General features: G+C 58.1%; 106 protein-coding genes, 1 tRNA gene and 6 pseudogenes (2 of these 113 only partly in view). 33 read left to right on the forward strand and 80 right to left on the reverse strand.

Annotated features, from left to right (window positions below; genetic code table 11):
• From AC1DHT_RS12605 to AC1DHT_RS12665, 13 genes are all read right to left on the reverse strand, one after another.
• Positions 1-295, reverse strand: partial view of a TraR/DksA family transcriptional regulator gene (locus tag AC1DHT_RS12605; RefSeq protein ID WP_427536527.1) — the 5' portion only. 110 nt of this gene lie to the left of the window's left edge; 295 of the gene's 405 nt are visible here — the first part of the coding sequence; its start codon is at positions 293-295; its stop codon lies beyond the left edge, outside the window.
• Between the two features lie 473 nt (positions 296-768).
• The gene (locus tag AC1DHT_RS12610) at positions 769-1,791 is read right to left on the reverse strand and encodes an ABC transporter permease (RefSeq protein ID WP_216744252.1); all 1,023 of its coding nucleotides are present in this window, start codon (positions 1,789-1,791) and stop codon (positions 769-771) included.
• A 176-nt stretch (positions 1,792-1,967) separates the two neighbouring features.
• Positions 1,968-3,533 carry a sugar ABC transporter ATP-binding protein gene (locus AC1DHT_RS12615; RefSeq protein ID WP_427536525.1) on the reverse strand — a complete coding sequence of 522 codons (1,566 nt, stop codon included), beginning with the start codon at positions 3,531-3,533 and terminating at the stop codon, positions 1,968-1,970.
• Positions 3,534-3,603: 70 nt separating this feature from the next.
• Positions 3,604-4,530 (reverse strand): sugar ABC transporter substrate-binding protein, encoded by a 927-nt coding sequence (locus AC1DHT_RS12620; protein WP_427536523.1) that lies wholly within the window; start codon positions 4,528-4,530, stop codon positions 3,604-3,606.
• 354 nt (positions 4,531-4,884) lie between these two features.
• Positions 4,885-5,937, reverse strand: a complete 1,053-nt coding sequence (locus tag AC1DHT_RS12625) for a Gfo/Idh/MocA family protein (RefSeq protein ID WP_427536521.1) — start codon at positions 5,935-5,937, stop codon at positions 4,885-4,887.
• A gap of 144 nt (positions 5,938-6,081) precedes the next feature.
• Positions 6,082-6,942 carry a sugar phosphate isomerase/epimerase family protein gene (locus AC1DHT_RS12630; RefSeq protein WP_427536519.1) on the reverse strand — a complete coding sequence of 287 codons (861 nt, stop codon included), beginning with the start codon at positions 6,940-6,942 and terminating at the stop codon, positions 6,082-6,084.
• A gap of 154 nt (positions 6,943-7,096) precedes the next feature.
• Positions 7,097-8,107, reverse strand: a complete 1,011-nt coding sequence (gene iolG, locus AC1DHT_RS12635; RefSeq protein ID WP_427536516.1) for a bifunctional inositol 2-dehydrogenase/D-chiro-inositol 1-dehydrogenase — start codon at positions 8,105-8,107, stop codon at positions 7,097-7,099.
• Between the two features lie 34 nt (positions 8,108-8,141).
• Entirely contained in the window at positions 8,142-10,073 is a 1,932-nt protein-coding gene (gene iolD / locus AC1DHT_RS12640) for a 3D-(3,5/4)-trihydroxycyclohexane-1,2-dione acylhydrolase (decyclizing) (protein ID WP_427536514.1), read from the reverse strand.
• A 147-nt stretch (positions 10,074-10,220) separates the two neighbouring features.
• Positions 10,221-11,042, reverse strand: a complete 822-nt coding sequence (locus AC1DHT_RS12645) for a TIM barrel protein (protein ID WP_427536512.1) — start codon at positions 11,040-11,042, stop codon at positions 10,221-10,223.
• A 27-nt stretch (positions 11,043-11,069) separates the two neighbouring features.
• Entirely contained in the window at positions 11,070-12,572 is a 1,503-nt protein-coding gene (locus AC1DHT_RS12650) for a CoA-acylating methylmalonate-semialdehyde dehydrogenase (RefSeq protein ID WP_427536510.1), read from the reverse strand.
• A gap of 29 nt (positions 12,573-12,601) precedes the next feature.
• The gene (gene iolB / locus AC1DHT_RS12655) at positions 12,602-13,411 is read right to left on the reverse strand and encodes a 5-deoxy-glucuronate isomerase (protein ID WP_427536508.1); all 810 of its coding nucleotides are present in this window, start codon (positions 13,409-13,411) and stop codon (positions 12,602-12,604) included.
• Positions 13,408-14,301, reverse strand: a complete 894-nt coding sequence (iolE, locus tag AC1DHT_RS12660; protein WP_427536506.1) for a myo-inosose-2 dehydratase — start codon at positions 14,299-14,301, stop codon at positions 13,408-13,410. Before iolE ends, iolB begins: the two co-directional genes overlap by 4 nt.
• 151 nt (positions 14,302-14,452) lie before the next feature.
• Positions 14,453-16,390 (reverse strand): bifunctional 5-dehydro-2-deoxygluconokinase/5-dehydro-2-deoxyphosphogluconate aldolase, encoded by a 1,938-nt coding sequence (locus AC1DHT_RS12665; RefSeq protein WP_427536504.1) that lies wholly within the window; start codon positions 16,388-16,390, stop codon positions 14,453-14,455.
• A gap of 312 nt (positions 16,391-16,702) precedes the next feature.
• On the opposite strand from AC1DHT_RS12665, the gene AC1DHT_RS12670 reads away from it, so the two are divergent.
• Entirely contained in the window at positions 16,703-17,623 is a 921-nt protein-coding gene (locus AC1DHT_RS12670) for a MurR/RpiR family transcriptional regulator (protein WP_054596731.1), read from the forward strand.
• On the opposite strand, the gene AC1DHT_RS12675 is transcribed toward AC1DHT_RS12670, so the two are convergent.
• Positions 17,596-18,498: a patatin-like phospholipase family protein gene (locus tag AC1DHT_RS12675; protein ID WP_427536501.1), complete on the reverse strand. Its 903-nt coding sequence runs from the start codon at positions 18,496-18,498 to the stop codon at positions 17,596-17,598. The genes AC1DHT_RS12670 and AC1DHT_RS12675 overlap by 28 nt on opposite strands.
• 132 nt (positions 18,499-18,630) lie before the next feature.
• On the opposite strand from AC1DHT_RS12675, the gene AC1DHT_RS12680 reads away from it, so the two are divergent.
• Positions 18,631-19,242: a glutathione S-transferase gene (locus AC1DHT_RS12680; RefSeq protein ID WP_427536499.1), complete on the forward strand. Its 612-nt coding sequence runs from the start codon at positions 18,631-18,633 to the stop codon at positions 19,240-19,242.
• Between the two features lie 203 nt (positions 19,243-19,445).
• On the opposite strand, the gene AC1DHT_RS12685 is transcribed toward AC1DHT_RS12680, so the two are convergent.
• Together AC1DHT_RS12685 and AC1DHT_RS12690 are read right to left on the reverse strand one after the other, a co-directional pair.
• Positions 19,446-19,748 (reverse strand): hypothetical protein, encoded by a 303-nt coding sequence (locus AC1DHT_RS12685; RefSeq protein ID WP_123425406.1) that lies wholly within the window; start codon positions 19,746-19,748, stop codon positions 19,446-19,448.
• A gap of 526 nt (positions 19,749-20,274) precedes the next feature.
• Entirely contained in the window at positions 20,275-21,348 is a 1,074-nt protein-coding gene (locus AC1DHT_RS12690; RefSeq protein ID WP_427536497.1) for a diguanylate cyclase, read from the reverse strand.
• Positions 21,349-21,701: 353 nt separating this feature from the next.
• Here AC1DHT_RS12690 and glcD point away from each other — a divergent pair, with 353 nt between their 5' ends.
• The 4 genes from glcD (at position 21,702) to hglS (ending at position 26,988) form a co-directional block, all read left to right on the forward strand.
• A complete protein-coding gene (glcD, locus tag AC1DHT_RS12695; protein ID WP_427536495.1) occupies positions 21,702-23,201 on the forward strand; it encodes a glycolate oxidase subunit GlcD in 1,500 nt (499 codons plus the stop codon).
• The gene (gene glcE, locus AC1DHT_RS12700; RefSeq protein ID WP_427536493.1) at positions 23,201-24,259 is read left to right on the forward strand and encodes a glycolate oxidase subunit GlcE; all 1,059 of its coding nucleotides are present in this window, start codon (positions 23,201-23,203) and stop codon (positions 24,257-24,259) included. The genes glcD and glcE overlap by 1 nt, the downstream gene beginning before the upstream one ends.
• Before the next feature lie 3 nt (positions 24,260-24,262).
• Positions 24,263-25,480, forward strand: a complete 1,218-nt coding sequence (gene glcF / locus AC1DHT_RS12705) for a glycolate oxidase subunit GlcF (protein ID WP_427536491.1) — start codon at positions 24,263-24,265, stop codon at positions 25,478-25,480.
• A gap of 110 nt (positions 25,481-25,590) precedes the next feature.
• Positions 25,591-26,988, forward strand: coding sequence for a 2-oxoadipate dioxygenase/decarboxylase HglS (gene hglS, locus AC1DHT_RS12710; RefSeq protein ID WP_427536489.1), 1,398 nt, complete (start codon positions 25,591-25,593; stop codon positions 26,986-26,988).
• 196 nt (positions 26,989-27,184) lie between these two features.
• Here hglS and AC1DHT_RS12715 read toward each other — a convergent pair whose 3' ends face one another.
• Positions 27,185-30,016, reverse strand: coding sequence for an RHS repeat-associated core domain-containing protein (locus tag AC1DHT_RS12715; protein WP_477761370.1), 2,832 nt, complete (start codon positions 30,014-30,016; stop codon positions 27,185-27,187).
• A gap of 358 nt (positions 30,017-30,374) precedes the next feature.
• Here AC1DHT_RS12715 and AC1DHT_RS12720 point away from each other — a divergent pair, with 358 nt between their 5' ends.
• Positions 30,375-30,644, forward strand: coding sequence for a DUF6124 family protein (locus AC1DHT_RS12720; protein WP_427536485.1), 270 nt, complete (start codon positions 30,375-30,377; stop codon positions 30,642-30,644).
• Between the two features lie 48 nt (positions 30,645-30,692).
• On the forward strand, positions 30,693-30,956 hold the full coding sequence (locus AC1DHT_RS12725) for a hypothetical protein (protein WP_427536483.1): 264 nt from the start codon (positions 30,693-30,695) through the stop codon (positions 30,954-30,956).
• A 257-nt stretch (positions 30,957-31,213) separates the two neighbouring features.
• On the opposite strand, the gene AC1DHT_RS12730 is transcribed toward AC1DHT_RS12725, so the two are convergent.
• The gene (locus AC1DHT_RS12730) at positions 31,214-31,534 is read right to left on the reverse strand and encodes a plastocyanin/azurin family copper-binding protein (RefSeq protein ID WP_427536481.1); all 321 of its coding nucleotides are present in this window, start codon (positions 31,532-31,534) and stop codon (positions 31,214-31,216) included.
• 13 nt (positions 31,535-31,547) lie between these two features.
• A complete protein-coding gene (locus tag AC1DHT_RS12735) occupies positions 31,548-32,519 on the reverse strand; it encodes a metallophosphoesterase family protein (protein WP_427536479.1) in 972 nt (323 codons plus the stop codon).
• A 148-nt stretch (positions 32,520-32,667) separates the two neighbouring features.
• Here AC1DHT_RS12735 and AC1DHT_RS12740 point away from each other — a divergent pair, with 148 nt between their 5' ends.
• Both AC1DHT_RS12740 and AC1DHT_RS12745 read left to right on the forward strand, forming a co-directional pair.
• Positions 32,668-33,180 carry a sigma-70 family RNA polymerase sigma factor gene (locus AC1DHT_RS12740; protein WP_347929614.1) on the forward strand — a complete coding sequence of 171 codons (513 nt, stop codon included), beginning with the start codon at positions 32,668-32,670 and terminating at the stop codon, positions 33,178-33,180.
• Positions 33,173-33,931 carry an anti-sigma factor family protein gene (locus AC1DHT_RS12745; protein ID WP_427536477.1) on the forward strand — a complete coding sequence of 253 codons (759 nt, stop codon included), beginning with the start codon at positions 33,173-33,175 and terminating at the stop codon, positions 33,929-33,931. The genes AC1DHT_RS12740 and AC1DHT_RS12745 overlap by 8 nt, the downstream gene beginning before the upstream one ends.
• Before the next feature lie 301 nt (positions 33,932-34,232).
• Here the strand turns inward: AC1DHT_RS12745 and AC1DHT_RS12750 are convergent, their stop codons facing one another.
• From AC1DHT_RS12750 to AC1DHT_RS12765, 4 genes and pseudogenes are all read right to left on the reverse strand, one after another.
• Positions 34,233-35,306, reverse strand: a complete 1,074-nt coding sequence (locus AC1DHT_RS12750) for a lipocalin-like domain-containing protein (RefSeq protein WP_427536475.1) — start codon at positions 35,304-35,306, stop codon at positions 34,233-34,235.
• Positions 35,296-37,773 (reverse strand): ABC transporter permease, encoded by a 2,478-nt coding sequence (locus tag AC1DHT_RS12755; RefSeq protein ID WP_427536473.1) that lies wholly within the window; start codon positions 37,771-37,773, stop codon positions 35,296-35,298. Before AC1DHT_RS12755 ends, AC1DHT_RS12750 begins: the two co-directional genes overlap by 11 nt.
• A 1-nt stretch (position 37,774) precedes the next feature.
• A complete protein-coding gene (locus AC1DHT_RS12760; RefSeq protein ID WP_427536471.1) occupies positions 37,775-38,443 on the reverse strand; it encodes an ABC transporter ATP-binding protein in 669 nt (222 codons plus the stop codon).
• A gap of 172 nt (positions 38,444-38,615) precedes the next feature.
• Positions 38,616-38,810: pseudogene (locus tag AC1DHT_RS12765) on the reverse strand (sulfatase-like hydrolase/transferase); the annotation flags it as partial.
• A gap of 495 nt (positions 38,811-39,305) precedes the next feature.
• On the opposite strand from AC1DHT_RS12765, the gene AC1DHT_RS12770 reads away from it, so the two are divergent.
• The 5 genes from AC1DHT_RS12770 to AC1DHT_RS12790 all read left to right on the forward strand — a co-directional run bounded on the left by AC1DHT_RS12770 (position 39,306) and on the right by AC1DHT_RS12790 (position 44,262).
• Positions 39,306-39,614 carry a hypothetical protein gene (locus tag AC1DHT_RS12770; RefSeq protein WP_427536469.1) on the forward strand — a complete coding sequence of 103 codons (309 nt, stop codon included), beginning with the start codon at positions 39,306-39,308 and terminating at the stop codon, positions 39,612-39,614.
• Positions 39,615-39,626: 12 nt separating this feature from the next.
• Positions 39,627-41,048: an undecaprenyl-phosphate glucose phosphotransferase gene (locus AC1DHT_RS12775; protein WP_427536641.1), complete on the forward strand. Its 1,422-nt coding sequence runs from the start codon at positions 39,627-39,629 to the stop codon at positions 41,046-41,048.
• Positions 41,049-41,082: 34 nt separating this feature from the next.
• The gene (locus AC1DHT_RS12780; RefSeq protein ID WP_427536467.1) at positions 41,083-42,225 is read left to right on the forward strand and encodes a hypothetical protein; all 1,143 of its coding nucleotides are present in this window, start codon (positions 41,083-41,085) and stop codon (positions 42,223-42,225) included.
• An 84-nt stretch (positions 42,226-42,309) separates the two neighbouring features.
• Positions 42,310-43,416, forward strand: a complete 1,107-nt coding sequence (locus AC1DHT_RS12785) for a glycosyltransferase 61 family protein (protein ID WP_427536465.1) — start codon at positions 42,310-42,312, stop codon at positions 43,414-43,416.
• Positions 43,417-43,707: 291 nt separating this feature from the next.
• On the forward strand, positions 43,708-44,262 hold the full coding sequence (locus tag AC1DHT_RS12790; RefSeq protein ID WP_427536463.1) for a hypothetical protein: 555 nt from the start codon (positions 43,708-43,710) through the stop codon (positions 44,260-44,262).
• 107 nt (positions 44,263-44,369) lie between these two features.
• Here the strand turns inward: AC1DHT_RS12790 and AC1DHT_RS12795 are convergent, their stop codons facing one another.
• The 9 genes from AC1DHT_RS12795 to AC1DHT_RS12835 form a co-directional block, all read right to left on the reverse strand.
• On the reverse strand, positions 44,370-45,122 hold the full coding sequence (locus AC1DHT_RS12795) for a WecB/TagA/CpsF family glycosyltransferase (RefSeq protein ID WP_427536461.1): 753 nt from the start codon (positions 45,120-45,122) through the stop codon (positions 44,370-44,372).
• Positions 45,122-46,309 carry a glycosyltransferase family 2 protein gene (locus AC1DHT_RS12800; protein ID WP_427536459.1) on the reverse strand — a complete coding sequence of 396 codons (1,188 nt, stop codon included), beginning with the start codon at positions 46,307-46,309 and terminating at the stop codon, positions 45,122-45,124. Before AC1DHT_RS12800 ends, AC1DHT_RS12795 begins: the two co-directional genes overlap by 1 nt.
• The gene (locus AC1DHT_RS12805; RefSeq protein ID WP_427536457.1) at positions 46,306-47,508 is read right to left on the reverse strand and encodes a glycosyltransferase family 4 protein; all 1,203 of its coding nucleotides are present in this window, start codon (positions 47,506-47,508) and stop codon (positions 46,306-46,308) included. The genes AC1DHT_RS12800 and AC1DHT_RS12805 overlap by 4 nt, the downstream gene beginning before the upstream one ends.
• Before the next feature lie 253 nt (positions 47,509-47,761).
• Positions 47,762-48,697 (reverse strand): DUF535 family protein, encoded by a 936-nt coding sequence (locus tag AC1DHT_RS12810; protein ID WP_427536455.1) that lies wholly within the window; start codon positions 48,695-48,697, stop codon positions 47,762-47,764.
• 7 nt (positions 48,698-48,704) lie between these two features.
• Positions 48,705-49,682 carry a glycosyltransferase family 2 protein gene (locus AC1DHT_RS12815; protein ID WP_427536453.1) on the reverse strand — a complete coding sequence of 326 codons (978 nt, stop codon included), beginning with the start codon at positions 49,680-49,682 and terminating at the stop codon, positions 48,705-48,707.
• A 49-nt stretch (positions 49,683-49,731) separates the two neighbouring features.
• The gene (locus tag AC1DHT_RS12820; RefSeq protein WP_123425439.1) at positions 49,732-50,256 is read right to left on the reverse strand and encodes a serine O-acetyltransferase; all 525 of its coding nucleotides are present in this window, start codon (positions 50,254-50,256) and stop codon (positions 49,732-49,734) included.
• 8 nt (positions 50,257-50,264) lie between these two features.
• Positions 50,265-51,221 carry a glycosyltransferase family 2 protein gene (locus AC1DHT_RS12825; RefSeq protein WP_427536451.1) on the reverse strand — a complete coding sequence of 319 codons (957 nt, stop codon included), beginning with the start codon at positions 51,219-51,221 and terminating at the stop codon, positions 50,265-50,267.
• Positions 51,222-51,317: 96 nt separating this feature from the next.
• A complete protein-coding gene (locus AC1DHT_RS12830; protein WP_427536449.1) occupies positions 51,318-52,409 on the reverse strand; it encodes a glycosyltransferase family 4 protein in 1,092 nt (363 codons plus the stop codon).
• Positions 52,410-52,536: 127 nt separating this feature from the next.
• Positions 52,537-53,913 (reverse strand): oligosaccharide flippase family protein, encoded by a 1,377-nt coding sequence (locus AC1DHT_RS12835; protein ID WP_427536447.1) that lies wholly within the window; start codon positions 53,911-53,913, stop codon positions 52,537-52,539.
• A gap of 96 nt (positions 53,914-54,009) precedes the next feature.
• Between AC1DHT_RS12835 and AC1DHT_RS12840 the strand changes: the two genes are divergently transcribed.
• The 3 genes from AC1DHT_RS12840 to galE all read left to right on the forward strand — a co-directional run bounded on the left by AC1DHT_RS12840 (position 54,010) and on the right by galE (position 59,285).
• Positions 54,010-55,536, forward strand: coding sequence for an O-antigen ligase family protein (locus AC1DHT_RS12840; RefSeq protein WP_427536445.1), 1,527 nt, complete (start codon positions 54,010-54,012; stop codon positions 55,534-55,536).
• A 5-nt stretch (positions 55,537-55,541) separates the two neighbouring features.
• Complete coding sequence (locus AC1DHT_RS12845; RefSeq protein ID WP_427536443.1) at positions 55,542-58,220, forward strand: glycoside hydrolase 5 family protein; 2,679 nt, start codon at positions 55,542-55,544, stop codon at positions 58,218-58,220.
• 87 nt (positions 58,221-58,307) lie between these two features.
• Positions 58,308-59,285 carry a UDP-glucose 4-epimerase GalE gene (galE, locus tag AC1DHT_RS12850; protein ID WP_427536441.1) on the forward strand — a complete coding sequence of 326 codons (978 nt, stop codon included), beginning with the start codon at positions 58,308-58,310 and terminating at the stop codon, positions 59,283-59,285.
• 44 nt (positions 59,286-59,329) lie between these two features.
• Here galE and AC1DHT_RS12855 read toward each other — a convergent pair whose 3' ends face one another.
• The 5 genes and pseudogenes from AC1DHT_RS12855 to AC1DHT_RS12875 form a co-directional block, all read right to left on the reverse strand.
• On the reverse strand, positions 59,330-60,073 hold the full coding sequence (locus AC1DHT_RS12855; protein ID WP_427536639.1) for a CpsD/CapB family tyrosine-protein kinase: 744 nt from the start codon (positions 60,071-60,073) through the stop codon (positions 59,330-59,332).
• 74 nt (positions 60,074-60,147) lie between these two features.
• Entirely contained in the window at positions 60,148-61,698 is a 1,551-nt protein-coding gene (locus AC1DHT_RS12860; RefSeq protein WP_427536439.1) for a GumC family protein, read from the reverse strand.
• A 20-nt stretch (positions 61,699-61,718) separates the two neighbouring features.
• A complete protein-coding gene (locus tag AC1DHT_RS12865) occupies positions 61,719-62,837 on the reverse strand; it encodes a hypothetical protein (protein ID WP_427536637.1) in 1,119 nt (372 codons plus the stop codon).
• Between the two features lie 26 nt (positions 62,838-62,863).
• Positions 62,864-63,421: a polysaccharide biosynthesis/export family protein gene (locus tag AC1DHT_RS12870; RefSeq protein ID WP_427530899.1), complete on the reverse strand. Its 558-nt coding sequence runs from the start codon at positions 63,419-63,421 to the stop codon at positions 62,864-62,866.
• Between the two features lie 126 nt (positions 63,422-63,547).
• Positions 63,548-63,754 (reverse strand): annotated as a pseudogene (locus tag AC1DHT_RS12875) (MFS transporter); the annotation flags it as partial.
• A gap of 20 nt (positions 63,755-63,774) precedes the next feature.
• Between AC1DHT_RS12875 and AC1DHT_RS12880 the strand changes: the two are divergent.
• Both AC1DHT_RS12880 and AC1DHT_RS12885 read left to right on the forward strand, forming a co-directional pair.
• Positions 63,775-64,106, forward strand: a pseudogene (locus AC1DHT_RS12880) (GNAT family N-acetyltransferase); the annotation flags it as partial.
• Entirely contained in the window at positions 64,078-64,872 is a 795-nt protein-coding gene (locus AC1DHT_RS12885; RefSeq protein ID WP_427536437.1) for a carbohydrate deacetylase, read from the forward strand. The pseudogene AC1DHT_RS12880 and the gene AC1DHT_RS12885, both read left to right, overlap by 29 nt.
• A 61-nt stretch (positions 64,873-64,933) precedes the next feature.
• Here AC1DHT_RS12885 and AC1DHT_RS12890 read toward each other — a convergent pair whose 3' ends face one another.
• Positions 64,934-65,092, reverse strand: a complete 159-nt coding sequence (locus AC1DHT_RS12890) for a hypothetical protein (protein WP_427536435.1) — start codon at positions 65,090-65,092, stop codon at positions 64,934-64,936.
• A gap of 58 nt (positions 65,093-65,150) precedes the next feature.
• Positions 65,151-65,336 carry a hypothetical protein gene (locus tag AC1DHT_RS12895; protein WP_427536649.1) on the reverse strand — a complete coding sequence of 62 codons (186 nt, stop codon included), beginning with the start codon at positions 65,334-65,336 and terminating at the stop codon, positions 65,151-65,153.
• A 106-nt stretch (positions 65,337-65,442) separates the two neighbouring features.
• Between AC1DHT_RS12895 and AC1DHT_RS12900 the strand changes: the two genes are divergently transcribed.
• The 5 genes from AC1DHT_RS12900 (at position 65,443) to AC1DHT_RS12920 (ending at position 70,190) form a co-directional block, all read left to right on the forward strand.
• Positions 65,443-66,183, forward strand: a complete 741-nt coding sequence (locus AC1DHT_RS12900) for a response regulator (protein ID WP_427536433.1) — start codon at positions 65,443-65,445, stop codon at positions 66,181-66,183.
• Positions 66,180-67,505: a sensor histidine kinase gene (locus tag AC1DHT_RS12905; protein ID WP_427536431.1), complete on the forward strand. Its 1,326-nt coding sequence runs from the start codon at positions 66,180-66,182 to the stop codon at positions 67,503-67,505. The genes AC1DHT_RS12900 and AC1DHT_RS12905 overlap by 4 nt, the downstream gene beginning before the upstream one ends.
• A gap of 213 nt (positions 67,506-67,718) precedes the next feature.
• Positions 67,719-68,939, forward strand: a complete 1,221-nt coding sequence (locus AC1DHT_RS12910; protein ID WP_427536429.1) for a helix-turn-helix domain-containing protein — start codon at positions 67,719-67,721, stop codon at positions 68,937-68,939.
• Between the two features lie 35 nt (positions 68,940-68,974).
• Complete coding sequence (locus tag AC1DHT_RS12915) at positions 68,975-69,604, forward strand: Vgb family protein (protein ID WP_427536427.1); 630 nt, start codon at positions 68,975-68,977, stop codon at positions 69,602-69,604.
• A gap of 100 nt (positions 69,605-69,704) precedes the next feature.
• Entirely contained in the window at positions 69,705-70,190 is a 486-nt protein-coding gene (locus AC1DHT_RS12920; RefSeq protein ID WP_427534502.1) for an adenosine-specific kinase, read from the forward strand.
• A gap of 86 nt (positions 70,191-70,276) precedes the next feature.
• On the opposite strand, the gene AC1DHT_RS12925 is transcribed toward AC1DHT_RS12920, so the two are convergent.
• The 8 genes from AC1DHT_RS12925 to AC1DHT_RS12960 form a co-directional block, all read right to left on the reverse strand.
• Positions 70,277-70,897, reverse strand: a complete 621-nt coding sequence (locus AC1DHT_RS12925; protein WP_427536425.1) for a LysE family translocator — start codon at positions 70,895-70,897, stop codon at positions 70,277-70,279.
• Positions 70,898-70,971: 74 nt separating this feature from the next.
• The gene (locus AC1DHT_RS12930) at positions 70,972-71,925 is read right to left on the reverse strand and encodes an ornithine cyclodeaminase family protein (protein ID WP_427536423.1); all 954 of its coding nucleotides are present in this window, start codon (positions 71,923-71,925) and stop codon (positions 70,972-70,974) included.
• Positions 71,926-71,928: 3 nt separating this feature from the next.
• A complete protein-coding gene (locus tag AC1DHT_RS12935; protein WP_427536421.1) occupies positions 71,929-72,498 on the reverse strand; it encodes a carboxymuconolactone decarboxylase family protein in 570 nt (189 codons plus the stop codon).
• A gap of 74 nt (positions 72,499-72,572) precedes the next feature.
• Positions 72,573-73,193 (reverse strand): bacilysin biosynthesis protein BacA, encoded by a 621-nt coding sequence (locus AC1DHT_RS12940; protein ID WP_427536419.1) that lies wholly within the window; start codon positions 73,191-73,193, stop codon positions 72,573-72,575.
• 21 nt (positions 73,194-73,214) lie between these two features.
• Positions 73,215-74,180 carry a branched-chain amino acid transaminase gene (locus tag AC1DHT_RS12945; protein ID WP_427536417.1) on the reverse strand — a complete coding sequence of 322 codons (966 nt, stop codon included), beginning with the start codon at positions 74,178-74,180 and terminating at the stop codon, positions 73,215-73,217.
• Between the two features lie 2 nt (positions 74,181-74,182).
• The gene (locus tag AC1DHT_RS12950) at positions 74,183-75,583 is read right to left on the reverse strand and encodes a phenylacetate--CoA ligase family protein (RefSeq protein WP_427536415.1); all 1,401 of its coding nucleotides are present in this window, start codon (positions 75,581-75,583) and stop codon (positions 74,183-74,185) included.
• Between the two features lie 13 nt (positions 75,584-75,596).
• Positions 75,597-76,019 carry a DUF2000 domain-containing protein gene (locus AC1DHT_RS12955; RefSeq protein WP_427536413.1) on the reverse strand — a complete coding sequence of 141 codons (423 nt, stop codon included), beginning with the start codon at positions 76,017-76,019 and terminating at the stop codon, positions 75,597-75,599.
• A 17-nt stretch (positions 76,020-76,036) separates the two neighbouring features.
• The gene (locus AC1DHT_RS12960; protein ID WP_427536411.1) at positions 76,037-76,414 is read right to left on the reverse strand and encodes a Dabb family protein; all 378 of its coding nucleotides are present in this window, start codon (positions 76,412-76,414) and stop codon (positions 76,037-76,039) included.
• A 229-nt stretch (positions 76,415-76,643) separates the two neighbouring features.
• Here AC1DHT_RS12960 and AC1DHT_RS12965 point away from each other — a divergent pair, with 229 nt between their 5' ends.
• Positions 76,644-77,129 carry an Lrp/AsnC family transcriptional regulator gene (locus AC1DHT_RS12965; protein ID WP_427533822.1) on the forward strand — a complete coding sequence of 162 codons (486 nt, stop codon included), beginning with the start codon at positions 76,644-76,646 and terminating at the stop codon, positions 77,127-77,129.
• Positions 77,130-77,337: 208 nt separating this feature from the next.
• On the opposite strand, the gene AC1DHT_RS12970 is transcribed toward AC1DHT_RS12965, so the two are convergent.
• The 7 genes from AC1DHT_RS12970 to AC1DHT_RS13000 form a co-directional block, all read right to left on the reverse strand.
• On the reverse strand, positions 77,338-78,990 hold the full coding sequence (locus tag AC1DHT_RS12970) for a fatty acid--CoA ligase (protein ID WP_427536409.1): 1,653 nt from the start codon (positions 78,988-78,990) through the stop codon (positions 77,338-77,340).
• 24 nt (positions 78,991-79,014) lie between these two features.
• Positions 79,015-80,793, reverse strand: a complete 1,779-nt coding sequence (locus AC1DHT_RS12975; RefSeq protein ID WP_427536407.1) for an acyl-CoA dehydrogenase C-terminal domain-containing protein — start codon at positions 80,791-80,793, stop codon at positions 79,015-79,017.
• A gap of 7 nt (positions 80,794-80,800) precedes the next feature.
• On the reverse strand, positions 80,801-83,335 hold the full coding sequence (locus AC1DHT_RS12980) for an efflux RND transporter permease subunit (RefSeq protein ID WP_427536405.1): 2,535 nt from the start codon (positions 83,333-83,335) through the stop codon (positions 80,801-80,803).
• 31 nt (positions 83,336-83,366) lie between these two features.
• Positions 83,367-84,440 carry a WD40/YVTN/BNR-like repeat-containing protein gene (locus tag AC1DHT_RS12985; protein WP_427536403.1) on the reverse strand — a complete coding sequence of 358 codons (1,074 nt, stop codon included), beginning with the start codon at positions 84,438-84,440 and terminating at the stop codon, positions 83,367-83,369.
• A gap of 71 nt (positions 84,441-84,511) precedes the next feature.
• Positions 84,512-85,870, reverse strand: a complete 1,359-nt coding sequence (locus tag AC1DHT_RS12990) for a DUF1329 domain-containing protein (RefSeq protein ID WP_427536401.1) — start codon at positions 85,868-85,870, stop codon at positions 84,512-84,514.
• 40 nt (positions 85,871-85,910) lie between these two features.
• A complete protein-coding gene (locus AC1DHT_RS12995; protein ID WP_427536399.1) occupies positions 85,911-87,926 on the reverse strand; it encodes a DUF1302 domain-containing protein in 2,016 nt (671 codons plus the stop codon).
• A 128-nt stretch (positions 87,927-88,054) separates the two neighbouring features.
• The gene (locus tag AC1DHT_RS13000; RefSeq protein WP_427536397.1) at positions 88,055-88,621 is read right to left on the reverse strand and encodes an RBBP9/YdeN family alpha/beta hydrolase; all 567 of its coding nucleotides are present in this window, start codon (positions 88,619-88,621) and stop codon (positions 88,055-88,057) included.
• Positions 88,622-88,975: 354 nt separating this feature from the next.
• On the opposite strand from AC1DHT_RS13000, the gene AC1DHT_RS13005 reads away from it, so the two are divergent.
• The gene (locus tag AC1DHT_RS13005; protein ID WP_427536395.1) at positions 88,976-90,028 is read left to right on the forward strand and encodes an AraC family transcriptional regulator; all 1,053 of its coding nucleotides are present in this window, start codon (positions 88,976-88,978) and stop codon (positions 90,026-90,028) included.
• A 287-nt stretch (positions 90,029-90,315) separates the two neighbouring features.
• On the opposite strand, the gene AC1DHT_RS13010 is transcribed toward AC1DHT_RS13005, so the two are convergent.
• The 7 genes from AC1DHT_RS13010 to AC1DHT_RS13040 form a co-directional block, all read right to left on the reverse strand.
• Complete coding sequence (locus tag AC1DHT_RS13010; protein WP_427536393.1) at positions 90,316-91,326, reverse strand: YeiH family protein; 1,011 nt, start codon at positions 91,324-91,326, stop codon at positions 90,316-90,318.
• Positions 91,323-91,649 carry a Rieske (2Fe-2S) protein gene (locus tag AC1DHT_RS13015; protein WP_427536391.1) on the reverse strand — a complete coding sequence of 109 codons (327 nt, stop codon included), beginning with the start codon at positions 91,647-91,649 and terminating at the stop codon, positions 91,323-91,325. The genes AC1DHT_RS13010 and AC1DHT_RS13015 overlap by 4 nt, the downstream gene beginning before the upstream one ends.
• A complete protein-coding gene (locus tag AC1DHT_RS13020) occupies positions 91,646-92,311 on the reverse strand; it encodes a DsbA family oxidoreductase (RefSeq protein WP_427536389.1) in 666 nt (221 codons plus the stop codon). The genes AC1DHT_RS13015 and AC1DHT_RS13020 overlap by 4 nt, the downstream gene beginning before the upstream one ends.
• The gene (locus tag AC1DHT_RS13025) at positions 92,308-93,636 is read right to left on the reverse strand and encodes an MFS transporter (RefSeq protein WP_427536387.1); all 1,329 of its coding nucleotides are present in this window, start codon (positions 93,634-93,636) and stop codon (positions 92,308-92,310) included. The genes AC1DHT_RS13020 and AC1DHT_RS13025 overlap by 4 nt, the downstream gene beginning before the upstream one ends.
• Before the next feature lie 92 nt (positions 93,637-93,728).
• The gene (locus AC1DHT_RS13030; protein ID WP_427536385.1) at positions 93,729-94,781 is read right to left on the reverse strand and encodes a beta-keto acid cleavage family enzyme; all 1,053 of its coding nucleotides are present in this window, start codon (positions 94,779-94,781) and stop codon (positions 93,729-93,731) included.
• A gap of 86 nt (positions 94,782-94,867) precedes the next feature.
• On the reverse strand, positions 94,868-95,716 hold the full coding sequence (locus tag AC1DHT_RS13035) for a TauD/TfdA dioxygenase family protein (RefSeq protein WP_427536383.1): 849 nt from the start codon (positions 95,714-95,716) through the stop codon (positions 94,868-94,870).
• Between the two features lie 14 nt (positions 95,717-95,730).
• Positions 95,731-96,711, reverse strand: coding sequence for a quinone oxidoreductase family protein (locus tag AC1DHT_RS13040; protein WP_427536381.1), 981 nt, complete (start codon positions 96,709-96,711; stop codon positions 95,731-95,733).
• Positions 96,712-96,958: 247 nt separating this feature from the next.
• Here AC1DHT_RS13040 and AC1DHT_RS13045 point away from each other — a divergent pair.
• Positions 96,959-97,233, forward strand: a pseudogene (locus AC1DHT_RS13045) (SDR family oxidoreductase); the annotation flags it as partial.
• A 12-nt stretch (positions 97,234-97,245) separates the two neighbouring features.
• Here the strand turns inward: AC1DHT_RS13045 and AC1DHT_RS13050 are convergent.
• Entirely contained in the window at positions 97,246-97,473 is a 228-nt protein-coding gene (locus tag AC1DHT_RS13050; RefSeq protein WP_427533802.1) for a hypothetical protein, read from the reverse strand.
• 521 nt (positions 97,474-97,994) lie between these two features.
• Here AC1DHT_RS13050 and AC1DHT_RS13055 point away from each other — a divergent pair.
• Positions 97,995-98,606: a hypothetical protein gene (locus tag AC1DHT_RS13055; RefSeq protein WP_427536380.1), complete on the forward strand. Its 612-nt coding sequence runs from the start codon at positions 97,995-97,997 to the stop codon at positions 98,604-98,606.
• A 125-nt stretch (positions 98,607-98,731) separates the two neighbouring features.
• Positions 98,732-98,830: pseudogene (locus AC1DHT_RS13060) on the forward strand (IS5/IS1182 family transposase); the annotation flags it as partial.
• Positions 98,831-98,981: 151 nt separating this feature from the next.
• On the opposite strand, the gene AC1DHT_RS13065 reads toward AC1DHT_RS13060, so the two are convergent.
• From AC1DHT_RS13065 to thrS, 11 genes and pseudogenes are all read right to left on the reverse strand, one after another.
• Positions 98,982-99,284: a hypothetical protein gene (locus AC1DHT_RS13065; protein ID WP_427536378.1), complete on the reverse strand. Its 303-nt coding sequence runs from the start codon at positions 99,282-99,284 to the stop codon at positions 98,982-98,984.
• A 503-nt stretch (positions 99,285-99,787) separates the two neighbouring features.
• Positions 99,788-99,970 (reverse strand): annotated as a pseudogene (locus AC1DHT_RS13070) (IS5/IS1182 family transposase); the annotation flags it as partial.
• Between the two features lie 141 nt (positions 99,971-100,111).
• Positions 100,112-100,188 (reverse strand) — tRNA-Pro (locus AC1DHT_RS13075).
• Between the two features lie 89 nt (positions 100,189-100,277).
• The gene (locus AC1DHT_RS13080; protein ID WP_003179985.1) at positions 100,278-100,634 is read right to left on the reverse strand and encodes a MerR family transcriptional regulator; all 357 of its coding nucleotides are present in this window, start codon (positions 100,632-100,634) and stop codon (positions 100,278-100,280) included.
• A complete protein-coding gene (gene ihfA, locus AC1DHT_RS13085; protein ID WP_002553164.1) occupies positions 100,615-100,917 on the reverse strand; it encodes an integration host factor subunit alpha in 303 nt (100 codons plus the stop codon). Before ihfA ends, AC1DHT_RS13080 begins: the two co-directional genes overlap by 20 nt.
• A gap of 3 nt (positions 100,918-100,920) precedes the next feature.
• Positions 100,921-103,299 (reverse strand): phenylalanine--tRNA ligase subunit beta, encoded by a 2,379-nt coding sequence (gene pheT, locus AC1DHT_RS13090; RefSeq protein WP_427536327.1) that lies wholly within the window; start codon positions 103,297-103,299, stop codon positions 100,921-100,923.
• Positions 103,300-103,325: 26 nt separating this feature from the next.
• A complete protein-coding gene (gene pheS / locus AC1DHT_RS13095) occupies positions 103,326-104,342 on the reverse strand; it encodes a phenylalanine--tRNA ligase subunit alpha (protein WP_007905876.1) in 1,017 nt (338 codons plus the stop codon).
• Positions 104,343-104,451: 109 nt separating this feature from the next.
• Positions 104,452-104,808 carry a 50S ribosomal protein L20 gene (rplT, locus tag AC1DHT_RS13100; protein ID WP_007905879.1) on the reverse strand — a complete coding sequence of 119 codons (357 nt, stop codon included), beginning with the start codon at positions 104,806-104,808 and terminating at the stop codon, positions 104,452-104,454.
• Positions 104,809-104,837: 29 nt separating this feature from the next.
• Complete coding sequence (gene rpmI, locus AC1DHT_RS13105) at positions 104,838-105,032, reverse strand: 50S ribosomal protein L35 (RefSeq protein ID WP_002553160.1); 195 nt, start codon at positions 105,030-105,032, stop codon at positions 104,838-104,840.
• 60 nt (positions 105,033-105,092) lie between these two features.
• Positions 105,093-105,644: a translation initiation factor IF-3 gene (gene infC / locus AC1DHT_RS13110; RefSeq protein ID WP_477761372.1), complete on the reverse strand. Its 552-nt coding sequence runs from the start codon at positions 105,642-105,644 to the stop codon at positions 105,093-105,095.
• The gene (gene thrS, locus AC1DHT_RS13115) at positions 105,644-107,566 is read right to left on the reverse strand and encodes a threonine--tRNA ligase (RefSeq protein WP_429538308.1); all 1,923 of its coding nucleotides are present in this window, start codon (positions 107,564-107,566) and stop codon (positions 105,644-105,646) included. Before thrS ends, infC begins: the two co-directional genes overlap by 1 nt.
• Before the next feature lie 385 nt (positions 107,567-107,951).
• Between thrS and AC1DHT_RS13120 the strand changes: the two genes are divergently transcribed.
• A complete protein-coding gene (locus AC1DHT_RS13120; RefSeq protein WP_427534710.1) occupies positions 107,952-108,251 on the forward strand; it encodes a hypothetical protein in 300 nt (99 codons plus the stop codon).
• Positions 108,252-108,544: 293 nt separating this feature from the next.
• Positions 108,545-108,757, forward strand: a complete 213-nt coding sequence (locus AC1DHT_RS13125; RefSeq protein WP_003179963.1) for a cold-shock protein — start codon at positions 108,545-108,547, stop codon at positions 108,755-108,757.
• A 72-nt stretch (positions 108,758-108,829) separates the two neighbouring features.
• Here AC1DHT_RS13125 and AC1DHT_RS13130 read toward each other — a convergent pair whose 3' ends face one another.
• A complete protein-coding gene (locus tag AC1DHT_RS13130; protein ID WP_054596658.1) occupies positions 108,830-109,144 on the reverse strand; it encodes an I78 family peptidase inhibitor in 315 nt (104 codons plus the stop codon).
• A 163-nt stretch (positions 109,145-109,307) separates the two neighbouring features.
• Positions 109,308-109,613 carry a hypothetical protein gene (locus tag AC1DHT_RS13135; protein ID WP_054598288.1) on the reverse strand — a complete coding sequence of 102 codons (306 nt, stop codon included), beginning with the start codon at positions 109,611-109,613 and terminating at the stop codon, positions 109,308-109,310.
• Between the two features lie 128 nt (positions 109,614-109,741).
• On the opposite strand from AC1DHT_RS13135, the gene AC1DHT_RS13140 reads away from it, so the two are divergent.
• The gene (locus AC1DHT_RS13140) at positions 109,742-109,945 is read left to right on the forward strand and encodes a hypothetical protein (RefSeq protein WP_054596657.1); all 204 of its coding nucleotides are present in this window, start codon (positions 109,742-109,744) and stop codon (positions 109,943-109,945) included.
• A gap of 41 nt (positions 109,946-109,986) precedes the next feature.
• Here the strand turns inward: AC1DHT_RS13140 and AC1DHT_RS13145 are convergent, their stop codons facing one another.
• The 5 genes in view from AC1DHT_RS13145 to AC1DHT_RS13165 are tightly spaced (at most 45 nt apart) and all read right to left on the reverse strand, a layout consistent with a single transcriptional unit that may run on beyond the window.
• Positions 109,987-111,015, reverse strand: coding sequence for a nucleoside hydrolase (locus AC1DHT_RS13145; protein WP_427546037.1), 1,029 nt, complete (start codon positions 111,013-111,015; stop codon positions 109,987-109,989).
• 45 nt (positions 111,016-111,060) lie between these two features.
• Positions 111,061-111,465 carry a D-ribose pyranase gene (gene rbsD, locus AC1DHT_RS13150; RefSeq protein ID WP_427546039.1) on the reverse strand — a complete coding sequence of 135 codons (405 nt, stop codon included), beginning with the start codon at positions 111,463-111,465 and terminating at the stop codon, positions 111,061-111,063.
• Entirely contained in the window at positions 111,462-112,379 is a 918-nt protein-coding gene (gene rbsK / locus AC1DHT_RS13155; RefSeq protein WP_427546041.1) for a ribokinase, read from the reverse strand. The genes rbsD and rbsK overlap by 4 nt, the downstream gene beginning before the upstream one ends.
• A 23-nt stretch (positions 112,380-112,402) precedes the next feature.
• Positions 112,403-113,422 (reverse strand): LacI family DNA-binding transcriptional regulator, encoded by a 1,020-nt coding sequence (locus AC1DHT_RS13160; protein ID WP_427546043.1) that lies wholly within the window; start codon positions 113,420-113,422, stop codon positions 112,403-112,405.
• A 3-nt stretch (positions 113,423-113,425) separates the two neighbouring features.
• A protein-coding gene (locus AC1DHT_RS13165; RefSeq protein WP_427546045.1) for an ABC transporter permease crosses the window boundary here: on the reverse strand, positions 113,426-114,124 show its 3' portion. Its footprint extends 300 nt past the window's final position; only the last 699 of its 999 coding nucleotides appear in the window; its start codon lies off the right edge, out of view; the stop codon is at positions 113,426-113,428.

A 114,124-nucleotide genomic window follows, 5' to 3' on the forward strand; every position in this document is an offset into this window, starting at 1 on the left:
TGTCGTCGCACCAGCCGAAGGTATCGTCGCTGATACGTTCCAGCGCTCTTTCCAGCTGAGGCAGCATGCGCTGATCGCGATCAATGGCGTTGACCAGCCAGGTGCGCTCTTCTTCGACCGAAGCCGCGTCAGCCGGGTCAGCCGGGGTATCCAGGCTTTCAATGGCGATGCGGTTCTGTTCGATGCGCTCGTGGGTTTCCACTTTCATGGCTTGCAGCAGCTCGGTGAAAAAAGCCTGTTGCTCGGCATTCATGTAGTCATCCGCCGGCATGGCCAGCAACTTTTCCTTTGTCATTGATTTCTCTATAAAAAATACGTGCATTAAGGCGAATCAGGGAGCTTTCCGGTCGACCTGCAAGGCCTCGGAAAGGCGCCGTACATTCCAAGCGCCACCCGGCACTCAATTTACGAGGGGCGGCAGTCTAAGGCCGACTTGCAACCTCAGCAACTGAAAAGACAGGGAATTTGTCCGATAAAGCCCTTAAATTGCTCTCTGGCAAGCTTTGAGGCGGTTATCGGAGTGCGTTTATAGCAAGAAATTCAATCGAGCGGCTGTATATAGAAGACAAACGGCTACGCCACGCAGGTGAGCACCGCAAAAAGTGCCTTTAGAACACGGTTTCGACTTTTATCCCGCCGATCACCGCCAAATTGTTGTTAAGGTTTTTTCAGTGCGAGATGTGGGTATTGCGAAGTACAACAGTTGGACACCGGACCTGTGGGAGCAAGCTTGCTCCCACACAAGCATTGCTCCCATGGAGGGGCAGCTCAGCGCTTGAGTTTGCGCTTGTTGCGGTATTGGTCGATGACCACCGCGACCACGATGATCAGGCCTTTGATGATGTCCTGGATGTAGGCGTCGACGCCGACGAAGGTGAAGCCGCTGGCCATTACCCCGAGGATCAGCGCGCCGATCACCGTGCCGGTAATGCGCCCCACGCCACCCGCCAGGCTGGTACCGCCGATCACCGCTGCGGCAATCGCGTCCAGCTCATACGACATGCCCATCCCGGCCTGTCCGGTTGCGGCACGGGCCGACGCTACCACGCCCGCCAGCCCCGCCAGCAACCCGGCGATGCTGTAGACGATCACCAGATGGCGTTTGACGTTGATCCCGGAGGTGCGCGCCGCCTGCATGTTGCCGCCGATGGCGTAGGTGTATTTACCGTACTTGGTGTAGCGCAAGGCGATGTGGAAGATCACCGCCACCACCAGAAAGATGATCACCGGCATCGCGCCGTGGCCGATGGCCGTGTAGGAATCCGAGAGCATGCTCACCGGCTGGCCTTCGGTGTAGTAACGCGCCAGGCCACGAGCCGAAACCATCATGCCCAAGGTGGCAATGAACGGTGGAATACCGGTGACGGCGATGATGCTGCCGTTGATTGCTCCCGCCAGCAGCCCGACCCCGAGCCCGGCAATCACCGGAATCCACACTGGCAAGTCGGTCAACGACGGAAACACCGCCCGGGCGAAATCCGAAGTCTGCGCCAGGCTGGCGGCGATCATTGCCGATAAGGCCAGCACCGAGCCCGACGACAGGTCGATGCCGGTGGTGATGATCACCTGGGTCACGCCAATCGCCAGCAGGCCGATAATCGACACTTGCAGGATCATCAGGACCAAGCGCTGGGAGTTCATCAAAAAGCTCTGGTCGCGCACGATCCAGCCGAACACTTCAAACACCAGGCCAATGCCGATCAGCACCAAAAAAATACTCAGCTCGGTCGGTAAACGCCGACGACTCTTGACCGGTGCCATTGCAGGCTTGTTTTCCAGTATCGCGTTCATAACCACTCACCCTTCAAATGAAATCCGGCATCGAATAGAGACCTGTGGCGAGGGAGCTTGCTCCCGTTCGAGTGCGTAGCGCTCGCCAGATCTACGGTATATCCGAGACATTGGGGCCGCTCCGCAGCCCAGCGGGAGCAAGCTCCCTCGCCACAGATACGGCGTTCACCCTTGACTCAATGGCGTAGAGACATGCCCGAGGCGAGTTGCATGACCCGCTCCTGGGTCGCCTCGCTGCGGTCGAGGGTGCCCATCAGGTCGCCCTCGTGCATGACCATCACCCGATCGCTCATGCCGAGTACTTCCGGCAGCTCCGACGAAATCATGATCACCGCCATGCCTTCGCTGGCGAGATAGGAGATCAGTCGGTAAATCTCGGCTTTGGCACCGACATCGATGCCGCGGGTCGGCTCGTCGAGAATCAGGATGCGCGGGTTGGTCATCAGCCAACGGGCGAGCAAGGCTTTTTGCTGGTTGCCGCCGGACAAGGTGTCGATGCACTGTTCCAGCGACGGGGTTTTCACCCGCAGCTTCTTGCACATGTCTTCGCACAGGGCGCGCAAGGCTTTCTGCTGGATAAAACCATTGCCGACGTAATGCGGCAGCACCGCCATTTCCATGTTTTCCAGGACCGACAGACACGGGAACAGGCCGCTGAGCTTGCGATCCTCGGTCAGCAACGCAAAGCCCTTCTCGATGGCCATGTGCGGATCGCTGATACGCACCGGTTGGCCGTCGAGACAAATTTCACCGCCGTCGCTTGGGGTTATGCCGAAAATCGCTTCGGCGACGTTGGTCCGGCCCGAGCCCATCAGTCCGGCGATGCCGAGGATCTCGCCAGCATGCAGGTCGAAGGAAACCCCCTTGAAAACACCGTCCAGACGCAGGTCACGCACCGACATCAACACATCGCCAATCGGCTTCTCGCGCACCGGGAACAACTGGCTCAGTTCACGCCCGACCATCATCGAGATCAGGCTATCGCCGTCCATGCTGTCGGCCCGTTGCAGGCCAATATAAGCACCGTCACGGAACACCGCGACTTCGTCGGCGATGCTGAACACCTCGTTCATCTTGTGGGTGATATAGATGATGCCCTTACCCTGGGCCTTGAGGTCGGCAATGATCGAGAACAGGTGGGCGACCTCCTTGTCGGTAATCGCCGAGGTCGGTTCGTCCATGATCAGGATGTCCGAGTCGTAGGACACTGCTTTGGCGATCTCGACCATCTGCCGCTCGGCGATGCTCAAGTTGCCGACCTGTTCTTCCGGGTCGAGGTTGATCCGCAGTCGCTTCAGCAATTGCGCGGTGCAGCGGTGCATTTCCCGGTGGTCGATCATGTGGAAACCGTTGAGCTGCTCGCGACCGATCCAGATGTTCTCGGCGATGCTCATGTGCGGCATCAGGTTGAGTTCCTGGTGGATCATCGCGATCCCGGCCTGCAAGGCTGCCAGCGGTGTATCGAAGGTCACCGGTTTACCGCGTAGACGCAGCTCACCGGCGTCCGGCTGATAGATGCCGGCGATGATTTTCATCAGGGTGGATTTGCCGGCGCCATTCTCGCCCATCAACGCCAGCACCGAACCCGGACGCACCCGCAGCTGGACATCGGACAAGGCCACCACACCGGGAAAACCCTTGCTGACGTTGACGATCTCCAGCAGGTACGGCTCATCGACAGGTACGGCGTTTGGCTGGACACCCACCAACGGGATGCTCGAAGCAGTCGCTGAAGCGAACATGATCAGGTACTCCATCAGCAAGGTTGGCAATGCCACCTTGCGTGCTTATTGTTGTTTTTGAACGGACTGACTATTTGAACTGATCAACGTTTTCCGGAGTGATCAAGCGATACGGCACCCACACGGCTTGCTCGACCGGTTCGTTCCTGGCCATCTTCACGGCGGCGTCGATGGAGTCGACAGCCTGGCCATTGGCGTCCTGGAACACCGAGACCGCCAGATCGCCTTTCTTCACGGCGCGCAGGCCGTCGGGAGTACCGTCGACACCGGCGATCAACACACTACCCTTTTCCACGCCGGCCTGTTTCAAGGCCATGGCCGCGCCGATGGCCATCTCATCGTTATTGGAGACGATGGCGTCGAATTTGCGGCCCTGGGTCAGCCAGTCGTTGACCAGCGTCATGCCTTTATCACGCGACCAGGTACCGGTCTGTTCCTGGTCGATCTTGATGCCCGGGTATTTGGCCAGCACCTCTTTGACGCCTTTGGTGCGGTTGGTGGTGGAGTTGTTGGCGAGGTCGCCGAGCAGGATCACGATGTCACCCTTGCCTTTCATTTTTTCGGCGAGGTACTGCATCTGCATCTGGCCGGCTTCCAGATCATTGGAGGCCACGGTAATCACGCCTTTGGGCAGGTTCAGGTCATCCGGACGACGGTTGACGTAGACCAGCGGAATCCCGGCCTTGACCGCCGCTTCGGTGATTTTTCTGGTCGCGGCGGTATCCACCGGATTCACCACGATGGCGTCGACTTTCTGGCTGATGAAACTTTCGACCTGGCTCAGTTGCTTGACCACGTCGCTGCGGGCGTCTTCGAACTGCAGTTTGACGCCATCGGGCATGGACTTGGCTTGCTTGTCCATGGATTCGCGCAAGTAGGTCAACCAGGTGTCATCGAACTGGGACATGCTGACGCCAATCCTCAGGTCAGCGAGTGCAGCGCCGCTGGCAAGCATCAGGGACAGGGCAAGCGAGGCGAAACGGATCTTGGTCTTCATGAAAAGTCTTTCTCCACATTCTTGTAGGTTTTATGGATAAGGCGCAGGACGAATTCAGTGAGTAGGCAAGCGAACGATCGGTGCACCGGGAATGCAGCACACCAAGGCGCCCTTGCGTTCAACGCAAAGGCAACCGGAAAGGGAAAGGGTTTGAACACGAGGCAGGAACGCGCTACGTAAAACGTGCAGAGCAGAGCTGAAGGTTTTCATCGACGGTACCTATCGTTGTTTCTTGTTTTTGTTTCGCCCTCCCCGCACTCAAGGCTGACTTGAGGTCGATCGGGACGTTGATAGTCGGCAACCTGGAAACGACTTTATTGGAATTTAATTTCCATATCAACTCATTTTAGAATTTTATTCTAATTTTATTCCATGCCCACACGCAGGCTTCATTTCAACCACCTGACGGCGTTCGAAACTCAGCCGTGCGGCGTCTAGAATGCGGGTGGTCGCCAGTGCATCACGGGCCTCGACCGGCAGTGGGCCAGCGCCTTGCAACGCGGTTTGCAGCTGTAAATAGAACTGATTCCAGCAACCGCGCTCAGACGGAACCCGCTCGCGCTCTTCACCGTGCTCGAACCAGCCCCAGCGTCGATGCTCTTCAACGCCCCAGCGATCACCTTCGGATGCTGGTGTCAGCCCGGTCAGCGCCAGGGCCTCTTGTCCGTCCAGACCGTCGACGCTGTAGCAACCCGCCGTGCCGTTGACCCGAAAACGCGGCCCGGGATTGTTTTGCAGGCAACTGCCGCTCAAGTGCGAGATCACGCCGTTGGCATGGGTCAGCGAGAGGAAAAAGCCGTTGTCGAAAAGCTGCTCCTGATTGAGGTAGTCCAGCTCGGCGTAAACCCGTTTCACCGGCCCGAACAGTTGCAGCGCCTGATCCACCAGATGACTGCCCAGATCGCGCAGGAACCCGCCGCCGCTGCCCTTGCCCACCGACTGTGGCGAATAGCGTTCTACGCTGGATTCAAAGCGGGTGACTTGTCCCAGCGCACCGGAGTCGATGAGTTTGCGTACCGTAAGGAAGTCCGAATCCCAGCGCCGGTTTTGATAAACGCTGAGCGGGACCTTGCGCTGCTCGGCAGCGGTCACCAGTGCTTCGGCCTGTTGAGCATCGGCGGCGAAGGGTTTGTCGCAGACCACCGCTACTCCGTGTTCAATCGCTTCGAGTACCAGCGCCGCTCGACCCTCCAGTGTGGTGGAAATCACCAGCACATCGACCCTGGCTTCCACCAATTGGCCAATGTTGTCGAACGCCGGGACGCGGGGGTATTCAGTCGCCAATAGCTGACGGCGCTCGGGGGAACGCGTCACCACGCCGACAAAAGTCGCCGCTGGCAAGCTGCTGATCAGCGGCGCATGAAAAAACCGGCCACCGTGGCCGTAACCGACAAGTCCGATTCGCATGAAGCTTTCCTTATAGATAACTACCGGATGTGCATGGCCCTTGTGGGAGCGAGCCTGCTCGCGATGGGATCAACGCGGTGCCTCTGATAAACCGCATTGCCTGCATCGCGAGCAGGCTCGCTCCCACAGGATTTGCGCAAGGCGTCAGCGGCAGAGTTCGCTTTTGACCCGCTCCAGCATCATCCGGTTGGACTCGTCCGGGCGATCTTCCCAGGCGAACACCGAGACCGTGGCGATGCCGTCGAACTTGATCTCGCGCAGGGTGCTGAAGAACGCTTCCCAGTCGACCTCGCCCTGACCGATGTCCAGATGCTGGTGCACCGTGGCCGTAACGCCCGGCGGGTTGACGATGTAGCGCAGCCCCGACGAAGCCTTGTGGTTGTAGGTGTCGGCGATGATCAAGTGGCTGAGTTTGGAGCCCGCGTACCTGAGCATCGAGGCGATGTCGCCTTTGCCGTCGTCGTAGAAGAAGGTGTGCGGCGCCGCGTAGAGGTAGTTGATCCAGTCGCGATCAAGGCCGCGAATGATGTCGACCGACTCGTTATTGCGCTCGCAGAAGTCATACGGATGCGCCTGGATATCGAGCTTGATGCCTTCGCGTTCAAACTCGGGAATCAGCTCGTCCATGGAACGCATGAACTGGTTCTCGCAGACCAGCGGGTTGTCCGACTGACCGGTGAACTCGGTGTTGACCAGCTCACAGTCCATCTCAACGGCGATCTGGATTGCGCGCTTCCAGTTGCGCACCGCCGCCACTCGCAAGCCTTCATCGGCGGCAGCCCAGTGGTACATCGGGAGCAAGGACGAGAGCTTCACTCCGGTGTCGCTCAGGGCTTTGCGAAACTCCTTGATCCGCGCCTTGTCGACACGCGGGGCCTTGTAGAACGGCAGGAAATCTTCCCGGGGTGAAAGCTCGATGTGCTCGTAACCGAGCTCGGCGACCTTGTCGACCATCTTGCCCAGGGACAGAGTGCGGTACATGTAGGGGTCTAGTGCAATGCGCATTTTGTTGTTCTCCTTAACCAAGGCCTGAGCCTTGCCCTCTTGTGGGAGCGAGCCTGCTCGCGATGGCGGCAGCACATCCAACATCTATGTGACTGTCCAATCGCAATCGTCGGATCGCCGCCCGGAGCAGGCTCGCTCCCACATTGGATTGTGGTCAGCCGTAGAAACGGGGACGGTCTGGCAGTGCGACGTTGATGATCGCCCCGCTCTGCTGTGCTTCGATGCAGGCATCTGCCGCCACCGCTGCAGCAAAGCCGTCCCACGCCGAAGGTCCACCCACCTGCCCGGCGCATACACCATCGATAAAGGCCTGCAACTCAACGTCGTAGGCGGCGATGAAGCGGTCCTTCCAGTCCATCAGAATCGCGTTGGACAACTTGGCCCCGCTGCGCATCTGCACCTGCGATGGCTCCGGCAGCTTGGCAATGCCGGTCTCGCCCACCACTTCGCACTGAATGTCATAGCCGTACTGGCAGTTAACGAAGACTTCGACGTCGATGCGCGTGCCCTTGGCGGTTTCCAGCAGGACGATTTGCGGGTCTTTCAGGTGGGCGTGGGCTTTGCTGGTCTTGCGCGGGAACACCACTTGTACCGACACGTAATCGTCGTCGAGCAACCAACGCAGCACATCCAGTTCATGGATCAGCGTGTCGGTGATCGCCATGTCGGTCTTGTAGTTTTCGCCCACGGTCGGGTTGCGGTGAGCGCAATGCAGCATCAGCGGTTCGCCGATCTGGCCGCTGTCGATCACCGCTTTGAGTGCTCGGTAACCCTCGTCGTACGGGCGCATGAAACCGACCTGCACCAGACGTTTGCCGTGGGCCACTTCAGCCTCGACGATCTTGCGGCAGCCCTCGGCGGTGACCGCCAGCGGCTTCTCGCAGAACACCGGTTTACCCGCCGCAATCGCCGCCAGCACGAACTCTTCGTGGCTCGGCCCCCAGGAGGTGACCAGAATCGCTTCGACGTCTGGCGCCTTGATCAGCGCGTGACCGTCCGGGTACACCTCGGCGGTCAGTTTCAGGTCGGCAACCACTTTGGCCGCCTGCTGCAGATTAATATCGGTAACCGCCACCACCTGACTGTTGAGCAGGGTCTGGCTGCAACGACGGATGTGATCCTGACCGATGGCGCCGGTGCCGATGACGCCTAGCTTTAAAGACATGCGAAGACTCCTTCCTGTTGAGATGGCAGAGCAATCAGTACTGACGGGCCTTGGCCAGTCGTTCATTGAGGGTTTTGGCTACCGCATCGGTGCGCGCGCTGGTGGAGACTTGCGCCACACCCACCCGCCACCAGGACAGGTATTTGTGGATCATGGTCTTAGGCAGGACCTTGATGTCGATCAGCGTCGACACCGTTTGCAACCGCGCATCGGCCAGGGCCGCTTGCAGTTGCTCGACGGTGTTGACCTTGTAGGTCTTGCAGCCGTAGGCCGCCGCGCTCATGGCAAAGTCCACCGGAACAAAACCGCCATCGAGCTTGCCGGTCTCAGGGTTGCGGAAACGGAACTCGGTGCCGAAGCTGTCCATGCCATGTTCCATCTGCAAGTTGTTGATGCAGCCGAAGGTCATGTTGTCGAGCAGGATCACGTTGATCTTGCGCCGCTCCTGAATCGAGGTGGCCAACTCCGAGTGCAACATCATGTACGAGCCGTCGCCCACCAGCGCATAGACTTCGCGCGTCGGTTCCGCGAGTTTCACCCCGAGCGCGGCATTGACCTCGTAGCCCATGCAGGAATAACCGTACTCGACGTGGTAGGTGTTCACGCCCTTGCTGCGCCAGCTGCGTTGCAAGTCGCCGGGCAAGCTGCCGGCAGCGGCGACGATCACCGCGTCGTCGGCCAGGGTTTGGTTCAACACGCCGAGCACACGGCTTTGGGTCAGACAGGAACCGGTCAGCTCGATGAATTCGCGCAGCACCGCCGGGTCCATGTGGTCGTTGATTTCCGGGATGAAGTCCTGGGTCTGGTATTCGACCTGATAGACCCGATCCACTTCTTCATCCAGTTGTGCCTTGGCCTGACGCGGTTGATCGCCCCAACTGGAGCGGTAATCGGCCAGCGCTTCGGACAATGCCTGCAAGCCGGACCTGGCGTCGGCCAGTACCTGCACGCCATCGAGTTTCAGCACATCGCAAGGGCTGATATTCAGGTTGAGAAACTTCACCTCGGGATGCTGGAACAGCCATTTCGACGACGTGGTGAAGTCCGAGTAGCGGGTACCGACGCCGATGATCAGATCGGCTTCCTTGGCCAGCAGGTTCGCGGCCAGGCAACCGGTTTCGCCGATGCCGCCGACGTTCAGCGGATGACTGGAAACTACCGCACTCTTGCCGGCCTGAGTCTCGGCGAAGGGAATGTCGAATCGTTCGGCAAACGCCTGCAACGCGGCATTCGCGCCCGAGTATTTGACCCCGCCGCCGCAGATGATCAGCGGTTTGCGCTTGCCTTTGAGTAGCGCCACGGCATCGCCGAGCATGGCTTCGGTGGCCGGGCGACGGTCGATACGGTGCACGCGCTTTTGCAGGAAGTAATCGGGGTAATCGTAGGCTTCGGCCTGTACGTCTTGCGGCAAGGCCAGCGTCACCGCGCCGGTTTCCGCCGGATCGGTGAGCACGCGCATGGCGTGGATCGCCGCGCTCATCAGTTGTTCGGGACGGTTGATGCGGTCCCAGTATTTGCTCACCGCTTTGAAGGCATCGTTGGTGCTGATGCTCAAGTCGTGGAACTGCTCGATCTGTTGCAGCACCGGGTCCGGTTGGCGACTGGCGTAGACGTCACCCGGTAATAGCAGCAAGGGAATCCGGTTGGCGGTGGCGGTCGCCGCAGCGGTCAGCATGTTCGCTGCACCGGGGCCGACCGATGAAGTGCAGGCGTAGATCTTGCGCCGCAGGTTCTGCTTGGCAAAACCGATGGCGGCGTGGGCCATGCCCTGCTCGTTGCGGCCTTGATGGACGATCAGGTCGCCGCTGTCCTGCTCCAGCGCCTGGCCGAGGCCGAGCACATTGCCGTGGCCGAAAATGGTGAAGATCCCGGCGACGAATTTGCTTTGAACCCCATCGACCTCGACGTATTGGTTGTCGAGGAATTTCACCAGGGCCTGGGCCATGGTCAGTCGTGTTGTGGTCATGTGCGATCCTTCAATATACGAAGAAACCTTGTGGGAGCGAGCCTGCTCGCGATGACGGTTTTACATTCAATATCAATGCTTGCTGTCACACCGCTATCGCGAGCAGGCTCGCTCCCACAGTTGATCTTCATTCGGCCCAAAGCGGTGTCAGGCCAGGGAGTTCTTCAGGTGATCCATGCTCGCGCCGATTGCCTGGCGGATGTCCGTCAGCCCGTGCACGCTGTCGGCAAACGGCTCGAACGACAGGTAGCCGCTGTAACCGGTGCTGAGCAAGGTATCGATCTGCGCCGCGTTGCCGAGGATGTCGCCCTCGCCCACCAGCACCCGATGCCCATCGCGGATGGACGTCAGCGGCGCGTGCGCGTCCTCGACGCCCGAGATGTGCACCAGCCCGGTCAGTTCAGGGAAAAACTCGTGTTCACTGGCCAGATGGTGGTGAAAGGTGTCGTGCACCAGACGGAACACATCCAGCCCGCCAATAGACTTGATTGCATCCACTGCCGTGCGTTTACGCCGCAGTGAACACTCCTCGAAACCCAGCGGTTCGATGAAACCGAGAATCCCATGTTCGCGCAGGATCGGCGCCAGTTCACTCAATGCGGTGCGCAGGCCGGCGCTGCGTTCAGCTTCGTTACGCGGGTCGGCGCGATCATTCAGCGGGCACATCACCAAGCCTTGCGCGCCGCAATCACGGGCATAGGCGGCGAGTTTCAAGGCGTGTGCGCGGCGCTCGTCGTTCCACACATCGAACGGGTACAGCGCATTGATCGACAGCACGCTGATCCCGTTGGCCCGGCACAACTGGCGCACACGCTCGGGCGGCGTACCGTCTTCGATTTCGATGCCCTTGAGGTCGTTGCGGATCTCGATGGCCTCGGCTTTCAGGGCTACCGCCAGCTCAATGAATTCCGGCAGCGACAAACGTGGGGCAACCATACGGTTCAGGGCGAAACGCAGGGGCTGGCTCATTATTCTTGTTCTCCGCACTCAAGGTGTTTATTTGGCAGTGGGCATGCTGAACTCAGGGCCTTTGGCGATGCTGTCCGGCCAGCGCTGCATGACGCTTTTGTAGCGGCTGTAGAAACGAATGCCTTCTTCGCCATAGGCATGGTGATCGCCGAACAACGAGCGCTTCCAGCCACCAAACGAGTGCCAGGCCATGGGTACCGGAATCGGTACGTTGATCCCGACCATCCCGACCTTGATGGTGCGGGCAAACGCCCGGGCAATCCCGCCGTCGCTGGTGAAGCACGACACGCCGTTGCCAAACTCATGAGCGTTGATCAGCGCCACGGCGCTGGCGAAATCTGGCACCCGAACGATGCCCAGTACCGGACCGAAAATTTCCTGCTGGTAGATGCTCATCTCGGTCGTGACCTTGTCGAACAGCGTTGCACCGACAAAGAAGCCATTCTCCGCACCCGGCACCTTGAAGCCGCGGCCATCGACAATCAGCTGGGCGCCCTGGGCCACGCCTTGATCGATGAAGCCTTCGACCTTGGCCTTGTGCTCGGCGGTAACCAGCGGCCCCATGTCGCTGTCGCCCTGCATACCGTTGCCGATCTTCAACTGATCGATCCGCGGCAGCAGTTTGGCAATCAACTTGTCGCCAACATCGCCCACAGCCACCGCAATCGAGATCGCCATGCAGCGTTCGCCGGCCGAACCGAATGCAGCACCAATCAACGCATCGGCGGCCTGATCCAGATCGGCGTCGGGCATCACGATCATGTGGTTCTTCGCCCCGCCCAACGCTTGCACACGCTTGCCACGGGCCGTGGCTTGCTGGTGGATGTACTCGGCAATCGGCGTCGAACCGACAAACGAAATGGCTTCGATGTCCGGGTGCTGCAGCAACGCATCGACGGCGCTCTTGTCGCCCTGTACCACGTTGAACACGCCGTCCGGTAACCCGGCTTCGCTGAGCAGGCGTGCCATCAGCAAACTGGCCGACGGATCACGCTCCGAAGGCTTGAGGATGAAGCAGTTGCCGGTGACCAGCGCCAGTGGAATCATCCACAGCGGCACCATCACCGGGAAGTTGAACGGCGTGACCCCGGCGCAAACGCCCAACGGCTGACGCAGGTTCCAGTTGTCGATGCCACCACCGATGTTGTCGCTGAATTCGGTTTTCAGCAGGTTCGGCGCACCGCAGGCGTATTCGACGATCTCGATGCCTCGCGTCACTTCACCACGCGCATCGGAGAGCACCTTGCCGTGTTCGCGGCTGATGATTTCTGCCAGCTCATTGTGATGACGGTCGAGCAGTTCCTTGAACTTGAACATCACCCGCGAGCGGCGCAGCGACGATTGCTCGGACCAGGCCGGAAACGCCCGCAGCGCCGAAGCCACGGCTTCATCGACGGTTTGCTGGCTGGCCAGCCCGACTCGCGCCTGAATCGCGCCAGTGGCCGGATTGAAGACATTGCTGAAGCGCTCACTGCCAGTGTCCTGCACCTGGCCGTTGAGGTAGTGGCCGATAACCGGGGCATCACTCATTGTTATTGTTCTCCGTCAGTCTTCAGAATTCAGAGGTCCAGCAGCCAGCTGTGCTGCGGATCGTTATGGAACTGCCAGACCCGCTTCGGGCCGGCCATGACATTCAGGTAATACGACTCGTAGCCGTAAGGCACGCTGACCGGGTGATAGCCCTTGGGCACCACCACCAGATCGCTGTTTTCCACGGCCATGGCCTGATCGATAGAACGGTCATCGGTGTAAACCCGCTGAAAAACGAAGCCTTGCGGCGGGTTGACCTGGTGGTAATAGGTCTCTTCGAGAAAGCTCTGGTGTGGCAGGTTGTCGGTGTCGTGCTTGTGCGGCGGGTAGCTCGACGAATGCCCGGACGGTGTACGCACTTCCACCACCAGCAGTGAGTGCGCAGGCTCGGTGTCGGGCAGGATGTCGCAGACGTAACGGGTATTGGCGCCCTTGCCGCGCACGCTGCGCTTCATGCTGTCGGGGGTTATCAGCCGTGGGCCTATGCCTGCCGACGCCGAACCGGGAGCAGCGCACACGGCAATCTGTACATCGCTGAGTGCGACTATCTGCGCCTGACTGCCGGGCGGCAGGTAAGCGGCGAACGGTGATTTGTCTTCGAACACCGATTGGCGGTCGCCGATGTTGCTCCAGTTGAACGCGCCCTGCCCTGGCGCTTCACCGCTGACATCAACCCGACCGCTGAGCAGCACCAGGCACAGTTCTTTATCGCCCGCACTGACCGGCAAGGTTTCGCCGAGGCTCAGGCGGTAGGCGCTGAAACCGACGTATTCCAGCGCTCCGGCGGGTAACTCGACCAGGGTTCGGCCCTTGGCGCTGCTCTTGACCAGCAGGCTCATTGTCCGGTCCTCTGATCGAGCAAGGCGCGCAAGGTCTCGTAACCTTTCTTGGCATAGACATAGCTCGGCGCGACGGCCGGATCCTGTTCGGCCTCGACCACCAGCCAGCCGTGATAATCGGCGGCCAGCAATACGTCGAGCAGCGCGGCAAAGTCGATATCACCGTCGCCCGGCACGGTGAACGTGCCGTTGATGATGCAGTCCGGGAAGCTCCAGAGATGGTTGCGCGCCAGTTGCACCACCGGTTTGCGCACGTCCTTGAAATGCACGTGGCAGATGCGCCCGATGTGCTTGCGCAGCACCTCGAGCGGTTCGCCGCCACCCATGTAGCAATGGCCCGAATCGAACAGCAGGCCGACTTCGCTGCCGGTCAGGGACATCAGCTTATCGATGTCTGCCGGCGATTCGACATACGCGCCCATGTGATGGTGATACGCCAGACGCACGCCCCGGGACAGGGTGAAACGTGCCAGCTCGGTGAGCTTGTCGGCGTATTCCTGCCAGGCCTGCTCGGTGTGAAATCGCGGGCGCTCGACCAGAGGAATCCGCTGGCCCTGGATCGAGTCGGCGACTTCGCCGTAGACCAGCACCTTGGCGCCATTTTTCGCCAGCAACTCGACATGGCTGCCAATGGCCTCGATTTCTTCAGCCACCGAACGCCGCGCCAGGCGGCTGGAGTACCAGCCCGAGACCAGCGCCAGGTCGTAAGGCCGCAGCACATCACCGACCCCTTTGGCGTCCTTGGGAAACTTGCCGTTGAGTTCAAAACCTTCGTAGCCAATGTCCTTGCCTTCGCTCAGGGCAGTGCTCAGCGGCGTTTCCCCACCGAGGGCCGGCAGATCGTCGTTGCTCCAGGAGATCGGGTTGATGCCAATTCGGATAGCGGGCATGGCTGCACCTTTTATTGTTTTTACATAACCATTGAATGTGGCGATGAACCCTGTGGGAGCGAGCCTGCTCGCGATGGGGCCTTCAAGGGCGCCAAAAGCATCGCGAGCAGGCTCGCTCCCACAGGTATCGCATTTCAATCAAAAATCAGTTTCAGGCGCGGGCGGTGCGCCAGGCGTTGATCAGTTCGACAAACGTGCCCTGTACTCTCTGGATCAGCGCTTCGTCATCGATCTCACCGGCCAGCCACGCTCGGCTCGGCTCCTGGAAAATCGTCCGGCCGACTGCAAACCCTCTGCAGGTCTTGCTCTGGCTCGCTTGCGCAAAGCCTTCGGCCAGCGCTGCAGCCGGTGCATTCAGCCCCAGCAGCACCACGCCTCGGCAATAGGGATCGCGCTCCTGGATCAGCTCGTCGAGCTGTTTCCACTCCTCGCGGCTTTGCGCCTCGATCTTCCACCAGGCCGGGAAAATGCCCAGGTTGTACAGGCGTTTGATCGCGCGATAGAGCACGTCCGGATGCGCTGACGGGTGATCCTTGGGCGGGATGATTTCCAGCAGCAACTCATGGCCGCTGACCTGCGCCGCCTGATACAACCCCTTGATCTGCGCTTCCTGTTCCAGACGCAGCAACGGTTCGTCGTCGGGGTGAAATTGCACCAGGCACTTGATGATTTGTTCCTGCGGCCAGGCGATCAGGTTGCTGCCAATCGAACGACCATGTTCGAAGGCCAGTGGCCGTGAACCCTGCACCTCCACCGGACGCGCCACCCACCAGCCGCGACCGGTGGCGGCATTCAGCGAGTCCTGACCGAAACGCTGGTCAGCCAGCAGACCGACATCCGCCTCGATGCCCTGCCGACGCAGGTCCGCTTCGACCCGCTCGACGGCTTTGATGAACAACTGCTTGAGTTCGCCGATGCTGCTCAGCTCGCGACCGCCCTTTTGCGCCAGCTCCACCAGTTGCCCGCGATGGTCGAAGGCAAAAATGAACAGCTGCTTCCAGGTTTTGCGCGGCACGCTGACCTGATGCAGACGTTGCAACACGGCATCCTGATCCGGCCGGGTGATCGGCACCGGGCTGTTGAACAGGTAATCCAGTTCGGCGCGGGTCGGCATCGCCGGGGCGCAGGCGTGGCGAGAAACCACCAGGCCGCCGCAGGCATTGGCCAACTGGCAGCAGCGCTCATCGCTGGCATCCTCCAGCCAACCACTGAGGAAACCCGACATGAACGCATCGCCAGCGCCCAGCACATTGAGCACTTCGACCCGCACACCGGGATAGATCGCGCCGTCTTCGAGACGAACCGGAATCACCCCGTGAATCACCGTGCAGCCTTGCGGCCCGAGCTTGACCACCAGGGTCGCCGCTGTCAGACGACGGACGTTGCGCAGTGCACTCAACAAGTCCTCGCTGCCACCGGCAATCAGGAACTCCTCTTCGGTGCCGACGATCAGGTCGAAACGCGGGAGGATTTTCTGTACGTGCTGGCTGACCTGCTGGTCGGCGACGAAACGGGTTTCGCCATCCGCCTTGCCCGCCAAGCCCCAAAGAACCGGCCGGTAATCAATGTCGAGAATGCGTTTGACGTTGTGCTTTTCGGCGTACTCCAGCGCCTGGATGCTCGCCTTGTAGACGCCGTCGGTAGAGAAATGCGTGCCGGTGATCAGCAAGGCTTTGCTGGAGGCGATAAAGGTTTCGCTGATGTCTTCGGCGCGCAGGGCCATGTCGGCACAGTTTTCGCGGTAGAACACCAACGGAAAGGTTTCGCGGTCCTTGAGGCCCAGCAAAACCATGGCGGTGAGGCGCTCCGGATCGACCTTGATGCCGCTGACGTCGCAGCCTTCACGGGCCAGGGACTCGACCAGGAAACGCCCCATGTGGTCGTCCCCCACCCGGCTGAGCATGGCTGACTTCAGCCCCAACCGGGCCGTGCCGAAGGCGATGTTAGCGGACGAACCTCCGAGGTATTTGGCGAAGCTCGAGACATCCTCCAGCCGTGCACCGACTTGCTGTGCATAGAGGTCGACGCCAAGGCGCCCGAGGCAAATCAGATCCAATTGACGCCCACTGGCAAAACGAGTCTGGCCCATGCTGGCTCCTGTTATTTTTATCAGCCTGCGTTCGGGGCGATGGTGGCGCCGAACGCTTTTGGTGGATGCAGACTAAAACGTGTGGCGCGCACAAATCAATATTTATTCCAATATATTTTTACGTGGAATATTTTTTCCAATAAACTTTTACGGAACCGCCCTAGGCACCGTGCATCGTTTCAGCACGTGTCCGGCTGACCCACGGCTCAAGATTTTATTCACGCCTACCCTGTAGACTGCGCACAGCCAACCTATTGTCATGGGCAACGCTTCACCGAGCGGCCCAATAAGAACAAGCCAGAAGGATCATTTATGTCCCGCACCGATCAGCCGGCTACCGCCGAGACCACGCCGCAAAGCGACCTCGCCAGCCCCCCGATCAATGCCGAACGCTTGCTGCAGCTGATCACCAACGAATACGAAAGCCTGCCGCGGCAGCTCAAACGCATCGCCAGCTACATGAGCCAGCAGAGCGACCGGATCATGGTCGACCGCATCAGCGACATCGCCCGCGAATGCGAAGTGCACCCTTCGGCCATCGTGCGTTTCTCCCAGCGCTTTGGTTTCAGCGGTTTCAGCGAAATGCAGGCGTTGTTTCGCGAGGCGTACACCCACAAAACCACGCCGGTGCAGAACTACCAGCAGCGCATTCGCAGCATGATCGCCAACAAGTCGCAGAAGGCCAGCGGCGGCGACCTGGCGCGCGAGTGCATCAACGCCACGCTGTCAGGCATCGAACGCCTGGGTCTGGAGCTGGATGACCAGTCCTTCGAGAAAGCCGTGGACTTGGTGGTGAATGCCGACAACATCTACGTGGTCGGGGTGCGCCGCTCGTTCGCGGTGGCCGATTACCTGGTGTACAACCTGCAACACACCAACAAGCGCATTCACCTGGTCTCGGGACTGGGCGGCAGCTACCGCGAGCAAATGCGCAGCGTGCGGGCCAATGACCTGGTGATCGCCATCAGCTTCACGCCCTACGGCAAGGAAACCCAGCACTGCCTGCGCATCGCCCAGCACCATCAGGCGAAAACCCTGATCATCACCGACAGCAACCTCTCGCCGCTGGCCAAACGGGCTAACACGGTGCTGCTGGTCAATGAAGGTTCCTCGTTTGCATTCCGCTCCTTGAGTGCAACTTTGTGCCTGTGCCAGGCATTGTTCATCGCCGTGGCCTATCGCCTGGAGCTGAAGATGGATGAGATTCACGAGCAGGTCGGGTTCGAGGACTGACCCTCACCACCATGATGGGTATGGGTGTGGGCCTGCAACGAGCCCGGCACCCCGGCGCGAAGCAACCCGCCGCCGTCAATCCAGGCCTGGGTCGACTGATAAGCGCGCTGCAGCAGTTGATCGGTCTGGGTGAAATCGAACACCGAGATCCCCAGCGGACAGAGCGGCGCGACCACATGGATCGCCGCTCGCGGTGAATACAGTTCAATGTCGCGCACCAGCTGGCGCATGCTCATCAGGTTCAACGTGTGCAGCGCCAACGCCACCAGCCCTGAGGGCGGACTGGGGCAGTCACAACCAAAACCGGTCGGCACCACCACAACCCGCGTCGCGCCCAGGTACACCGCACTGGCAATCGGCGTATTGCTGGCCACGCCGCCGTCGATCAACAGCTTGCCGCCGATCTGCACACACGGAAACACCAATGGAATCGCCGCGCTGGCCAGCAACGCCTGCTCGACACTGCCGCTGGACAGCAGTTCTTCGGCGCCGGTGAGCAAATTGGTGGTGACGATGTGCAGCGGCAGTTCGGTGTCTTCGATCTGCTTGAAGGGCAACGCCCGCCGCACCAGATGTTCCAGCGCCGCAGACTGCAACAGAAAGCCCCGGCGCCGAAAAATCGCCGACAGGCTATCGAACAGCGAAAACGGAAACACATCGGCCTTGCGCAAACCACGCCAGAAGTCCGCCAGCTCGGCCACCCCTTGTGCGTTCGGCTTTGCTGCGAAGTACGCGCCGTTGATGGCGCCGACCGAGGCACCGATCACCATATCGAACGACACGCCCGCTTCGACCAGCGCCTGCAACATGCCGACCTGAACCGCACCGAGGCTGCCGCCACCGGCAAGGACGAGCGCAGTTTTTTCGGCGGGCATGACAGACCTCCAGAAACATCCGGGCACCTAGACTCTCAAGCATAGCGGCTGAGCCCGAGTGCACTGGCGTAGGTCACCGGTTTGCCGCTAAATTGGCGACGCACTGCCTACGCATTATCAAAGGAGCTGTACATGAAGCTGATCGGAATGCTCGATTCACCTTATGTAAGACGCGTCGCCATTAGCCTGAAATCGCTGGACATCCCGTTCGAGCACGCCTCGGTGTCGGTGTTCCGCCAGTTTGCGCAGTTCCAGCAGATCAACCCGGTGGTCAAGGCCCCGACGCTGGTGCTGGACAACGGCGAAGTGCTGATGGATTCGACCTTGATCATCGACTACCTCGAAGCCTTGAGCGGACCGGACAAAAGTCTGATGCCCACGCAACTGGACCAGCGCTCGCGTGCATTGCGGCTGATCGGCCTGGCCCTGGCGGCTTGCGAGAAGTCGGTGCAGATCTACTACGAGCGCACTTTGCGCCCGGCCGAGAAACAGCATGAACCATGGCTGGAACGCATCAGCGGACAGTTGCTGGCGGCGTATTCGGCCCTGGAACAGGAACTGGACAAGCAGCCGCTGAAGACCGACGGTTCCCTCGACCAGGCGGGCATCACCCTCGCCGTGGCCTGGAGCTTCACCAATCTGGTGGTGCCGGATCAGGTCAGTGACGCGCAGTTCCCGAGAATCCGCGCGTTCACCGCCTACGCCGAACAGCTACCGGCGTTCGTCAGCACACCGATTACTTGAAGACCTCCTACAGAACCAGGCCACTAGGGCTAATGCCATTCAGTGAATGGCAATACGTTCTGTAAAACGAAGCAAGACTCGTGTGGGAGCGAGCCTGCTCGCGATGACGGTGTATCAGCCAACATAGATGTTGTATGTGATGGCCTCATCGCGAGCAGGCTCGCTCCCACAGGTTTCGCGCTTTAACTGATTGCCGGTAGCCGCTAGGGCTTGGCTTTGTACCCTTCCTCCAACTGCCCCACCCGCAGCTGAATCACCTCCAGCACCGCACAACCCTCACGGGTGAGCAAATGCACGCCGCGGGTGACGCGGGTCAGGTCGCAATCGGAAATGCCCTTGAGGGAAAGGCTGGTCAAGGTGTCCATCAGGTCGCGAACCACCGTGAAACGATGTGCGGCGCAGGCGGCCAGGTCGCTGAGCTCTTTGTGGGTGTTGATGAAGAGCACGGGGTTTGCGGAGTCGTAGGTGTCGACGGGGAGATAGCGAGGCATGACTTGGTCGTTCATGGTTTTTACTCTTTGTTGAGCTTCCACCATTCGCGGCCAAACGAGAGAGGTGGCAGCTGTGCGAGGGTTGGCCGACCGGTAACGACCACACCGGCACACCCAAAGGTGTCCCGCACACAGCTGCCATAACACGATGTTGCAAACACAAAAAAAGCGTCTGCTACGGTGTTTTTGACGCTGAAGCGTGGTCATCGTCCGACCGGCCAAGGTCGTTCGCGGATTCTTTCAGCGAGCTCGAACTATAGGGCCCGACGCTGAAACGCGGCAACAGGGTACGGTGTCGGAAAGGTCTTGGAAAGTTGTGGGGGGATTTTGAGGACTGTGCGCCCCACCGATCCTCCGTAGCAGCTGCCGAGCCTGCGAGGCTGCGTTAGGTCTGGGCCGCATCCGGACGCAGCGGTCGTAAAATCCGACAACGCGTTTTTTCAGGTAAACCGCGTACGCAGGATTTGCGAGGACTTCGTCCTCGAACGCAGCCTCGCGGGCTCGGCAGTTGCTACGACGGTCTGCGCTTGTCTATGCGTATTCAAACCAACCCCATCGCCACTCGCTGCACCAGCCCATCGGCATGACAGATCACCCGGTTACGCCCGGTGGTCTTGGCGGCATACAGCGCCTCATCGGCATCGTTGAGCCATTGCATGGCTTCAGTGTGCATCGGGTCGAACGCGGCCAGGCCAATGCTCAGGCTGACTTTCAACGCCGGATTCTGCTCGTAACCCAGCCCCGAAAACCGATCGCGCAAGGCGTCCATCGCCTGGGCCGCGTGGGCCAGTGGCACGTCGGGCAGGATCACGCAGAACTCGTCACCGCCATAGCGCCCGGCCACATCACTGGCGCGCAGGTTTTGCTTGAGAACTTTGCTCAATTGACGCAACACGATATCGCCGGCCACATGCCCGTAGGTGTCGTTGATGATCTTGAAGTGGTCGATGTCGATCAAGGCAATTGCACCGCCCCGCTGCTGGCGCTGACAACGCTGGAACTCGACCTCCAGCGCATCTTTCCAGGCGCCGTGGTTCAACAGCCCGGTGAGGCTGTCGGTGCGGCTCAGGGCCAGCAGTTCGCGTTTGCGTTTGCCCAGTGTGTGGGCCTGACGAAAGCAGATCCAGCCCAACACCAAGGGGTAAAACGTCAGCAACGGTAAACAGGCATACAACTGACCAGGGCTGGTTTGCGGGATTAACACCGGAAAGAAAACCAGCAACCCGACACCCACGCCCAACAGCTGAGCCACCGTGCCAACGAGTAGAAAACGCAGGCCTCCAATGGCGACGTTGTTCATCGCCATCATCGACAACGTGGCAGTGCTGGGTAAGGGGTTGAACTGCATGGCCGCGACCCAGAATCCGCCCATGAACGCGTCGATCAGAATATTCCGGTGTTCGGCGTGATAAGGCGTGGGCGAGCGGCGCGCCCATTGATAGGCCAGGTGCGGCCAGACGAGACCGTTGAACAGCATCAGCGCCAACAGCCAATGCGGCGGTTTGAGTGGAATGATCGCCGCGCCCACGCAGAGCAGGCCCAGGACCATTCCCAGGATTCGCGATGTGTAAAGCCTCCGTGCCAGTGAAAGTCCCTTTCCTCCGTTATGGTGCATAAGGGGACAAAGCTCCTCTTCACTACTACTGACCTGAAACTTCGAGTAACTCGGACAGGGATGTCTGGAAGTCTATCAGGGCGCAATCAAATAGCCATCACCGCTTGGCGGCCCGGAATAGCCCTGCCGGCAGGCCCACTGTCGAAATTTTGACTATAAATGACAAAGAACCCGGGCTTGAACACACACCCGAAGGCTGCGTTCGGCTCAGGCTGCGTTCAGACGTAGCAGTCGCAAAATGGTGGACTCGATTGTGTCAGGCATACCAAATCATTCCTGTTTACGACTGCTTCGCCCGAGCGCGGACCGAGCCGAACGCAGCCTTCGGCAGCTGCTACGAGGCTTGTCATCTGATGAACATTCTCTACGACGAACGCATCGACGGTGCCCTGCCCCCGGTCGACAAGGAAGCCTTGCTCAACGCCTTGCGCGAGCAGGTGCCGGAAATGGACATTCTCTACCGCGAAGAAGAACTCAAACCCTACGAGTGCGATGGGCTCTCGGCCTATCGAACCACGCCGATGCTGGTGCTGCTGCCGCGTTATTTCGAGCAGGTTCAGGCCGTGCTCAAACTCTGCCATGCCCATCGGGTGCCCGTGGTGGCGCGTGGCGCCGGCACCGGGTTGTCCGGAGGTGCGCTGCCGTTGGAAAAAGGCGTGCTGCTGGTGATGGCGCGCTTCAATCAGATCCTCCACATCGACTCCGCCGCCCGCACCGCTCGGGTTCAACCGGGGGTACGCAACCTGGCAATTTCCCAGGCCGTCGCACCGCTTGGCCTGTATTACGCGCCGGACCCGTCCTCGCAGATCGCCTGCTCGATTGGCGGCAATGTCGCGGAAAACGCCGGTGGCGTGCACTGCCTGAAATACGGCCTGACCGTCCACAATGTGCTGAAGCTGGAAGTGCTGACGATTGAAGGCGAACACCTGACCTTAGGCTCGGACGCACTGGACTCAGCAGGGTTCGACCTGTTGGCGCTGTTCAACGGCTCCGAGGGATTGCTGGGCATCATCACCGAAGTCACGGTCAAACTGCTGCCCAAACCGCAGGCCGCCAAAGTGCTGCTGGCGAGTTTCGACTCCGTGGAAAAAGCCGGAGGCGCCGTGGCGGAGATCATCGCTGCCGGGATCATTCCCGCAGGCCTGGAGATGATGGACAACCTGGCCTTGCGCGCCGCCGAAGACTTCGTTCACGCCGGTTACCCAGTGGACGCCGAGGCGATTCTGCTGTGTGAACTCGATGGCGTCGAAGCCGATGTACGCGATGATTGCCTGCGGGTTCGCGCTGTGCTGGAACAGGCCGGCGCCAGTGCAGTGCGCCAGGCCCGCGACGAGGCGGAACGGGTTAAATTCTGGGCCGGACGCAAAGCGGCGTTCCCGGCGATCGGGCGCTTGTCGCCGGATTACTACTGCATGGACGGCACCATCCCGCGATGCGAGTTGCCTCGGGTGCTCAAGGGGATTGCCGAGCTGGCCAGTGAATACGGCTTGCGAGTCGCCAACGTGTTTCACGCCGGTGACGGCAACATGCACCCGCTGATCCTGTTCGACGCCAACCAGCCCGGCGAGCTGGAACGCACCGAAGCCCTCGGCGGGAAAATCCTCGAACTCTGCGTCAAGGTTGGCGGCAGCATCACCGGCGAGCACGGTGTCGGCCGCGAGAAAATCAATCAGATGTGCGCGCAGTTCAACAACGACGAGCTGACGGTGTTTCACGCAATCAAAATCGCGTTCGACGCCAAAGGCCTGCTCAATCCCGGCAAGAACATTCCCACGCTGCACCGCTGCGCCGAGTTCGGTGCCATGCATGTCCACGGCGGACAACTGCCCTTCCCTGAACTGGAGCGTTTCTGATGCACACCGACCAGGACCGGGACGCCAGCGTGGAGTTACTGGAGCAAATCAACCAGGCCCGGGAGAACGCCACGCCGCTGCGCATTCAAGGCGCCAGCAGCAAGGCCTTCCTCGGCCGCGAGGTGGCTGGCGAGGTGCTCGACACCCGCGCCCATCGCGGCATCGTCAGCTATGACCCGACCGAACTGGTGATCACCGCTCGCTGCGGTACACCGCTGAGGGAGTTGCTGGCGGCGCTGGATGCGGCCGGGCAAATGCTCCCTTGTGAGCCGCCCTCCTTTGGTGAAGACGCCACGGTCGGCGGCATGATTGCCTCGGGGCTATCGGGCCCGCGTCGCCCATGGGCCGGTTCGGTGCGTGACTTTGTGCTCGGCACCCGGCTGATCACCGGCAACGGTAAACAGCTGCGTTTTGGCGGCGAGGTGATGAAAAACGTCGCCGGTTATGACCTGTCGCGGTTGTTGACCGGCAGCTTCGGTTGCCTCGGCGTGATCACCGAAGTCTCGCTCAAGGTCCTGCCCAAACCGCGCCAGTGCCTGAGCATCAGCCTGGAACTCGACAGCGCCCACGCCTTGAGCAAACTCGCCGAGTGGGGCCAGCAACCGCTGCCCATCAGCGCGGCGTGCCATGACGGCCGGCAATTACACCTGCGGCTGGAGGGCGGCGAAGGTTCGGTCAGCGCCGCCCATCAGCGCCTCGGTGGCGAGGTGCTGGACGCTCAATACTGGGAGGCGCTGAATGAACAACAGCTGGCATTTTTCGATGAAGGGCTGCCGTTGTGGCGTCTGTCATTGCCGAACAACATCGGCCCGCTGACGCTGCCCGGCGAACAGCTGATCGATTGGGCCGGTGCGCAACGCTGGTTGAAATCCGAGGCGCCGGACATTCAGTCACTGGCCGCGGATCTGGGCGGCCATGCGACGTGCTACAGCCACGGCGTCAGCGACACGCCGTTCCAGCCGTTGGCGCCGGCGCTGTTGCGCTATCACCAACAGCTCAAGGCCCAACTCGACCCTCAGGGGTTGTTCAACCCTGGCCGGATGTACGCGGAGTTCTGAAGCATGCAGACCACCCTCAGCGATCAGGCCAAACGCCTGCCCCGCGCGGCAGAAGCCGAAAGCATTCTGCGCACCTGCGTGCACTGCGGGTTCTGCAACGCCACGTGTCCGACCTATCAGTTGCTCGGCGATGAACTGGACGGCCCACGAGGGCGCATCTACCTGATCAAGCAAGTGCTCGAAGGTCACCCCGCCACCGCCCAGACCCAATTGCACCTGGACCGCTGCCTGTCGTGCCGCGCCTGCGAAACCACCTGCCCGTCCGGGGTCGATTATCACAACCTGCTGGACATCGGCCGCGCGGTGGTCGATCAGGCGGTGCCGCGCTCGGCGAGCCAGCGCGTGTTGCGTCAGGGCTTGCGGGCAATGGCGCCAAACCCCGGACTGTTCAAGGTCTTGTTGCAGATCGGCGCAACCTTCCGGCCGCTGATGCCGCGCGACCTCGAAGCCAAACTGCCGCGCGACGTGCCGCCAGCGGGAGAATGGCCAACCACGGTGCATGCGCGAAAAGTGCTGATGCTCGAAGGCTGTGTGCAGCCGGGTTTGTCACCGAACACCAATGCCGCCGCAGCTCGGGTGCTCGATCGACTGGGGATCAGCGTCAGCACCGTTCACCAGGCCGGATGCTGCGGAGCGCTGGACTATCACCTTGACGCTCAGGAACAGGGGCTCAATCGCGCCCGCCAGAACATCGACGTCTGGTGGCCCGCGCTGGAAAGCGGCGCCGAAGCCATCGTGCAAACCGCCAGCGGCTGCGGTGCGTTCATCAAGGATTACGGGCATTTGCTCAAGACCGATCCGGCCTACGCGGCCAAGGCCAAACGGGTCAGCGAGATGAGCAAGGACCTGGTGGAGATCCTGCGCGACGAACCCTTGGAGCGAGTGTGCGCGGCCACCGAACGACGAATCGCCTTCCACTGCCCGTGCACCTTGCAGCACGCGCTAAAACTCGGCGGTGCAGTCGAAGAACTACTGACCCGCCTCGGTTTCAACCTCACCAGCGTGCCCGACAGTCACTTGTGCTGTGGCTCGGCCGGGACGTACTCATTGACCCAACCGGTGCTCGCCCGGCAACTGCGCGACAACAGGCTCAACGCTCTGGAAAGCGGCCGGCCGGAGCTGATCGTCACCGCCAACATCGGTTGCCAGAGCCACCTCGCCAGCGCCGGACGGACACCAGTCCGGCACTGGATCGAGCTGGTGGATCAGATATTGCGTTGATCGCAGCAGTCATTTGCAGAATGAAGTTCAGAAGAAACTTCGTTTGTCAGCGTCGCCTGTGCCGAACAGAATCGGCCTACTCCACTGTCACTGCGCCGGGATTCGTGTTTATGAGCAACCACAACGTCGTCAGCCCAGACCTGATCCGCCAACGCTTCTCGCGAGCGATGTCAGACATGTACCGCGAAGAAGTGCCGCTGTACGGCGCCTTGATGGAACTGGTGGCGCAGACCAACGCCCAGGTGCTCGACAGCGATCCGGCGATTGCCCGACAGTTACGCAGCACAGGCGAAATCGAGCGCCTGGACCTGGAACGCCACGGGGCGATCCGCGTCGGCACCGCGCAAGAGCTGGCGACGCTCTGCCGCTTGTTCGCGGTGATGGGCATGCAGCCGGTCGGCTATTACGACCTGACGCCGGCAGGAGTGCCGGTGCACTCCACGGCGTTCCGCGCCGTGCATGAAGCGTCGTTGCAAGTCAGTCCGTTCCGGGTGTTCACCTCGCTGCTGCGCCTGGAACTGATCGAAAACCCCGAGCTGCGCACGTTTGCCGAATCGGTGCTGGCCAAGCGTTCGATTTTCACCGCGCAGGCACTGGCGCTGATCGAGCAGGCCGAACAACACGGCGGACTCAACGAGCAGCAAGCCGAGGATTTCGTCGAACAGGCACTGGAAACTTTCCGCTGGCACCACCGCGCCACTGTCACCGCCGCGCAATACCAGCAACTCAGCGCCCAGCATCGGTTGATTGCCGACGTCGTCGCCTTCAAAGGCCCGCACATCAATCACCTGACGCCGCGCACCCTGGACATCGACATCGTGCAGGCAAAAATGCCCGAACACGGCATCACCCCCAAAGCGGTAATCGAAGGCCCACCGCGCCGCCAGTGTCCGATCCTGCTGCGCCAGACCAGTTTCAAAGCGCTGGACGAACCGATTGCGTTCACCGATCAGCAGCAGGCCCACGGCAGCCACAGCGCCCGCTTCGGTGAAATCGAACAACGCGGCGCCGCACTGACGCCTGAAGGCCGTGCACTCTACGACCGCTTGCTCAACGCTGCCCGCGATGAACTCAAGGACTTCCCCAACGAAGCCAACGCGGCGCGCTACAACAGCCTGATGGAAGAGCACTTCAAAGCCTTCCCGGACAGCTACCGCGAAATGCGCGAACAGGGTCTGGCCTACTTCCGCTATTTCGTCACAGAGAAGGGCCTCGCGGCTGATGGCGACGAACTTGGGACAGCGTCGTTGCAAGGCTTGCTCAACGCCGAATTCATTCGCGCAGAGCCACTGGTGTACGAAGACTTTCTGCCGGTCAGCGCGGCGGGGATCTTCCAGTCGAACCTCGGGGATGCCGCGCAAACCCACTACGGCGAGCATTCGAACCGGCAGGCGTTTGAACAAGCATTGGGGCGGTCGACCATCGATGAACTGGCGCTGTATGCCGATACACAGCGGAGGTCGATTGAGGAGTGCTGCGCTGCGCTTAATTTGCCGCCGCTGAGCTGAACGGCGGCTCGCCCCACCGAACCCGGTACGACAGCCCTAGAAAAGGGCTGATTTTCAACCAGGCCAGCGTTTTTGGACCTCAAACGAAGAGGTCATTAAAAAATCGCTGGCGGTATGACTCACCCACATAGGTAACAACTCAGTTTTTGCGGCTGCCCTACCTTTTCCGGATAGAACGCCATGGGGTGTACTCCACCTAAATAGATGACCGTCGCAGAAGCGGAGGTCTTTTAGTGTACGACAGCCCGGAAGCATTTACGTTTTCAAACAAGTTACTAGGAAAACGAAGGCGCTGGGGAACACCAAATTCTGCATTAAGCAATTTTCTCCACATTTTAGTACCCGTCATTCTACTTGTGTCGGCCGCCCGGCGCTCAAGGCTTACCCCAAGAGACATTGATATTTTACGGAAGCTTTCCAGTGACTCTTCCAAAGACGACTCCTCTGCCTTTCCGAATTCGGAGTCTGAATATATCTGCACCCGCTGGATAGTCATGAGTTTCTCATTGATGGACTGCATAGACAGTGAAACATCGTGTCTGGCTAAGCTTTGAGCTTTTATTTGTGAAGGGCTCGAATACCGCCGCTTTACGGACCATGCGGTATTGTTCGAAGCCTCATATGCAGAGATGATCTTTTCAGTTGCCGCTTTGATCTGTTCTGATCCTGGAGGGGCCGCGATTATAGCATTTCCGAGATCGCGTCCTTCGACGGGACCTATCAAGATACCTGCCTTTGCCTCTAAAGGTGACATAGGTGCTGTCATCTCGACATCCACATCCATGTACAATGCACCCTTTTCTAGAAGCGCTACTCTGGCGATGTCACTTGCTGCCGCATAGTTTTTGAGTGGACCTGATCGTTCGCGCTCAAAAGCCGCCAGCAACTTTGGACCAGCGCTGTCGAATATCTCACTTACATTTCTGATATTTATTCGATGACTTAACATTTCCCGCATTGCTAAATGGCTGCCTTGGCCTGCTCTCCTATCGACCCAAAGAGTGCCTTTATAGCTTGGGTTATTAAACATAAATTTATTGATATTGATCGCGCTCCCTACTGATAGCGATCCCCCCATCCAAATCCAGTTGGCACTTTCCGGTATCGTCGACATGGCTCCCGAGCTGTCTATCAGGTTAATTGGATTATTATGAACCATTCCATATAGATTCAACCCATCAACAATCCCAGCCGGGTCTGGATTAATCCACCGCTGCAACCACGGTGCATAATACCGGAAGCCGTAGTAATACAACCCCGTCGCATCCCTTTCCTTACCCGAATAACGAACATACTTGTACTTGGCTTCAACCTGCGAACGCCCCATCCACCAGGCCGTACCGCCATACGCGTAATACCCCTCATAACTGATCAGGCTGCCACGGCCATCCAGTTCCAGCGTGCTACTGCCCAAATAGTCGTCGAGGCTGTAACGCAACTGATCTTCTTCGACGTCATCCGGCTGACCGTGCGCCCAATGCAGTAGCCGAACACTGCTACGTCCCGCCTGGACATTAAGCACGTGCAACACTTCGTCAGGGCTGTCCGCCCCATCGCTACGAATCTCCAGCCCCGGCAAATACCGAACCTCGGTTTTTCGGGTCACGCTCGCCGCCTGTGCATGACGAACCTTGCGCACTCGCATACCGGCACCGTCGTAGAGATAGCGCTCGCTGTCGTTTTGGCCGTTTGCCCGGGTCACCAACAGGACTTCGCTGAGTTGATTGCGCGCCGTCCAGCGCATCGCTTGTCCCGGCGCCAGAAACTTGAGATTGCCGTTGTCATCGAAACTCGCAGCAAAGTCCGGCTCTTGGCCCTCGACCTGGGTCAGCCCGCGATTGCTGCCGGCTTCAACAAGCATGGTGTGCGTGGGTTTACCGCTGTGATGCTGTGCGAGCAGATTGCCGCCTGCGTCATAACTCCAGGTCTGGCTGTAGTGCTGTAGTCGAGCAGGATCCGGGGGGGAGATCAGCTCGGGCAGTGCTGGACCATTGACGACTGACGCTACCTCACGCCCGGTGGCGCTGATCAATTGATTGAGCGAGTCGTAGCTATAGCGGTTGACCGGTTCGACACGTTGATTGGCAAACCAGGTGACCGGTTGGGACTCATCGGCCATGCGGATAATGTTACCCACCGGGTCATAGGCGTAATGCAGGTTTTGCAGGGTTCGTTCACCTTTACGCGCGAGCAACTGCAGCAGTCGGCCATCGGCGGGATCGTAGACGCTGCTGCTGCTGCTGACGCCATTGTCAGCCTTCTCGCGTTCGACCTGGCCAAAAGCGTTATAGACCATGTCACTGACCAGCACGTGTTCCGACTTGCCGGCAACCGTCAGCCAACTGCTCTGCAATTGCCCTTGAACTGTGTAGGCATAGCGCCGAGCATGTCCAGCGGCATCAAGATGCTCAAGCACGCCACCCAGCGCGTCGTACTGCCAGTGAGTACTGTAGATTTTGTCCGCCTCCTGCTCCAGCAAGGCATTCTGTTGGCTCTCGGCGACAGGCCACCCAGGGTGATCCAGTGCTGCCAGAAAACGCCGTGATTCCGTGAGCGGTTCCCCTTGCAGGTTGTAGTCGGGCACCTCACGCGTACCGGCAGTGTCCGCATGGCGAATCAACCGACCACACTGGTTTCGAGCGCTGACCTCTGATTCAGCCGAGCCGTAATAAAAACGCTCCACACACTGCATGGCGGTATTGGGCGAGGTTTGCTCGATACTCAGTGGCCGGCCCATCGGGTCGTATTCAAAGCAAGTTGTATTCCCCGCCCCGTCCCAGTTCTGCCGAACCTGCCCGGTGTCATCCTGCAATGCCAACCGCCAACCGGCATCAACGCTGATGGTTAACACGGGTTGTCCAGACAAGCCAGGAACGCGAATCATCGAGGCAATCGGTGTACCGCCTGAGCCCAAACGCGGGTCCCAATTCGCCAGCGATCGACCGGCCGCATCAAAAGTCTCGCGCGTTATTCGCGTCTCAGGCCGCACATCGCTGCTGGTCTTGCGGTAATAGGCTACGGACGCCACGGCCAGGCCACGAGCGTCGACTACCGCCAGCATGGGTGTATTGCGGTGCACAGCGTACTCGGGTTCCATCGACAGACTCTCGATGCACAATCATCGCAGGTTAGACGAACATGCTGAGGGCCGCTTGAAACGGGTTCGACTCTTTGGCGAGAGACCGCAGAAACACGGGCTTCGGACATTTCCTGCACGCTGTAGCGGTTTTGGTGAACTTGTGCCGGGTGGGCCAGGCGAATAGCCTTCGTCTGTCGCTGCAAAATCAGTGGCAAGGGTGTGGAAGCCCTTCAAAAAAATCTAGGTGCACGAGCGCCTCTAAATTCAAGCAGGCGCTTTTCCTTGATTTGGTTTCAGGAACAAGCCAATGAAAAAGATCACCCCCAATCCCCCCGCCTCCATCAGCCGTCTCTTCACCATCAGCCCTGACGTCGACACCGAAACCCTGCTGATCCACACCTCCGAAACCCTCGCCTCGCTCAATGCCATGGCCACCGATCTGGCCTTTGAACTCGAAGGCTCGCGTCGCAGCGTGGCGTTGGCGATTCAGCAGTTGACCGTGCTGGGTGAGTTGATGGTCAACCGGGCACTGGAGCACCTCGATATGCCTGATTTGGCATCCGGCGTTCGCCATTGAGTGTTCAGGTTCGTTTATCCAATGGAGGTACAGCCATGGCTCGCGTTAATGCCCATCACCGGGATCGACAACAACTTTCACTCGCTGGTTATCGACACCGAAGCACCGCTCGACGTGCTGCACGACACTGCCGCCTACCGCATCAGTGCGGTGACGCAGTTGCTGGAGAATCTTGCCCTGCGTGAAGCCCCCCACAACGATGCCGTCGTTTTGCAGGACTTTGCACGGGTGTTGGCGATTCCGCTGCGCGACGGTTGTGATTTGCTGGATGTCATTGGTCGACGACTGCAAGCGCAGGTGTCGGCGCAGTAATGAAAATAGGCGATCTCAGGGGTTAATGCCGGTCTGTAAAGGAAATGCATTCTGTAAAACGAAGCAAGCCCCCTGTGGGAGCGAGCCTGCTCGCGATAGCGGCGTGACAGTCAACATTGATGCCGAATGTAAAACCGTCATCGCGAGCAGGCTCGCTCCCACATTTTATCTTTGCTGTTTCGAACTTTGCGTTCACTTGATTGACCGTCATCAACCCCTGGGGTCATCCATTTTTCTGTGTTGCAACACCCCTCCCCTCACTTCGCCCCGCTGACAATAATCTTCCCAATCATCTGCGGGTGCAGTGCGCAGTAGTATTCAAACGTCCCCGGCGTATTGAACTGATAGGAAAACTGGTCGTTGGTGTCGAGCGCCGCTGAATGGAACACGTTGTGGGTTTCCTTCACCGTATGGACCGTTTGATCGTCGTTGACCCAGGTCACTTTGGTGCCCACCGCTACCGTCACGTCCTTGGGCGCAAACATGAATTCCTTGATATCGATTTTGATCCCTTCTGCCCACGCCGGTATCGACACCATCAAGCAACCCAAGACCACTACACGCAGTAAATGCTTCATGTCAGCGCCGTCCTCAAACGAGTGTCGAATCGATCAATGCCAATGGATGATCGCCCTGCGTCGCCTTGACCTCGGTAATCCCCAGGTAGTTGCGCAGTTGATCGGCTGCCACGGTCATCGGTCCCGGTGCTGGCCCGACACCGGGTGCGGGTTGCGGGTAAGCCGTGCCGCGTGCGGTGTGGAAGGTGATGTTGCCCTCGACTTTCTGGATGACCTGATGGATGTGACCATTGAGGACCGTCACCGAACCGTATTTGCGCAGCATGGCGATGGCCTGATCGCCGTCTTCGGTGCCCCAGCCCCATGGCTGGTAGATCGTCCACAATGGAATGTGGGTGAACACCACAACCGGTGTGCTGGTACTCACCGCCTTTAAATCATCTTGCAGCCAGGCCAGTTGCTCGGCACCGAGCGTGGCCTCATGGCCGGCCTGGAAGTTGAAGACATTGACCAGCGCGATGAAGTGCACGCCGTGGTCGTTGAAGCTGTACCAGCCATTGCCTTTGGTGCCTTTGCCATAGCGCTCGAGGTAGAGCTTGCCGCCGCCCTCATCGAGGGTGTCGTGCTCGCCTGGAATGTAGTGCACGGTTGAAGGCAGGCCTTTGAGCACAGATGCGGCCGTATCGAATTCCTCGGGTTTGGAGAGGTGGGTGATGTCGCCCGTGTGGAGGATCAGCGAAGGCCGTTTCGGCAGCGCAATAACTTTGTCGATGGCGACCTGCAAGGTCTTCAGCGGTTCGGGATTGGCGTCCTTGTTGAAGCCGATGTGCGAGTCGCTGATTTGTACGAAGTGGAAGGTGCTGTCCAGCGCTTTCGGGTCCTTCACCTGGCCATCTTCGCCCAGGGCGAACGCTCGCGGAATGCCACCGCTCAATGCCCAGATGACACCGGCACCCGCCCACGCCGAGCACTTGAGCAGGTGCCTGCGGTCGGGGTCCAGGGGGCCGTCTGTACGTTTTTCATGTGATGCCGGACGAATGTTCATGGGAACGCCCTCGTAGCGGTCTACATTGATGAACTGACAGGATGTACAACCGCGCCGGTCGGGGTTTTATTCCCGGGAAAAAAATATTTTTCATTCCGGGAATAAAACGCAGCGAATCCGGGTTATAGGGGGCAAAGGCTGGGGCACTATGAAGCGATTTGAGGAGCTGCTTGCACCGCATATGGATGCCGCTTACAACCTCGCGCGCTGGCTCACCGGCAGTGACAGCGCGGCACATGATGTGGTGCAGGAAAGTGCACTCAAGGCGTTCAGATTTCTGCATCGCTTTGCCGATGGCAATGCCAAGGCCTGGTTCCTGACGATCGTCCGCAACGAGAGTTACAACTGGCTAAAGGGCTCGGCCAGCCATCGTTGGGTCGCCATCGGCGATGAAATCTCGCAAGACAACGTTGCCCTGAGCCATAGCCAGACACCGGAGCTGCTCGCCATGCAGGCCGAAGACGCTGCACGGGTTCAACAGGCACTGCGCGCCCTGCCCCCGGCTTTTCGCGAAATGATCGTCCTCAAGGAATTGGAGGATATGCCCTACAAGGACATCGCGAAGGTGGTGGACATACCTCTGGGAACCGTCATGTCAAGACTGGCCCGGGCTCGCGCCATGCTCAAGCTGGAACTACTGAAGTTGCAAGGCCATGAATGAGATCAACTGCACGGTCTGCCACGAATTGATTCATGGCTACCTGGACCATGAACTGGATGCAACGACCACTGCAAACGTTGCCGGGCACCTGTCGCACTGTGCCGACTGCCAACGCGTGCATGATGAAATGCAACGGCTGATCAGCAGCGTCAAGGCCTATGCGCCGTATTACGCGGCGCCCGATGCGCTGATTCAACAGATCTTCGTCAATCTCCCGTCACCGACCTCTCCCTGGCAAGTGGTGAGAGATGCCACGCGAAAGTGGCTGGCACCGGTTTTTTCCGCGGTCGCGCTGGCCATGGCCCTGGTGTTGTATGTGGCCACGCCTTCGCCTGAGCAACCCTGGCTGGACGAAGCGGTGTCCAGCCATGTGCGCTCGTTGATGGCCCAGCACTTGAACGATGTCGTATCGTCCGACCGGCACACGGTCAAGCCCTGGTTTACCGGCAAGCTGGATTTTTCGCCACCGGTGTTCGACTTCTCGGCACAGGGTTTCCCTTTACTCGGCGGGCGCCTGGATTACCTGCAGCACCAGACGACCGCTGCACTGTCTTACGGGCGGGCGAAGCACATCATCAACGTGTTCATGGTGCCGACGACAGAAACCGATCAGCCCCGGAAAAACCAGTTCATCCGCGGTTACAACGTGGTCGCGTGGCAACACAATCACATGCGTTTTATCGTGATATCCGATCTGGAAAAAAACGAACTGGAAGTCTTCAGCCAGTTGCTTGAACAGGGGGCTTTTTAACGGCAGGCGTTACGTGAAGGCTGCGGCGCGATGAGGCGCGTCATGAAATGTTGTTTATCGCGCCTGGAGGAAGGTGTTCGCCCAGTGTTATGGCCTGGCAATCCATGCACCGGTAAAGAGCCCCGACACTGGGCGAACGGGGGGATTTTAATGCAACGCGAACGTCCTGTCCGTTGAAAGATTCTGAATTAATCTGCCCACCCTATTTCTGCCAAATTGTTTGTAACGAAAAAAAACGAACCAGTTCGACCACCCTTGATTCCCTGAGCAAGAGCGCAAAGATAGCGGGCAGCGCTCTGGATCAGTACCCGGTCATTTCCAGATACCCGTTGCCGGCATGGCTGCCGCTCAGTTGCACCGGCCCCTCCCAGTAGGGAATGCGCAAATCCATCCAGGCCCCGGGGTTCAGCGCGCTGCTGGTGATATCCAGGCCTTTGCCCGGGACCTTGATCGACCAGCGCGTCGGCAAACGCCGCCCGGCCACCTCGGAAGACGCCAACGGCGTGAGGCTGATCTCGTCTCGCGAGAGTTGCACAACGCTGCCATCCGGGTTGATCCAGCTGCCGGTCAGGTACACCCCTGCGTCCTTCTGTCGAATCCGATACAGCATCACTTGCGCGCCACTGTCCAGGTGCAGGGAAAACCAGTCCCAACCGGTCTGGCTCGCCGTCAGTGGCTGACTGCTCCACTCACGGTCGAGCCACGCCCGGCCACTGACCTGATACGTCGTGCCGTCGATTTCCAGGCTGCCGCTGGCCTGGAAGAACGGCTGGCTGTAGTAGTACGACGCCTGGCCCTGCTCGGATTTTTGACTGAAGCCCTGCTCGCCTTGCAGCACCAACGGCCTATTTGAGGTGAGTCGCAGCCGATAGTTGAAACCCTTGCCGCTGGCCTGCATGTGCATCTCGGCCAAAGGGTTCACGGTGTCGGTTTGAGTGTTCAGGCGCCAGTCATCGATCCACGCCGCAAACGGCACGCTCTGAACCCCGGCCTGGCCGACGCCACCGCGGGCATAACGCTCGGCGGCGTGATGAACGGTCGCCGAGGTCACTGCCGCATGACCGAGCCAGACGATCTGGCTGGCCCAGCCGGGTTGCTCGGGCCCGGCCTTTAGCGCATTGCGAAACAGCGTCCACTGCACGCCAAATTCCCGGCCCTGCGGGTCCTTGAGGTTGGCGGTGATGTACCACCACTCGACGCGGTAACCGTCATGAGCACCATGATCGGCCGGAAAGCTGAATACCCGGCTCGGCGTCACCTGCTGGAACGCCGCCGCTTCACTGCCCAGCCCGGCGAAACTTTCGTTGTGCGTCGATGAGTCATCGCAACCAGTCAGTGCCAGCAACAACACGCCAACGGCCCAGTTAATCCTCATGGGCAAAGCTCCTCAGCAGGTCCGCCGGTTGCGTGCGATAGAGCTTGAACAATGGCCAGGCCGAGGCCAGTAACGTCGCCAACATCGCCAGCCCCATCAATTCCACGAGTTGCAGCGGGAACACCCGCAACGGCAGGCGCCAGCCGAACGCCTGAACGTTGATCACCGTGTCCAGGCACCAGGCCAGCGCCAGTCCCAAGGGTAACGCCACCACCAGCGTGAGCAGGGCCAGTAACCAGGTCTGCCCGAGGTTGAGCAGCATCAGTTGTCGGCGCGTCACGCCCAGCGCCCACAACGGTGCCAGTTGCCCGAGACGGCTCTGACTCTGGGTGAGCAAACTGATGAACAGCGCCACACCGGCCACGCCGAGGGTCAGGCTGTTGAGCGCCGCCGTCGCCGCGAAGGTCCGTTCGAACACCTGCGTCGACCAGCCCTTGAGCCGGGCCTGATCGACAATGCGGCTGTCGTCCAGGGCAAAGCGCGTTTGTAGCGCCGTCAGCAGCGCGGGGATTTGCGCCGGATCGAGACGCAGGTTGAAGCGACTCGGCGTCAGTTGCGGCCAGTAACGCAGCAGGTGTTCGGCGTTGACCAGCAAGTGCCCCTTCGGGTTGCCGTAGTCGGCATAGATTCCGATCAGTTGCGGTGACCACGCGCCTTGAGGTGTGGGAACGCTCAGACGGTCACCGAGCCGCAGCTTGAGTCGACGGGCCAGTTGTTCGCTGAGCATCACCGTGTCATGCGCCACCAACTGATCCCAGGGACGCTCACCCAACGCGTCAAGCAACGGCCAATGTTCGCGATAGGTCGGATGGTCGATCACCCCGTAAAGGTCCGCCGGCCAGCCCTGCAACGACACCGCAACCTGCCAGCTCGGCAACACCGCGCTGAGCTTTTGCTCCGGCAGCCACTGCTGCAGTTCGGTGGCCTGTGCCGGGTTCTGCGGGTTGACGTAAAGCTCGGCAGTCAGCCGTTGCTCCAGCCAGTCACTGAACGTCTGACGAAAACCGGCGGTCATGCTGCCGGCCCCGATGTTGGCCGCCAGCGCCAACAGCAGCGCCATCAAGGCCAGGCTCAGGGCTGGCAACTGCTGACGGCAATCGGCGAGAAACCATTGCCCCAGCACCGACCGGCTGCGCCGCACGAGCCGATTCAATACAGCGTCGAGCAGCACCGGCAAACTCAATGCGGCACCGATCAATAACGCAGCCATCAACACAAAACCACTGGCCAGGCTGTCCCCCCACGTCAACGCAATCAGTCCGATCGCCGCAGCGACTGCGGCCACCCAACCCTGACGCCGCAACCAGCGCGCATGAGCCTGATGCCAGGCTTGCGGATTGGCCAACGCCAGCAACGGCAGCTGCGCTGCCCGCAGCAAACTGTTGGCGCCGGCCAGCAGTGCGCCGAGCAGGCTCAATCCGAGTCCGCTGAACCACCACAGCGGGCTGAGGCTCAACTGCCCCGCCACTTCGGCACCATACAAACCACGCAAGCTGGCGGCCACGTCCGGCAACAGCAGACTGGCCAACAGGTAGCCGCTGACTACCCCGGCCATCCCGCCGAGCAGTGCCAGCCCACCCAATTCAAGGCTCAGGCAGAAGATCAGCGTCCGCACGCTGACCCCACAGGCGCGCAGGGTTCTGAACAACCCGCGACGTTGCTCCAGCGCCAGACCAATAGCCGCGTGGACAATGAACAAGCCGACCACGAACGACAGAAACCCCAGCGCGTCGAGGTTCAGGTGAAAGCTTTCGGTAAGCCGCGCCAGATTGTTTTCCTCGCCGCTGCGCTTGAGTTGCAACTGCCCCGTCAATTCGCTGGGTAGCTGAGGCTCGGTGGCGGCGAAATCCCTGGGCAACAACAGTCGCGACAGCTGTGCCGGCAAACCCAGCACCTGCTGGGCAACTCCGATGTCCACCAGCAATACGCCGGGGGCCATGTCGACCTGACTGTGCAACGGCGGCAAGGTCTGCCCGTTGAGGTTTTGCGGTTGGTCGCCGTCACGTAAACCGAGCGCCTGCAAGGTTGACGGGGCAATCCAGGTACGGCCCGGCGGGCCGACAAAATCGACCATCTGCGCCATGTCGAGGTGTTGTCCGGCCAGCGCCGAACCGCTGGGCAACGACAACGGCTCGATACCCATCAACTGCAAGCGCAGGTCTTCATGCCCCTTGAGTTGCAGTCGCGCCTGCAACACCGGTGATACCGGCCAACCGGCCCGGCGCAGGTTGACGAACAACGCCTGAGAGAAGGTCGCGCCATTCGGCGCACTGAGGCTGGCCTGGGGTTCACCGCCAATCAGTTGACTGGCGCGGGCGTAACTTTCTCGCGCCTGACTGTTCAGCGCCTGTACCCCGGTCAGCAGGCCGGTGGCCAGCCAGAGCCCAGTCAGCACACTGAAAAACTGCACCGGGTGCTGACGCCAATGGCTGAGCAGCGCTCGCAAGGTTTCACGCAAAACGTCCATATCAGCGTTGGCCTGTGTCGACCAGGCGTCCACCGTGCAGCAGCACTTTTTCTGCCAGCCGTGCGGCGACCCGTGGGCTGTGAGTGACCATCAACAAACTGCTGGGGCTGTCATCGAGCAGCTCCAGCAGCAAGTCGAGCACCTCGTCGCTGGTGTGTTCATCGAGACTGCCGGTCGGCTCATCGGCCAACAGCAGACGCGGACGCGACGCCAGCGCCCGACCGAGAGCAACCCGTTGCTGCTGGCCACCGGACAATTGCTCCGGATAACGTTGGAGTAAATCCCCCAGCCCCAGCCGCGCCACCAGGTGCGCCTGCCAACGCAGGTCATGACGCCCGGCCAGACGTGCCTGGAATACCAGATTTTCCTCGACCCGCAGGCTGCCAATCAGGTTGTACTGCTGGAACACCAAGCCGATTTCAGTGCGCCGCCAATTTGCCAGTTGCCCTTCGTTCATCTGCTCGAGGCACTGATCGCCCATACGGATGCTGCCGCGATCAACCTTGTCGAGCCCGGCAATCAAGTGCAGCAAGGTGCTCTTGCCACTGCCGGATTCGCCCATCAGCGCCAGACTGCTGCCTTGCGCCAAGTGCAAGTCGACACCTTGCAACACCGCCAACGGACCTTGCGGGGTGGCGTAGCTCTTGAACACGCCGTGCACTTCAAGCATGGGAACGCTCGTTCAACAGAAGGTGAGATCAAGGATAGCGGACAGGATTGAACGCCCAAGTCTCCCCTTCGCGCAGGAGCTGGCGCAGCCTGCGATCTTTTGACGTTCCGATGGCCCCCGGAAAGATCGCAGCCTTCGGCAGCTCGTATGCACCGGTGTTCCCCCCCAACTCCTACGGAATGGCGGCGGCAACGGCCGATGGTGCCTGGTCAGGGATCACAATGGTCTTGAGATCGATATGACACCATGCAGGCTTCGCCCCCAGCCGTGCATTGAAGCGATAGTTGAAGGTGAAATCATCGTCGCTCGGCTGACTCAGCGGCTTGCCGTAGATCGGTTCGATCACCGCCAGGTCATAGCCCTTCAGCGGGCCGCGGCGCTGATGATCACTGTCCGATATTGGTACACCGTTTCTTGGATGCCGAACCAGCGTCTGGCGGATGTGGGCGCTGATGACTGGCCATTTCTTGACACTATCAGCACGCACTTAAAGCGCAAGAAATGCCATCTAACGTGCAAAAGCGTCAAAAAACAGATGACTCAAAAATGACACACCTACATCTTGTCAACCCTTGTAACTCAAGCTTTACGACCGTTTATCGTTTTCTTTACAGCGTCTGCAATGCCTCAACCACAGGCAGAGCCGCTGTCTGACGGCACTTGATGGCAGATCGCCTAACTCCTGACCATTTTTCAACATGAGGAACACGTCAGTTTGCTGACACGGTTTGTCCACGCTGGGCTATACCCCGACATAGTAGAAAGCTTCTTTCAGGGAGGATCTCCTGGGTGAGTGGCGTGCTAGTGAGATCACGGCTGGCGGCTCATATTCCGCATTGACCTCCAAGGGGGGGTGAATTCGATGAAGATGTATTTGAGCAAAGTTGGCAAAGACGCCTGGGTCGCGCTCCTTGCAGTCTGTTCTGTTGGCTTGGCGGCCTGCTCCTCGCCGGCTGAGAAGGCCAGCAAGTATTACGAGGAGGGTCTGGCGCTGATGGTTCAGGGCGACTTGCTCAAGGCTCTGGCACCAGGAGAGCTGCCAATGTGGTGCGAATCATCGAAGCTGCAGTACACCGCCGATGGATCATTCAACGCTGACAAATTAATTAATAATTATATCTTCATTGCCTTTTATTATTTAATAGATAAGCGTTTTGGATTCTCAATTTAATGAGGTCTAATGATGATATTCGAACCCAACAGTAGCCGCTCCATACTCCAGCGACGAAGCAGTACCAGTAACGCTATTCAGGCCGGTCTCGATTTTGTTGCTGTGATCGGTATTGCATGGTATTTGATCGATTATCATATCGGCGTTATAACGCAGGCTTATGTCATTATGCTCCTGTTGCTGCTTGGGGCGTTGGCCGTCGTGTACGACCATTATGCTATTTACCGAAGCAATGTTGGATTCACCGTCAAAGCATTTAAACTTTTGAAGGCGTGGCTTGCCGCTTTTGGTTTTCTCGTTGTCATGGCCTTTCTGACCAAACAAAGTGAACAGTACTCGCGCTTATTGGTTGCGCAGTTATTTATTATTGGATATTTCGCTCAGTTGCTTTTGCACCTGGCGACACTCGAAATGCAGAAGAAACGCTTGACCCACCCGAATCAATTGGAAGCCGCTCTTATTATTGGCTCGGGGGAGCTGGCCAGCTTCCTTCACCAGAAAATAAGCAATAATCCCTGGCTGGGTGAACGGGTGGTCGGTTGTGTGTTGATTGGGTCGCGTGATGTTCGAGGGAAGGAGGGCTCAGAAAGCACGCAACGTTTGTCGATACTGGGTAATATCTCCGACCTTGATAAGTTAATCGTGCGACATTCCATTCGTACCGTATATTTCGTTACACCGCTGGATGGCTCGGAGGTCATTAAGGATGTTTACTTAAAGCTGCTTGATAAGCACATTGCTATTAATTGGGTGCCTGACATTTTTTCACTGCGTTTGATCAATCACAGCGTTCGTGAAATTGCCGGTATTCCCGTGCTGACGTTGTCTGAAACTCCGCTGATGGGGATGCGTCTGTTTCTGAAGAATCTTGAGGACAAAGTCTTGGCTTTTCTCATCTTGCTTCTGGCGGCTCCATTGCTGGTGGCTATAGCGATTGCCATCAAGGTCGATAGCCCTGGACCGGTGTTCTTTCGACAGGAGCGCATGGGGTGGAGTGGAGTTTTTCGTATCTGGAAGTTCAGAAGCATGGTCGTCCATCAGCCCAAAGACGGCATCGTCAAGCAGGCAGAAAAGAATGATCCGCGCATGACCAGGGTTGGAGCCTTTATTCGGCGAACTAGCCTGGATGAACTACCACAGTTGTTCAACGTTTTGATGGGGGAAATGTCCCTGGTGGGGCCTCGCCCGCATGCCATTCAGCATGATGCGCAGTACTCGCCTGGCATCGCAGACTACTTTGCGCGTCACAATATCAAGCCTGGCATCACAGGCCTGGCTCAGGTGCGTGGCTTTCGCGGTGAAACGAGAGATATAGAGCAGATGATTCAGCGTGTTGAGTCTGACATTGAGTACATCAACAACTGGTCGCTCTGGCTCGATTTCGTCATTCTTCTGCGAACGCTGTTTGCCTTCACCGGCAAGCGAGCCTATTAGCCAGTCTGAAGGCAAGTTAAAAAGAGTGCCGAAAATGAAAGCGTATTTAGCGGTACCGATCCGAAAACTCATATCCCCCTCAATACGATTTGAGCTAAGGAAAACTGCAGCCTGGCTGCGAGACATACTTGGGCGAGCCTGTTTCTGGCGCTGGGAGATTGTCAGATTCAAACTGCGCAACGACAGTCCTTACGACATCCTCTATGTGGGAAGGAGAGCACAGCGGGAGATGGCCAAGGTTCTCCTGGGGGTGGAGTCTCCTGTGGCCGACAGCAAATCGGAATCGGATAAATCGAACCGTACGGTTCTGGTCAGTGAAATGCCAACTTTGGGCGCGTTGTATGTGCCTCACTTTCTGAGTGCTATCGTGCCGCTGGGTCGCTCCATTGACGATATCACGGCGGGGTACGATAGTAAGTTACGTCGAAACATACGCAAGAACCAGTCGCGCTACCGAATGAGGCAGGCGCTGACGGACGACGAAATTGAAAGAGCCGACAGGGAAATGCTTCAACCCTATGCCATCGCAAGGCATGGCACTGCCGCCTCGCACATTGCCACACATGAAGTTTTAAGGATAGCAAAGACTTTCGGCCGGCTCGATCTAATACTGTTGGAAGACGAAATTGTTGCATGCCAACTTGCGTGCGTAATTACCCGGGCCGGAAAGCGTTACTGGAGCATGATACGTGCCGGCTATCCTGAGGCAGTTTTTTCAGATGCCAAAAGGCTGAATGAAGTCAACTCGATCACTACATTCATGGAGCTTGAGTGGGCAATAAACAATGGCTTTGACTATTATGACATCGGTACTTGCCTGGCCCGTCCCGACGACGGACTTCTCGAATGGAAAAGAAGACGTGGCGGTGATATTGATACGCTGGGTAACCACGCTTATATGTTTGTCCGACTACCCAAGGTGGGTGCAGCCCAACTCCTTTGGCATACACCGTTATTTGCTGTCGAGGAAAAAAAACTGACACTTCATCTTGGCTTGCCGGACGGGCAAAACGATGAGGAAGTGGCGACTCGTTATATTAACATGGGGTTTGGCGGGCTATACAAAATTTATCTCTACTGTGCCAAGAGCCCAAGCGAATTTCTTCTCGACAGGTTACGTAGTCGTTATGCTCATTTGAAGTCCCCGCCCATTGTGGAGAGGATCATATCTACCTGAGCAGCGTTCTGATGTTAAAAAATGCAGTTCAGGCGCTTGCGCCATTTACTGTTTTTTTGTAAGGCGGATTAGAGTGAAGATGATATGTCGGAATTACGCGTGTTAACGAGCAGCCACCGGACAACATGGAACCTTGCTGCATATCGGCATATTGTAAGAGCGCGGATTATGCGAAAGCCGGCGGAGATCCCGCAAAGTGCAGCGGTGAAAAGCTGGACTATTGCGCCTGGCGAAACATCAATTTCTCCACCGGCTTTTTTCCTGCCCAATCAACTCGAACGTGTGACAGGATGGGAGGAAGAACGCTTTTTTCCTTACGAACACCCCCGTCGTACAATGGAAGGAATCGGCAGCGTTGATCATGGTCCAACACGGGGCCACCTGCTTAAAGATGTCTGGCTGATAGATGGAACACTCTACAAGGGCAACGCAAAATCCTGCTTATCTCCCAGATCTGGCTGGCTTCCAAAGATCTCCGTGGAAACCGAGATGGAGCGCGGGGCGATTTACTGCACAGCAGGTGGAAACCAATGGTTTGGCTCCTGGCTGATGGAAGACTGTGTCACTTACCCATTAGCATGCGACGAAGGAGTTCCGGTGACGACTGCGCCATCCACCGGGTCTCCTCTATTTCCCCAGGCTCCCGAATATGAGGACTGGCTTGGCATAACACCGGTTCGTTTGCGCAATGCGTTTTTTCATGAGCTCGTGATATTCGATGATCTAAGTCAAAATCGAAATAGGCATTTACGCTTTCGCGCGATGGGTGAAAAACTACTGTCACACGTAAGGTACAGCTCTCACCCCGGAGTATTCATTCTGCGAGGCGGCAACGGTGAATTGCGACTGTTACACAATGAAATGGAACTCGCTGAACGTCTGCATAACCGCAGAGGTTTTCGCATTATCGACCCTTCGAAAACCGATGTTCCAACCATCGTAGCGACCTGCGCTGGAGCAAAAACCGTGGTGGGGGTCGAGGGGAGTCATCTCGTACATGGTGTCAATGTACTTCAGCCTGGTGGCTCACTGCTGGCTCTGCAGCCCCCGAATCGCTTCATCTGTTATTACAAGTACCTAACGGATCGCGATCATCAGAATTTTGGCTTTGTGGTTGGAACGCCAGAGGGCGATGGCTTTACAATCGACCCCGATGAGGTTGAGCGCACTCTAGACCTATTCCCTTCATGAAGACTTGATCTGAACCACGCTCCCCGTCTCAAGGTCCAGCCCCCATTCCGAGTGATCAAACGCCAATTTGGGTATCAGCAACGCGCCTTGGGTCAAATAGAGTCCGCTTGATTGACGACTGACGTGTTTGTTGTGACGTTATCTTGACGAAATTACACTGACTTTCTATTTATATTTATTGTGGCGACGTACGATTGACGTAGCAGCCATGTGCCTACTATGCTCAATTTTAGTAGATAAAGATTCCTTCGTCCGACAAAAGAATACTCCTCTGCTCAGGGAGGCGATGTTATGCACCCGACACTTTTTATTAATTCCGTTTTGTTATTAATGCTCCTGAATGCTGCGACTGTTTCTAGTGCTCAGGCGGCCAGTTTGGTCTATAAATCTAGTTGCATGAGCAACTCTGGCGAGGACTTAGGGCCTCAATCAGGCATGCTGATCGAAGAGCACGCGGGTGGCGCGCGGTTTATTTTCAGAAACAGCATTGACGTGCCTTTGTCTCTTCCAGGTGGCAACGCCATTGGCTTTCACACCGACCTCTCCGGTAATTCTGACACGCAGAGCATTGCTACTCAGGGCGTGCTTAACAATAGGGTCAACACTCTCGGCGAGTGGTTCAGCTTCCTTGGGCCGTGCGCCAATACTTCTTCATTCAACAGTTTAATTGCGGCGCTTGCCAATGGTCAGTTCAGGGTTGGTCGGCATGTCCAGGGTATAGGTCTGGCTGGGACAGCCAATTCTTATATCAATCAACGGAGTGCGGTACCGCTTCCTGCGGCAGCATGGTTATTTTCTTCCGCCTTGTTTGGATTTATCGTGTTTGCCAACCGACGGAAGGTGTAGGTAGTGCTTTCGTACAATGCCTCCCCATGCCCGGATCGCTGTCATCTGCTTCATGGGAAACTCGTGCAACGGGATCGGCGTATTTCACCAGAAACGGTAAGTCTTTTTCAGGGGTTCCTTAATGTAGGCGCCTCTCTGCAGATCAGCGTGCGCAACAAGAACAGTGGATTACCAACCACATAGCGACTGAATAACCGCTTTGGCTCAATCATCAGCCTGAATACCCACTCACAACCGAGACGACGCACCCATTGCGGAGCCCGAACAACCTTGCCACCGAGAAAATCCAGGATCGCCCCGCCGCACACTATCAGGCATGGCACGCCGCTGGCAGCCAGCCTGGCAGCAACGGCTTCTTGCCTGGGCATGCCCATGCCCAGCACAACCAATTCTGGCTGCAGTTGCCGGGCAAGGTCGATGTAGGCATCCACCTCAGCAAAACCATGGTGAGCAGAAACTACATTGACCGCAAATACCGCTTCGCTACGCTGTACCGCATTCGCTAGAAAGGGCTCTGCAGTGCCCCAAAAAGCCACCCGACGGCCCTTGAACGCGGCCAGTAATTTGGGGATAAAATCCGTGCCATTCATATTTAGCCCCGGCACCAAGCCGAGTCGGCGAAACAGGATAGCCATGCCGGAGCCATCTCGTAGTAACACGTCAGCAGCGGACAGCGCGTTATAGTAATCGGTGTTGCCCGCCACCAGGTTCATGGCAAAGGCATTGACGAATCCAAGTACTGTCGCCGCCTCAGGCTTGGATAAAGCATCAATCAATCCTTGCTCATCATCGAGATCACTGACCACCCTGAGTTTCTGGATAATCGTTTGCCAGTTGTGCTGCCAAGCAAAAGCGCACATTAATTGTCATCTCGCTTCGAACGCACCCACTCAACTTGGCGCTTAAGCAAAAAGCCTAGATACAGGGGTATTTTTTTCACCACGTAGAACGGCGCATACAACAAGGCTGAAAAAGATATGATCTCGCGCCCAAATTGGCTCCATGCCAGCAAAATAGTCACATTCAATAGTGCCACCCCGGCAGAAGCGATTAATGCTGGAGCCAAAGCTCCATACAGCATAAACACCAACCATGACAGACTAAAAACAGCCCCCAGCACTAACGTCAACAAGGCCAACGGAGGGACCAATAAATCCAGCGTCATTGCCAGGAGGTTCCAGTTACGCCGGCTGATCGACTCTACAAACAACTTTGGCGCATCACCAAGGATTACCCCGAGATGACCATGCTCCCAGCGCGTACGCTGGATACTTAAGCCTTCATCACTGCGCGGAAAATAGCTGGTCACCAGGGCATCGGGGCAAAACAGAGGTGGCTTGCCACTGCGGCAGAAATCGAAGCCCATCTTCAAATCTTCGACGATGTGGCTACTGGCTAAATCAATCAAAGCCAGATCCCGCCAGACGAAAGCCATTCCCGCACCCATTAACTGACAGGGCAAACCAAGCCAAGCCCAACCTTGCGGCCGCACCAGATTCTTCACACGCCAGGCAAACTCGACAAACCGCACTTTTAGCCCGGAACCTGCTGGAGCACGCATTAAATAAAGTGCCTGCGTTGGCCGCCCAGAGTCGATGCAACACATTGCCAAACGCTCAATAGAGCCCTCACCCACCTGGCAATCGGCATCGACAACGATCATGACGTCCGGCGCATCGCTCGCTAAATGACGCACCCCAAAGTCCAGCGCATACCCCTTGCCACACTGCTGATCATTGCTGCGCTCCACCACCTCGGCTCCCGCCGTGCGGGCCAACGCGGCCGTGTCGTCAGAACAGTTGTCCGCCACCACCAATAAGCGATCGCCCTCTAGCAACTGCGGCCGAATGGTATTTAACGTCGCGACGATCATCGAGGATTCGTTGTATGCCGGTACCAACACCGCCACCCGCAGCCGCGATCTTTGCGCCGACGAGCGCAACCGCACAGGCAGGCAGGCCAACAGCACCTGCAAAAACAGCACCAACACCGGCAGGACCATGAGCACCAGCAGTGTGCTGAACAGCCAATCAAGTAAGGTGATCATGCTTGCGCCCTAAACAAATTAGCCAACTTGACCGCTTCGGTATCGATATCGTGTCGCTCCAGCACTCTCTGATAAGCCGCCTCGCCCATCCGCTGCAACACCTCGACGGGTTGCGCCAGGCAGTCCGCCAGCACCGCCACCAACTCATCCACAGCTCCAGCGGGAAACAACCAACCGTTCTCACCTTGGCGCACTAACTCGGGAATGCCCGCCACATAGGTCGTCAGTACTGGCCGGCGCAAGGCCATGGCCTCCATGATTACCACCGGCAAGCCCTCGGCGAAGCTCGGCAACACCAAGGCCCGCGCCGCAAGAATTTCCGCCCGCACCTGCTCACTGCTAATCCAGCCAGTGATTCGCACCTGCGCTTGCAAGCCATGCAGTGCAATCAGGGCTTCGATTTGCGCACGTATTTCCCCATCGCCGGCCAGTACTATCTCGAACACCACGTCTTGCGCTGCCAGGATACGGGCGGCCTCAAGCAACAACAGTTGGCCCTTTTGCTCACACAAGCGACCCACGCAGACCAACCGCGGTACGGACGGCACGGCAACTGCAGGTACATCGTGAAACGCACGCTCCAGACCACAATGCACCACCTTTACTCTTGCCCAGTGCGCATGAGCTACCCAGCGAAACAGCTGGCTGCGCCCATAAGAGCTGATAGCCGCGACAAAAGCCGCGCGCCGGACTTTCTCGCCCAAATGAATAAACTGCGGTTTGTCGAACTCTTCCGGGCCGTGCACCGTAAAACTGTACGCTGGCCCGCCGAGAGCATTGGCCAGCATCGCCACCTCGGTTGAGTTAGTGCCGAAATGCGCATGCACATGCTCGGCGCCGAACGCCTGCAACCAAAACAGCAGGCGGCATGCCTCGGACAAATAGACCAAATGATACGGCCAGGGCCGATCGGCATGCCGGCCCATACGTAGCGCCAGCCACAACGCCGAAAAAAAGCGTCGCGGCTGGGCGCGCAGTACCTGCAGCACAGGCACTAACAGCTCTTTGACTCCGCCCTGCAGCACATAGGAAGTTTTACTGCGCTCGGACACGTCCTCGGCATCCACCAACTCGGCATCCCAACCACGCAGAGCAATGCGCTGCACCACAAAGCCCTGGCGCTCTAACGCCAAAATCTCGCGACGAATGAAGCTATGGCTGACCTTGGGGTATTGATTGATCAAATAAGCGATACGCATAGGAACCAGCTTAGATGTCGTAGCAGTGAACTATTACTACAGGTACTTTTACAGTAGTACAATTATCAAGAACGTCAACAAGCATCACGGCGTTTATTCCGATCCTTGCATTTTCTCCGAGCAATACTCCACCTGGAATTTTTGCTCCGGTACCTTATATACACTTAGAGACCAATAATTAAAACAGTGTCGCCCACTAACTGACTAAGAGCAACCGCTGCAATTTCATCAGACCCCACAGTAAAATATCGACCTAATGAGCGCTTGCGTTAGTTACATAGCCGCCTACCAACACACTATCTATCCTTGTAAAAATATCATCTAGAAGTTCATAACGCCTGCGGTACATGGCACGTTTTTTTGAAGGAATACAATCAAGTGCTTTTTTGGACAACACCATGGGAATTTCAAAAAAGTCTTCGCGCTCTGACGGAATCGCTCCATGCTCCAACCATATGACATCATAATTAGCCGCCAGGTCTTGAGCTTTTTCAGCGCCAAAATACGGATGACGATGATGACGATATCCATCCCCTATCGCATAAATCTTTTCAACACCAACACTGCTTGCAATATACTTAATGGCTTCGATCAGAAGACTTCTTGGGCGAAGGCCTTCAAAATCTTTTGTCAGTGTTCTATAAATTTCCAAAGACCTGTCACTCTCTACGCCTTTGTGTATCCCTTGAACGGCACCGATAAAAACACATAACTCAACTTCCGTGCGACACAAGGTGAACGCTATTGATGCAATACGCAAATCACCCTGAAACAAATTCAGCACCAACTCCCCTTCACGCATAAACCATACCGGACGATCCAGAACCAAGGAACAACCCACAGAGCACTCCGACAAGTCACTCAACATCAAGCGGTCATTTCGTCCCAGAAGCAATAGCTGCGGACAGCGTTTTGTGACGACTTCGTAATGCGAGGCCAACACACTAAGTCTCTCCTGAGATCTCCAGCAACTACTGATGTACGGCCAATGAACAACACCCACACAATCACCTCCCAACTTCTCAAAACCGGCCTTGCCCAGGGCATTCGACATACGCCACAAAAACAACTTTAGCTCGGACCAGTTTTTTCCAACTAAAATCAGTAATACAAGCTTATTTTTCAATGCCCTGAAGGAATACCCTGCATGTAAAGAAAACACGCTTTTTAGTATCAGCCAATCATTCATAGCCGTCTCACTTGTATTCGATCAACGCCGTCTTGCCGGCACCCAATCTGTGCAACAGAAACTTGACTTGCCCGAGCATCTCGGGAAATTTGCTCAGCACCAGAAAGAAGGCCTGCAGCCAGTTTTCGCGCGCTGATCTATCGCCCCGGCGAGCCAAGCGCACCACCTGCAGTGGATAGACCAGCAGCAGAAGCAGCCCAAACCATCCCAGCATCAAACTCGCGATCATAGTCGCCAGCGGGACACCCAAGCCCCAAAGCCAGGCCCGGCGCGACTCACGCTGCCAATGTTGCTCCGGTGCGGCCCCATGCAAAAATGCGCCCTCGGCAAAGGCATAGCCACCACGCAGGGTACGCCGCCACCATTGGCCGAAGCGGGTCATGGCCGCATCGTGCAAGGTCATTTCGTCAGCCAGGCGCCAGACCTTCCATCCATTCGCACGCAGACGTACACACAGCTCAGGCTCTTCCCCGGCAATAAGATCCGCTCGAAAACCAGACACTGCGGCGAAGGCGTCAGCCCGTATCAGCGCATCGCCACCACACGCCTTGGCCTCACCTATCGGGGTATCCCATTCAAGATCACACAATAAGTTGTAAATCGAACGCTGTGGAAAACGTTCACGGCGCCGTCCACAGACCACCGCAACCTCAGGCTGAGCATCAAGAAAGGCCTGCGCCCGGGGCAGCCAGCCACCGACAACCTCGCAATCACCATCGACAAACTGCACATAACGCATCGCCGGCAATAAACGTTGCACGCAGGCGAATCCTTCATTGCGCGCGCGCGCAGCCGTAAAGGGAATCGACATATCCAACTCAACCACCTCGACCCCAAGCCGCCGTGCCATCTGGACTGAACCATCCGTTGATCCAGAGTCGACATAAATAACCTTCTGCGCCGCACCGCCCAGCGAAGCCAGGCAACGCTCAAGCCGTAGGCCTTCATTGCGACCGATAACAACGACACCGATACCAGTAGCCATTGAGTTCACTCAGCGATGTAAAACTGCTCGATATCGTCCACCGGAGGGCTCATAAGCATTCCCTTGCTTCTGCGCGCTGCCTTTTCTTGATAGTTGCAGGCACGCCCACTGCCACCGAGTCGTCCGGTACATCTGTCAGCACCACGGCATTGGCACCAATCACGACGTTGTTACCAATGCGGATATTGCCCAGCACCTTGGCCCCGGCACCGATATCAACGTTGTTACCCATCACCGGGGCAATCGGCTCATCCACATTCTTGAGCCCCACGACCACGCCATTGCGGATACGGCAATCATCGCCGAACTGAGCATATCCACTGATCACGATTCCGCCGAAATGATCGATGACGAAGTTGCGCCCGATCACCACCTCACACGGCAGTTCGACACCCGTCACGATCTGCACCAATTTGAAGAGCACTTTGTATATAAAGGAGAACAACTTTCGCAAGAATGCCGGGCGCACTCCGTAGCGCCAGCGCCCAAAGCGATAAACCAGCATCACCCAGAACCCCTGAGCTGCCCAATCACCAGCGTATGCACGCAAGTCCGCACGTATATTTTCGAACATAAGTTGACCTACCGTGTTGGTCGGCTAGCAAATTGGGTATCGCGCAGCAACGCCCAAGTATCACGAGCATGCTGCCAACACGCCCCTATGGCGGCTCGGCCGCGGCCTTTCAATAGAGCCTTGAGCGCCAGAATCAGGTCCCCCAGGCTCACCAGCAACATATGTGAGGCCAAACCCGGTAGACCGTGGTGCTTGCGAAAGTACAAAAGCTCGCTTTCGATTTGTAACCTGGGTATCTGTCGACTGACCACATTGAGTTTGACAACCGATTTGGCACTTTCACCGCCGATATGCACCACCGTGGTATGCGGGTAATAAACCACCTTCCAGCCGGCCTGTTTAACGCGTTTGCAGTGATCGACCTCCTCGTAGTAAAGAAAGTAGCGCGGGTCGAACAAGCCAACCTGATCGATGACTTCACGGCGGATCAAGTAATAGCAGCCGGGCACCCAGTCGCACTCCCGGACCGAGGCATGATCCCAGTCCATGTCGTCGACCCTCTTCACCACAGGGAAAAAGCGTTCAAGCCCTGTACGCGAGAGGAAGACATTCAACGGCGTCGGAAAATAGCGACAGGAGGGCTGCAAATCACCCTCTCGCCCAACCAACCGAACGCCGAGGACTCCGCAATCAGGGTGAGCCTCCATGTAATCGAGGGTCTTGCTCAGGGTATCAGCAGCAACGAAGGCATCGGTATTGAGGAGCAACGCGTAGTTGCCCTGCAGGTGCTCAACCAATTGATTGTTGGCACGACCAAAGCCAACATTATTTTCATTGGCCAGCAGCAATGCCTCTGGACAAATAGTTGCCAGGCACTCCAGTGAATTATCGGCAGAGGCATTATCCACCACTAAATAGCGCGTTCGATCTGCACTATTTGACTCGCGCAACGCATTAAACATGGGCTGCAGCAGCGTCGCTGTATTGTAGTTAACCACTAACACATCAAGAGGGACACTACTCATTAGATCGCCCCCCAAGAAACGGCTGAACTCTCATCGTCGGATTACAAAACCTTTTATAAATCGACATCATTCAAGCCCCGTTTAAAACAATCGTTCCTAAGAAAAACTCCTCACACACGCGTCATTAAGTGCCGCTTCAAATAATTTTGCAGAGTTCTCCCAAGAACTTGAAGCCACCGTTTGACATGCCATTTCTGAAACCGCACGCCACCCCTGCTCGTCTAAAGTCAATAGCCATTCAACACCATGAGCCAAGGCAACAGTATCATCAATATCGGCCAGTACGCCGTTTTTGAAACAAGCTATTGCCTCTAACGGCCAGCCCGTACGCGTTGAAACTACCGGAGTCCTACACGCCATCGCTTCCATCGCCGTCAGATTAAAGCCTTCTTCACTCCGGCTTGCTGCGAGCCAGACATCACATTGTGCATATAAATCACGAATACGATGTTGATCGGGAGAAAGATGAAACTCAAGACTCTTTGGAAGTTTAAAAAGACCACTCGGAGGAGCACTTCCAAAGGCTATAACTCTAAGTTTTGAAAATTTTTTCTCGAGCAAAGAAACTACCTGGAGCGCAACATCAACCCCCTTAAATGGCGCTTCATGATACAAAAAACCGATTGTTGGGCAACGCTGTTTTCCCCTCGGCGCGGAAAAAAATTGCTGATGATCGACACTATTCCCAACCAGGCTAACATCAGAGTCGCCATACTCCCTGCTCATGACATCAGCCAACCACTTCGAAATGGTTATCTTATGCAAAGGCATCTTATAGGTCGCCACCACCCTATCCACCGGGCAATAAGGAAACACTTCATGCCCCTGCACAAAATATACTTTTACACCCTTGGCCTGACCTAGAGAGTTCACCCACTCAGCCGTTTCCCACCACGTTGCAATTACAACATCCGCATCTGGAACATCCGAATCCACAATAGGCCTGTATTTTTCTATCACCCGGTGATCAAGACCAAGACCGTCTAAATGAGATGGACTTCTTTCGCTTATCGGCAACCCCTCACCCGTGATGAAATTCTTCATCTTCTTATCCAGCGGAACAGGAGGTGCAGGCGGGGAAACGAGCGTTACATCATGACCCATTTCAAACAATGCCTTAGCGTAAATTGCAACGACGCGAATTCCACCCGACATGTTCACCACCGGCAACACAAAAGTCACTTTCATTAGATCACCTCCAAAACCGCTGAAAGCCTATTCAAACTCAATGCACTTCCAGCCAAGCAATTTCCATCAATCAACACATCGTGACGGTCTGTCACAGCATTGGAAACAGCAAGAGACATCGATCGAATCAAAGCCATTTAGCAACACCCAACACTAACTCTCCACACACAGCCCCCACCGCCAGCATTGGCAGCACCACCAGTTCACGCTTGAGATCGAACAGCCCCACCTGACGATTGACATAAACAATCAGGACAAGCGTAGGGAACGTATGCAGGGCAACACCCCAAATCGCATACTTTACCCCGCCAATCGCCAGCAGCAGCGGCAGTAGCACCCATAACGAGACAATGCGAATAATGTTATCCATGGCCTGGTACTTTGTGAGTCCCAAGGCAAGCCAAACTTGATGCGCCACCGTGTAGCGCAATGTGAAAAAGGAAAGTGAAAGAATGGCCATCATGGTGCCGGCAGCGGCATAACGCTCATCGTATAACCCACCCACGATCAGCGGGCTGACGGTCAAGAACAGTCCACAGACAAACAGCAAAGCAAGATCGAAAATCAATCTGAAGCGGTAATACAAAACGCGCAGCCGCGCGGTGTCATTACTTCTTGAGGCTTCACTGAAGGCCGGCAGGGCCACGGCCCCGGCCAACCTGAGCACGGCGGTTTGAAGAGTGCCCAAAATCAGCACCGCAATGGAGTAGACGCCCAGTTCAGTGGCCGACATGCTGCCGCCGAACCAGATGCGATCACCATACATGGCCAATACTCCCACTGCCGAAGACAACAGTATCCAACGGCCGAAGACGACTAACTCTTCAAGCGCAGAGCGGTCCCACTGTAGACGGTTAGGCGGGCCCTGAAACCATAGATGACCAATAACGGTGCCGACCATGGCCGAGACCAGGCCTGCAATCACCAACGACCAGACAGACCTGGTGAAGTAACCGATGCCCAGCATCACCAGCAGGCCCGCAAGCTGGGACGCAAAGTCGAGGAGCACCACTTTCTTTTGCTGGAAATCGCGAACGGCCAAGTCGAGTTTCGTCGACTGGAACCCAAAGATGATCGCGGTAAAACCGGTAAAGGCCAACACCAGCGGCAACTCCGGTGCGGCATAGGTGGAATTGGCCGGCCACAGATTGATGACTTGCGCAAACCAGGTGAAGCCCGCGATTAGCAGTGTCGAAGCAAAAAGGACAACGCCACGCAGGATCTGCACTGTCCAGGCGGTATTGAGAAACACTGGATCGTCGCCACGCGGGCTCTGGATAATGTTCTGGCGCAAACCGACATCGGAAAGCAAGTGCAGAACCACCGAAACGGTGGTGGCGATGATCATTACGCCGAAAATTTCCGGCATCAGCAGACGCGCCATTACCAGGTTGCCGCCCAAGCGAATTGCTTGAGAGGCAACAAGCGCACCCAGATTCCATGCCCCAGCAGATATCGCTCGCCTGCGAAGGCTCAACGATGGCGATAAATCAATTGGAGGCATGACATCAACCCCAAACTCAAATGGTACGCACGTTACTATAGCTACAATTGGTCATCTCACTAGCCGATGCTCACCCATCCATGAGTTCAAGAATCCATGCCTGAGCACTTTCGCGCGCTGATCGTCATTCTGGTTTTAGCTGGCGTCGTTTTTGCCCTGGCGCGTCGACCAGCAGAAGACCTGATCCCACACCACGACTTCACTCGTCGCCGCAATCTGTGGTTCGCATTGACGCTACTGGCCTTTGTCTCGCACAGTTTCTGGGTGTACGCGGGCATTGCCGCTATCATTTTGACCGTCGCACGACAACGCGAACGCAATCCTCTGGCACTGTTTTTCCTTCTGCTGTTTCTCATCCCGCCGGCCCCGGCACAGATTCCCGGCTTCGGCCTGATCAACTATTTTTTTGCACTTAACCATATTCGTCTGCTCGCATTGTGTCTGTTGTTGCCAGCTTTTTTCAGGATACGCAGGCAAGCAAGCACACTGAGCTTCGGACGCACCTGGCCTGACAAACTGCTAGCGGCCTACCTCTTGCTGACGAGCCTGCTTTACCTGCGTGACACCACGCTGACCGACACCTTGCGCCAGACGCTCTACCTGTTCACAGACGTTTTTTTGCCTTACTACGTTGCCAGCAGGGCACTGAAGGAACTCAGCGACTTCAAGGATGCTCTGTTGGGATTTGTACTCGCCGCCATGGTGCTGGCGCTTATTGGTCTCGTCGAATTTGCCCGCCATTGGCTGCTGTACAACGCGCTGATTGTCGCCCTGGACATGCACTGGGGAATGTCCAGCTACCTGGATCGTGGTGACTCATTACGCGCCAGCGCCACCACCGGCCAGGCAATCGCACTGGGTTACGTCATTAGCGTGGCCATCGGCTTTTACCTGTTCTTGCACGAGAGCGTACGCAGCCGATTGCAGCAATGCCTCGGCGCGCTCTTGCTGGCTGGCGGTCTGTTTGCACCGCTGTCGCGTGGCCCCTGGATCGGTACGGCCGTCATGATCACCGTGTTCATCGCCACCGGCCGTAAAGCTGTCAAACGCCTGATGCTTCTGGCAATCGCCGGGGTGCTCGCCCTTCCCCTGCTGGCCATCGTGCCTGGCGGGCAAAAATTCCTCGATCTACTACCGTTCATCGGTACGGTAGACGTAGAGAACATCACGTACCGGCAGCGCTTGATTGATAACTCAGTGATCGTCATCCAGCGCAACCCTTGGCTGGGCTCTTTCGATTACCGCAACACTCCTGAGATGCAGTCCATGATTCAGGGCGAGGGCATCATCGATATTGTGAATACCTATATCGCCCTGGCGCTGGACATCGGCCTGATCGGATTGACGCTATTCGTGGTTTTTTTCGCCACTGTGCTGCTCAGCATCCGCAGAGCAATGCGTTCGGTCCCCTACAAAGACGATGAGGCGCGCCGACTCGGACGTGCGCTGCTGGCGGTACTGGCCGGGATACTGGTGACCATCTTTACCGTTAGCAGTATCACGGTGATCCCCGTGGTGTATTGGTCGGTGGCCGGACTGGGTGTGGCCTATGCTCAGATGGTGCGCAGGCTCAAGCGCACTGAGACTGCAAGCATTGCGAGCGCCAACCTTCAACCCTGGTAACGCTCATGGCCTCTTTTGTTCACCGCGCCCATATGCTGCTAGTGGTTCTCCTTGCTGTTTGGCCGTTTAGCACCTGGGCGTCGGACTGGGTCTCCAGCGTGGATGAGCGCAGCGGTCTGCCAATGCTGGCGCGCGGTGGCAACCCTGTAGTTTCTTCTTCATTCGCCTTCTGGGGGAGCAACTGGGAATGGACGGATTTGCCGACCGCATTCAAAGTGAACTCCCCTTATAGCTACTCCCTTGCAGGCAAGAACAAAAAGCTGGATTTCGACGTGACTGCGCAGATTCAGAAGGAAGACGAGCAGAAGTTGACCTTGAACATTGCCCTGGATGCACACAGCATGATGCCGGACGTGATGGGCGGGGGCATCGTCTTCAAGTTCGATCCTGCCCTTTACGATGGAGAAATGGGTGAGCCGGCTTTGCTACCCGACAACCGCGGCTGGTCCTGGGGGAATACACAAAGCCGACGCATCGAGATGCGTTTTGAGCCTGCACTGGCAAGTGTGTACTTTGAACCCGGTGATAAATCTCAGGTGCGTGCTTTTTTTTACAAGAACACGATCAAACCCGGCCGCCAAAATTTCAAAGCCACCTTGAGCCTATCTGGCGATGTGGTACTCGGTCCGACCACAACCGAGCGTTTCGGGCTGGCGGATACAAGGAGCTGGCCGAGTGACACGCTCGACTGGAAAACCTCGCCGGTCGATCTGTCCTTTCTGAACGCTCACGAAAAACCTGCAGGCAAGCGTGGCTTCGTCAAAGTATCCGGCGAGCAACTGTTATTTGCAGACAACACCCCAGCGCGCTTCTGGGGCACTAACCTGACGGCCTATGCGCTGTTTCGTACGCCAGACGATGCAATCAAGCTGCAGGCCAAACGTCTGTCGGCACTCGGCTTCAATCTCGTACGACTGCACCACCATGACTCCCCATGGGTCAGCCCAAACATCTTTCGCGACAGCAACCTCACGCATGACACTCAGCAACTAAGCCCGGACTCACTGAAAAAAATCGACTGGTGGATCAAGTGCCTCAAAGACGAGGGCATTTATGTATGGCTCGATATGCACGTCGAGCGAGCCTTGACTGCAAACGACAACATCTATGGCTTCGATGAAATGCCAAAGAATGGCCAGAACAACGCCGATCTGAAGGGCTATGCCTATGTAAACATCACCATTCAGCGGGCAATGAAGCGCTTTGCTCAGGCCTATTTGACCCATGTAAACACCTACACCGGACTCGCCTACAAAGACGATCCGGCGATCGCCGCCGTACTGATTACCAACGAAAACGATGTCACCCAGCACTTTGGCAACGCCCTGTTACCAGACAAACGAGTGCCAAAGCACAACAAGATCTACATGGCCGAGGCCGAGGCCTTTGCGCACCAGCACAATCTATCTGCAAGCCAGACCTGGCGCTCCTGGGAGCCTGGCCCCGCCAAGCTGTTCCTCAACGATTTGGAGCGACGTTTCAACGTAGACATGATTCAGCACCTACGTGAATCAGGAGTGAAGGTACCCATCGTCACGACCAGTAGCTGGGGCGGCGACAGCCTGAGCTCCCTACCGGCCCTTACCGCCGGCGACCTGATCGACGTCCATAGCTACGGTGGCCCCGGGCAGCTAGAGAAAAACCCGCTCACCAGCGACGGTTTGCTGAACTGGATTGCCGCCGGCCAAGTCATAGGCAAACCTCTGACCGTCACCGAGTGGAACACTGAACCTTTCCCGACACCTGACCGCCACACGCTGCCACTCTATATGGCCGGCACCGCCAGCCACCAAGGCTGGGATGCGCTGATGCAATATGCCTACAGCCAGGAGCCGCTAACCGGCGAATGGATAACTGCCGACAACTGGCACGCCTATAACGACCCTGCAATGCTGGCCACCCTGCCCGCCGCCGCCTTGCTTTATCGCCGTGCAGACGTTCGCGAAGCAACAACGACCTATGTCTTCGCGCCGACGCCCAGCACCCTGTTCAACCAACGCATCACACCCGCCAACGCGGCTCTACTGCGCACAGCCATGGAGAAAGGCAAGCTGGAAATCGCCATGCCACAGACGCCGCAATTGCCCTGGTTGCAGCAGAGTGCTATCCCCAGCAATGCACAGGTGTTTCATGACCCCAACCAGTCGCTGCTGGACGCCAATGCCAGCGAGTCGACGACAGACACTGGCGAGTTAAAGCGCAACTGGAAACAAGGCATCTACACCATCAATACGCCCCGCACCCAAGCAGCAACCGGCTGGATCGGCGGCGAGTCGATCAGCCTTGGCAATATCCAGGTTCAAGTGAAGACCGCTAATGCCAGTGTGGTGGTGCAAAGCCTGGACGACGCGCCTGTCGGCCGATCGCAGGATTTACTGATTTCGCTGGGTACCCGTGCCATCCCCAAAGACGACAGCAAAACACCTTTTTATGTCGAGCCCCTCGAAGGCACCCTGACAATCCAGGCGCCGCAAGGCTTGACACTGTTCACCCACGGCATCCCTGGACAAATGAACAAGCTACCCGCCACCTACGTTGATGGACGCTATACGATCAAGTTCGACGGCTTGCAGGCGTCGAACTGGTTGTTTTTGAAAAAAGCCGTCGCGCAAGCCACAACCTCAGGCAACGCACAGCCAGGCCCTGTCAATACAGCATCATCCAGCGCGCTGGCAACTCATTAGCTAACCTGTCTTTTAACGTAATGATCAGGCGGATCGAACTGGCGTTCCAATCTGTGCTTGCACAGCAACAGTTTCCAGGAGATCAGGATGAAATTTTTGGTTGTTGGTGGCGCAGGCTATATCGGCTCGCATATGGTCAAGCAACTACTGCGTGCAGGTCACGAACCGGTGGTGGCAGACAACTTTTCAACAGGCCATCGCGGCGCATTGATGGGCGGGAGATTGGTCGAACTGGACATCGCCGACGCACAAGCCCTGAACGTCTTGTTTGCGGGACAGCACTTTGATGCCGTGTTCCACTTCGCCTCATTTACACAGGTGGGCGAATCCGTCACTGAACCTGCCAAGTATTACCAAAACAACCTGGCTGGAACCCTGACGCTGCTACAAGCCGTGGTTCGTGCCGGGGTTAAAAACTTCATTTTTTCCTCGACCGCAGCCATCTATGGCGACCCGGTGTATGTACCTATCGACGAAGAGCATCCCAAGGCCGCGATCAACCCTTATGGTCGCAGCAAGTGGATGGTGGAGCAGATGCTTGAAGATTTCGACCGTGCATACGGGCTCAAATCGGTCTGCCTGCGCTACTTCAACGCCGCCGGAGCAGACCCTGAAGGACAGTTAGGTGAACGCCGTGAACCGGAAACCCACCTGCTGCCACTGATACTGCAAGCGGCCTCCGGTCGGCGCACAACCATCACCGTCTATGGCCGTGACTACGACACACCTGACGGCACTTGCATTCGCGACTACATCCACGTTGTCGACCTCGTTGCAGCTCATGCACTTGCCGTGAATTATTTACTGGCAGGTGGTGCAAGCACGGCTTTGAACCTCGGAAACGGTCAAGGTTTCTCAGTACAACAAGTCATAGACACTGCACGCGCCGTGACCGGCCAGGATATCTGCGTGAGCGAAGCGCCACGCCGCGCCGGCGATCCACCACGCCTTGTGGCCGACCCCCGCATGGCCAACACATTACTTGGCTGGCAACCGCAATTTGCCTCACTTGAGCAGATAGTGGCGCACGCCTGGAGCTGGGAGCAGAAGTACCCTTGGCACTGAAAGTCGGCGCTGTTGCATAACGCCGAACACCTGAGGGTGACGCTCTAGTAGTAAGAGCGGCTTGGGCGCTCGGCTTTGTTTAGTACCGTGCCAATCAGATTGGCTGTCCCCAGATGATAAAGGCTTTCCTCGATCTCTTTCCTGCTGTTCATGCCGTTGGCGACCACCAGCAGGACGCAGTCGAATTTAGGCAAGACGGTAATAACATCGTCCGAACTCAATAACGGCGGCAAGTCGAAAATCACGATACGCGAGTCGTAGCGCTCGCGCAGATCAGTAATCAAATCGCTCACTGTAGGCGATGACAGCACCTCGGTGGAGAGAGGGATCGGCTTTCGCGTCGGCAGGACTACAAAGCGCGGCAAGGTCGGGTTGACCAGAACCTCTTGCAGTTCCGCTTCATCGTCCAGCAATTCATTGAGCGATTTCTCCATCGGCAGACCCAGGCAGGCACCCACCATCGGACGACGCAAGTCGAAATCCACCAGTAGCGCCGTCTTGGTGGTGTGATGGGCGATACTCATTGCCAGGTTGATAGCCAATACAGTCTTGCCTGCCTCCGGAGTTGGCGAGGTGATAGCAAGCGTGCGCCAGCCATTTTCTTCCATGACTTTCAGAACTTGCGTACGCAGCAGATCGAAAGCCCCCCCCATATTCGAATTCTTGTTGTACGCCACAATGCGATTGCGCTCGAGATGATCTGGCCGCAGCGGTACAACTTTGGTTTGCACATAACTCAGCGCATTCAGACTTGCAGACTGCCCGGTCACTGTCATGGCTTTTGGCATTGTCACGAGACTTGACGAAGGCTGTTGCTCGGAATTCTCGGTATCGGGCTTGATGATTTCCATGGCTATATTCCTTATGCAAACCGGCCCAGAGTTTTAAACATCAAAAGGTCCAGAGGCATGTAGAAGAAATGCAAGAGCACCAGAAAGAGCACGATGAGCACGACTCCACTGACGATCAATCGCGTTCGCCACTGCTTACGGCGTGCCAGTTCCGCTCTGGTGTATATGTAGGGAATCGCAACCAAGATGCGTCTACCCAGCACACTGGCCAAGGCTTCAGCTCCGCGAACGCGCTGGTTCAGCATCTCAAGGACCATCACCAATGTGCCAGCGCCCACCGGAGCGAGAACAAAGCCCATGGCGACCACTTTTTTACGGTTCGGCCGTATCGGCTTTTCAGGCATCAATGGCGATTCCAGAAGAACAAAACGCTCGGCTTTGTTTTCCTGCTCCAGGCTTTCGGAAATTTTCGCACTCATTTCCTTGGTGCGTATTTCCTCGTATTTCTTTTTAGCGTTTTCATAGTCACGCATCAGTGTGACCAAGCCGCGCTCGACTTGCGGCGTCTCAAGAATTTGCGCCTCGTAGTCGGCTATTTTTTTGAGTATTTCCTGCTTTTGATCGGCCAGCGACTTGATACGTGTTTCTGCGGCAGCGATCCGGGCCTGAGCCTTGGCAAGGTCCAGATTGACTGAAGCCGCTGCACCACCAGCACCTTTGGTAGCCTCAAGTGCAGCAATTTTGCGTTTGACGGCACGCACATCGGGGTGGGCTTCGGTATACAGCGACAGTAACCGGGTGTACTCCGCCTTCAGGCTTCCCAGATCTTGCTGTTTATCAACCCCCGCGCCGGGCGATACATGCTTGGTCGCTGCTGCGGAAAGCTCCAACTCATTGAAGCGCAACTCCTCACGGGCAGTTTTGTAGTCACGGTCGACCTCTTTGAGCTCGATTTCGGCGCGTGACAACATATTCATGCGCAACTCCTGATGCTCGGGAAGCGCGTTGCTGTGCGCTTGCTTGAAGTCTGCCAAGCGGTTTTCCAGAGCTTCCAGTTCGACCCTGAGCTTGTCCGCCTCCTGCGTCAGAAACTCTGTTGTTTCACTGGCGCGCTCGGTGCGCTGCTTGATGTTTTCATCCAGAAACAGCGTCACCAGCTCGTTGGCCACTTTGTTGGCAATCTCTGGCTGCCGGTGCTCAAAGGAAAGACGGAAAGCAATCGTCACTTCTCCGCGCCCCTTAACGGTAGCGCTGACCAAGGAGACTGTAATCGCGTTGCGCATTTCATCGATTTTCTCGGAAACGCTCAACTGCCTGCTTTGCGAAGCAAAAAGATTGTACTTGTCGATGATCCCTTGCAGATGCTCACGGGTCATCACGCGCTGGCGAATGACTTCGATGCGCTCATCGGCAAAGGTATTGCTGTTCGCCGCCACCAGGTCTGGCGAGATCTGCTGAGACTCGACCAGAATAGTGCCAGATGACTCATAGATGGGCGGGATAGAGATCGCGACCACTACGCTCAGGCCGAGTATTACCGCGAAACTCAGGATCAACAGCAAGGCATGGTGCTTGATGACAGCAATGTAGTCGTTGACCGACATTTCGTATTCAGAGGTCATATTTATCACCCAGCTGAATTTCAGAAGTTGGGGTGACTATAGGTCAAGGTCAACCCGACGACGTTTGCGGTGGCATCCGGCAAGCCATTTTGCTGGCGTTCTTTGTACATGAAGGATAGGCGCGCCACCCAAAAAGGCGAGAGTTCCCGGCTAAACCAGACACCGACATTGCGCAGGGTATTAGGCGCTAGCCCTTTGGTTTTTTGCCATGAGGCATCAAAACCGGTACGGCTGGTGTCGTCGAGGGCATAACTCCATGTACCGTTCAGGTTATCAACCTCGACAAAACCGCCGTCGCCGCTGGCGACGGTACTACGACTGGCGTCGATACTTGTATCAACACGCTCACCGGTATAGTGCAACGAAAAACCGCCTTGGCCACGGGGGCGGCTGTTCGAGCCAGAGACTTGATTGACACCCGCGTAAACCGCCCCCTTGAGCCGCTCGGAGATCTCAAAGTTCAAGCCGGCAGTGGGGGTGTAACTGTTTGAGGAAGGCAACGCAGATCCCTGCTGCGGCTCATAACGCTTCACGCCAAAACGCGTGAATAGCTCTACACGCTCACTCCATGCGTAGTTAAAGCTCAGGCGGTTCGAAAGCTCGTCATAGTTGGTGAGTGTATTAATGTCGTAAGTGACATGTGTGTAGTCGGTTTCGTTAACCAAGGTAGTTCGCTCACTGAGAGCGGTACTCCAGTTGCCGCCGAACGAGGTTAGCTTTTGCGTACCATCGGTGGTGGCAATCACGCCGGTCGCTTGAACCGCAGTGGAGAGCGTCGAGCTCTCAATATACTTCGCCGTGAGTCCAAAACCACCCGTCTCGGTCTCGCGCTGCCACCCTAACTGCACGTTGGGGTCTTCGCGGTCCGAAACGATGGACGTATCAGACGAACGCACCAGATTCATGCCAAGACCGAACCGCCACTGATCCCGGTCTGAAGTACCGACAAGCGTGTAATCGGGAGCGATGATCGTACGAGTCACACCCTTCTTGTTTTCCGTAACAAGCACCGGGTTGCTGTCGTACTCGACAGTCGAAGGCACAACGATTGCTGAATGCCAAGTGGCAGCATAGGCCACACCGGAGCACGGCAAGATCAGGATGGCCGTCGCAACTCCAGCCGTTCGCAGCACGGGCAAGATAATCCTTAGTGCTTCGCGCAAGGCTAAGGCACGACCAGCGTATCGCCGGCCTGGAGTTGAATATTGGTGGACATGTCACGCCCGGACATCAAATCGCTGTAATGGACGGGCAGGATCTCTTGTTTAGCCCCATTGCGGCGCACGACCTTGATGTCCTCCTTGTCGGCGAATTTGTCGAGCCCGCCCGACATGCTCAATACTTGCAGCACTGCAGTTGGACCTGACATCTGTACGGTGCCGGGCTTCAGCACCTTACCCTGCACATAGACGAGATTGCCTGCGGTGCTCGTGACGACAACGCTCACGTTCGGATCGGGTATGAACTCCTTAAGCCTGGCAGCGATTTTCTTTGCGACTGCAGTGGCATCAAGCCCCGCAACATCGACTTGTCCTGCCAGCGGGAAGGTAATGCTGCCATCAGGAAGTACGTGCACCTCCTGTTTCAGCTTCTCTTCGCCCCACACGGAAACCGAAATGGCGTCACCCGGACTTAGCAGATAAGCCGCGGCTTTTTCGTCGGCACTGGTAATGCTGGGCCAGACCACCAGCGCGCAGAGCACAGGTAATAACAAACGCAACATAAGGATCCCTCCGACCAAGTAGCATGCACAGAGATTCACATAGAAACAGGGCGAAAACACACCCTCTCCTTTGACGCCAAAGCAACGATCAAACAGCAATCGCCTCGAGCTTCCTGGCTACCAATTTCCGCCGAAACCAAACATCAGACCGAAGAACACCCCGGCAATCATCCCGGCGTTGCCCGGTACTTGTTCTTGAGCGTAGACCACGATAGCCGAGAACGCCGACGCCAGGATGAAGCCGATCACCACGCTCGGCACACGGGTCCAGAACAGGTCCACATGAGGCAGCAACAGCGTGAACGGCGCCACGCCGAGGATCGAGAACCAGATCGACCTCACCGCGCAAGGGCCGCGTGGTCGTGCTGGAACTTGACGGGCGTTGCATCAGCTATCGTCTAGGCTTTCTGGAACAGGGTCGGCTCTAACGACTACAACCTGGCTCGTGCCGCAATATGCCGGTCTGGGCAGCGGCCGAGTGCTGCTTGATGAGTGGATTCGCTGGGGTCTGGACGAGGGCTGGCAGCACATCAAACCGAGGCTGCAACAGTGGCGAGCCAAACGTGCGGCAGCTGTCGCACGTTTGGCCCGCACTCCCGTCGTGACCGGCGTCGATAAAAAAATCGCGCCCACTGCCCCCCCCATGGAGGACGAACATGCCTCGCCAAGTCATAGTCAACGCTGACGATTTCGGGCTCAGCCTGAACGAAAACGCAGTCATCCTGCGGGCCTTCCAGGCCGGGGTGATCAGCTCCGCTACCGTCATGGCCAACATGCCGGCCTTCTCAGCAGCCTGTGAGCTGGCGCAACAGCCACTGCTCAAGGGCCGCGTGGGACTGCACTTCAACCTCACGTACGGCCGGCCCCTGAGCCGGGCGATTCTCGAGCTGCCAAACTTTTGCGACACGGCTGGCGAGTTCGACCTGAACCTGCCCCGCCACCGCCTGTGGCTCAGCCGCCAGCAACGCGATGCCGTGCTGAAGGAGCTCGAAGCGCAATGGCAGCACTGCCTGGACAATGGCCTGCAGCCCAGCCATCTCGATTCCCACCAGCATGTTCACACTATCTGGCCGATCGGTGAGATCGTCGCGCGGTTTGCTGCCCGTCAAGGAGTCCCCGTTCGCCTGGCGCGCAATCCGGGGCACAACCTCAGCCTGACCAAACGAGTATTCAATAGCTTGCTCAACCGACGTTTACACCGCCTCGCCGGTGCCACGGCGGACTACGTCTGTACCCCGGTGGACTTGCGCAACGCCAGGCCACCGGCAGACGGACTGCTGGAAATCGTCGCCCATCCGACGATGCTCGGCAGCGACTTTGGTGACGCCTATCTGTATCAGGGAGAGTCCTTGAGCAAATTGCTCGACAACCGTCTGCGGGGCATTCCACGGGTTTCCTATAACGTGCTGGCACGCACACGACCCGCAACGACGTCGACGGCACTGGAGTAACGCAAGGTCGACAGCACAATGCCCGGGACTGGCCACGGGCATTGTGCAAAAGGCAGATGGCTCAGGGTTTAAGCGGCCATTCCTCGTCGAGCTCCGAAAGGCTTTTTCCATCGTCCGGATGCTTCCACGTCGGATCGGGTGGATTCTCTTCCGGGGTCGCTTCTTCTGGCTTTTCCTCTTCAAAATCTTCGTACTGTTCACGTTTCTTTTCGGTTGCCATAAAGCCCTCCTCCTGAGGTTTGCGTTCAATTTCAGGATAGAACAAAGCCACTGCTTCGCTACCGACCGACCGTCTGTATTGCACTGGGTACAGCAACCTCGGCGATTTTCGCCTCTTCCAGCAGTCCCTGAATCACCTGTTCTTGTTCGGCGTAATCACCTTCCCCGAAATGGCTGTAGCGCACCCGCCCCTTTGCGTCCAGCACCAAAGCCAGCGGCCAAATCGGTGCTTTTTTTGCGTCCATGTGTATCCAGCCCGCGCCAGATACACTGCAATACAAAGGCCTTTGGGCAAGCTCATCCAGGCTCGATAGACTGCGCGAAAACCGCATACACACAGAGGTTGAGGCAATGGATCATGTCGATCACATTCTGATTGTCGATGACGATCGCGAGATCAGAGAGCTGGTAGGCAACTACCTGAAGAAGAATGGTTTGCGCACCACGGTGGTCGCCGATGGGCGCCAGATGCGTGCCTTCCTCGAGACCACACCGGTCGACCTGATTGTGCTCGACATCATGATGCCCGGCGACGACGGCCTGCTGCTGTGCCGCGAACTGCGTGCCGGCAAACACAAAGCCATACCGGTACTGATGCTCACCGCCCGCAACGACGAAACCGACCGCATCATCGGCCTTGAGATGGGCGCCGACGATTACCTGGTCAAACCGTTCGCCGCCCGCGAACTGCTGGCCCGCATCAATGCGGTACTGCGACGCACGCGGATGCTGCCGCCGAACCTGATGGTCACCGAAAGTGGTCGGCTACTGGGTTTCGGTCGTTGGCGCCTGGATACCTCGGCCCGCCACTTGCTCGATGAGGACGGCACCATGGTCGCCTTGAGTGGCGCCGAATACCGCCTGCTGAGGGTCTTCCTCGACCATCCGCAGCGCGTGCTCAACCGCGACCAGTTGCTCAACCTGACCCAGGGCCGCGATGCCGATCTGTTCGATCGCTCCATCGATTTGCTGGTGAGCCGCCTGCGCCAACGCCTGCTGGATGATGCCCGCGAACCGGCCTACATCAAGACGGTGCGCAGCGAAGGCTACGTGTTCTCCCTGCCGGTGGAAATCCTCGGTGCACCATCATGAATTTCTCGCTGCACTGGCCGCGCACGCTGGCGTCGCGTCTCTCATTGATCTTTCTGATCGGCTTGATTCTGGCTCAGGGTCTGTCCTTCGCCGCTCAGTATTACGAACGCTACCAGAGCGCGAAATCGACGATGCTTGGCAATCTGGTCAACGACGTGGCCACCTCGGTTGCAATCCTTGACCGCTTGCCAGCCGAGGAGCGCGCCAGTTGGTTGCAACGTCTGGAAAGGCGCAACTATGGTTACCTGCTGAGCGAGGGTGAGCCCGGTGTACCGATGCAACAGGACGACGTTCCGGTCTCCGTGCGCTCCATCGAAGATGCCGTCGGCCATGACTTTTCGCTGACATTCAGTGACATCCCAGGCCCGCAGAAACATTATCAGGCGCACCTGCGGCTGTCCGATGGCAACCCACTGACAATCGACGTCCGGCCCTCGATCATGCCGCTCTCGCCGTGGCTGCCGGTGGTCCTGCTCGGCCAGTTGCTGCTGTTGATCGGCTGCACCTGGCTGGCCGTGAGAATTGCCATCCGCCCTTTGACGCGTTTGTCCCGCGCAGTGGAAACCCTCGATCCCAACACCCACCAAATTCACCTGGATGAAACCGGCCCGACCGAAGTCGCCTACGCTGCCGCGGCCTTCAATGCCATGCAGGAGCGCATCGCGGCCTATCTCAAGGAACGAATGCAACTGCTCGCCGCCATTTCCCATGATCTGCAAACGCCCATCACCCGGATGAAACTTCGGGCGGAATTCATGGACGATTCAGCCGAAAAGGACAAACTCTGGCAGGACCTGGAAGAAATCGAGCACCTGGTGCGCGAAGGTGTGGCCTATGCCCGCAGCGTGCATGGCGCCACCGAAGCCAGTTGTCGCATTGACCTGGACTCCTTTCTCGTCAGCCTGGTCTTCGACTATCAGGACATGGGCAAGCCCGTGCAGTTGACTGACAGAAATGCCGCCGTGATCGATACCCGTCCCCATGCCCTGCGGCGGGTGCTGGTCAACCTGCTGGACAACGCCTTGAAGTTCGCCGGCGCAGCAGAGCTGGTGGTGCAATCGAGCGCTGGCAACCTGTCGATCAAGGTGCTGGATCGCGGACCGGGGATCGCCGAGGACGAGTTGGCCGAGGTCATGAAGCCGTTCTATCGGGTAGAAAGCTCGCGCAACCGCACCACCGGCGGCACCGGACTGGGGCTGGCCATCGCCCAGCAACTGGCGCTGGCTATCGGCGGTTCGCTGACCTTGAGCAACCGCGAAGGCGGTGGCCTCTGCGCGGAGCTCACGCTGGCACCGGGAGCACCACCTGGGCGGCGCCAATAACCCCTTCGGCCAGCCTATACCGCAGCAGTTCCAGGGTGCTGCACCTGTGAACAGCGATTCAGCCTGCCTCTGGCAGGCGTCAGCAAGCTCTGAATGTCTTCCTGCGAAGGCACCTGACTCAGCGCTTGTTAGCCTCCGGGCTGTTTGGTAGTCGTGAGATAGACTAAGCAGCGGGTATCGGAGGGCAGGAGTGACAGCTGTGGCGCGATTCTGATGGATTCGCTGATAACAGCCGCGGCGCGTGCGCTCGCGGCAGGTGATCCCCTCGGCGCACTGAACCGGGTGGCCTTGCGCGACGATGCGCCGGCACTCGCGTTACGCGGCATCGCCATGGCGCAGCTCGGCGAACTGGTTCGCGCGAAGGCTCTGTTGCGCAGTGCGGCACGTGCCTTCGGTCCGAAAGAGGCCTTGGCCCTAGCGCGGTGCGTGGTTGCCGAGGCCGAGATTGCGCTCGCTTCGCGCGACCTTGGCTGGCCTGCGAAGGCACTCGATGCAGCACGGGCGACACTCGAAGAACACGGTGACCGGGTTAACGCCGCGCATGCCCGGTACCTCGAGATCCGGCGCTTGCTGCTGATCGGTCATCTCGACGAAGCCGAGCACCGGCTTGCCGAACTCGACCCCACGCCTTTACCGCCTGCATCGAGGGCTGTTCACGAGTTGGTCGTGGCGGGGATCGCGATGCGCCGCCTCCAGGCGAAGACGGCACGGGTGGCACTCACTCGGGCCGAGCATGCCGCACGCCACGCCGCAATCCCTGCGCTGACAGCCGAGGTCGACAGCGCATGCCTCCTCCTCGACACGCCTGCGGCGCGCCTGATTACCGGTGGCGAGGAGCGGCTCCTGCTGCTTGAGGACGTTGAAGCGCTACTGGCGTCAAAGGCGCTCGTCGTGGACGCCTGCCGTCATCTCGTGCGTGACGCACGCGCGCAAGTCTCGCTCGCAAGGCGCCCGGTGCTGTTCGCGCTCGCCCGGGCGTTGGGCGAAGCGTGGCCCGCCGACGTATCGAGGGAAACGCTTATCGCCCGAGCCTTCCGATTGAAGCTTGACGATGAGTCGCATCGCGCGCGATTGCGCGTCGAGGTCGGGCGACTTCGCGCGGCGCTGCGGACCGTGGCTGGCGTGACTGCTACAAAGCGCGGTTTTGCGCTGGTGCCGCGCAGCGCACTGGAAGTCGTCGTGCTGGCACGGCCCGTCGAAGAGAAGCAGGCGGCGGTGCTCGCCCTCCTCGCCGACGGTGAGTCGTGGTCGAGCTCAGCCCTGGCGCTGGCGCTTGGCGCCAGCCAGCGCACCGTGCAGCGGGCACTCGACTCGCTGGCGGCGGCCGGCAAGGTCCAGTGGTTTGGTCGCGGGCGAGCGCGTCGCTGGATAACGCCTTCGGTGCCGGGTTTCGCGACGTCATTGTTACTCCCTGCTCCACTTCCAAGTGACTAGGATCACTCCACGACCAAACCACCAGGGTGGAAGACATGAAACACTCAGCAGCCGAAATTATCCGCGAATATGGACCCTTTCCGGGAGTCGACCATGTGCATGGGGTCACCTATGACGGCCAACAGGTCTGGTTCGCTTCCGGAGACAAACTGAACGCCCTCGATCCCGCGAGCGGGAATACCCTGCGCTCAATCGATGTCGCCGCGCATGCTGGCACAGCCTTTGACGGTCAGCACCTGTTTCAGATCGCCGAGGATCGCATCCAGAAGATCGACCCGAAAACCGGTCGCGTGCTCGCCACGATCCCTGTGCCCGGCGGCAGCAACTCAGGGCTCACATGGGCCGAAGGGACGCTTTGGGTGGGCGAGTATCGGGACCGGAAAATTCATCAGATCGATCCCCAAACCGGGGCGATTCTGCGCACCATCGAATCCAACCGCTTCGTCACTGGCGTCACCTGGGTCGACGGAGAACTCTGGCACGGCACCTGGGAGGGTGAAGAAAGCGAATTGAGGCACGTCGATCCTCAAACGGGTGAGATTCTGGAGAGCCTCAAAATGCCTGCTGGTGTCGGCGTATCGGGACTCGAGTCGGATGGTGCCGACCAGTTCTTCTGTGGAGGAGGAAACAGCGGCAAGGTCAGAGTGGTTCGCCGACCTGAATGAGACGCCGCGATCGACAGCAGACGACGCCACTGCCAATCAGTAACTATGCTTGGTTGTGTTGTCGGGCCCTGATAATACATCGTGGAAGGAGGCGTTTGAGATGCAACTCATCACGTTGAAAATCGATAAGCCGGAAGCGACGAACTTCATTTTTGGGCAGACGCACTTCATCAAGTCTGTCGAGGACATTCATGAAGCATTAGTCAGTTGCGTGCCGGGCATCACGTTTGGCCTGGCCTTTTGTGAAGCCTCCGGCAAATGCCTGGTGCGCTGGTCCGGCACCGACAGCGCCATGATCGAACTGGCGCAAAAAAACGCAAAAGCCATCGCCGCAGGCCATAGCTTCATCATTTTCCTCGGCGACGGTTTCTATCCGCTCAACGTGTTGAACATCCTCAAAATGGTGCCTGAGGTGTGCCATATCTTTTGTGCGACAGCCAACCCAACGGAAGTCATTCTCGCTGAAACGGAACAAGGCCGAGCGATCCTCGGTGTCGTGGATGGTTTTTGCGCCAAGGACATTGAAGGAGACGAAGATATCCTGTGGCGCAAAAACCTGTTGCGACAGATCGGTTACAAGCTCTGAGCCGAAGCGCCGACAAGGAGCGGCGCCGTGACCGCGCCGCAGGCGAAACACTTCCATGCAGGGTGCAGACACGGGCTCTCAGCGCCTCAACGAATCAGCATCGCTGCGGCAGCCGCCACCATGATCGCTGCCGCGCCGCGAAACAGCCGCTGTTGTGCTCGCAGGCTCGACAGCAGGTGCCGGATGCGCACCGCGCCAACAATGAACAGCGCGCCAACACCCAGCAGAACCAGAATGGTCAGTGGCACCAGCATCAGCCCCCAGGTCTGCAACGAGACCGTCTCAAGGTTGATCACCAGCGGCAACAACGCCAGGTAGAAGGCAATGGTTTTCGGGTTTCCCAGGGTAATGGTCAGGCCGGATATTGCCGCCGACAACAGCTCCTTCTTCTTCACCGGCTTGCCGACTTCAATCTCCTGATGGTTGGCGAACCAGAACTGCCAGGCCAGATAGCACAGGTACAGTGCCGCCGCCCAGCGTACCAGCTGGAACAATGTATTGAAGTGCTCGGCGATCATCGCCAGGCCAAAGACGGCAAATGACAGGTAAGTCAGATCGCCGAGGATCAGCCCAAACAGCAGACAAAACCCCGATAACGCGCCACCGCTGACGCTCCGCGCCACCAGCGCCGCCATGCCGGGGCCGGGAATGGCGGCAGCGATACCCAGCGCTGCCGAATAGGTAAGTACTTGTGTCATATCGAGCATGTCGCGTTCCTCAGGTCATTTATTATTGTTTTGCTCAACGGTTCCGCTTCCGGCAAGCAAGGTTATCAACGGTTTCAACGGGACCCGGCAACCCACTGCCTGACGACTTCCCGGGAAAAGACCAGATCCTGCACGGCCAATCCGACCGACTTGAAAATCGTTACACCCGCCTTATGAGCCAACACGCGATCGGCGCCGACAGTGCCGATCTCTGTTCCCACCTCCTGGTCCGGCAACAGGCCTTTGATCACAGCCTTCGTCACGCACTCGGACGCGGCAAAAACCGATCGGTTGCAGTCCGTGAACAACGCGGCGCCCTGATACACGTCTTCATGCAACTCCTGGAAACCCGGAGCCGAGGAGCCAATTGCGTTGATATGGCAGCGTTCGGGCAGATCGGCACGGGCCAGAATGGGCGCACGTGCTGCCGTGGTGGTGCAGATGATGTCGCTGTCGCGCACCGCCTCGGCAACCGTGGCGCAAATCGAGACCGGCAAATCGCAGGAGTGCTCGCTCCAGGACGCAAACTCACGACACGCCGCCTCGCTACGCCCCCATACAGAAACATGCCTGACCGGCCTGACGGCCCGCATTGCCAGCAGGTGAGCACGGGCTTGCAAGCCAGTGCCCAGAATAGCCACACGGCTGGCGTCAGGCGCCGCAAGAATGCGGGTCGCGTGTGCCGAAGCCGCAGCCGTGCGGATTTCAGTGATCGCCCCGGCATCGACCGCGACGACCGGGGAGACGCCGGCTTCGTCATAGATCAACACGCTCCCCCTATGCGAAGGGCCGCGAACTTCAGCACCCAACCGGACCACCACCGACTTCAAGCCGAACCCCTGATAGGGCCCGGACTTGATGTAAGCCGGCATGACCCCCATCAACTCGTTCTCGCCGCCCTTGACGATCGTACGCAACGGCTGCTCCACCTGGCCTGAAGAGTGCAATCTGAAGGCTTCCTCGCTGAGCCGCAGGCACAACTCGAAACTCAACAGTCCTTTGATCGAATCGCTGTCCAGATGAAGCATCGTTCACGCCTCGGCCGTTTGCTTGAACCCTTGAAAGGCATCCCATTTGAAGCGCTCGTCGATTTCGGTGCCGGCAATAGCGTTCAAGATTGTCGACATGTTTTTCTGTGAAACACCGAGAACCACATCCAGCATGTTTTGCTTGCTGAAGCCCGCCTGCAAGACAGCATCAATGGCCTGTCTGCTCAGGCAACCGCGGCAATGAATCACTTCCAGGGTAAAACTGCGCAACGCCATCAGTCGCGCATTGAGGCGCGTTGGCTCATGGGCGATGGCGTCGACCACGTGCTCATCCACGCCCTTGGAAAGGGCAATGAAGGCGTGGGCCTGGACCGTGTAGTCACAACGGTTTTCCACACCGGTGGTGATCCACACCACGGCTTTTTCTTCTTCGTTCAACGAACTGTCGATAAACAGATCATGCGCACGCTGATAGGCAGCCAGTAACGAAGGTGACTCCGACATGTAGGCACTCTGATTGGGGATCCAGCCAAAATTGTCGATGGAACTCTGAAGCAGTGCTTTGCTTTTTTCCGGGGTCGAATCAATTGTGTGAAGCTTCAAGACAGTCATCATGACCTCAACGTGTATTCGAAATAGTCCAAGGGTCACCCTGCCTTCGAACGGGGTCAGGCAGGGTGTTACGATCAGCTGCCGTACAAATTGGCTTCCGTCGGCAGTGCGCTCCAGCGGGTCAGCGCGAAGACAGACCAGAGCATCCGGATCGGACGGGTGCTCGAGATAAATTTCAACCCGTGGATGTTGGCCGCCACTTCCGTGGTCAGTGCTACGTCGACCTCGCCCCTGGCTGCCGCTGCCGCGGCAGCGCTGGTGGAAAGTGCAAGGATCACGGAGTCGACCTCCAGGTCCTGAGGCAAGAGTTCCTTGATCAGGAGAAGCGGCGCGGGATGAGTGGCGACCGTCAGTTTTGCGGTGGTTAGCGGTCCCTTGCTCGCCAATCCGTACAGCGGCGTATCGAACACGAAGGTCGCCACCAGGCTTAACCGCGGGTCCATGTAGAAGTTATGAATCTGCGGGTAGGCATTGGCTACGATCATTACCCTTGGAACGTTCTCGTCCATGCTGGAGCGGGCATGCTCGTAAGAGTCGCTGAGATTGACCTGTACGCGTGAGCCTGGATATCGACGCCCAAACCAATCACTGAAAAAGCCGGCGGCTGCTTCACTGCTGGTCCCGCTGGGCCCCAGGGTATGAATCATCACATCGCGCCAATCGCCAACACCCAAATTCAAGAATTTACTGTCCATAGTCATGACTCTCCAGAGCGATCAATTGGATACCGGGCTCAACCAATGGGCGTATTTGCTATTCCGACCTCTTACCGTTTCCTGGTAGAGGCTCCTGATCGCAGCACTTGTTTCGCCTACCCCGCTCTCTTGCAGCACGTAGTGATCAATTTGCGTCACAGGTACGATCTCGACGCCGGTACCGGCCAGGAAGCACTCGTCGACTGAAAACAGTTCGGAAAACGAAATATCTCGCTCGACGACTTTCAATCCCAATTCTTCCCTGGCCAGGGTAATCACCGAATCGCGGGTAATGCCTTCAAGAATATGAGCGCTCAATGGCGGCGTGATAAGACAACCGTCTTTCACGATGAAGACATTGGAGGTCGTCGACTCGGCCAGATTGCCGTGCACGTTCAACATCAACGCATCGTCAAACCCATTGCGTTGCGCCGACTCCATGGCCAACGCCGAATTGGCATAACTGCCGGTGATTTTGGCCCGCGCGGGAAGCGAAACATCGGGAATACGCCGCCAACTCGAGATGGCGCAGCGAATACCGCCGGCAGGCATGTAGGCGCCCATGCCCAGGGTATTGATCACCAGGCCAGTGCTGACCCCCGAGAGCTTCACGCCAAAACCAACCCCAGGCAGCAGCGCTTTCTTGTAGGCCAGAGGCCGGATATAGCTCTCGGTCGAAGCCTCGTTACGTCGCAGTAAGTCGAGGATGATTGCCTTCATCTCGGCGCGACACGGCAGGCTTTCCAACTGCAGCAGCCTGGCAGAATTCTCCAGTCGCTTCAGGTGATCATCCAGCCTGAAGACATTCAATTCACCGTTACTGGCGACATAGGCACGAATGCCCTCGAAGACAGCGGTGCCGTAATTGAATGCCTGGGTCGTTACCGGTATCAGCGCTTCTGCAGCGGCGACAACCTGACCATCAAAGTACACCCATGGATGGGGCTTGCGCTGGGTAGCCGGGGTATTGCCGGGTACGTCAGTCATGATCAGGCCCTCCGCGCGGCAATGTTCAATGCCGTTTCACGCTCGTTATTGTCGCTACCGCTGCGCTTGTCGTGGAGCCTGGCGGCCTTCCAACTGACCATCGCCGCAGTGCCGGTAACCGCATCGGTGGGGCCAACGGTGAGGTGGACGCGAGCGCCGAGCCTGTCCGCCATGGAACTGGCAACAGCCTCCAGGTCGTTGTCGAACGCGGTGTTCTGCTGCAACTCCAACGTGACGCTCAGCTGATCTTCACCGCCCACGGTTTCCACCTGGATGTGGTAATCCAGACAACCTTTGAGGTGCTCGAATAGTGCAGCCTCAACGTCGTAGGCGCAGAGATTGTGGCCGTTGATGACCAGCGTATCCCTGACCCGACCGATAGGAATGATCTGCCAATGCCCCTTGCCCATCACCTGAGCCCTGACCATATCTCCGGTGCGATAACGAATCAGTGGTTTTTGCCCTTGGTAAAGATGGGTAATGACCAATTCACCGGTCATTTTGGCATTCACAGGATCCAGCACTTTCCCCGTCAGCGGGTTGACCACCTCATAGACCACGTTCAAGGGAACCGTGCAGAGATTGCCATCCTTGTCGCAGGCGGCCAGGATCGACGACTCTTGCGAGGCATACATGCAGTTGTACACCGCACTGCCCCACACATCGCCGATATTGCGCAGCAATGCAGGAGTGGTCAGTTCACCCAGGGTGAAAATCAGCTTTACGCCCAGATCCGAGGGGCTCTGGCCCTTTTTGATCAAATGCCTGGCCAGACTGATGGCGACTGCCGGTGTGCAGACCAGGGCCGTGATCTTCAGCTCCCTGATCAGCGTGACGGCACGATCCAACCCGACAACGGGCGATCGCGGCCACATTTTCACGACGGTGTGGCCAAGGCTGCGACAGACGTCTTCAAACGTATCGCCGGTCGAGTGCAACTCCGTAGGCCCCATCACGCCGACAATATGTTGCTGACCGTGGGCACGAAACAGCTCGCTGTAACGAAGGATCAGCGGCGTGTTATTGAATATCGAATCATGCTCGTTGCGCGGACAAGGTGTCGCCGCTCCGGTAGTACCTGTGGTTTCGTAGTAGATCCAGGCGTTCGTCAATGGCGCGGCCGCCATGCCATGACCTGCCTCGCGCAAATCGTTCTTGGTGGTGAACGGCAGTTTCCGGAACGCATTCCAGTCGAGTTCATCTATGGCACTACTGGATAAACCAGACAATCTATCCTGATAAAAAGGCGAATACGCCTTGACATAGCGGAGTATGTTTTTAATACGCCCAAGCTGAATATCATTCAACTCCCCGATGGAGATACCATCCTTCTCAAACACTGCATGTTGCTGATGAACTGTACGTGCCAACTCCAGAAGCTCAGGCTTGAATAAAGCGTACACTACAACCTCCTTGTCATTTGAACAGCGAAAGATTACCGGTCAACTTACTGATTGTTTTCTTCGGTCCGATCAAGCCGATGGCAACCAACTCTATGGCTGAACTGTCGGCCTCGGAGATACGCGCCTCATACTCCTGATACGTCTTGCAGGATTGCGCCAGGGCGCTGAATGGCATGATGTGGATTTCATCATCCGCCAGCGCTTTCTCTTGAAGTGCGTGCAAATTCTCGTTGGTGGATAGCAGAATCGGCAACGGTGCGTAGATGACGCCGGGGTAATTAACATTGTCACGACTTTGCATGTCAGGTCCGACCAGGCCTTCTACCGAACGCCCCAGGCTAACGCCGATAACGCTGACGGCATTGGCCGCATGCCCCAGCCCCAGTGCTTTGTCGACGACAATCACGCATTTGTGAACGGCTGCATCGAAATTCATTGAATCCTCCACGACTGTCAATAAACCTTCAGTTCTTCGAGTTTTGTCACACCGAAGTCAGCCCAACCATCGAGCAACCCGACAAACTTCGTAGTGTCACTACCAACATCAACATCAACCACCTGCCAACTGGCAATTTTTTGCCACTTCATTACACCCTGCAGATGATTGGGATGCGTCAAAAACGCGGAGAGCGTCTCTTGAGTTTCAAACAACCCCATCACCATAAAGTCCATGGCCTGTTTGCGCGGGCTTATATTCCTGCCACACGCCCAGCCCATGATTTCGTTAATATGAAGTGGGTGCTGGCGTGTCGATGCTTCTGCATCGATGACTTCGTCGTCGCACCATTGAAAGGGTTCATCAAACTTGAAAAAAACCAGATGAAGAATCATTTATCACCCTGGGATCGCGCCCTCCGGAAAAGGAAGCGATCAACTGTGGTTTATTTATTCAACGACGCGTCCGGCATCGGTTTGTACGTAGAGGCTAAAGCGTGGCAACTCCAACATCAGAAGTTGAAAAAATGTTATCCGCTTTAGCAGGAGAAAAATTTTCTATTTTAATTGCTGGAAAGATGAGTTCTGGTAGGATCTACCTCTTTACCACAGGGACGCGGAATTTATGACCGATCAGACGCTGAATCTGACAGATGTCAAAATCCTTACAGCCTTGCAACAGGACGGCAGGATCACCAACCAGACCTTGGCCGACCAGATCGGCATGTCTGCCTCGCCCTGCTGGCGCAGGGTGCGGCAGCTGGAAGAACATCGCTTTATTCAGGGTTACAGGGCGGTGCTCGACCGACGCAGGATCGGGCTGGGAGTGATGGTGTTCATCCGGGTCAGCATCGACCATCACAGTGCAGCCGAGGCCCGGAAGTTCGAGCAGGAAGTGATGCAGCTGGAGGATGTGGTGGCGTGCTACAGCATCGGTGGCGATGCTGACTTCCTGTTGCAGGTCGTGGCACGCGATCTCGACTCGTTTGCCGACTTCGCGATGTCGGTCATCCGTCAGTTGCCCGGCATCAAGGAGATGCAGAGCATGTTCGTGCTCAAGGAGATCAAGCCTTTCATGTCATTCCCGGTCAAGCGCTCCCAAGAAGCCTGAGCAAACCTCCACCAGGGTAGAGGCCTGCCTTGTGTTTCCGGAATGCAATCTGTAGCAGCTGCCGAAGGCTGCGTTCGGCTGCGAAGCAGTCGTGAGTCCGGCTGCCGCAGTGTACCTGACACACCGCAATTGCTGATTTTACGACTGCTGCGCAGCCGAACGCAGCCTTCGGCAGCTGCTACAAAGAATGCGTCGCGGGTGAAATTGCTTAAGTGAACAGCATTACTTCGCTTTCCCGGATCAGTTTCTTATTAATCTTCCCGACACTGGTTTTAGGAATTTCGGCGACGAACTTGAACTGCTTGGGGATCGCCCATTTATTGATACGGCCACGCTCGACAAACCCTTGCAGATGCACCTCCAGGATCTTGCGGTCGAGATATTGCCCAGGCGCGCACACCACCAGCGCCATCGGTCGTTCACCCCATTGCTCATCGGCAATGCCCACGACCGCGACCGACATGACGGCCGAGTGCTCGCTGATCAGGCTCTCCAGCTCCAGAGAGCTGATCCACTCCCCTCCCGTCTTGATGACGTCCTTGATTCGATCCTTGATTTCCACCCCGCCCAAGGCGTCGATAGAAGCGATGTCACCGGTGTGCATCCAACCGTCGCGCCACAACTCGGCGCCCTTTTCGGGCGCCTTCCAATAACCTTGAGTCAGCCAGGGTGCACGGACCACGATCTCACCCAGGGACTCGCCGTCGTGAGGCATATCATTGCCGCTGGCATCGACGATTTTAAGATCGACCATCGGTACAGGTGTCCCGGTTTTGATGCGAATGGCCAATTGGGTTTGGGTGGGCAGTTCCAGCTCCTCATCGCGCAGGTACGTTGTGCAAAGCAACGGGCAGGTTTCCGACATGCCGTAGCCGCTGTGTACGCGCATGCCTTTGGCGCTCGCCTCGCTGGCAATGCCCAGCGTCAGGGCACTGCCGCCCAAAAGCATTTTCCAGCCATCGAAACGGGTTTGAGCCGCTTCCTCGCAGCCCAGGATCATTTGCAACAGGGTCGGCACACAATGGGAAAACGTGACGTTCTCCTCGCGGTACAGCCTGACCAGGCGGTTGGGCTCATAACGACCGGGGTACACCTGCTTGAGACCCATCAGGGTGGCAACATAGGGTACCCCCCAGGCATGCACGTGAAACATCGGGGTGATGGGCATGTAGACATCATCGGAACGCAGCAGCGGCAGACCTTGATAGACACCCAGCGTGCCCACGGCATTCAAGGTGTGCAGCACCAACTGGCGATGGGTGAAATACACACCTTTAGGGTCACCGGTGGTGCCCGTAGTGTAGAAAAGGGTCGCCACCGAGTTTTCATCGAAGTCAGGGAATTGGTACTGGTCTGCCGCTTGAGACAACAGCTGCTCATACTCTCCCGGCACGGGCAGAGACGTGTCGGCTGCCGTGTCGTCAGTCAGCTGGACGTAGCCTTTGACGGTACTGAGCTGCCCCTGAATCTGCTCGACCAGGGGCAGGAAATCATCATGCACCAGCACCAGATCGTCCTCGGCGTGGTTCATGGTGTAGAGCACCTGATCCGCAGAGAGACGAATATTCACGGTATGCAGCACCGCGCCGATCATCGGTACGGCAAAGAAGCATTCCAGGTAGCGATGGCTGTCCCAATCGAGCAAGGCCACCGTATCTCCGGCCTTGACGCCGGCAGCGGTCAAGGCGTTAGCCAACCTGCGGATCCGTTGGTTGAGGGTCTGGTAGCTGTAGCGCAGTTTGTCGGCGTATACGATTTCCCGACCCGGTTCGTAGCGCACGCCGGACAGCAACAATTGCTTGATCAGCAAGGGATAGGCATAGGCGCCGTCAGCGGGCGGAATTATTTTTGTCGCCATCATGGTTGGGGTTCCTTGTCCTTTCGATCAGAACTGCACGGCGTCCAGCGCGTAGAGGCATTCACTGCCGGCCTTGACCGCAGCGCTCAACGAGTGGATGCGCGGCAGCAGACGGGCAAAGTAGAAACGTGCGGTGCCGAGCTTGCTGGCGTAGAAATCATCCTCGGCCTGTTTGCCCATGGCCGCCTTGGCCATCAGGGCCCACATGTAGGCATAGGCGGTGTAGCCAAACACCTGCAGGTACTCGACCGAGGCAGCGCCAATTTCGTTCGGGTTGTTCTGTGCCCGATCCAGCAGCCACGCCGTCAACTCGTCGAGGGTGTCCACGGCGGCGCTCAACGGCTTGCAGAACTCGCCGAGGTCAGCGCTGGCGTTGGCGATGAAGTGGCGAATCTCGGCGGCGAACAAACGGTAAAGCGCCCCGCCACTGCCAACGATCTTGCGCCCGGCGAGGTCCAGTGACTGGATGCCGTTGGTGCCTTCGTAGATCTGAGTGATCCGCACATCGCGAACCAATTGCTCCTGTCCCCACTCGCGGATGTAGCCGTGACCACCGAAGATCTGCTGACCATGCACCGTGGTTTCCAGCCCCATGTCGGTGAGAAACGCCTTGGCCACCGGGGTCAGCAACGACACCAGCTCCTGGGCGCGAGTGCGGGTTGGCGCATCGTCGCTGTACTTGGCGGTATCCAGTTGCAGGGCCACGTAGCTGGAAAACGCCCGCCCGCCTTCGTTCAAAGCCTTCATGGTCAACAGCATGCGGCGTACATCCGGGTGCACGATGATCGGATCGGCTGTTTTGTCGGTGGCCTGCGGGCCGGTCGGCGCACGACTCTGGATGCGTTCGCGGGCGTATTCGACCGCGCTCTGGTACGAACGCTCACCCAACGCCAACCCCTGGATACCCACGCCCAGACGTTCGTAATTCATCATGGTGAACATCGCGGCCAGGCCTTTGTTCGGCGCATCGACGATCCAGCCGGTCGCGCCGTCAAAGTTCATCACGCAGGTGGCGGATGCCTTGATGCCCATCTTGTGTTCGATTGAACCGCAGGACAGCGCGTTGTGCTCGCCCAGCGAGCCATCGGCATTGACCAGTACCTTGGGCACCAGAAACAGCGAAATACCTTTAGGGCCCGCAGGCGCATCCGGCAATCTGGCCAGCACCAGGTGAATGATGTTTTCGCTCAGGTCGTGTTCGCCACCGGTAATGAAAATCTTGCTGCCGCTGACCTTGAAACTGCCGTCGGCCTGAGGTTCGGCCCGGGTGCGAATCAGGCCAAGATCGGTACCGGCATGGGCCTCGGTCAGGCACATCGAACCGGTCCAGGTGCCGGCGTACATGTTCGGCAGGTAACGCTCCTTGAGTTCCTGACTGGCGTGGGCATTGATCGACAGGCACGCCCCGGCGGTCAGCATCGGGTACAGGCCAAACGACAGGCTGGCGCAATTGACCATCTCCTCGACCTGGGCCGAAATGGCCTTGGGCATGCCCATGCCACCGAATTGCGGGTCGCCGCCGACACCCACCCAACCGCCTTCGGCGAATGCCTGGTACGCCGCGACAAAACCGTCCGGGGCAGTCACCGTGCCGTTGCTCCAGGTGCAACCTTGTTCGTCACTGCTGCGGTTCAACGGTGCGATCACTTCGGCGCTGATCTTGCCGGCCTCTTCGAGGATCGCGGCGGCTGTCTCTTCATCGATCACCTCGGCCAGGCCGGGCAGTCGGGCCCATAGCCTGGACACTTCGAAGACCTCGTTGAGGACGAAATGCATGTCGCGCAAGGGGGCTTTGTAATCAGACATCGTTGGCTTACTCCGCAATAGTCCGGGCGTGATGCATGCCCGAAGGTTGGGTTGGCGCGGTTGCACCGGCATGCCCCTGAGGGGCCTCCGGAACAGGACGACGATCAAGCGACGCCCCCCGCAGCAGGAAATACGACAGGGCAGGAATCAGAATCAGCGCGCCGAGCATGTTCCACAGGAACATGAAGGTCAGCAGGATGCCCATGTCCGCCTGGAACTTGATCGGCGACCAGACCCAGCACACCACGCCGGCCGCCAGGGTGATGCCCACCAGGCCCACCACCCGACCGGTAAACGACACGGCGTTGCGGTAGGCCTCAGCCAGCGGCAGGCCCTGACGCTGGTAATGCAACTGCACACTGAGCAGGTACAAGGCGTAGTCGACACCGATCCCCACGCCCAATGCGATCACCGGCAGGGTCGCGACCTTCACGCCAATGCCCATGACCACCATCAACGCCTCGCAGAGGATTGAGGTCAGCACCAGCGGCAACAGCGCAACCAATGCGGCGCGCCAGCTACGGAAGGTCAGCAGGCAGAACAACGTCACCGCCGCATAGACGTAAAGCAGCATGGTGCGATTGGCCTCGCGCACCACGATGTTGGTCGCGGCCTCGATACCGGCGCTCCCTGCCGCCAGCAGGAACTGGCGGTCATCGCTGCTGTTTTCCCGGGCAAAGGTGTCGGCGATCCCGACCACTGCATCCAGGGTCTCGGCCTTGTGGTCCTTGAGAAAGGCAATCACCGGCATCAGCGAGCAGTCGGTATTGAACAACTCTGGAGAGTTGACCGAGGCTTGCTGCGCGGCATAGTTCAAGACGTCCTGGTTGCGCTGGATACTGTTGAGCTTGGGGTTGCCCTCATAAGTCCCGGCCGTGATCTGGCGCACGGCATTGACCAGCGAGGACGTTGCCTGCACGCCCGGATACTGCTGCAGTTCCCAGGCCAGACGGTCGGCGAGGACCAGTGTCTTGTAGCTCAGACAGCCTTCCGGGGGCGTCTTGATCATCACCGCGAACAGGTCGCTGGATAACGCGTAGTGACGGGTGATGTAGGCGTTGTCACGGTTATAACGCGAATCGGCACGCAACTCCGGTGCGCCACTTTCCAGGTCGCCGATCTTCAGGTGCTGGCTGATGACGAAGCCGCCGATGCCCATCAGCAGTGCAATCAGTACGGCGCCCGTGGCCCACTCGGCCGTGGTGAAACGGTCGAGCCAGTCCCACAGCTTGCCAAAGCCCTTGTGTCCGTCCGCCCGGGTGTCGATGGTCAAGGCGCGCTCTGCAGCCTTGGCGCCGACGCCGACATAGGAAAGCGCCACGGGCATCAGCAACAACGAGGTAAAGATCAGCACTGCGACACCGATGCTGGCGGTGATGGCCAGGTCCTTGATCACCGGTATGTCGATCAGCATCAGCACAGCGAAACCCACGGCGTCGGCCAGTAGCGCGGTGACGCCGGCGATGAACAGACGGCGAAAGGTGTAGCGCGCAGCGATCAGTTTGTGGGTGCCACGGGCGATGTCCTGCATGATCCCGTTCATCTTCTGCGCCGCGTGGGACACACCGATGGCGAAGACCAAAAAAGGCACCAGCACCGAATACGGGTCGATGGCATAGCCCAGCCAGGCAACGATGCCCAGTTGCCAGATCACCGCGACCAGCGAGCAGCCGACCACCAGCAAGGTGCTGCGCACACAGCGGGTGTAGAGAAAAATAATCACCAGCGAGGTGATCACGGCCAGGCCGAAGAACATCATCACCTGAATCAGGCCGTCGATCAGGTCGCCCATCAGTTTGGCGAAACCGATCACCCGGACCTTGTACTGGCCCTTGCCCTCCTCCCCGGCTTTGCGGGCGGCACTGTCACCGGCGAACTCGATCCTGTCGCGCAACTGCTCTTCAAGCATCTGCGAGAACCCGTGGTAGTTGATGCGCTGACCGCCGGCCGCAGCCTTGTCCAGCAACGGGACGATCAGCATGCTCGACTTGAAGTCACTGGCCACCAGGTTGCCGACGAGTCCGGCGCGGGAAATGTTCTGGCGCAACTGTTCTATTTGCTCAGGCTTGCCCTCATAGGTATCGGGCATCACCGGGCCACCCTGGAAGCCTTGTTCGGTGACTTCGGTCCAGCGCACCGCCGGGCTCCACAACGACTTCATCCAGGCGCGATCAACGCCTTCGGTGAGGAACAGCTGGTCGTTGACCTGTTTGAGCACGTCCAGGTAAGCGGGATCGAAGATATCGCCCCGGGTGTTCTCGACCACCACGCGCACCGAGTTACCCAAACCGCGCAGTGACTGACGGTTCTCCAGGAAGTTCTGGATATACGGCTGGCTCTGCGGAATCATTTTCTCGAAGCTGGGGCGCAGTTCCAGGCGCGTTGCGGCCATGTAGCCCAGCACCACAGTGGCCAGCGCCATCAGCAGCATGAACAGCGGGCGATAGTTGAACACCATCCGCTCCAGCCGGTTACCGGAGTGGCGGTCGAAGTCACGCACGTCGCGGATCACCGGCATGGTGTCTTGTTTGATATTGCCCATGACTGGGTTCTCGCTCTAAGGGTTCGAGGTCTTATTCAACGGACAGTGCCTGTGCACCACGACTGCCAACCACCACCAACGCGCCATCGGCGGCCTGAGCAGCGCCGGCCACCGGTGACGGTTCGGGTTGCCGCACCAGGCGCATGTCTGCGCCAGCCCCCTGACTGACCAGCCTCTGCCCGCCCTGGGTGAACAAGCGGTAATGACCGTTAGTGTCGACGAAGCCGGCGGTGATGCTGACGTGCAGGCCACTGTCGAGCGCAGTCCAGCTGAGGCCGCCGTCCACACTGCGCAGTACATTGCCGCGCAAGCCGTAAGCGATCACTTCGCCGCGCTTGCCGAGCACACCGAAAAAGCTGCCCTGATAGGGCGTCTGCACGGCGACGAAACGCTGCTGAGCCTCATCCCATTTGAGCAACAGGCCCTGCTCACCGGCGATGTACACCCCATCGCCGGTAGAGGCGATGGCGTTGAGGTGGAAGCCCTGCGGGTTGTCGGTGCGGTCCTGAAACGGTGCCCAGTTCTGGCCACCGTCCTCGGTACGCAGGATCAGGTTGAACACACCGACCACATAGCCGAGGTGGTCGTTGGCGAACCAGACGTCGAGCAAGGGTTTATCCGCGCCCTGCTCGACCAGTCGCTGGCCTTCGGCAGCCAGCAGTGGCCATTGTTCGTTGCCGGGGTCCGCACTGGCCAACGCCCCATAACGCTGGACCAGCAAGGCACCGATCTGGCGGCCGTCCAGTTGCTTGCGCCAGGTCGCCCCGGCGTCGCTGCTGTGCAACACCACACCGTCGTTGCCAACCGCCCAGCCCTGCATGGCGGAAGGGAAATTCACCGCCGTGAGATCGGCACTCACCGGCACCGCGGCTTGCTGCCAGTGTTTGCCGGAATCATCGGAATAGAGAATGTGGCCACGCTGCCCGACCGCGACCAATCGGTCGCCTGCGCGCGCCAGGCCTGACAACGGGCTGCTGACCGCCAGAGCGCTGGCCCTGGCCGGCAGATCCAATACATCGACATAACCGGCCGCCTGGGTCAGGCCCTGCAAGAGTGCAAACAAGATGCCCAGCGCCCACTGCAGGTATTTTTTGTACGAACACATACCGCGTCCTCTTCGGATAGCCGCGCCGGGACACACAACCGTGCAGCCCGACGTTCAAACCAGGTGTTCGCTTAGCGAATGCCGGAACCTGCCAGGGACTCCGGCGACCACTGCGCCTTGGAGAGCGGATCGATGTACTTGATGCCGCCGTACGGCCCCACCACACCGTTGATGTTGTAGGAGCCACCGACCAGGTCGTAGATCATGAAGGGCGTGGAATCCGGGATCTGCTTGTCATAGCTCTGGCTGAGGAACGCGAAGGAGCCACGGTACAGCTGACCACGGGCGTCGTACTGATCGGAGGCCAGAGCGGTCCAGCTGTCTTCATCCAGGTAGAAACGACGCTTCTGATAGATGTGCCGCGCACCGGCCTTGAGGTTGCCCTCCACCACCCAGACCCGGTGTTTTTCCCAACGCACGTAGTCGGGTGCCAGGTGATTGGCGGTGGTCAGTAACTTGGGGTCCTGGGCGTAAGTCAGTTTGTAGGTGTTGTAGGGCACGATCATTTCCTGCTTGCCCACCAGCTTCCAGTCGTAGCGGTCCAGTGCACCGTTGAACACAAAGACATCGTCGTAGGTGCCCGCACCGGCAGTGCCGGGATTTGGTGTGTCGTAAGCCAGGTTCGGCGCCAGTTTTACCCGACGCTGGCCAGGCAAGTACTGCCAGCCACGGCGCGGCTGCTGCAACGGGTTGGCGGCGTCCTTGAGCATCACCGCTTCGCCGGCCCGGCGCGCAGGGCCGGTGTAGGACAGCTTCATCTGGTAGTACACGTCGGCGCTGCTGATCGGCTGCGCCAGGTTTTCGTAGATCGGATAGGAAATGAACGCCTGCCCGGTGGTTGCCAGGCTCGGCACACCCGCAGAGTCGACGTTCCACGAGTCGTACTTGGAGTTGATGCTGACGCCCTGATAACGCAGCAGGAAGTTCCACATCGCCTCGTTGCCCGACTGCGGGATCGGAAACGGCACACCCGGCAGCACGTTGTCGATCGCCAATCCGCCTTCGAGGGACTTCGCGCCGGTGGCATTTTTCACACCATTGTCGAGCACAGCCTTGGGCAGTGCGACGGTGCGGTGGGTTGGATAGACATTGACGTGGAAAGTGGGGAAACGCTTGGCCAGTTCCACGGTGGTCGCCGTGAGTTCACCCTTGTACTGATCGACGTTTTTGCCGTCGATTACCAGCAGTGGTTTTTCGTCGGCAAAAGGGTCCGGGCGCATGCTATCACCGGTTTTGAAGCTGGCCGGCGGCGTGGTCAAGCCCCCCGAATAGGCAGGAATGGAACCCTCGGCATTCCCGGCTTTTTCAGCCCCGACCAGGGTCAGGCTGTTGCCCAGCCTGGCGGCTTCCTGAGTCGATACAGCGGCCTGTGCCTGCGCGGCAACCGCCACGGCCAGAGAAACGCCCAGCAACGTACGCACGAATTTCATGTTGTTATTCTCCTGCTCAGGTGACTAAGCCATTCGTGAATCAAAAGGTGGTTTTCATCGTCAGGTAAACCGCGCCACGGTCTGCGGTGGTTGCGCCACCGCCGGAAAAGGCTGAGTAGCCACCGCCATAACACGCGTAGTTTTCGTTGCCGCTGAAGGCGTTCGGTGTGGAGCCGTCACCGCTGCCGGCATTGGCCGCGCCGGTACTTACGCCGCTGACGTCGCACTTGTCGGTCTTGCCGAAGGAATCCACGTACTTCAGGTCGACAAAGTATTTGTTGTACACAACGGCCCCGACGCCGACCGCATAGTTGCCGGTGTCTTTGGCGCCGCCACCGGACACCGGTGAAACGCCGGCAAGCCCTACGTTGATGGACATCGGCATGTTGAAGTCGACACCCGGGAAGACCTGGTACCAGGTCGGCGTGAAGTTGGCTGCAATGCCCCAGTTGTCCCGGGTCGGCGCATCGACGCCGCGGTAACTGCTGTTGCCCTTGTAGAGCGCCTGATTCTTGCTATCGAGTTTGAGCAGGTTGCTGTAATACAGCTCGGTGAGCAGGGTTGCCGAATCGAACAGCGGCGTCTTGGGCAGGGTCATCAGGCCGTTGAGCGTCCAGTGCAGTGTGTCACCGGTGGCACTCATGCTGTCGCCCTTGTCCGGTACGTCATAGACGATACCGGTCTGCGCCTTACGAGCCGGCAACAGACCCAGACCGGCGCCCAGCCCCAACGGTCCGGTGGTACTGAGAATCGCCGGGATACTGGCCAGCGGCATGTTGTGACGGATGTTCAGGTCGGAGCCGACGCTGACGCCGCCTATCTCTTTCGACAGGCTCAGACCGACGATGTGGATGTTGTCGGCATAGGCCAATTGATAAGTGCTGGTGCTCAACGAATTAAGCGTGTTGACGACAGCCGGCACCATGCCTGCAGGCCGGGTTCCATTGGGATTGGCCGATGTCACCCCGGTAGCGTTCAACCAGGCTTGAGGCAAAATGTCCGAGGTCTTGCGGTAATAGAAACCGAGCGTGCCGTCCAGCCAGGCGGGCGACCACTTGGCCATCACGCCCCAGTCTCCGCTTTTATCCGGCGTCAGGTCGTGACCACGACGCACGTTGGTCAGCCCGTTGCACGGCGCCAACCCACAACCCAGAGGGCTGCCGGGTACCACGGCATTGGTGTTGCCCAGCAGGAACGATTGCGCACCGAAACCGACCAGATCGGAACCGCCGTAGTAGGTACCGGCCTCCGGCAGGCGGGCGGCATTCCAATCCAGGAAGTACTGGGCACCCACCGTCAACTCGGGATTGACGGTGAACGACATCGACAACTGATTGCGCGGTACGAACAGTTCCTTGGCTTCGGTACCGGGCGAGGCCGCCAGCTTGGCCAGGTCCAGGCCGGACTGGCCATAGCTGATCGAATGCACCGGGTTGAGGATGGTTTCACCCCAGAACACGTTGTGCTGACCGGCCTTGACGCTCAACAGCGACTCCTCGCCCACTTCGGTGCTGTAGAACACGAAGGCATCGAGGATTTCTCCGGAAGGACCGGTGTAGTAACGCTGCGCGTAGTGGCTCAGGTGCGGGCTGCCATTACCGACGTTGTCACCGGTGACCGCGGCAAGGCGTGGGTCGTTGGCGACCAGACCCGACTTGGCATCGTTGCCGTTGACGAACGGATTGGCGTTCGAACCGGTGTTCTCGTATGCCTTGTCGTACCAACTGGCGGCACTGAGGCGAAAGCCCATGCTGTTCTTGTAGACCACGTCCATCTCGGTCAACAGGTCAATGCGGTGGGTGATGTTGGTTCCGGCCTTGCGGAAGTTGTAGTCGCCATCGTTGTTGTTCGGCGTCCCCAACATGCGCTTGTCGGCGTTTTCGGTGCGCACGCCGTAGTTGTATTTGACGGTGTTATCAAAACGCGCGGTCCAGTCCGGGTTACCCGTATTGAGTTCGACCGCATGCGCCACGGGCATGGCGGCGGCCAGGATGGTCGAGGCCAACACGCTGTAACGCGAGGGTGTGAACCCGTGACGTTTCTTATTGTTGTGCATTGCGTTGTCTCCGCTTTTTTGTAGTTGTTTTAAGCGCAGCCGCCCTCACGCAACCGCTTGTTCCAGTGGTTTGCGTTTTTCAGGAATGAGGGCAATTGCCGAAGGCCTGCGGCCAATCGGCGCCTGAACTAGCGGTCCAACTCCAGGATGAGTGCTTCGGCTTGCGGCCAGCGGCCATAGCCCGCTGCCGGATTGAGATGCCCCACTGCGCCCAGATTGAGCAGTTCGGCACCCCAGCCTTGAGCCATGCGCGTGACGGCATCCAGGCTGGCAAGGTGATCGTTGGTGCTGCCGACCACCAGGCTGCGGAACGGCAGCGGGCCTTGGGGTAAAGGCGCCCAACCATGGGTACGCAGCGTTTCAGCGGATGGGTAGCCTGGCGGCCAACTGGCATCGAGATCCGGTGGCGCGGCCAGCAGAGCGCCCTTGATCGGGCGACTGTGTCGAGCCGCCCAGTGCGCGACCATCAACGCACCGGCACTGTGGGCCACCAGAATCACCGGCCCTTCGATCTGCGTAAGTTCGTGCTGGATTGCCTGGACCCGCTTGCTGCAGTCGAGCTTGTCGGTTTCAAGCGGCGGCACACTGCGCACATTGCTCAGGCGGGCCTCAAGCAGCGTTTGCCAATGTTCGGCAACGTGCTCGCGCAGGCCCGGTACGATCAGAACGGTTGCGGCAGTTTGCAGTTTGTCCACATCAACACCTTCGCTTTCTCGATGACTCGACCGGCTCTTTCGCCAGAAGCTTTTTGTAGTGTCGACATTAAAGAGCGCCTACCCGTGGCGCTTTTCATTCGGCGTCAGTGACTTTTCTTTTGATGACAGATTTCCAGGTGTTGGCGTGGCGCGACCACTGATCAAAAAACACTACAACTCCGGCCCAAGCCACTGTAATCAATGGATGTGAGTCGATTGATCCATCAGGCGACCGTCATTGCCGACAGCATTGGGGGAGTGCCATCGATGACGTCATAACTGTTCAATTGATGATGTGCTGGATATAGTCGCCACGCTCATTTCCATCGGAATCTGCCCAGGAAAGACCTTCGCATGACCAAGCTTGTTCGCGCCGCCGTCTTGACCAACTACCTGGAGGTCAGTCAGTACCTGGGGTTCAATCCGCGCGACTTACTGGCTGCCGTCGGCCTGAGCAAGGCCCAATTGCAAGCCCCTGAACACCGGATTCCCATCGATGCCGCCGTGCGTCTGCTGGAGGAGTCGGCCGCCGCCAGCGGCTGTCAGAGCTTCGGCCTGAGCATGGCCGAATCGCGCCAGCTCTCGGACTTCGGTGTGGTCAGCCTGCTGCTCAGCCACCAGCGGACGCTGCGTGATGCTTTTCAGGTCGTGGTGCACTACCGTCATCTGCTGAACGATTCGCTGGCCATCTTCATTGAAGAGGCCGGCAAGATGGTGATCATTCGCGAAGAGGTGGTCACCGAATCACCGATGCCCAGCCGACAGGCCACGGAGCTTGCAATCGGCGTTATGTTCCGCCTGTGCGCGGCGCTGCTCGGCACACACTGGCATCCCTACAGCGTCAACTTCACGCACCAGCCCCCCGACAACCTGCAACTGCATCGTCGCCTGTTCGGCTGCAACCTGGAGTTCGGCAGCGAGTTCAACGGCATTGTCTGTTCCGATGCCAGCCTCGACATGACCAACCCCCATGCCGATCCAGCCATGGCTCGCTACGCCCAGAGTTACCTCGACTCGCTGCTGAGCCACGAAGGACCGTCGATGCTGTTCGAAGTGCGCAAAGCCATCTACCTGCTGCTGCCAATGGGGCGCGCCACCATCGAGCAAATCGCCCAGACCCAGGGCATGAACGTTCGGACCCTGCAGCGCCGCCTCAAAGACGACGGCTGCGCCTTCAACGACCTGATCAACGACGTGCGCCGCGACCTGGTGCTGCGCTACCTGGAAAACCCGAATTATTCGCTGGGCCGGATCGCCGACATGCTCGGCTACTCCATGGCGAGCTCCTTCACACGCTGGTTCATCACCCAGTTCGGCATGCCACCCGCCGCGTGGCGCAGCGCACAAAAACAGGCGGCCAAAGCACCAATGAACCCGACCATACTGCCCGGTTCCACAGAACCCTGAACCACCTGAAATAGACACCGGAACTTCAACCAAAAAAAAACGGCGACTGCTGGTACAGTCGCCGCGAAAGAACCGGTATGCGTGACACCGGCCGAGAGCCTCACTGCACCAAGGAGCCAACACAATGCAGCCCTGTAGCAGCTGGCGAAGCCTGCGTTCGGCTGCGCAGCAGTCGTGAATTCAAACGATAAGGTGCATCAGGAAAACCGCGCGCTCAGTTTTTACGACTGCTACGCAGCCGAACGCAGGCTTCGCCAGCTGCTACAGAAGGTGCGTGCAGTCAGGGCTTAGAGCCCCCAGTGCAGCAACAGCAACACCAGGACCGCGAGAAACACCGTCTCCCCCACCATCAGCAGGATCGGCTTGATGCCGACGGCGGCCAGTTCCTTGAGTTGGGTCTTCATGCCCAGCGCGCTGATGGAAACCACCAGGCTCCAGCGCGACAGTTCGTTGACCGAGCCCTGCACCGCCGGCGCTACCCATCCCGTGCTGTTGATACAGGCCAGCAGCAGAAAACCGACGGCGAACCACGGCAGCAACGGTGGCCGTTTGCCGGACGTGTCGGCGCCTTGCATACGCGTGATCAGGGTGGCGCAGAGGATTACCGGCAACAGCATGGCGACCCGCATCAGCTTGACCACAGTGGCTATGTCGCCGGTCTCGGTCGACAGGCTGTAACCGGCACCGACTACCTGGGCAACATCGTGGATGGTACCGCCCAGGAACATCCCTGCAACTTGTGGCGACAACGACAGCCAGTTGGCAATCATCGGGTAAAGGATCATCGCCGTGGTGGACAGCGCCGACACCCCTATGACGGTGAACAGCGTGGCACGTTCCTTCTGCGGATGATTGGGCAGCGCCGCCGCCAGCGCCATCGCAGCCGAGGCGCCACAGATCGCGGTAGCCCCACCGGTGAGCATGCCGAACAAGCGCTGAAAGCCCAGCGCCTTGGCCGCGACTACCGACACGCCGATCGTCACCACCACCAGAATCACCACCAGAGCAAAAGGCTTCCAGCCCAACGCGGCGATCTGCTCCAGTGTGATGCGCATCCCCAACAGAGCCACACCAATGCGCAACACGGTGCGGGCGGTGAACTCGATGCCGGCCTTGCACGCGCCGTCACTGGCCAGGAAGTTGAGCGCCATGCCCAACAGCAAGGCAAACAGCATCACCGGCGCACCGTAGCGCTCGGACAAAAAGGAGGCTGCCGCCGCAACGATCAGACTGACGATGAACCCCGGCGCCAATTCGCGCGTTCGGCTATGGATATGGGTGAGAGCAATGACGCTCATGGCGCGGATTCCTCAGAAACGATGACGATGAAAGCCTGGCCGTCGACAACCTCGACCGGGTAACTGGCGACTTTGAGTTGGGTTGAATTGAGCAGGTAACCGCTGCGCAGATCGAAGCGCAGGCCATGGGCGCCGCATTGAATCACCCTCCCCTCAAGGCGCCCGCCGCACAGCGAGGCCCCCTGATGCGGGCAACCGTCGTCGATGGCAAACAGATCGCCCTCGACGTTGAACAACGCCAGGCTTTTACTCTCGAATTCAATTAACGCACGGCCACCCGCCTGCGGAAGTTTTCCGGCAGGCACGGGGACACGCCGACTCATGCTGGAAGCCGTGAGCGATGGCTATCGAGCAGGGCTTCACCCATGGCGCCAAACAGCACCTCGGCAGGCTGCGCGCCGACCACCGTCAAACGACGGTCGAATTGAAAACACGGCACACCGCTGCCAGCGCCTGCCTCGTTGCCGACGTAAGGATCGCCGTCACCTTGCAGAACGGCGGCCATGGCATCAGCGTCGAAGCCACACGCCTGGGCGATGGCAATCAAGGTTTCATGACAACCCAAATCCTCGCCGTACTGGAAGTAGGCGGCGAACAGCCGCTCAAGCAAGACATCACGTTGTGCCGTACTGCCCAGCACAGCGGCACGCTCCAGCAAGCGATGGGCATCAGCAGTATTAGGCATGGTGGCGATGCGGCTCAGGTCGATGGGTACCCCTACCGCCATCGCGGCCTGCTGCACCTGGGCCTGACGCATGCGTACGGCTTCAGCACTGCCCAGACGCTTGAGATAGAACTCGGCGAAGGGCTCACCTTGTACCGGCAGTTGTGGCAACAACTGCACCCCATGCCACACCGTAGTGATTTCCACTCCCGCTTGCTGGATGCGCAGCAGGTCCTGCGCGTGCTCCAGTTGGCGCTTGCCGATCAGGCACCAGGGGCAGATGAAATCGAAGAACACATCAATCCGTAAACGACCACTCACACCTTCACCTCTAACACAGCTTCACTAATCGAATCGTTGACCCGCTCACCCGCTAGCCGGGCGATATCCTTGTGGTAATGACACTTGGCATAAAAGAACACGGCCGCTGCTGCGATGCTGACCATGGGCACCCATTGAAAAGCAGCCTGCAAGCCGATGACGTCGGACACCTTGCCGGTGATGAACGGCCCCGGGGCCAGGCCGAGCATGTTGTTGGCCAGGGTCAGCGTGGCGAATGCCGTGCCGTGGACCGAATGGTGGGTCAAGTTGGCAACCATCGCCCCGGCAGGTCCGGTGGTGCCGGCGGCAATCAGCATGCCGAGGCAGATCAGCATTAGTTGCGCAGGCCCCGCCGGCAAGGCGAACGCCGCCGACAGCAACAGGCAACTGCCCAGACAATAAGCGATGGCCAGGGCGACCTTGCGCTCCGGCGAGTGCCGACACAGCCGGTCGCTGAGCATGCCGCACAGAATCATCCCCGCCCCGCTGCACAGCACGATAATCGCCGCGACACCGCCGGCCTTGTCCGTTGCCATGGCGTAATAACGATTGAGGTAGCTGGGCATCCACACAATCACGGTGCCACCGACGAACAGTTGCAAGCCACTGCCGATATAGGCCGCGATCACCGAACGGCTGGAACACAGCGTGCTGAGCGGGCGCTTGACCGCTGCCGCCTTATTCGCGGCGTGAGCGGCACGTTGAGGAGCGATGCGCGCTTCCTTGACGATAAGCGGGTAAAGCACCGCCAGCAGCAGGCCGAACAGCGCCATGCCGGCGAACGACCAGCGCCAGCCCAACTTGGCAGCGAGTACACCGCCCAGAGCCATACCCAGCACCGAGCCGAACATGCCACCTGCCATGAAGGCGCTGGCCAGGGTTGCGCGCATGTGTTTGGGAAAGACCGAAATCACTACCGCGATACCGACGCTGCCGTAAGCCGCTTCGCCGACACCCACCATGAAGCGGGCCATGAACATCTGCGGGTAGTCCTGCGCCAGCGCGCAACCCAGGGTCGCGAGGCTCCACAACAGGGCCATCAGCGCCAGGCTTTTTACCCGTCCGAAGCGATCCGCCAGCAACGACAGCGGAAATGTCAGCAGCCCCACCATCAAGGCGACAATGCCACTGAGCAGGCCGAGCTGGCCGTCGCTCAGGGCCCACTCGCTCTTGAGCATCGGGAACACCGCGTTCAGCACCTGACGCGACATGTAATCGGAAATCAACAGGCCGAACGTCAGTGCAAAGACAATCCAGGCATATTGGCGCGCAATACCGACACCACTGGCGTCGTCATCGTCCGCGGCGATTGGGTGAAAGGCCATGCAGCCTCCTCGAAACTTTGTTTTATTGTTGTTATCGAGCGTGTTGCAATGCAGCGAACGGAAGGCCATCGGCCTCCCGCCTTTGTTGCCGGTCAGCCGCGTTGCGGCACACCTTTCTGGCCAGCCTTGCGGTTGGGGGCCATGCCGTTGGCCAACAGGGTTTCTTCGATACTCTGGTACTGCACACCGATGCGGTAGATCTCACGGGCTTCTTTGCCGCTGGCGATTTCGCGCCCCAGCTCATGGGCGACACGCACGGTTTGCTCGATCTGCTGCACGGAGCTGAAACGCCTGCCCTTCTGGTCAATGATCGTGTCTTCAATACCTACGCGTGGATGCATCCCCATAGCCATAGCCATGACATTGAACGGCAGCACGTTCTTGAGCAGCGATTCGGCGGTCAGGGTGCAGCCATCTGGCGCGCGATGGACAAAGTTGAAGAAGTTGAACGGATTGGGGCCATCGAAACCGCCGCCGATGCCGATCCAGGTCAGGTTCAACGGTCCCATGTACACGCCCTTGCGCACCAGGCGTTCCAGGGTTTCCATGGCATGCATGCCGGTCAGTTGGAAATGCGGCTGCACACCCGCCGCCATCAGCCGCCGCAAGTGCTCCGCGACCCAGGCCGGGCCTGCCGGCACGGTCATCTCGCTGTAGGCCGCCTGATAGGCCGGGTTCGCCAGGGACGTGCCTTCCAGGTATTCCGGATACAGCAACTCCATGATGTTCATCTGGGTGGTGTTGATGGCCACGGTGACCTGATCTGGTTTTGGCGTCAGCTCAGCCAGCATGTGGCGCGTATCGTCAGACAACCACTTGGCGGCTTCGCCATCGCTTTCGGGCGCGAAGGAAATCGAACCACCGACCTGGATAATCATGTCCGGCACAGCTTCGCGCACACCGGCGATCAACTCGTTGAACTTGGACAGACGCTTGGAACCCTTGCCATCCAGTTCGCGCACATGCAGGTGCAACACCGTGGCACCGGCCTCATAGCAATCGACCGCCTTCTGCACCTGCTCATCCATGGTCAGCGGGATGTCTTCGGGGAAGTCTTCCGGCATCCATTCAGGGCCATACGGGGCCACGGTGATGACCACTTTTTCCATGTTTTCCGGGTGCAGGGAATCGTCGAAGAATTGCATGAGTTACTCCTTTTATTATGATTGTGCGCCCACGCCGGGGGCGTGCCGGGCAAGCCTGTAGCAAGTACGAATGCAGAGACGGTCGATCAGTAAGTCTTGTCGCCGATGATCCCGGCTCGCTCCATCTTGCGGTGGCACGGCGGGTAATCCATGACGGCGTAGTGCTGGGTGCTGCGGTTGTCCCAGATGGCGATGCTGTTGGGTTTCCAGCGCCAGCGCACCTGATACTCGGGGATGTACGCCTGGCTGATCAGGTAGCGCAGCAGCTCACTCGCGCCGGGGTTGGCGTCCTGGCCAAAACGTACCCGCTCAGGGGTGTGGTAGTTACTCAAGTGGGTGGTAAAGGCGTTGACGAACAGCACCTTTTCCCCGGTTTCCGGGTGGGTACGCACCACCGGGTGCTCGGCATCCGGGTACATCGCCTTGAGCGCCAGACGTTTTTCGATCGGCATGGCGGCACCAAAGCTGGCTTCGATACTGTGGCGGGCGCGCAGATCGGCAATCTTCACCTTGATGTCATCCGGCAAGCGCGCGTAGGCCTCCACCATGTTGGCCCACATGGTGTCACCCCCAACCGGTGGACACTCCACGCAACGCAATACGCAGCCCATCGGCGGTGCTTCGCGCCAGGTCGCGTCGGTGTGCCAGGCGTTCTCGTAGCGGTCCATCGGCTGGTCCGGGCTTTTGTAGATGCGCACCAGGCCCGGATGATCCGGGTCACTGCCAGCCACCGGATGATCCTCCAGCTCGCCGAAGCGACGGGCGAAGGCCACATGCTCGGCGCGAGTGATGTCCTGATCGCGCAGGAACACCACCCGATGCTTGAGCAACTGAGCACGAATCTCGGCAAACAGACCGTCGTCATGGACCGCATCCGCAAGGTTCACGCCGACCAGTTCCGCACCGATGCTGCAGGTCAATTGTTCGACTTTCATGGCAGGCGGCTCCGTTAGATAACGAAAATCGATGAACCCGTGGTCTTGCGTGACTCCAGGTCGCGATGAGCCTGCACAGCGTCCTGCAAGGCATAGTGCTGGTTGATCTCGATCTTGATTCGACCGCTGCCGACGAGGTCGAACAGTTCACCCGCCAGGGCAGCTTTTTCCGCCGGGTCGGCGATGTAGTCCGCCAGAGCCGGGCGGGTCATGAACAGCGAGCCTTTCATCGCCAGCAGCACCGGATCGAACGCCGGGATCGGGCCGGACGCCGTGCCGACGCACACCATCAGGCCGCGGCGCTTGAGCGAATCCAGGGAGCCCATGAAAGTATTCTTGCCGACACTGTCGAACACCACGTTGACCCCAACACCATCAGTCAATTCGCGAACGCGCTGGGCGACGTCTTCATGGCTGTAGTTGATGACATGGTCGCAGCCATGGGCCAGGGCGATTTCACCCTTGACCTCGGTGGATACAGTGCCGATGACCGTCAGGCCGAGCAGCTTGGCCCACTGCGAAACGATCAGGCCGACGCCACCGGCAGCGGCGTGCAGCAAAATACTGTCGCCGGCCTTGAAATCGTAAATGCGCCGCATCAGGTACGACGATGTCAGGCCGCGCATGGTCATGGCCGCGGCAGTCTCGAAACTGATGGTTTCCGGCAGCTTGATCAGCGGCGCGGCCGGGATCAGGCGCTCGGTGCTGTAGGCCCCCAATGTATTGAGAAACCCGGTGTAGGTGACGCGATCACCCACCTGTACGTTGGTAACCCCCTCGCCGATGGCCTGGACCACACCGGAAGCTTCAACCCCCATGCCGCTGGGCATCGGAATCGGGTAAGTGCCATTGCGAAAGTAGGTGTCGGCATAGTTCAGGCCAACCGCTACATGACGAAGACGGACCTGGCCTGGACCGGGTTCACCAACTTCGACCTCTTCATAACGAAGAACGTCGGGACCACCGGTTTCGTAGAAGCGTACGGCTTTGGCCATGTTGTCTTATTCTCCAGTCTGCAATATTGTCGTGTCGCGTCGATTTGCGCTGATTGGACTCTAGGACGCCGTCTGACGGGCCGCTTCTCATCAGACGACAATGGCTTTTCATTTCGTGACAGCTGCCCGGGCGGTGGGCGCTGCATCAACGCATGCGGCAGCACCGCGCAGTCGACCGCCAAGCAGAAGAACGGTCTGTCGAACCTGCTGGAGGTCATCAAGGTCGCGGGTGTCTGGCTGGTTAGCGGACGATCTGCTCGCGCTCCCGATGCTTCAAGCCGATCAGGTCACCGACCCTTGAACGCTTACCAGATCTCCAAGCGCGGGAACTCGTTGCGAGTCATGGCGCAAGCGGTGCGCTGGGGCAAACGCGGCGCGCGAGTCAATACGATCAGCCCCGACATCATCTTTACACCACTGGCACGGGACGAACCAAACGGCCCACGTGGTGAGGGCTACCGGCGCATGATTGACCTGAGCGCGGCAGGACGCGATGGAACGCCAGACGCATCGCCGGCCGTGACCCACACCCGCTTATTTCGCCGAGGGTAGAGACAGGTGCGCAATGGCAGCTTGAGCCATTTCAATCTCGGCGATGGCGTCTTCGGCATGGTCGGGCTTGACCCAATTAAACTCGGTATCGCCAATTATTGCGCCAATTGACTTCCTGCACAGCTCGTCGGCTGCCACGCCGTGTCGCCCAGCGACGGCCATTACCGTTTTAAGCGCTATCTCAAGCGCAACCACTCGATCTTCGCTCATGACGCAACCCTCTGTGTAGAGCATTAAGCGTAGATCAATCCGAACTTCAATGAATCATGCTCGCTGGGGCCGAAAACGAGAAAAGCCCTGCACGCGTAAACCTGCAGGGCTTCTCGGTCATGCTGACCTCGCATTAAGCCGGAAAAGACTTCACTGTGAGTTAGCAGCGGATTTGGCACCGACCAGGACCTTGGACGATGAACTCGGTAGAGGATGGGAAACAGGCGTGAAGGGCTCTGTGAGCATGACAATGCGCCATGCCACTTCAGTTCGACAAAGGGCTGTGAAGGCCGCCTGTCCTCTCGCCTGAAAGTACGCTCAAGCGTTCAACCCTCACCGGATCAACAAGCATATACAATGCGCAAGAGCACATTACAAACTGGTGCCCAAAACACAAAAAGGAAGATGTGTGTTATTCCGAATCTGAACGCCACACGTTCAGTGATAGTGCTGATGCTTGGCACCCTCTCTCATTCATGCACATCTCTGACACGTTCTCGTCCCCCTGCATGAGTAAGACAATGCTTCGCTCCAACACCCGATGGTTATGGCTTTACTTCCCGATGAGCTGGATTGCCGTAGGGGTTGTGCTTCTGCACATCGTTTTCTACGACTGGACCCTTCTGACGCCCAAGGATGTCGGCGGTACCCTGTTCGGCGGTGCCATGTCCACCCAACTGTTTCTCAGCGGCTGGACCGTTGCCACCCTCGGCCTGATAGTGACTATCCTGCTACGGCTGCCGGGGTCGATCCTCGCCTGGATCACCGCCGGGATTGTGCCGCTGTGCATCGGTGGCTGGTGGCAATTGAACTACCCGGACGATGCCAACGGCAATCTGCTTTACAGCCCCGTACAGGCCGATATCACGATTGCCATGCTAATCGGCGCAGCGATCCTGGCCAGCGGTTTGTATGCCCGTTTCAGGATAAAAACGGCGTCCAGAAACGCGTCACTCTCCGGGCTGAAAATATTCGGGAAAACCGTGGCTGCAGCAGCGTTGAGCGCATTTTTTATAGCCGTGCCACTGGCCTTCCTCAAGCAGCAGGCATTGCCCTATTGCGCCTTCAGCAAGGAAGGTCAGCAGTTGTCGGTCTGTTTGAGCGAGGAGGATGTACATACGATTGTGGAATAAGCACGCTGATACCTACTGGCTAGACGTTTACGTGACCAGAGTAAAACATGCCCCCGAGCACCATGTTCAAAGCCTGGCGTCAATCAGTAGATCGGATGGGATGTACCTGATGGCTTTCGCAATGCGCAAACAATATAGCGAACGTGACACAGCTCGATTAGTTGCTTCATGGCGAGGAAACTTACGTCTGCGGCGATACGGGGGACACCGAAGTGGGTAAGCGCCCGTAGCGTGGACCAATCCCCCTGAAACAGTACGACTAGAGGAAAGATCCATGAGTTAAGGACAGGAAAGATCTGTTTTTCGACCAACTCATGATTTTTTTAACCTCAAGTAGCGAGGGCATAAAAAATCGGTAGGTACTTCAGTCCTTCCTTAGAGCGCACTAAACAACGCAAATACACCCACCACGGCCCACAGCACTGACACATACTGCATGGGCACATAAAACAACGTGTGCTTCTTGCGAAAGATCACTTCGCCACCCGTGTTTTTATCTATGTAGGTTTTGCCCGGCTGGTTATTCAGCTTGTGGCCAATATAGGCGTTGGCGGCCGCACCAACCAATAGACCGACACCCAGCCCGAGCCCATTGAAGAGCCCAGCGAAAGGCACCACGCAGAGCAGCGGGATAAGAATCGAAAGAACACCCCATCCTTGCCAAATAATAAAAAACATAACACGTCCCTGGTTAATTTTTGAGGCGCGCAATCTAACAAAAAAGTGGCGCCGCGGCAATAACTTGAAATCAATTGCCAGCCATATGATGAATCATGCGAACAAAGGCCCTGATTAACTTAACGAATAAAACTTCTCAKGGCATAAGCCTGATGGCTCAGTAGTTGATGCAGAGTGAATTGGCCCTTGGGTACACAGTATCGTCAAGTCTGATCAAGCCGTCACGAACTAATGAAAGAGCCGCAATAGCTAGGGATGGTCTGAAGTAGTCATGTATTTCTGGCTGACTTCAGCCTCTGCCGATCTTGAACGCGGCGAATCAATCAAAGACGATCAGGTCACTCGCTCATTTCTGTGTTTTTAGCCACTGCGAGCACCTCGCGGCACCATTCCCCACATTACAGGCGCACCTCTCTCGCACTCGTCAGTAAATATCTACGCGCCATCCACAAGTTCGACAGCGCAAACAGTGTCACCCGTTGCGCCGCGTTCTTCGTCAGACCAGGGTAGCGCTTACTGTCCTTGTTCTTGGTCGAGCTTGGCGCATTGATCAGCGTGGCATCCACGATGGTGCCTTGGCTCAGCGACAGATCTCGGTTGCCCAGATAGCCATCGATCACGGCAAGGATTCCGGCGGCTAGTTCGTGCTTCTCCAGCATACGACGGAAGTTGAGGATGGTGGTTTGGCTCGTAAGAGACGAGCACCTTAGATACAGCGCCAAGAAGGGGTGAGAACTCCACCGAAAGCCAGCCCATTTGTGGGAGTAAAATCGACCTGAAATAAAAAGGGGTCGCGAAATAAAATCTCGCGACCCCTTTGAATTATATGGTCGGGACGGAGTGATTCGAACACTCGACCCCTAGCACCCCATGCTAGTGCGCTACCGGACTGCGCTACGCCCCGACTAGGCGTGAAACCTGTTCCTCATCTCGAGGAACGCTCAAGAATATATCGCAAGCTTTTGAAAACTGGAAGTATTTAAAAGCAGGAATTTATTTCTTGAGTACCACCAGAACATCTTCGAGCTCGGCGATCATCTGGCGGATCATTTGCTTGTATTGGGTGGTGTCGTCTTTGGCTTCATCGCCGGAAAGGCGCAGGCGCGCTCCGCCGATGGTGAACCCCTGGTCGTAGAGCAACGCGCGGATCTGCCGGATCATCAGCACATCCTGGCGCTGATAGTACCGGCGATTTCCGCGGCGCTTGACGGGGTTGAGTTGAGGAAACTCCTGCTCCCAGTAGCGCAGCACGTGCGGTTTTACCGCACAAAGCTCGCTGACTTCACCAATGGTGAAGTAGCGTTTGCCTGGGATGACGGGAAGCTCGTCGTTATGACTTGGTTCCAGCATAAGCCTCAACTCGGGCCTTCAACTTCTGCCCTGGACGAAAGGTGACCACACGGCGAGCCGTGATCGGGATTTCTTCTCCCGTTTTCGGATTGCGGCCAGGCCGCTGGCGTTTGTCACGAAGGTCGAAGTTGCCGAAACCGGACAACTTCACCTGTTCGTTGTCTTCAAGAGCGTGCCTGATTTCTTCAAAGAACAGTTCGACCAATTCCTTGGCCTCCCGCTTGTTCAGGCCCAGCTCTTCATACAGACGTTCCGCCATCTCAGCTTTCGTCAAAGCCCCCATACGTCACTTCCTTAACGTGGCGTTCAACCTTTGTTCGAGCGAGGTGAGGATGTTTTGCGTCGTGGTATTCACCTCATCGTCATTAAGAGTGCGCGATGGATGCTGCCAGGTCAAGCCAACTGCAAGGCTTTTTCTATGCGGATCAATACCTTTACCCTGATACACGTCAAATAGCCTGAGGTCCGTCAGCCATTCGCCTGCATTTTCACGGATTACGTCCAGTACGGCACTGGCTGCAACGTCTTTGTCCGCCAGCAGCGCAAGGTCACGACGCACTTCAGGGAAGCGCGACAACTCGCTGAATTTAGGCATTTTGCCCAGTGCTACTTCGGCCAGCACCAGCTCGAATACGAAGACCGGACGGTCGAGACCGAGGGTTTTCGACAATTCAGGGTGGATAGCGCCGATGTAACCGACTACGCGACCTTCACGCTCGATGCGCGCGGTTTGACCCGGGTGCAACGCAGGGTGACTGCCTGGTACGAATTTGAACGAATCCAGAGCACCGGCAAAGCCCAGCACCGCTTCCACGTCAGCTTTGACATCGAAGAAGTCCACGGTATCGCGACCTTGGGCCCAGCCTTCCGGCAGACGGCCGCCGCAAACCACACCGGCCAGCATCGGCTCTTGCTTCAGACCTTCCAGCTGACCGACGAAGCGCAGGCCGCTTTCGAACAGACGGACGCGGTCCTGTTGGCGGTTCAGGTTGTGCTGAAGCGCCTTGACCAGACCCGGCCACAGGGACGAACGCATGGCGGCCATGTCGTTGGAGATCGGGTTGGCCAGCAACAGAGGCTCAACGCCCGGGTTGAACAGTTCGAACTGCTTCGGATCGATGAAGCTGTAGGTAATCGCTTCCTGATAACCACGAGCTACCAGCAGGCGGCGCAGCTCAGGCAGATCGCTACGCGCTTCAGCCTTGGCTTGCGGTGCCAGACGGGCTTGCGGGTAGCGAACCGGCAGACGGTTGTAACCGTACAGACGGGCCAGCTCTTCGATCAGGTCGACTTCCAGGCTGATATCGAAGCGATGGCTTGGCACTTCTACGCGCCACTGCCCTGCCCCGTCCGCGGAAATCTTCAGGCCCAAAGCGCTGAGCAGACGCTCGACTTCGGCCGAATCCATTTCCATACCCAGCATCTGGGTGATGCGCTGGGCACGCAGGGTGACCGGAGCAATCGACGGCAGGTGCTGTTCGCTGACGGTTTCGATGATCGGACCAGCTTCGCCACCGGTGATTTCCAGCAGCAGGCCAGTGGCACGCTCCATGGCTTCACGGGCCAGCTGCCAGTCCACGCCACGCTCGTAGCGGTGCGAGGCGTCGGTGTGCAGGCCGTAGGAACGAGCCTTGCCGGCAACGGCGATCTGATCGAAGAACGCGCTTTCCAGGAACACATCGCGAGTGGTCGCGGAAACACCGCTGTGCTCGCCACCCATCACGCCGGCAATCGCCAGGGCGCGGGAGTGGTCAGCAATCACCAGCGTATCGCTACGCAGACTGACTTCCTGACCGTCGAGCAGCACCAGCTTCTCGCCTTCTTCGGCCATGCGCACGCGGATGCCACCATTGATTTCGGCGAGATCGAAAGCGTGCAGCGGTTGACCCAGTTCCAGCATCACGTAGTTGGTGATGTCGACGGCAGCATCGATGCTACGCACGTCAGCGCGACGCAGACGCTCTACCATCCAAAGTGGCGTAGGCTTGGACAGGTCGACGTTACGGATCACACGACCCAGGTAACGCGGGCAAGCAGCAGGCGCCAGAACCTCAATCGAACGCACTTCATCGTGCGCGGCTGGAACACTGGCGACGACCGGGCGCGTGACTTCGGCAGCATAGAGCGCACCGACTTCACGGGCCAGACCGGCCAGGGACAGGCAGTCGCCGCGGTTCGGGGTCAGGTCGACCTCGATGCTGGCGTCGTCCAGGCTCAGGTATTCACGAATATCCTGACCGACCGGCGCATCGGCCGGCAATTCCATCAGGCCATCGTTGCCTTCACCGATTTGCAGTTCGGCTTGCGAGCACAGCATGCCGTTGGACTCAACGCCACGCAGCTTGGCTTTCTTGATTTTGAAGTCGCCTGGCAGTTCGGCACCAATCATGGCGAACGGGATCTTCAGGCCCGGGCGCACGTTTGGCGCACCGCAAACTACCTGGAAGGTCTCCGCACCATTGCTGACCTGGCAAACACGCAGCTTGTCGGCGTCGGGATGCTGCTCGGTGCTCAGCACCTCGCCCACCACCACGCCACTGAATTCACCGGCGGCCGGCGTAACGCTATCGACCTCAAGACCGGCCATCGACAGACGAGCAACCAGCTCGTCGCGACTTACCTGCGGGCTTACCCAGCCGCGCAGCCATTGTTCACTGAATTTCATCCTGCTCTCCTAAGAATTCGTTACGACTAGCGAAATTGCGCGAGGAACCGCAAGTCGTTGTCGAAGAACAGACGCAAGTCGTTCACGCCGTAACGCAGCATGGCCAGACGCTCAACGCCCATGCCGAAGGCAAAGCCCGAAAACTCTTCCGGGTCGATCCCGGACATGCGCAGCACGTTCGGGTGAACCATGCCGCAGCCCATCACTTCCAGCCAGCCTGTCTGCTTGCAGACGCGGCAGCCTTTACCGCTGCACATCACGCATTCCATGTCGACTTCGGCGGACGGCTCGGTGAACGGGAAATACGAAGGACGGAAACGCACTGCCAGTTCTTTTTCGAAGAACACGCGCAGGAACTCTTCGATAGTCCCTTTCAGGTCGGCGAAGTTGATGTCGCGGTCGACCAGCAGGCCTTCGACCTGGTGGAACATCGGCGAGTGGGTGATATCGGAGTCGCTGCGGTACACACGGCCTGGGCAGACGATGCGGATCGGCGGCTGTTTCGATTCCATGGTGCGGACCTGTACCGGCGAGGTATGGGTGCGCAGCAACATGTTTGCATTGAAATAGAAGGTGTCATGCATCGACCGGGCCGGGTGATGGCCTGGGATGTTGAGCGCCTCGAAGTTGTGATAGTCGTCTTCGACCTCAGGGCCTTCGGCAATGCCGTAGCCGATATGGGTGAAGAACTGTTCAATACGTTCCAGAGTGCGAGTAACCGGATGCAGACCACCGGAGGTCTGACCACGGCCAGGCAAGGTCACATCAATGGACTCGGCGGACAGCTTGGCGGCCAGGTCGGCCTCTTCAAACAGTGCCTTGCGCGCATTGAGAACTTCTGTGACACGCTCCTTGGCAACGTTGATCAGGGCGCCGACTTGCGGACGCTCTTCTGCCGGCAAATTCCCCAGGGTCTTCATCACCTGAGTCAATTCACCCTTTTTGCCAAGGTAGTGAACCCGGATTTGCTCCAGGGCATTGATATCTTCAGCGCTTTGCACAGCCTCTAGTGCTTGAGAGACCAGCGCATCCAGGTTTTCCATGTACAGACTCCAGATACAAAATAGGGGAAGAGCTTGAAGGCTCTTCCCCTATTTATGACGTTTAACACCTGAGCCCACAGAGGTGAGCCCGGGTGACTGTCGGGGGTACTTAAGCCAAGGTGGCTTTAGCTTTCTCGACAATCGCAGCAAACGCCGCTTTTTCGTTCACTGCCAGATCAGCCAGAACCTTACGGTCGATCTCGATGGACGCTTTTTTCAGGCCGGCGATGAAACGGCTGTAGGACAGACCGTTGATACGTGCACCAGCGTTGATACGAGCGATCCACAGAGCGCGGAACTGACGTTTTTTCTGACGACGGTCACGGTAGGCGTATTGGCCTGCCTTGATTACCGCTTGCTTGGCAACACGGAATACGCGCGAGCGAGCGCCGTAGTAGCCTTTAGCAAGTTTCAGAATTTTTTTGTGACGTTTACGGGCAATGACGCCACGCTTTACACGAGCCATGAGTTACTTCCTCTATTCTTAACCAAAAATTAACGAAGGCGCAGCATGCGCTCGACTTTTGCCACGTCAGACGGATGCAGCAAGCTGCTACCGCGCAGTTGACGCTTACGCTTGGTCGACATTTTGGTCAGGATGTGGCTCTTGAAAGCGTGCTTGTGCTTGATACCGTTAGCAGTTTTCAGAAACCGCTTAGCAGCACCACTTTTAGTTTTCATCTTTGGCATGTTCGGATACTCCGCATTCAGTTGATAAACATAATCGCAAGGCCTGCCGTGCCCTGTTGATTACTTCTTCTTTTTCGGGGCGATGACCATGATCAGCTGGCGTCCTTCCATCTTAGGATGCTGTTCGACCGAACCGTACTCGAGCAGGTCACCTTCAACCCGCTTGAGGAGTTCCATCCCCAGCTCCTGGTGGGCCATCTCACGGCCGCGGAATCGCAAGGATACCTTGGCCCTGTCCCCGTCACTCAGGAAACGTACCAGGTTGCGCAGTTTTACCTGGTAATCCCCTTCCTCCGTCCCTGGACGAAACTTGATTTCTTTTACCTGAATCTGCTTCTGGTTTTTCTTCGCCGCAGCAATCTGCTTCTTCTTTTCGAAGATCGATTTGCCGTAGTCCATCACACGGCAAACCGGTGGGACTGCGACTGCGGAGATTTCTACCAGATCAAGCTTGGCTTCTTCAGCAATACGAAGCGCTTCATCAATCGAGACGATGCCAATCTGCTCGCCGTCAGCGCCAATTAACCGAACCTCGCGTGCCGAGATATTCTCGTTGATCGGGGCTTTCGGTGCAGCTCGTTTATCTTGTCTCATTTCACGCTTAATAATAATTACTCCGAATCTGGGCGACCACGCCGGGAAACCGCTTGCGCGAGGAACTCAGCGAACTGGGCGACGGGCATCGAGCCCAGGTCAGCACCTTCACGAGTACGCACAGCGACAGTCTGCATCTCGACTTCCCGATCTCCAATAACCAAGAGATAGGGAACCTTGAGCAAAGTATGCTCGCGGATTTTAAAGCCGATCTTTTCATTTCTCAAGTCAGACTTGGCACGAAAACCGCTTTGATTGAGAGTTTTTTCAACTTCAGCGGCAAAATCTGCCTGTTTATCAGTGATATTCATGATCACTGCCTGAGTCGGAGCCAGCCACGCAGGGAACGCGCCCTCGTAATGCTCGATCAGAATCCCGACGAAACGCTCGAAGGAACCCAGGATCGCCCGGTGCAACATTACCGGGTGCTTGCGACTGTTGTCTTCGGAGACGTATTCGGCTCCCAGACGGATCGGCAGGTTAAAATCGAGCTGCAAGGTACCACATTGCCAGACACGACCGAGGCAATCTTTTAGCGAGAACTCGATTTTCGGACCGTAGAAAGCACCCTCGCCTGGCTGCAGATCGTACGGCAGGCCCGCACTATCAAGGGCTGAGGCCAGCGCCGATTCTGCGCGATCCCACAGCTCATCGGAGCCAACGCGCTTTTCCGGACGAGTGGACAGCTTCATTTCGACGTCGGTAAAGCCGAAATCGGCGTAGACATCCATGGTCAGCTTGATGAACGCGGCGGATTCGGCCTGCATCTGCTCTTCAGTACAGAAGATGTGCGCATCATCCTGGGTGAACCCACGCACACGCATGATGCCGTGCAGCGCACCGGACGGCTCATTACGGTGGCAAGCACCGAACTCGGCCAGACGCATCGGCAGCTCACGGTAGCTTTTCAAGCCCTGGTTGAACACCTGCACGTGGCAAGGGCAGTTCATTGGCTTGATCGCGTAGTCGCGGCTTTCCGACTGCGTGGTGAACATGTTCTCGGCGTAGTTGGCCCAGTGCCCGGATTTCTCCCACAGGCTACGGTCAACCACTTGCGGAGTCTTGATCTCCAGGTAGCCGTTTTCACGCTGAACCTGGCGCATGTACTGCTCGAGTACCTGGTACAGGGTCCAGCCGTTCGGGTGCCAGAAAACCATGCCCGGCGCTTCTTCCTGGGTATGGAACAGGCCGAGACGCTTGCCGATCTTGCGATGGTCGCGCTTTTCAGCTTCTTCGATACGCTGGATGTAGGCCGCCAGTTGCTTCTTGTCAGCCCAGGCGGTGCCGTAAACGCGCTGCAACTGCTCGTTCTTGGCATCGCCGCGCCAGTAGGCGCCGGACAGCTTGGTCAGCTTGAAGGATTTCAGGAAGCGGGTGTTCGGCACGTGCGGACCGCGGCACATGTCGACGTATTCTTCGTGATAGTACAGGCCCATGGCCTGTTCGTTCGGCATGTCTTCGACCAGGCGCAGCTTGTAGTCTTCGCCACGGCGGGTGAACACGTCGATCACTTCGGCGCGCGGAGTGACTTTCTTGATGACGTCGTAATCTTTTTCGATCAGCAGGTGCATGCGCTGTTCGATCGCCGCGAGGTCGTCCGGAGTGAAAGGACGCTCGTAGGCGATGTCGTAATAGAAGCCTTCATCGATGACCGGACCGATCACCATTTTCGCCGTCGGGTACAGCTGCTTGACCGCGTGGCCAATCAGGTGAGCGCAAGAGTGGCGAATGATCTCCACCCCCTCTTCATCCTTGGGCGTGATGATTTGCAGGGTCGCGTCGCTGTCGATGACATCACTGGCGTCAACCAGCTTGCCGTTGACCTTGCCGGCCACGGTGGCCTTGGCCAGACCGGCACCAATGGATGCGGCGACCTCGGCTACGGAAACCGGATGATCGAAGGAACGTTGACTGCCGTCGGGAAGAGTAATAGTGGGCATGGCGCCTCCTCTCCTAGTGGTGACCCCTACCAAAGGTCACGTGGGTTGGGATGAGCAGCCAGTACGCGATTCAGTCCAGGCCATTCAATATTGAACGCCTGCCTTACAGCGGCAGGAGCCTTGCGGCCAACCGGGAACCGAACCAGAGTGACTGGAGATCAAATCAGGGTTATTCGGGTATTGGCCGCTACTGGAGAACAGGTCATCCAGAGCCTGAAAATACCCAAGCGCTGGATCCTAGCACAGATGAACGGTCGTCGCCGCGACCTTGTTTGGCCAACGCCGAATTCAGGGCTTTTGCATCAAAAAGTGAACTTGAGATGTACGGCCCACCTCAAATAGGCTGAGAATCGCCACACATTATCGACCTCAAGGAGTTCCAGCTATGCGTCTTATCCGCCTTATCGCCCTTGCCTCCCCACTGATTATGCTGCTCCCGCTTAGCGCGCAGGCTGCCTGGCCTGCCGGGGTTCGCGAAAGCTATATGAAGGATTGCGTTTCCGCCGCCAGCCAGAGCGTCGACCAGAAGTCCGCCGAATTGCATTGCGCCTGTGGCGCGGACAAGCTCAACGAGAAGTTTACAACGGCCGAAATCAGCGAGCTGATGAGCAAGACAAAACAGCCGAGCGCAGAGCTGCGCACCAAGGCGCTGGACGCCATTCAGGAATGCAGAGTCAAGAAATAAGCTGCTGCAGGGCTAAAAACACCGGCCCTGGCGAGTAGAAAACAGCTGAAAAGCCACTATTTCAGACAAATTACGCAGCTTTTACAGCTTTTTTTACAGGCCATGTATTTGGCTACAAGCCTTTTAAACCGGGGCTTCCAGCCATACACAGCGACAAAGAACAGGCGATACGAAGGCAAACAGCACGTCCGGGGGGCTCCCAAATCGAACATTTCGACTATGATACTCCKGTGTGCCCAGTTGGCCTGAGCAGCACAGCACTACTGAAAATATATGTTTCTTGGAGATACACCATGTCTAATCGCCAAACCGGCACCGTTAAATGGTTCAACGATGAAAAAGGCTTCGGCTTCATCACTCCTCAAGGTGGCGGTGACGACCTGTTCGTACACTTCAAAGCTATCGAAAGCGACGGTTTCAAAAGCCTGAAAGAAGGCCAAACCGTTTCCTTCGTGGCTGAGAAAGGCCAAAAGGGTATGCAAGCTGCACAAGTTCGCCCAGAGTAATTTTCTGGCGCACTAAAAAAACCCCGTCCATGTGACGGGGTTTTTTATGGGCGAAACAAAAGCCTGAAGCGATTAGCCGCAGTTAACGCGGGTAATCACCAGGTTGGCGTCGGTGTTGAGGTTCAAACGATCCGAACGGTATTCCAGAGTGATCATGTCGTTTGGCCTGAGGACTCGTGCAGTCTGCGACCCGGAACGCGTGCGGGCCTGTTCCAGCAACTCTGGCGAAGCCTTTTTGCCAATGACGAATTCGGCAGCCTTTGCCTCACAACGACCGTTACCGGCCCCGGCTACCACAGGGTCTTTTGCCGACTCGGAGGTACTGCTGCAACCCGCCAACATGACGGCGGCCAGCAAAGTACCCAATGACGCGAGCTTCCAAGGCATGACGCCTCCTTTTCAATAGTTGAACTGCATTCGTGCGACAGTCGTTTGGGCATTTGGTTTCATGGTCAACGCCATGCCCCGCCTTCAAAGCCGTCAAACACGCAAGTTTGCCTGAGCCATCACCTGCTGTTCAGTGCGCAATCGTGACTGAATATGAGCAGGCTCAGTAGATATCGATGTAATCAAAGGGTGGCTTCGGCCAGTTCTGCTTCAATGCGTTGAATATCTGCATGACCCAGACCTCATCACTGGCGGCAACCATGCCTACATACCCTGAGCCCTTGGCCCACGTCTCAAGGCGAAACAGCAGCCCGTCGATATCCGTTCCGCCAACAACACCGGACGAAATGTAGGCAATCCCCGACTTGGTGACCCGCAACTGTGTGTGTGTATCGTCGCTGGCAGACGCCAGCAGCTGGCGCACTGCCTCTAGCGTCAAGCCGTCCGGGGTATTCAAATCGATCTGCACAGCACTGTCCTTGAAATCTACAAAGCCCAAGTGTCGCATAGCCCTCCGCTCATGCCTAAGTCGGAGTGCCAAAAGCTGCGCAAGGTGGTTAACTCAATAGACAGACTTCCCGACCTCGCGAGACACTCATGACCACCGTGACCATCGACGCCGACATCAAAGTCAGCTGGCCCCAAGGCCATAGCTCTTACAGCCCCAGCACCCCGGAAGAGCTGGCAATCATTGGCATAGACCTGCTGGTCAAGGACCTGGGCACGAAAGCCGCTCAACAGTTCATCGAACAGGTATTCGAGAAGTACCCCATCGACGACATGGGCGCCGCCCACACGTAAAGGGAGTAAACCCCCACAGGCTGGCACCTGTGGGGTATGGCTTACTTGAGACGGGCGAGACGCGCCGTCAGCAAGTCAAAGAAGCCCTGGGCGTCGCCGCTCGCAACCCAGAACGCGTTCTTCGGGGCTTTCAGGCCGTCGTACCAGTCAACGACGGTCTGGCCAAAGGTCGGCCCTTCGCGACTGTCGACCACCACGTTCACCGTACGACCGGTGAACAGTTCCGGCTTGAGCAGGTACGCGATCACCGTGGCGTCATGCACCGGACCACCTGGAATACCGTAGTGTTCCATGTCACCTTTGACGTATTCATTGAGAATATCGCCCACCAGCTTGCTGGCGTTGTTGTTCAGCGCGGCAATCTGCTTCAGGCGAGCGTCACTGGTCAGAATCTTGTGGGTGACGTCCAGCGGCAGATAGGTCAGCTTGACACCGCTCCTGAGGACCACTTCAGCTGCATGCGGATCAGCGAACAGATTGAACTCGGCCACCGGGGTAATGTTGCCGCCGTTGAAGTGCGCGCCGCCCATGATCACCACTTCCTTGATGCCTTGGGTGATTTCCGGATCCTGAATCAGCGCCAATGCCAGGTTGGTCTGCGGCCCGAGCATTGCGATAGTGATGCTGTGAGGCTTGGCCGCGCGCAACGTGTCGATCAGGTAACTGACTGCATCGCCTTTGGCCAGACCTTTCTTCGGCTCATGCACCGTGACACCCGAAAGGCCTTCCTTGCCGTGAATGTTCTCGGCGTAGATTGGTGTGCGCATCAGCGGTTTCGGTGCCCCCGCATACACCGGCACTTCTTCGCGCCCTGCCCACTCGCGGGCCAGCCGCGCATTACGCGAAGTCTTGTCCAGGCGCACATTACCGGCAACGGTGGTCAGTGCACGAATGTTCAGCTCTTCGGGCGACGCCAGGGCAAACAGCAGCGCCACCACGTCGTCGGCACCTGGATCGGTGTCGATGATCAGATCAATCTTTTCCGCCGCGTAGGCGCCTGTAGCGGTGAGCAAGGACAAAAGCAGCAGACTCCGGATCAGGTGATGCAGTCGTTGAGCATAGCGGTACATAGCGCACTCCTTGTGCGTGGATAAATCGAATCGGGATATGGCGGACTAGAAAGTCACCCCTGCGATCAGCACGATGTTGCAGTACGGCTGACATTCGCCCGTACGAACAATCGCCCGCGCCTGTCGGCTAAGGACTTTAAATTCTTCATGACTCAGCAACCGCCGCTGGCCTATCGCGGCATTGGCCGTCAGCTCGTCGATCGCCTGCAGCGCCTGCGGCTGCTTGAGCAGGATTTCTTCGGCCAGCACATGGCTTTCCACCTGCATTTCACTGAGTACGACGCGCAAGGTACTGACGAAGTCCGGAATGCCCTGGGTCAACGCCAGGTCGATCAACTCAACGCCGGGCGGCACCGGCAGACCGGCATCGCCAATCACCAGCATGTCGCCATGACCCAGAGAGGCAATCAGCCTCGACAATGCGATATTGAGCAGGGGTGTTTTTTTCATGATGCTTTGAAGGCCTGTACGTCTGACAAGGAAGGAATCGAAGGTTGCGCACCGGCCCGAGTCACCGATAAAGCGGCGGCGACCTGACCGAAACGAATGGCCTCGACTTCGCTTTTGCCAGAGGCCAGGGCCGCGGCAAAACCGCCAACAAAGGTGTCACCAGCCGCCGTGGTGTCGACCGCCTTGACCTTGGGCGCCGGAAAGTGTTCGCAGCTCTGCCCGTTGGCAAACAATGAACCCTGAGCCCCTAATGTAATGATCACCTTGCCGGCACCGGCGGCGATCAATCGGCTCGCGGCCAGCTCGGCGCTCTCCAGGGAATCCACCGGCAAACCACTCAGGGCCGAAGCTTCGCTTTCATTGGGGATCAGATAATCGATTGACGAATACCAGTCGGCCGGCAATGGGCTCGTTGCCGGTGCCGGATTCAGGATCACCGTCTTGCCCAGCTCACGACCGCGCTTGAGAACATAACCAACCGTGTGCATCGGCACTTCCAGCTGACAGATGATCACGTCGGCCGCCGCGAGCACCGCATCGAACCCCGCGACCATGCCAGGTGTCAGCTGACCGTTGGCCCCCGCAACGATGACAATCGCATTCTGGCTGTTGTCATCGACCACGATCAGCGCCACGCCGCTGGAACCTTCGACCGAGGTCAGCGCCTGACAATCGATCTGCTCGGCCAGAAGCGCTGCACGCAACTGCTCGCCATAAGCATCGTCACCCACGCAGCCGATCATCGATACCTGCGCACCCAGCCGGGCGGACGCGACCGCCTGATTAGCGCCCTTGCCGCCCGACACGGTGGCAAAGGACTCACCATGCAGCGTTTCTCCGGCATGCGGCAACCGCTGGGCGCGGGTTACCAGGTCCATGTTCAGACTGCCTACAACCACTACTTTTGCTGGCATACATCCCTACTCATCAATTCGCTTCAGCGGTATTGGTCGAATACGCCGGCCAGCGGCGCGGTCGACTCTCGCATGACAATGCTGGGCTTCACGATCCGCCGATCGGTCTCCAGTTCAGGTGTCGCGATCCGTTGCAACAGCACCTCTGCAGCCATTTCGCCAAGCTGCAGGATCGACTGGCCAACGGTGGTCAGCGCCGGATAGACATAACGACTCATCTGGATATCGTCGAAACCGATGACCGAAAGTTCGCTCGGTACCCGGATATTGCGCTCGGCGGCGGCCCGCAGTACGCCGATACCAATCATGTCGTTGCCGGCAAAAATTGCGCTCGGCGGGTTCTTTTCCAGCAATATTGCCGCCGCGTTGTAACCGCCGGTGCTGGTGAAATCGCTTTCGAGCACCCATTCTTTCGGCACTTCGACGCCTGCCTCTTTCAAGGCCCGGCAGTAACCTGCCAAACGCATCTGCGCCACGCTGGTATGTGCCGGACCGCCAATAGTGGCGATGTCGCGATGGCCCAGTTCGAGCAAATGCCGGGTCGCAAGATAAGCACCGTATTCATGATCGATGCGCACCATGTCCGCATCGAGCCCCTCCAACCCACGGTCGACGATCACCATCGGCGTACGAACGCCCGCCAGCCCTTGCGCCAACCCGCTATCACCACCGGCGGACGCGACAATCAGCCCGTCGATGCGTTTTTCCAGCAGCACGCGCAGGTAACTGCGCTGCTTGTCCGGGTTGTCATCGGAGTTGCAGAGAATCACGCAATAGCCGTTACGCTCGCAGTAATCCTCGATACCACGGGCCAACTCCGCGAAGTACGGGTTGAGGCTGTTGGGCACCAGCAGACCGATGGTCGCAGTGGTTTTCGCTTTCAGCGAGCGCGCCACGGCACTGGGCACGTAGTCCAGGCTTTTGATCGCAGCCTCGACCTTGAGCCGAACCTCTTCACTGACCGGCCGGGTCTTGTTTACCACGTGGGAAACCGTGGTGTAGGAAATCCCCGCGAGCGCTGCTACATCCTTGATCGTTGCCATGATTCAGCTCCGTCGACTTGCACGGTGGCTGCGGTAGGTGTCCAGCACTACCGCGACCACGATCACCGCGCCGGTGATGATACGTTTGGTCGGCTCGGTCGCGCCGATTTGCGCCAACCCGGCAGCCAGTACAGAAATGATCAGGACGCCGAAGAAGGTGCTGATCACCGAACCACGACCGCCCATCAGGCTGGTGCCACCGATCACCACGGCAGCGATGACTTGCAGCTCCAGGCCGGAACCGGCATTCGGGTCCGCCGCTTCCAGACGCGAGATCTGGAACAGTGCGGCAATACCCGCCAGCAACCCCATCAGGCTGAATACCAGGATCTTGTAGGGTTTGGGGTTGATACCCGCCAGACGCACAGCTTCCTCGTTGGTACCGATACCGATCAGGTAGCGACCGAACACGGTACGGGTCAACACTGCCTGGGCGATGAAGATAACCAGCAACGCGATAATGAATGAAGGTGAAATACCTAAGGCAATCGGATTGGACAGCCAGGCAAAGGCATCACCGATATAGGCCGTGCGCGAGCCGGTCATCTGATAGGCAACGCCGCGAGCCATCTCCAGCACACCCAGTGAAACAATGAACGACGGAATGCGCCAGGCCACGGTGATCGAACCGGTGATGGTCCCGGCCGCTGCGGCAGCGGCCATGCCCAGCAGCGCTGCCGGCAAGACACTCCAGCCCCAGCC

It is taken from the genome of Pseudomonas sp. 05N432 (genome assembly GCF_056396945.1).

Excerpts from the sequence above, each read along its gene's own strand:
- AC1DHT_RS12730 (WP_427536481.1), bottom strand. The coding sequence starts at position 31,534 with ATGAAGCATTTACTGCGTGTAGTGGTCTTGGGTTGCTTGATGGTGTCG.
- ihfA (WP_002553164.1), bottom strand. The coding sequence starts at position 100,917 with ATGGGGGCTTTGACGAAAGCTGAGATGGCGGAACGTCTGTATGAAGAG.
- AC1DHT_RS13010 (WP_427536393.1), bottom strand. The coding sequence starts at position 91,326 with ATGAGCGTCATTGCTCTCACCCATATCCATAGCCGAACGCGCGAATTG.
- AC1DHT_RS12665 (WP_427536504.1), bottom strand. The coding sequence starts at position 16,390 with ATGGGCCAGACTCGTTTTGCCAGTGGGCGTCAATTGGATCTGATTTGC.
- AC1DHT_RS12860 (WP_427536439.1), bottom strand. The coding sequence starts at position 61,698 with ATGACCTCTGAATACGAAATGTCGGTCAACGACTACATTGCTGTCATC.
- AC1DHT_RS12760 (WP_427536471.1), bottom strand. The coding sequence starts at position 38,443 with ATGCTTGAAGTGCACGGCGTGTTCAAGAGCTACGCCACCCCGCAAGGT.
- AC1DHT_RS12925 (WP_427536425.1), bottom strand. The coding sequence starts at position 70,897 with ATGCTCGATATGACACAAGTACTTACCTATTCGGCAGCGCTGGGTATC.
- AC1DHT_RS13080 (WP_003179985.1), bottom strand. The coding sequence starts at position 100,634 with ATGCTGGAACCAAGTCATAACGACGAGCTTCCCGTCATCCCAGGCAAA.
- AC1DHT_RS13065 (WP_427536378.1), bottom strand. The coding sequence starts at position 99,284 with ATGTTTTTTATTATTTGGCAAGGATGGGGTGTTCTTTCGATTCTTATC.
- AC1DHT_RS12670 (WP_054596731.1), top strand. The coding sequence starts at position 16,703 with ATGTCCCGCACCGATCAGCCGGCTACCGCCGAGACCACGCCGCAAAGC.
- AC1DHT_RS12770 (WP_427536469.1), top strand. The coding sequence starts at position 39,306 with ATGAAGATGTATTTGAGCAAAGTTGGCAAAGACGCCTGGGTCGCGCTC.
- AC1DHT_RS12910 (WP_427536429.1), top strand. The coding sequence starts at position 67,719 with ATGGATTCGCTGATAACAGCCGCGGCGCGTGCGCTCGCGGCAGGTGAT.
- AC1DHT_RS13015 (WP_427536391.1), bottom strand. The coding sequence starts at position 91,649 with ATGAGTCGGCGTGTCCCCGTGCCTGCCGGAAAACTTCCGCAGGCGGGT.
- iolD (WP_427536514.1), bottom strand. The coding sequence starts at position 10,073 with ATGACCACAACACGACTGACCATGGCCCAGGCCCTGGTGAAATTCCTC.
- AC1DHT_RS12915 (WP_427536427.1), top strand. The coding sequence starts at position 68,975 with ATGAAACACTCAGCAGCCGAAATTATCCGCGAATATGGACCCTTTCCG.
- AC1DHT_RS12735 (WP_427536479.1), bottom strand. The coding sequence starts at position 32,519 with ATGAACATTCGTCCGGCATCACATGAAAAACGTACAGACGGCCCCCTG.
- iolB (WP_427536508.1), bottom strand. The coding sequence starts at position 13,411 with ATGAGCCTGCTGGTCAAGAGCAGCGCCAAGGGCCGAACCCTGGTCGAG.
- AC1DHT_RS12995 (WP_427536399.1), bottom strand. The coding sequence starts at position 87,926 with ATGCACAACAATAAGAAACGTCACGGGTTCACACCCTCGCGTTACAGC.
- rbsD (WP_427546039.1), bottom strand. The coding sequence starts at position 111,465 with ATGAAAAAAACACCCCTGCTCAATATCGCATTGTCGAGGCTGATTGCC.
- AC1DHT_RS13040 (WP_427536381.1), bottom strand. The coding sequence starts at position 96,711 with ATGGCCAAAGCCGTACGCTTCTACGAAACCGGTGGTCCCGACGTTCTT.
- glcD (WP_427536495.1), top strand. The coding sequence starts at position 21,702 with ATGAACATTCTCTACGACGAACGCATCGACGGTGCCCTGCCCCCGGTC.
- pheT (WP_427536327.1), bottom strand. The coding sequence starts at position 103,299 with ATGAAATTCAGTGAACAATGGCTGCGCGGCTGGGTAAGCCCGCAGGTA.
- AC1DHT_RS12905 (WP_427536431.1), top strand. The coding sequence starts at position 66,180 with ATGAATTTCTCGCTGCACTGGCCGCGCACGCTGGCGTCGCGTCTCTCA.
- AC1DHT_RS13125 (WP_003179963.1), top strand. The coding sequence starts at position 108,545 with ATGTCTAATCGCCAAACCGGCACCGTTAAATGGTTCAACGATGAAAAA.
- AC1DHT_RS12755 (WP_427536473.1), bottom strand. The coding sequence starts at position 37,773 with ATGGACGTTTTGCGTGAAACCTTGCGAGCGCTGCTCAGCCATTGGCGT.
- AC1DHT_RS12845 (WP_427536443.1), top strand. The coding sequence starts at position 55,542 with ATGGCCTCTTTTGTTCACCGCGCCCATATGCTGCTAGTGGTTCTCCTT.
- galE (WP_427536441.1), top strand. The coding sequence starts at position 58,308 with ATGAAATTTTTGGTTGTTGGTGGCGCAGGCTATATCGGCTCGCATATG.
- AC1DHT_RS12740 (WP_347929614.1), top strand. The coding sequence starts at position 32,668 with ATGAAGCGATTTGAGGAGCTGCTTGCACCGCATATGGATGCCGCTTAC.
- AC1DHT_RS13055 (WP_427536380.1), top strand. The coding sequence starts at position 97,995 with ATGCTTCGCTCCAACACCCGATGGTTATGGCTTTACTTCCCGATGAGC.
- AC1DHT_RS12985 (WP_427536403.1), bottom strand. The coding sequence starts at position 84,440 with ATGTGTTCGTACAAAAAATACCTGCAGTGGGCGCTGGGCATCTTGTTT.
- AC1DHT_RS12615 (WP_427536525.1), bottom strand. The coding sequence starts at position 3,533 with ATGTTCGCTTCAGCGACTGCTTCGAGCATCCCGTTGGTGGGTGTCCAG.
- AC1DHT_RS12990 (WP_427536401.1), bottom strand. The coding sequence starts at position 85,870 with ATGAAATTCGTGCGTACGTTGCTGGGCGTTTCTCTGGCCGTGGCGGTT.
- AC1DHT_RS12960 (WP_427536411.1), bottom strand. The coding sequence starts at position 76,414 with ATGATTCTTCATCTGGTTTTTTTCAAGTTTGATGAACCCTTTCAATGG.
- AC1DHT_RS12790 (WP_427536463.1), top strand. The coding sequence starts at position 43,708 with ATGCACCCGACACTTTTTATTAATTCCGTTTTGTTATTAATGCTCCTG.
- AC1DHT_RS12955 (WP_427536413.1), bottom strand. The coding sequence starts at position 76,019 with ATGAATTTCGATGCAGCCGTTCACAAATGCGTGATTGTCGTCGACAAA.
- AC1DHT_RS12625 (WP_427536521.1), bottom strand. The coding sequence starts at position 5,937 with ATGCGAATCGGACTTGTCGGTTACGGCCACGGTGGCCGGTTTTTTCAT.
- AC1DHT_RS12725 (WP_427536483.1), top strand. The coding sequence starts at position 30,693 with ATGCCCATCACCGGGATCGACAACAACTTTCACTCGCTGGTTATCGAC.
- AC1DHT_RS12630 (WP_427536519.1), bottom strand. The coding sequence starts at position 6,942 with ATGCGCATTGCACTAGACCCCTACATGTACCGCACTCTGTCCCTGGGC.
- AC1DHT_RS12820 (WP_123425439.1), bottom strand. The coding sequence starts at position 50,256 with ATGTTCGAAAATATACGTGCGGACTTGCGTGCATACGCTGGTGATTGG.
- AC1DHT_RS12785 (WP_427536465.1), top strand. The coding sequence starts at position 42,310 with ATGTCGGAATTACGCGTGTTAACGAGCAGCCACCGGACAACATGGAAC.
- AC1DHT_RS12685 (WP_123425406.1), bottom strand. The coding sequence starts at position 19,748 with ATGAACGACCAAGTCATGCCTCGCTATCTCCCCGTCGACACCTACGAC.
- AC1DHT_RS12930 (WP_427536423.1), bottom strand. The coding sequence starts at position 71,925 with ATGCTTCATCTGGACAGCGATTCGATCAAAGGACTGTTGAGTTTCGAG.
- AC1DHT_RS12945 (WP_427536417.1), bottom strand. The coding sequence starts at position 74,180 with ATGACTGACGTACCCGGCAATACCCCGGCTACCCAGCGCAAGCCCCAT.
- AC1DHT_RS12900 (WP_427536433.1), top strand. The coding sequence starts at position 65,443 with ATGGATCATGTCGATCACATTCTGATTGTCGATGACGATCGCGAGATC.
- AC1DHT_RS13120 (WP_427534710.1), top strand. The coding sequence starts at position 107,952 with ATGCGTCTTATCCGCCTTATCGCCCTTGCCTCCCCACTGATTATGCTG.
- AC1DHT_RS13005 (WP_427536395.1), top strand. The coding sequence starts at position 88,976 with ATGACCAAGCTTGTTCGCGCCGCCGTCTTGACCAACTACCTGGAGGTC.
- AC1DHT_RS12975 (WP_427536407.1), bottom strand. The coding sequence starts at position 80,793 with ATGTCTGATTACAAAGCCCCCTTGCGCGACATGCATTTCGTCCTCAAC.
- AC1DHT_RS12780 (WP_427536467.1), top strand. The coding sequence starts at position 41,083 with ATGAAAGCGTATTTAGCGGTACCGATCCGAAAACTCATATCCCCCTCA.
- AC1DHT_RS12775 (WP_427536641.1), top strand. The coding sequence starts at position 39,627 with ATGATATTCGAACCCAACAGTAGCCGCTCCATACTCCAGCGACGAAGC.
- AC1DHT_RS12650 (WP_427536510.1), bottom strand. The coding sequence starts at position 12,572 with ATGAGTGATGCCCCGGTTATCGGCCACTACCTCAACGGCCAGGTGCAG.
- AC1DHT_RS12620 (WP_427536523.1), bottom strand. The coding sequence starts at position 4,530 with ATGAAGACCAAGATCCGTTTCGCCTCGCTTGCCCTGTCCCTGATGCTT.
- AC1DHT_RS13050 (WP_427533802.1), bottom strand. The coding sequence starts at position 97,473 with ATGAGCGAAGATCGAGTGGTTGCGCTTGAGATAGCGCTTAAAACGGTA.
- AC1DHT_RS12835 (WP_427536447.1), bottom strand. The coding sequence starts at position 53,913 with ATGCCTCCAATTGATTTATCGCCATCGTTGAGCCTTCGCAGGCGAGCG.
- rplT (WP_007905879.1), bottom strand. The coding sequence starts at position 104,808 with ATGGCTCGTGTAAAGCGTGGCGTCATTGCCCGTAAACGTCACAAAAAA.
- hglS (WP_427536489.1), top strand. The coding sequence starts at position 25,591 with ATGAGCAACCACAACGTCGTCAGCCCAGACCTGATCCGCCAACGCTTC.
- AC1DHT_RS12675 (WP_427536501.1), bottom strand. The coding sequence starts at position 18,498 with ATGCCCGCCGAAAAAACTGCGCTCGTCCTTGCCGGTGGCGGCAGCCTC.
- AC1DHT_RS12810 (WP_427536455.1), bottom strand. The coding sequence starts at position 48,697 with ATGAATGATTGGCTGATACTAAAAAGCGTGTTTTCTTTACATGCAGGG.
- AC1DHT_RS12610 (WP_216744252.1), bottom strand. The coding sequence starts at position 1,791 with ATGAACGCGATACTGGAAAACAAGCCTGCAATGGCACCGGTCAAGAGT.
- AC1DHT_RS12690 (WP_427536497.1), bottom strand. The coding sequence starts at position 21,348 with ATGCACCATAACGGAGGAAAGGGACTTTCACTGGCACGGAGGCTTTAC.
- AC1DHT_RS12645 (WP_427536512.1), bottom strand. The coding sequence starts at position 11,042 with ATGAGCCAGCCCCTGCGTTTCGCCCTGAACCGTATGGTTGCCCCACGT.
- AC1DHT_RS13025 (WP_427536387.1), bottom strand. The coding sequence starts at position 93,636 with ATGGCCTTTCACCCAATCGCCGCGGACGATGACGACGCCAGTGGTGTC.
- AC1DHT_RS13140 (WP_054596657.1), top strand. The coding sequence starts at position 109,742 with ATGACCACCGTGACCATCGACGCCGACATCAAAGTCAGCTGGCCCCAA.
- AC1DHT_RS12815 (WP_427536453.1), bottom strand. The coding sequence starts at position 49,682 with ATGGCTACTGGTATCGGTGTCGTTGTTATCGGTCGCAATGAAGGCCTA.
- iolE (WP_427536506.1), bottom strand. The coding sequence starts at position 14,301 with ATGCCCGCTATCCGAATTGGCATCAACCCGATCTCCTGGAGCAACGAC.
- AC1DHT_RS12895 (WP_427536649.1), bottom strand. The coding sequence starts at position 65,336 with ATGGACGCAAAAAAAGCACCGATTTGGCCGCTGGCTTTGGTGCTGGAC.
- AC1DHT_RS13160 (WP_427546043.1), bottom strand. The coding sequence starts at position 113,422 with ATGGCAACGATCAAGGATGTAGCAGCGCTCGCGGGGATTTCCTACACC.
- AC1DHT_RS12825 (WP_427536451.1), bottom strand. The coding sequence starts at position 51,221 with ATGAGTAGTGTCCCTCTTGATGTGTTAGTGGTTAACTACAATACAGCG.
- AC1DHT_RS12870 (WP_427530899.1), bottom strand. The coding sequence starts at position 63,421 with ATGTTGCGTTTGTTATTACCTGTGCTCTGCGCGCTGGTGGTCTGGCCC.
- AC1DHT_RS12805 (WP_427536457.1), bottom strand. The coding sequence starts at position 47,508 with ATGCGTATCGCTTATTTGATCAATCAATACCCCAAGGTCAGCCATAGC.
- AC1DHT_RS12935 (WP_427536421.1), bottom strand. The coding sequence starts at position 72,498 with ATGACTGTCTTGAAGCTTCACACAATTGATTCGACCCCGGAAAAAAGC.
- AC1DHT_RS12965 (WP_427533822.1), top strand. The coding sequence starts at position 76,644 with ATGACCGATCAGACGCTGAATCTGACAGATGTCAAAATCCTTACAGCC.
- thrS (WP_429538308.1), bottom strand. The coding sequence starts at position 107,566 with ATGCCCACTATTACTCTTCCCGACGGCAGTCAACGTTCCTTCGATCAT.
- AC1DHT_RS12890 (WP_427536435.1), bottom strand. The coding sequence starts at position 65,092 with ATGGCAACCGAAAAGAAACGTGAACAGTACGAAGATTTTGAAGAGGAA.
- glcF (WP_427536491.1), top strand. The coding sequence starts at position 24,263 with ATGCAGACCACCCTCAGCGATCAGGCCAAACGCCTGCCCCGCGCGGCA.
- pheS (WP_007905876.1), bottom strand. The coding sequence starts at position 104,342 with ATGGAAAACCTGGATGCGCTGGTCTCTCAAGCACTAGAGGCTGTGCAA.
- AC1DHT_RS12795 (WP_427536461.1), bottom strand. The coding sequence starts at position 45,122 with ATGTGCGCTTTTGCTTGGCAGCACAACTGGCAAACGATTATCCAGAAA.
- AC1DHT_RS12970 (WP_427536409.1), bottom strand. The coding sequence starts at position 78,990 with ATGATGGCGACAAAAATAATTCCGCCCGCTGACGGCGCCTATGCCTAT.
- AC1DHT_RS12720 (WP_427536485.1), top strand. The coding sequence starts at position 30,375 with ATGAAAAAGATCACCCCCAATCCCCCCGCCTCCATCAGCCGTCTCTTC.
- AC1DHT_RS12750 (WP_427536475.1), bottom strand. The coding sequence starts at position 35,306 with ATGAGGATTAACTGGGCCGTTGGCGTGTTGTTGCTGGCACTGACTGGT.
- AC1DHT_RS13035 (WP_427536383.1), bottom strand. The coding sequence starts at position 95,716 with ATGAAAGTCGAACAATTGACCTGCAGCATCGGTGCGGAACTGGTCGGC.
- AC1DHT_RS12920 (WP_427534502.1), top strand. The coding sequence starts at position 69,705 with ATGCAACTCATCACGTTGAAAATCGATAAGCCGGAAGCGACGAACTTC.
- iolG (WP_427536516.1), bottom strand. The coding sequence starts at position 8,107 with ATGTCTTTAAAGCTAGGCGTCATCGGCACCGGCGCCATCGGTCAGGAT.
- AC1DHT_RS13130 (WP_054596658.1), bottom strand. The coding sequence starts at position 109,144 with ATGCCTTGGAAGCTCGCGTCATTGGGTACTTTGCTGGCCGCCGTCATG.
- glcE (WP_427536493.1), top strand. The coding sequence starts at position 23,201 with ATGCACACCGACCAGGACCGGGACGCCAGCGTGGAGTTACTGGAGCAA.
- AC1DHT_RS12885 (WP_427536437.1), top strand. The coding sequence starts at position 64,078 with ATGCCTCGCCAAGTCATAGTCAACGCTGACGATTTCGGGCTCAGCCTG.
- AC1DHT_RS13145 (WP_427546037.1), bottom strand. The coding sequence starts at position 111,015 with ATGTACCGCTATGCTCAACGACTGCATCACCTGATCCGGAGTCTGCTG.
- AC1DHT_RS12980 (WP_427536405.1), bottom strand. The coding sequence starts at position 83,335 with ATGGGCAATATCAAACAAGACACCATGCCGGTGATCCGCGACGTGCGT.
- AC1DHT_RS12940 (WP_427536419.1), bottom strand. The coding sequence starts at position 73,193 with ATGGACAGTAAATTCTTGAATTTGGGTGTTGGCGATTGGCGCGATGTG.
- AC1DHT_RS12855 (WP_427536639.1), bottom strand. The coding sequence starts at position 60,073 with ATGCCAAAAGCCATGACAGTGACCGGGCAGTCTGCAAGTCTGAATGCG.
- AC1DHT_RS12745 (WP_427536477.1), top strand. The coding sequence starts at position 33,173 with ATGAATGAGATCAACTGCACGGTCTGCCACGAATTGATTCATGGCTAC.
- rbsK (WP_427546041.1), bottom strand. The coding sequence starts at position 112,379 with ATGCCAGCAAAAGTAGTGGTTGTAGGCAGTCTGAACATGGACCTGGTA.
- AC1DHT_RS13030 (WP_427536385.1), bottom strand. The coding sequence starts at position 94,781 with ATGCAATTCTTCGACGATTCCCTGCACCCGGAAAACATGGAAAAAGTG.
- AC1DHT_RS12680 (WP_427536499.1), top strand. The coding sequence starts at position 18,631 with ATGAAGCTGATCGGAATGCTCGATTCACCTTATGTAAGACGCGTCGCC.
- rpmI (WP_002553160.1), bottom strand. The coding sequence starts at position 105,032 with ATGCCAAAGATGAAAACTAAAAGTGGTGCTGCTAAGCGGTTTCTGAAA.
- AC1DHT_RS12800 (WP_427536459.1), bottom strand. The coding sequence starts at position 46,309 with ATGATCACCTTACTTGATTGGCTGTTCAGCACACTGCTGGTGCTCATG.
- AC1DHT_RS12840 (WP_427536445.1), top strand. The coding sequence starts at position 54,010 with ATGCCTGAGCACTTTCGCGCGCTGATCGTCATTCTGGTTTTAGCTGGC.
- AC1DHT_RS12830 (WP_427536449.1), bottom strand. The coding sequence starts at position 52,409 with ATGAAAGTGACTTTTGTGTTGCCGGTGGTGAACATGTCGGGTGGAATT.